Consider the following 115343-nt stretch of genomic DNA (forward strand, 5'->3'; position numbering starts at 1 on the left):
GGCCGCCGTGCGCCTGCTGGTGACTCGTCGACCGGATGTCGTGCTCGTGGAGCCGCCGCCGACCACGGGTGCGGTGGTGCGGGTCGTGACCGGGCTGCGGTCGTTCGTCGGCCAACCGGTTCCCTATGTCTACTACGCCGCGGACGTGTGGTCGGATGCGTCTGCGTCGGTCGGTGCACCGGGGGTCGTGGTGACCGTGCTGCGTGCCGTCGAGCGGTTTGCGCTGCGTGGCGCCGCTCAGGTGCTGGCCGTCTCCGAGGGCGTGGCGGACCGGGTGCGCGAGCTGGGCGCCGACCCGGTGACGGTGGTGCCCAACGGGATTGACACCGACGTCTTCAGTCCGCACGGTCCAGTGCCGGACCAGGCGCCCACCGTCCCGTTCCTGGTCTATGCGGGGACTGCCTCGGAGTGGCAGGGCGCCGAGATCTTCGCGGCGGCGATGCGCGAGGTGGCCGAGCGGGTACCGGGGGCGCGCCTGGTCTTCCTGGGACAGGGCAGCTCGTGGCCGACCCTGCACCGCATCGCGGGCGAGCTGCCAGCGGGCACCATCGAGCTGCGACCGCTGGTGCCACCGGAGGAGGCCGCGGCGTGGCAGCGCGCCGCAGCCGGCGCACTGGTCTCGATCAAGCCGGGACTGGGCTATGACTTCGCCTATCCCACCAAGGTGCTGGCCGCCCTCGCGTGTGGCACGCCGGTCGTCTATGCCGGCCCCGGGCCCGCGTCCGCCGACCTGCGGGAGGCCGGTCTGGGGGAGGCGGTGGAGTATGCCGTGGCTCCCGTCGCCGAGGCCATGGTCAGGATCCTGGACGCGCACCCGTCGCCGGATGCTGACCGAGCTCGCCGCGCGGCGTGGGTCCTGGCTCACCGATCCCTGGCCCGAACCGGGGCCGAGGCCGCCGCAGCAGTGCTCGCTGTCAGTGACTGACGGCATACTTCAGTCATGTTCGGGGCCAGACGTCGCAGGCAGCGGGAGATGGAGCGACGCCTGCGTGAGCTGGACTGGTTGGACCAGGCCTACGGCATCGGTGCCTACGCACCTTCCGGCGCACCACCGAGGAGACCGTCGCGGATCCCAGGGGCCATCGCGCTGCTGGTCGTCATGGGGGTGACCACCTCAGCGGTGTTCACCATGCAACCGCAGGTCTTCCCCGACCGGGTGCACGACTGGCTCGGCACCAACCCCGAGCGGCTGCTGCCGGTGCGCGACATCCCGATCGGGCCGGGCGACTTCAGCTTCATCGCGACCCAGCCGGACAGCGACGAGCCGGTGGCCTACAACCCGTGCGAGGTCATCGAGGTCGAGATCAACCCGGAGGGCGCTCCGGACGATCATGAGGAGCTGGTGACCCGGGCGATGGCGCACACCAGTGACGCCACCGGGCTGCAGTTCGAGCTGGTGGGCACAACCGATGAGCGTGGCTTCGACTCGATGTCGATGAACGACCCGGTCATGGTGCTCTGGTCCGAGCAGGACGAGGTGGCGGACCTGGCGGGCAGCATCGCCGGGCTGGGCGGCAGCTATCGCATCGAGCCGATCGGCGGGGGCAAGCAGCGTTATGTCACCGGCTTCGTTGTGCTTGACCGTGAGGCCTTCGCCGACCTCCGCTCTGATGAGGTCCGGCAGGGGATCGTCGACCACGAGTTCGGTCACCTGGTGGGGCTGGGGCACGTCGATGACCCGCGCCAGCTGATGCACGAGCACGGCGGCATCAACATGGCCTACGGCAACGGTGACCTGGCGGGGCTGGCCGCGCTGGGCTCCGTAGCCTGCCGGTGAGGCCCTGCGGTGGAGGCCCCTGCGGTGGAAGCCTGCGGTGGAGGCCCTGGTGGGTGATGAGGCCTTGGCGGAGCCGCTGTGATGGGTCAGCCCAGCCGACCGATCCTGAATCGGGTGAGCTCCTGCCTGGGCTCGTCGTCTCCATCGTGCTCATCGCGGAAGTCGGCCGAGGCGTCGGTGCCGCAGACGCCGAGGATCTCCCCGATCCCGCCGGGGTGCTCGTCGATCCAGTCGGTCAGGTCATAGACCTCACCGTTGATGGCGGCCCAGCACGACTCGCGTGACCCGTGCTCCGCAATCTCAGCCAGCGTGTAGGAAGGGTCCGCTGCGGATGGATCGGTTGCCGAGGGATCCGTCGTTTCAGGGCTGGTCGCGGACTCGCCGGACCCGGGAGCCGTTGCTCCTGGCTCGGCTGGCCCTGACTCGGCTGTCCCCGGCTCCGCTGCTGGGGGGTTGGCCGCGTCCGAGCTCCCGCTCGGGGTGACCGTCGACGGCACGCCGAACGAGGTGCGATCAGCCCAGGCTGCCTCAGCGCCGCTGTGTCCGACGACGGCCGTGAGCACCAGCACGACGAGGGAGAGCACGGCCACGAGTGCGCCTGCAAGGCGAGCCAGCATGGGCAGGGCACCCGTCAGCCGCCCGCTCGAGGCGTCTGGAGCACCCTGGTGCAGTTCTTGCGCAGAGCTTGAGCGGCGCCGATCGAGCACGAGCCAGACGATCGCGACGGCAGCAAACACGATGGCCCACGTCGAGAGACGCTCGCCCCAGTCCTCGTGGTTGCGCGGGAGACCGACCTGATCAGCCAGGGCGTCACCAGACTCCTTCGCGACGAAGGCCCCTGCTGCCCCCATAGTCGCGACCGCCACAGCCAGCACGCCATAGTGCTTCCGCCAGCGCGGCACCGCGACGAGGGTGATGAGGCCGAGCGCAGACACAGGCAGGAAGACCACCACGACATGCACTACGAGGGGGTGGAGGGGAAGCCCGGCGATGCTGGCGAAGATGCCGGAGTCCTCGGCGAAGGTCATGGCGCAATAGTAGGGACCGGCAGAGAGCACGACCGCAGGACAGAGCGCGACGCACCGGCAGAGCTCTGGCCGTCGCCTTCCTTCCGGGTAGGCGAACGGCGGTGACCGTGTTTGGCTGAGGGCATGACCTCGCCGACCTGGGACCCGGGGCAGTATCTGCAGTTCGCCGACGAGCGCGGTCGTCCCTTCGTCGACCTTGTCTCGCGCATCCGCAGGAACGCTCGCACCGTGGTCGACCTGGGATGCGGACCGGGCCAGCTGACTCCGGTCCTGCGCCGCCGCTGGCCGGAGGCACAGATCACCGGCCTGGACTCGTCCGCCGAGATGATCGCCCGGGCCACAGCGACGAGTGATGACCCCCTCACGAGCTATGCCGTGGTCGATGCGGCCGACTGGAACCCTGAGCAGCCGGTGGACGTGCTGGTCTCCAACGCGATGCTGCAGTGGATCCCTGGCCACGCCGATCTGCTCCCGCCCTGGATGGAGCAGATCGCGCCGGGAGGTGCTCTCGCGTTCCAGCTCCCCGGGAACTTCGACGCACCCAGCCACCGGCTCCTGTGGGAGACCGCAGCGCGCCCGGCATACGCCGGCCTGACCAGGGCCCTCAGGTCTCGGGCTGCAGCGCTCGACCCGGCTGACTACCTGGCCCTGCTGTCGCGGCCGGGTTGGGAGGTGGACGCCTGGGAGACGACCTACCTGCACGTCCTGCAGGGCGAGGACCCGGTCTTTGAGTGGATCTCCGGGACCGGGGCACGGCCGGTCTTGCAGGCGCTGTCGGATGGGGTGCGCGAGGAGTTCGTCGCTGAATACCAGGCGGCGCTGCGCGATGCCTATCCGCGGCGGGAGTTCGGGACGGTGCTCCCCTTCCGACGCATCTTTGTGGTGGCGCACCGCTCTGACTTGTAAACTGGGCCGCCCACCGCGCCAGGGGATGGAGGCGACATGACGGACTCGATCACGGAGTTTGCGCTGGCTCTGCCTGGTGCCTGGCCCGACCAGCCCTGGGAGGGGGATCACGTCGCCAAGGTGGGGCCGGAAGGGGCTGGCAAGATCTTTGTCTTCCTCGGCCAGGAGGCGATAGGCCTGAAGTGCGGGAACCGCGAGGAGGCCGACGAGTGGCTCGCGCGCTATCCCGACGACGCGAGCGTGATGGCCTACATCGGCCGCTCCGGGTGGAACTCCCTGCGCCGTGGCGGCGCGATCAGTGACGAGGAGATCCTGGAGGCGGTGACCGAGTCCTACGAGATGGTGGTCGCCAAGTTGCCGAAGAAGCACCGGCCGCAGGGGTGGCAGCTGTGAGTATGCCGTCAGCCGGCGACGCAGACCGGTCCCGGGAGGTCGAGCGCCGGAAGCAGGCAGAAGACGCCCGTCCGCGGATGAACCTGCAGCAGATCCAGTCCTGGGTCGACCTGGAGATCCAGCAGGCGCAGCGTCGTGGTGACTTCGAGAACCTGCCCGGTGCCGGCAAGCCCCTGAAGAACCTCGACAAGGCCGACCCCGACTGGTGGATCAAGGGACTGATCGAGCGCGAGAAGCTCGATCTCAGCGCGGCACTGCCGACCGTGATGGCGCTTCGGCAGGAGCGGCGAGGATATCCGGAGTCCTTGGCCGGGATCGCGGACGAGGTGGCGGTCCGGGAGAGGTTGGCGGACTACAACGCACGCGTGCTCGAGGACCGTCGCAAGCCGGTAGTGGGACCGCGCTCGCCGGCCATCGCCGGGCGGGTCGACGTGGAGGAGACGGTGGCGCAATGGCGGGAGTTGCGTGCCGACCAGGAGCGGCCCCTTGTGACCGATGCATCTGAGGTCACTGCGGCGGGGGAGCCTGCGCCGGGAAGAGTGGACGTCCGCGGGGGACAGGCTTGGCTGTGGGTTGGCCTGCTCGGGATCATCGCCGTTGCGATCGTGATCTGGCTCGCTATGAGGAACTGATCAGGACATCCGCGGTGATCCTGGGCGTTCTGCAGAGGTCTGGCTGGGTCTGGGCGTGGGTGTGACCCCGCTGTCCCGGTGTGGGGTGGCGGGGTCGGGGGCGTGGCCGCTAGGTGTCGACCAGGGGTGCGGCGTGGGTCCCGGTCCTGGTTCCTGGGAGGTGCCAGATGACTTCGGTGGCGGTGATGGTGGCGGTGTAGCCGTAGCGGTGGACGGTGACGTGGTGGCGCCGGCACAGAGCGGCGGCGTTGGACAGGTCTGTGGCGCCGCCGAAGATCCAGTGGATGACGTGGTGGAGGTCGGTCCAGGACGCGGGCATCGTGCAGCCCGGGAAGGAGCAGCCTTTGTCCCGCAGGTGGACGGCTTTGCGTTGTGCGGGGGTGAACAACCGCTTGGTCACCCCCACATCCAAGGGTTCAGAGGGGCCGCCGAGGACGATGGGGATGATCTGCGCGTCGCAGGCCAGGCGCCGGATCGTCCCGGCGGAGAGGGGTTGACCGGTGGCCGTCGTCCCCCCGCCACTGACCTTGCCGGCCAGGGCCTCGTGGCCGATGGTGACCTGGATCTTGGCCTTGTCGGTGACGACGGTGCCTTCGGGGGCGGCGACACCGCGGCCGATGATCTCGAGCAGGGCATCAGCACGGCGGGTGGAGGCGGTGCGCGGGTCCAACTGGTGGGCGCCGTGCTCATCAGCGCCGGGGCGCGGTGTGGACAACGGGTCCAGGGCCGCGAGCAGGATTGCTTCGGCTTCGTCGTCGAGCAGGAGCTGCCACTCGGCCAGGCCGGCCACGGTCCCGGTGCGGCGTAGCAGGCGCCGGGCGCCTTGCTTGTCGTCGAGCTCGTCATCGTCATCCGGCTCGATGAGAAGCTTCTTGGCCTCGGTCCCGATCTGGGCCAGGGCACGCAGCCCGGTGGTCTCCACGATGTCGGTCATCACATCGGTCAGGGCCTGCAACGACTCCTTCGTCGCGACCGGGGTCAGCTCCTGGGTCAGGCGGGTGATGATGTTGGCCCGCGAGACGCGGGCACTGCCATCGGCCACCTTCGCCGACAGGGCCTCGAACCGGTCATCATCGATCGCGGCAGCCACGCGGGCGGTAGCCAACGCTTCGGGGCGGTCGATCATCGGAGCCCAGGTAGTGATCCAGTCCGGGACAGAATGCCCGGACTCCCCCGGCAGCCCGCGGGAGATCGCCTCATGGGTGGCCGCGGTCAACAACGACTGCGCGGCCTGCACCAGAGCCTGCGCGGCGCCGATCGTCTCTCCCAGTGCCTGCTCGGGCAACGTGGCCAGCGGGAAGTCGCCAGCCAGCAGCTGGGTCATGTGCGCCGTCCCGGCAGCGAACTCGGGAACCTCATGACCGCTGGCCGTCAACACCGGCCCACCATCAGCACGCCCGGAGCCGTCCAGGTCGCCCGCAGCCTGCGCGTCGGCATCGTCGGGCGGGACCAACGGTCCACTGCAGGAAGAGGCTTCCCGCAACGGACCAGAACCGATCACCGGGCGATACTTCATCGGCCCACGACCACCAACATCCCCGCCATCCTGGTCCGTGTCGTCTTGGGCGGTGTTGTCCTGGGTGGGCACGTCAGGAGCGGCGACGGTGGCCCCACCGTGACTGTCCGACCCCGACCCCTGATCCATAATTAGAACATACATGCCATCACCGACAGAGCCCTGAACAGCACAAACGCGGGTGCAGGGCGAGTGACATGGACAGGCGTTGGGGGGCAGGCGGGCGGCGGGGACAGCCGTTGGGGGCAGGGGGGCGCCCAAGGAGACCCGAACCCAAGGGAGTCGGGTGAGTCACGGCATACTGTCGACATGCCTGAGACCAGCCAGGAGTGGTTTGCCCGTGTGTCTGCCGAGATCGATCGCAGCGGCTATCTCGGGTCGGACTGGGGCCGGTGGTCGAGCTGGCCGTTCGCGGGTGAGCTGACCCCGAAGCCGCTCCAGGCCCCGGCTGCCGAGCCCCAGCGCGGGGGACTCGGTGGCATCGACTGCTTCGTCTGCGACAAGCTCGCAGCCGGTGATCGCTCCTACATCTTCTGGCAGGACGAGCACGCCATCCTCGGAGTGCCGGCGGAGCCACGAGCGCTGCCCTTCGCTGCCTTCCTGATGCCGCGCACCCACGCCGACCTGGCGGATCTGCCGATGGCCACGGCCGCTCGGATGGGTGAGCTGCTCACTCTCATCGAGCGAGCCGCGATCGACGTGCTGGACATCCCGCGCATCCAGGTGGCCCGGTGGGGTGACGGAGGTGAGCACCTGCACTGGTGGCTGTTTGCGCGCCCGACCGGCATGCTGCAGCTGCGCGGGACGTTCCTGTCGCACTGGGACGACATCCTGCCGCCGCGACCTCTTGAGGACCTGCGCGCCGACCTTGACCTGGTGGCTGCCCGGTTGGTCGAGCTGGCCGGCGGGGAGGCCTCGCAGTCGTGAGCGGGTGACCGCACGCTGCGGTGACGGTGCTTCTCGGTTCTGCAGAAGTGGTTCGGCGGTCCCAGGGAGATGTCGTCGGCGGTCCGGACTACCCCAACGATTGAGGAGATTTGAACCACGCCGCCAGCACTGAGGCAGCGCGGGTGCCGTCGTGGTTGCGGCGTGCCCAGGCCGGGCCCTGGGCGGCGATCTCTTGGTATGTCGATCGGTCACCGAGGATCTGCCGCAGCACCTCCTCGAGGGTGTCGGGGTCGGCCTCGACGATCGGAGGTTCGTGGCCGCCCGGGTCGAAGGCGGTCATGCGATCCCGCACGCCGGGTGACAGGTGGCCGATGACGAGCCGCCCCGCGGCTGTCGCCTCCGCTGTCAGGGTCGCGGCGTTGCCGAGCACAATCTGGTCGATGACCACGTCGGCATCTTGCAGGAAGGTCGGCATCTGCGCGTTGGGGATCCCCTGGAGCCTTCGGTAGGCCACCAGCCCCTCGCCCTCGAGTCGGTGCAGCACCCGCTCGATGGCGTCGGTCCCCTTCAGACGAGGGTTCGTCGGGGCGTGTAGGACCACAGGCTGCTCCCGCTCCAGTGCCTGCACCCCAGGGTTGCCAGGACCCACGGTGAACCGGTCCACGTCGACCACGATGGGAAGCAGTGCTGCGCCGGGCACGAAGTCGAGCATGTCGTGGGTAGGCACGAAGAGCTCCCCGTCGAACTGCTCGACCACTGCGCGGGTCCGCTCCACAGTTGCCTGCATCCGGCGCCACCGCTCGTCCCACTCGCCCTGGAACGGCGAGTGGGGATAGGCCTCCGCGTGCTCTCGAAGGTCGCGCAGCTCCGACCCGTGGATCAGCAGCCCCACGTCGACCCCGGCAGCACGCAGCCGGGGCAGGTCCTCGATGATCGTCCGGTCGAGAGGGTGGTCCAGGACCGCACGCCCCGACTCCGCCAGCACGTGGGTCAGGCCAAGAACTCGCTCCTGATAGGGCCGCATGCCCCTCAGCTGGACCTTTCTGCTCAGGAACCAGTCCGTCTCGTAGCCATAGCTCACGCCGGTGGAGCGGCGCTCGACATTAAGGCTTTTGGCCGCGACGCCTGGCACCTGACGGGCAGCCTGCGCCCACCGGTGCGCCTGGCCGGCCGTGTTGAGGGGGCCGATCAGCAGCCGGGTCGGCTCCTCCGGAAAGGCGGGCAGCGCGCGCGCCGCCCGCTCGGCACGCAGCCGCAGCGCCGCGTCGCCGAGCCCCCGGACCGGGGACGGCAGTGCACGGAAGGCACGGTAGGCCCACTGCGCCGGTCCTGATGATGCAGCCACGGCACGACGATAGCCGCGGATGCCGCGCTGCAGCCGATTAGGCTGGGGCAGCCCGACCGGGACCGACAGGTCGGACCCGGCCCCCCGGCATACGAACTGACCGACCAGAGAGACGAGGAGCGGATGCTCGCCCTGTTCCGCACGGTGCGTGACCTCCTCGCCGTGCTCCCCGCGGGCACCCGCCGGTTCATCGTCACGTTCGCCGTGCTGCAGAGCCTGTTGGCCGCTCTTGACGTCGCCGCGCTCGGGCTGCTCGCGATCACGCTGGCTCCCATGTTGACCGGCAACGAGCTCACCCTGCCCATCATCGGGACGCTGAGTGAGCCTGCGCAGTTCCGCAACATTCTGATCGTGGTCGGGCTGCTGATCATCTCCAAGAGCGTCCTGGCGATCGGCCTGCAGTATTGGGCCACCCGTCGGTTCGCCCGCTTCGAACAGGTCCTGGGCGCACGGCTGCTGGAGACGACCTTCAAGGCGCCGTGGACCGAGCGACTGACCCGCAACTCCACCGACCTGGTGCGGGCCACGGACGTCGGCGTCGGCGCGACGGTCTCCGGCGTGCTCATCCCGTTCTGCCAGCTCTCCGGCGAGCTGTTCACCTTCCTGGCGGTGCTGATCGTGCTCATCGTCGCGGAGCCGGTGCTGGCACTGGCGACCATCATCTATTTTTTCCTGGTCGCCGCAGTGCTCTACAAATGGGTGCTGAAGAAGGCAGTCACCGCAGGTCAGAACAACCGGACCTACTCCAACAAGGCGGTGCGACTGCTCCAGGAGATGGTGCACTCCCTCAAGGAAGTCACCTTGCGCAACAAGTCGTCCGAGGTGGCCGAGGTGGTCCTCTCGGTGCGCAAGCACGCCTCGGAGGCGCGGGCCAACCAGAGCTTCCTTGGCGCGATCCCGCGCTATGTGCTTGAGGCCGGGCTCATCGGCGGGCTCGGAATCGGTGCCGCCATCGGTTATGCCCAGGCCTCCGCGGCTGGGGATGCCAACCCGGTCAACGGCGCCATCGCAGCGGTCGCCCTCTTCGGTGTCGCCGGTTTCCGGATCGTCCCCTCACTCACCCGATTCCAGACGATCATGGGGCAGACCGGGGCGAACATGCCCTTCGCGCAGGACGTGATGCGGGAGATCAAGCGCGGCCAGACGTATGTCGCTGCCGAGCGGGCAGCGGGCGACACCTCGCTGCCCGAGGGCGCGCACTCGCTGCAGTTGGACGAGGTGACCTTCACCTATCCCGGCGGCGAGGCGCCCGCGGTGCGCGAGGTCAGCCTGGAGCTGCCCTTCGGCCAGACTCTCGCGCTGGTCGGGGCCTCCGGGTCGGGCAAGACGACACTGGTCGACATCATTCTCGGCCTGCTGGAGCCGCAGGAAGGGCAGGTGCTGGTCGGCGCGACCCCGTTGCCCAAGGTCCTCCAGGGTTGGCGCGCCCGAGTCGGCTATGTGCCGCAGGACGTGTCGCTGTTTGACGCTTCCGTGGCCCGCAACGTGGCGCTGACCTGGAAGGACGATGAGGTCGACGAGGAGGCGGTGCGCCGAGCTCTCGCCCGGGCCCAGCTCCTCGACGTCGTCGAGTCCCGTCCGGGTGGCATCCACGGCAAGGTGGGGGAGCGGGGGCTGAATCTGTCCGGCGGCCAGCGGCAGCGGCTCGGCGTGGCGCGCGCGCTCTACACCGACCCCCTGGTGCTGGTGATGGACGAGGCCACCTCCGCCCTGGACACCTCGACCGAGGCTGCCGTCACGTCGGCGATCCGCGAGCTGGCCGGAGAGGTCAGCGTGATCGTGGTCGCCCACCGCCTGGCCACCATCCGACACAGCGAACAGGTGTGCTTCATGCGCGACGGGCAGATGATCGCCAAGGGCACGTTCGACGAGGTCGTGGCTGCCGAGCCCGACTTCGCCCAACAGGCCGCGCTGGCCGGACTCACGCGGAGGGACGCATGACGAACCAGATCACTGCCGCCGACGAGACGGGGCCGATCCCGCAGGCGCCGCCGGTCCCGCAGGCGCCGCACGTGCCCGACGGCGACCTCGTGGAGCTGCCCGCGGTCGACGGGCGCGCCCCGCGGGTGGCTCTCCTCGTCTATCGCGACGCCGACACCGACTCCCGCGTCCTCAAGAGCGCGGCGACGCTGCGTGACGCGGGGGCGGACGTGCTCATCGTCGGATCGGCGCGGGACCGTTCGGGCTTCCCCGCCGGACACGCCACCAGCCCGGACGGGCTGGCGATCTATCGTGCCCCCGACCTGGACCTGGTCCGGTCGTTCTCCACCGCCGCGAGGGTATGGCGACGCTTGCGTGGCCGGGACCCGCAGACCGGGGCTGTGCTCACCCAACCGACCCGCACCCAACCGACCCGCATCCAGCCGACGGCCGAGGACCAGCCCGCCCCCCGGCATACGACCGATGCTGTTGTCCCACAGTCGCTCCCGGGCCGCGCCAAGGCCCTGGCCGCGGACGCCTACATGCGGACCTACCAGGTGGGGCGCCTCAGCTACTACTGGCTCGGGGCCGTGCGTGAGGCGCGCCGCTTCGCTCCCGACGTCGTGCATGCCAACGACGGCAACACGCTGGCACCCGCGATGCTGCTCAAGGTCCTCGATGGCGCGCGCATCGTCTATGACTCCCACGAGCTGTGGCTGCGGCGCAACGTGCGTCAGGACCGGTGGTTCGCCCCGGCGGTCGAGGCGCTGACCGAACGCGTCGGCGTCGCGGTGTCCGACGGCATCATCACCGTCTCGCCGTCCATCGTCCGCTGGCTGCAGGATACCTATCGCCTGCGGGTCGCCCCGACCCTGGTGCGCAACATCCCGCTGCGCGAGGGTGCTCCGCCGGACCCGGCCGACGGACGGTTGCGTGAGCTCACCGGGCTGGGGCGTGACGACCGGATCGTCTCCTATGTCGGGGGCATCACCACCGGCCGCGGTCTCGAGGAGACTGTCGAGGCGCTGACCCTGCTGCCGGACCACGTGCACCTGGTGCTGCTGGGGTTCGGCGGTCCGGAGTATGTCGAGGGGCTGGTCGCCCTCGCCGAGCAGCGGGGCGTGGGGGACAGGATGCACCTGGCGGGTCAGGTGCCCGGGCCACAGGTGCCGCAGACCCTTGCTGACGCGGACGTGGCCGTGGTGTTCGTGCGGCCGATCGTGCTGTCCTACCTCTACTCGCTGCCCAACAAGCTGTTCGAGTCGATCCACGCAGGGCTGCCGATCGTGGCCGCGGACCTGCCGGACACCGCGGCGGTGGTACGCGAGCACGGGGTTGGCGAGGTCTTCGATGCGCGGACGCCGGCCGAGCTGGCTGAGGCGATCCGTGACGTCCTCGCTGACCCGGCAGCGTTCCGGGCGGCGTCACGACGGGCCGCCGAGCGACTCGACTGGCGCTTCGAGGCGCACGAGCTGACCGACCTGTATGCCCGTGTCCTGCGGGGAGCCCGTCGTGGTCGGTGAGCGCCCGAGCCTGCTGATCATCAGCTACTCGCCGCTCTATCGCGACGCGCGGTTGTTGCGGCAGATCCGGCACTTCACGCCCGACTACGACGTGACGACGTGCGGCTATGGCCAGGCGCCCGAGGGCGTGGTCGACCACATCCGGATCCCCGACGACATCATCTACTGGCACAAGGACCGCAAGGCGATGATCGCCCGGCTCTACCAGCGGGCTTATGACACCGCGCCGGTCACCCGCTGGCTGCGTGAGCGGCTCACCCCAGGCCAGTTCGACGTCATCCTCGCCAACGACGTGGACACCGTCCCGCTCGCGGTGACGCTGGAGCCGCGTGGGGGTGTCCACGCCGACCTGCACGAGTTCTCCTCACGCCAGAAGGAGGAGTCGCGCATCTGGCGGTGGGCGGTGGCGCCCTACTATCGCCACCTGGTGCGACGCTGGGTGACCCGGGCCGACTCCGCGACGACAGTCGGCGAGGGGCTGGCGCGGCAGTACCAGTCGGAGTTCGGCGTCGCCTGCGGTGTCGTCGTCAATGCCCCGCCGTATGCCGAGCTGTCACCGGCGCCGGTCTCCTGGCCGCCGCGTCTGGTGCACGCTGGCAACGGCGTAGCCGCCCGGCTCGAGGTGATGCTCGAGGCGATGTCGCAGGTGACCAATGGCTCCAGCCTCGACCTCTATCTGATCGACCAGGGCAACGGCTATGTGCCGGCGTTGCGGGAGCGATTTGCCGACAGCGACCGGGTGAGGATCCACGACCCGGTCCCGACGGCCGAGATCGTCTCGACGCTCAACGCCTATGACGCAGGCGTCTATTCGCTGCCTCCGATCTCGTTCAACTTCAGGTGGGCGATGCCCAACAAGTTCTTCGACTTCGTGCAGGCTCGGCTCGCACTGGTGATCGGCCCGAGCCCGGAGATGGCGGGGCTCGTGGAGAAGCATCACCTGGGGGTCGTCGCCCAGGACTTCACGCCCGAGGCCTTCGCCGCGGCGATCAACGCGCTGACGCCGCAGGCGCTGGCGGCTGCCAAGGCGGCGAGTGACAAGGCGGCGCGGGTCCTCTGCGCCGAGGAGCAGGTGCACGGCTGGGCCGAGCCGGTCGCTGCGCTCGCCGCCCGCGCGCAGCGCTAAGCACGTGGGGCGTGACGTCACACACAGCCAACTGCATGCATCCCTTCACGTGACAGGCCGGCGAATTCAAGGGGTCTGCGCAACGGTGAGTAGTTCGGCGAGTCTAGCGGCGGGAGTCGCGAAGCCGAGTGTTTTGCGGGGTCGGGTGTTCAGGAGGTCCTGGGCGTCACGGACTTCTTCGTCGGTGACCTTGGCGAAGTCGGTGCCTTTGGGGAAGAAGTCACGGATCAGGCCGTTGGTGTTCTCGTTGGTGCCGCGTTGCCAGGGTGAGTGCGGGTCACAGAAGTAGACCTGGCAGTCACTGGCCAGTGTGAAATCAGCGTGCTCAGCCAGCTCAGATCCTTGGTCCCAGGTGATGGTTCGGCGCAGGTCGCCCGGGAGGTCGGCGACCATCTGGATCAGGGCCTGGGTCACGGTCGGGGCGTCGTGGCGGTCCGGGAGTCGGTAGATCAGCACGTTGCGGGTGGCCCGCTCGGCCAGGGTGATCAACGCGGTGGCGCCCTTGGCACCGATGACGAGGTCTCCTTCCCAGTGGCCGGGCACGGCCCGGTCGGCCACCTCGGCAGGTCGGGCGCTGATGTGGTTGTCCTCATCGATCCAGGACCGGCTGCTGGCCTTGGGCGGCAGCTTGGAGCGGGGCTTGCGGCTCGTGCGGCCGGTGCGGGTGGCCTTGGCCACCTTCACCTCGTGACGCAGGGAGCCTTTGCCCTGGACGTACAGCGCTTGGTAGATCGTCTCGTGGGACACCCACATATCTTCCTCGTCCGGGTAGCTGAGACGCAGGTCAGCAGCGACCTGCTCGGGCGACCACCTCTTGTTCAGCCGCTCGATCACCGCGGCTCGCAACCGCGGGCAGGACAACCGGCGGGCCTGCGGACGGGCCGCCGCGGCAGTGGCAAGGTCCTGCGCGGCCCGAGCGCGGTAGCCGGCTCGGTCAGCGAACCGGGCCAGCTCCCGACCGATCGTGGAGCGGTGCACGCCCAGCACCCTGGCGATATGGGCGTTGGTCGCGGTGGTGCCAGCCAGGTGCTGGAGCACCCCGCGCCCGGCCTGGGTCAACCGGCCCCGCTCATCGCGGTAGTCCTCATCCATAGGTACAGCAGGTACCAGGCTCGCGCGAGCCGCCGCCCGCGACGCGCCGTCCAACCCCCCGATCCCACCGGGTTGCCCGGACCACCCCTGCGCGACGATCCACCGGTACAGGGTCGACTCGTTGATGCCGAGCGTGCGGGCGACCGCTGTCAGGCTCTTTCCCTCGGCAAGCATTCCGAACGCTTCGGCGCGACGCTGTGCACTGCTCGGCTGGCCCACCTGACCGGCCACCCGCACCGGAGCGATCAACTCCTCCCCGGCCGGGGTCAGCAAGCCCCGGGCATCGACATAACCGCCCTCAAGGAAGCCAGCCGGCAACAGCTCCGGTCGCAAGACGAGCTGGTCGGCGGCCACACCCGTGGCCCGCACCCAACGAAGCACCGACGACCGGTCCCGGGCCAAGACCCTGCCCACCTCCTCCAGAGCCATCCCAGCAGCCACCAAACCCAGACCATACGAACGCAGCACCATGCCTCCCGGCAGATTGGTGTTGCGCTGACCCCTGAACCCAAGGCCGACGGAGCGTGAAGGATGCATGCAGTTGCACCTGGGCGAGGAGCGGACGTGACGAAGCCAGCCAACCTGGGCACGGATAAGCGCTCTGTGCGTCGGTGATATCCCGGTCCCAGCGCGGCTATCCGTGCCCAGGTTTCTTCAGCGGGTGAGGGCGTCAAGCACAGCCGCCGCGGCTGTGCCCGTGCCGTAGGGCGCGGCGTCAGTGGGCGCCGGGGCGGGACGTGATGCTGCTGCGGCCACGGCGGGACCCGGCTCGGCCAGCACGTTCCAACCCAGCTCGACGGTCTCGACCCACTCGGTCTCGGTGCGCACGGTGGTGCACGGCGTCCGCAGCACGAACGCCTCCTTCTGCAGGCCGCCGGAGTCGGTGATCACCCCACGGGCGGCGTCGACGGCGGCCACCAGGTCCGGATAGGCCAGGGGGTCACGCGTGGTCAGCGAGCCACCGTTGAGGTCCAGCCCGTGCTCGCTCGCCTTGGCGCGCAACCGCGGGTGGGCCAGCAGCACCACGGGATGGTCGACCTCTTGCAGCGCGGTCACGATCGCCGACAGCCGCGCCGGGTCGTCGGTGTTCTCCGCGCGGTGGATCGTCGCCACCGAGAACCCGCCGTTGCTCAGACCGAGCCGCTCGAGCACGGCCCCGGTGTCAGCCAGCCGCTCGCGCACCAGCATCAGCACGTCCACCATCACATCGCCCACCTGCACCGACCGCTGCGCCAGACCCTCAGCGGCCAGGTGGTCCATCGCGACCTGCGTCGGTGCGAGCAGCAGGTCGGCGGCGTGGTCGGTGAGCACCCGGTTGTGCTCCTCGGGCATCCGGCGGTTGAACGAGCGCAGCCCCGCCTCCAGGTGCGCGATCGGCAGGTGCAGCTTCACCGCCGACAGGGCGCCGGCCAGCGTGGAGTTGGTGTCGCCATAGACCAGCACCCAGTCCGGCCGGTGCTCGTCCAGGACCGCGTCCATCGCCCCGAGGATCGCCCCGGTCTGCACACCATGGGTGCCCGAGCCGACGCCCAGGTGCACGTCCGGGTCCGGGATGCCCAGGTCGGTGAAGAAGACGTCGGAGAGCATCGGGTCGTAGTGCTGCCCGGTGTGCACGATCACGTGCTCCACCCCACGCCGACGGCACTCATCGGCCACCGGAGCGAGCTTGACGAACTGCGGACGGGCACCGACGACACTCAGGATCTTCACGGGGCCAGCCTACGGTCGGGATAGTTTGGGCGGCATGCGCATCCTCGCGGTCACCACCTGGCTCCCGACCCCGGGCAGCCCGTCGACTGGATCGTTCGTGGTCAAGGACGCGCAGGGGATCGCCAGCCTGGGACATGACGTGCACCTGGTCCACCTCGTCCCGAAGGCGCAGTATGCCGAGGGGCTGCCCGAGCGCGACACCATCGGAGGGTTGCCGGTCACCCGGGTGCCGATGGAGACCAGCAACCCGCTGCAGATCGCCCGGGCCGCGCGCCGGCTCCGAGGCATGGCCGCGCACGCCGACCTGGTGCACACGATGGCGTTCTCCAGCCTCCTGCCGATGGCGACCTGGCGTCCGCAGGTGCCGTGGGTGCACACGGAGCACTGGTCCGGCCTGACGGCGCCGCAGACCCTGCCCGCCTCCTGGCAGAAGGTGCTGCCGGTCCTGCAGAGGCTCCTGGCCAGGCCCGACGTGGTGACTGCGGTCTGTGACTACCTCGCGTCCCCGATTCGCGAGGTGCGGGGGAGCAGTCACGACCGCACGGGGGCCAAGCCCACTGCTGTCGTGCCGTGCATCGTCCCCGTCCCCGAGCCCGTGCCAGCGCGCCCGGCGGACCAGCGACGGCTGCGCATGGTCTCCATCGGGGGCCTGATCGAGCGCAAGGACCCGCTGCTGGCGGTCGACACCCTGGCCGAGCTGCTGATCAGGGGTCACGACGCCAAGCTCACCTTCGTCGGCCAGGGCCCCCTGCGCGAGCAGATCGTCGAGCGTGCCCAGGTCTTCGACATCGCCGACCGGGTGCGGCTGACCGGACCGCTGGACCGCGAGGGTGTGCTCGACCAGCTGGCCCGTGCGCACCTGTTCATCGGCCCGACCCGCGGCGACAACTTCTTCGTCTCCTGCGCCGAGGCCCTCGTCGCCGGTCGCCCCGTCGTGGTCGGGTCGACGGGCGGGCAGGGCGAATACATCGACCCTGCCGTGGGGCAGACGGTCGACACCCAGACCGCCACCGCCTATGCCGATGCGGTCGAGTCGGTGATGGGCCGGACCAGCGGCCTGAGCGCCCAGCAGATCTCGGACACCGTGGGCCAGCGCTTCTCGGTGGACGCGGTGGCGGCGGGCTATCAGGACGCCTACGACCTGGCTGGGCAGCAGCGACGATGAGAGTCGACGTCGTCGTCGCGGTCCACACACCGACCCGGCCTGTGGGCCGTGCGGTGGCCAGCATCCTCGAGGGCAACACCGGCCCGGACCCGGCCCACCCCCACACCGCGGTCACCGTCGTCTGCCACAACATCGCAGCCAGCCAGATCGCCCCCGGGGTCGCCGAGCACCACCGAGACCGGGTCCGCTTCCTCGAACACCACGACGGGATCCGTTCTGCGGCAGGACCGTTCAACGAGGGCATGCGCCGGGCCCGCGGCGAGTTCGTCTCGATCATGGGCAGCGACGACACCCTCCAACCGGGGGCGATCGACGCCTGGCTCGCCCTCGCCGACCGCACGCACGCCGAGACCGTGATCTCCCGCCTGGTCATCGGCGAGGGCCACCGCCCGGTGCCCACACCGCCGACCCGTCCGTGGCTGCGCGGGCTGGCCGACCCCGTGGCGGACCGCCTCGCCTATCGCAGCGCCCCGCTCGGGCTGGTCTCCAACCAGGGCCGCGAGCGGCTCGGCATCGAGCTCGTCGAGGGGCTTCTGGTCGGCGACGACGTCCCCTACGTCACCCGGCTGTGGGCCGAGACCCGCGTCGCCTGTCAGCGCCGCGGCCCCGCCTATGTCATCGGCGAGGACGCCACCGACCGGGTCACGCTCGACCCCAGACCCATCGCCGCTGAGCTCGCCTTCGTCCACCACCTCCTTGACCAGGGGTGGTTCGCGGACTACCCCGCCCCCCTGCGCACAGGGGTCGTCGTCAAAGCCATCCGCATCCACCTGTTCGGAGCGGTCTTCTATCGCAGCGACCCGGGCTACTGGACCGGCACGGAACGACATGACCTGCAGGCGGTGGCCGATCGCCTCATCCGGGCGGCACCCGACGCGACCCAGGTCCTCTCGCGCGCGGACCGTGACCTGCTCGACGGCATACTCGCGCCGTCCGTCCCGGCCGACGACCTGATCGCGCGCGCCCAGGCTCGCCGCCGCCACGGCCGTCCCGCGACCGTGCTGACCCGTGACCTTCGCCACCTCCTGCACCGGGAGGCGCCGCCACGCCTCATGGCAGCCTCCCTGCTGACCCGATAGCGCCTAAACTGCAGAGCCAGGCACTGGAACACCGGCGCTGACCTGCGCGTTGGACCCCTGGCACACATGTCGACCACAGGAGAACCATGAAGATCGCCGTTGTCGCACTGGGCAAGATCGGCCTGCCGCTGGCGGTGCAGTTCGCCGATGCGGACCCCAGTCATGAGGTGGTCGGGGTCGACGTCAACCAGACCGTGGTCGACCTGGTCAACCAGGGCACCGAGCCGTTCCCGGGGGAGGCGCACCTGGCCGAGAAGCTCGCCGAGCTCGTGCCGGCCGGTCGACTGCGCGTCACCACGGAGTATGCCGACGCGATCCCGGGTGCGGACGCGATCGTCCTGGTCGTCCCCCTGTTTGTGGACGAGGCCACCGGTGCTCCCGACTTCGGCTGGATGGACGACGCGACCCGGAGCCTGGCCCAGCACCTGACGCCCGGGACGTTGATCTCTTATGAGACGACCCTGCCGGTCGGCACCACCCGTGACCGGTGGAAGCCGATGATCGAGGAGCTCTCCGGGCTCACCGAGGGCAGCGACTTCCACCTCGTCTTCAGCCCGGAGCGGGTGCTGACCGGGCGTGTCTTCGAGGACCTGCGGCGCTATCCCAAGCTGGTCGGCGGTCTGACCGAGGCCGGCACCGTCAAGGCGGTCGAGTTCTACGAGTCTGTCCTGTCCTTCGACGAGCGCGACGACCTGCCCCGGCCCAACGGCGTGTGGGACATGGGGAGCGCCGAGGCGGCCGAGATGGCCAAGCTGGCCGAGACGACCTATCGGGACGTCAACATCGGTCTGGCCAACCAGTTCGCCCGTTTTGCGGACACGGTCGGCATCGACGTCCAGCGCGTCATCGAGGCGTGCAACTCCCAGCCGTTCAGCCACATCCACCAGCCCGGCATCGCCGTCGGCGGCCACTGCATCCCGGTCTATCCGCGGCTCTATCTGGCCACCGACCCCGACGCCACCGTCGTGCGCAACGCCCGCGAGGCCAACGCCGCGATGCCGGAGTATGCCGTGGCGCGCGCCGAGTCCCTGCTCGGGTCGCTGTCCGGCCTGAAGGTCGCCGTGCTGGGCGCGTCCTATCGCGGCAAGGTCAAGGAGACCGCCTTTTCCGGCGTCTTCGGCACGGTCGAGGCGCTGCGGCAGCGAGGGGCCGAGGTCGTGGTGCACGACCCGATGTTCTCCGCGGACGAGCTGGCCACCTACGGCTGGACCGCCCATGCCCTCGGCGAGCCGGTGGACGTCGCGATCGTCCAGGCGGACCACCCGGAGTATGCCGAGCTGACCCTGGCCGACCTGCCCGGACTCAAGCTGCTGCTGGACGGCCGCCGGATCACCGACCCTGCCGCGTTCACCGGGGTGCCCCGGCTGACCATCGGCGGGGGTGAACCGGTCAGCGGATGAGCTGGTGGGGGGTGCTGCCCGGCATCGGCCTGATGGCGGTGCTGTGGCTGGGACCTGGCTATGCCGTCCTGCGCGCCCTCGGCGTGCGAGGGCTCCTGGCGCTCGGCGGCGGGGCCGGCGTGACCTCGGGCCTGGCCGGGATCCTGGCGATCGGCTATGACCTGGTCGGCCTCACCTGGAGCCTGCTGACGTTCCTGGCCGGCGCCCTGGCCGCCGTCGTCGTGGCGCTGGTCATCGGACGGGTGCTGGGCACCACCACCAACCCAGCCGCAGGGGCCGTCGCCGGCCTGCGCCCGCTCGAACCGCGGGAGCGGGGCTGGCTGGCCCTGACCGGGCTGGTCGGGGCGGGGGTGCTGGCCCTGGCGATGATGACCGGCATGCAGCGGGCCGACATGCCGCTGCAGGTCTGGGATGCCGTCTATCACCTCAACGCCCTGTGGGTCATCCAGGACACCGGCAACGCCTCGAGCCTGGGCGCCCTGGCTCCGCTGTATGCCGACACGACCGCCCCGTACTACCCGACCGTGTGGCACTCGATCGTGGCCATCGCGCCGGGCTTCGACAACGTCACGCAGGCCGCCAACGCGTCCTCCATCGTGCTGGGCACGGCCGTGTGGATGTCCTCCCTGGTCGCCCTCTCCCGCGTCGCCTGGCCGGCCCGCGCCCTGCCCGTCGTGCTCACCCCGATCATCGCGGCGACCTTCGTCGCCTTCCCCGCGATCTCCGTGTCCATGCTGGGGGTGTGGCCGTTCGCGGTGAGCGTGGCCTGCCTGCCCGGCGCGCTCGCCCTGATGATCGCCGCCCTGCGCGGCAACCAGACCTGGCAGATCTATCTCGTCCACGCGCTGGGCTTCGCAGCGGCCGCCGCCGGCGTCGTCCTGGCTCACGGTTCGGGCCTGTTCTCCCTGGCTCTGCTGGCCGCGCCGCTGCTGGGGGTGCTGGTCTTCCGTCAGGGGCGTCGCTACTGGCGGCGCGGGCACGCGGTCCCTGTCGCCGTGATCCTCGGCGTGGCGCTCGTGGCGGTGGTCGTGGGCGGCAGCTGGCTGGTGAGCTTCCCACCGGTGCAGGCGATCATGGACTACCAGCGGGGCGGCCAGGAGAGCTATCTGCCCGGCATCGGCAGCCTGCTCATCGACCACCCGCTGATCTATGTCTACGACATCAGGTCCGTCAACCTGGTCATCACCGCCATGGCCTTCGTCGGGGTCTATCTGACGATCACCCGCCGCCATGCCAGGTGGCTGGTCGTCGCCCTGGTGGCCTCCGCCATACTCACGCTGTTGGCCGCCGGCCCGCCGGAGAACCCGATCCGCTTCCTCGCCGGGTTCTGGTACACCCAGGCCTCGCGGATCAACCAGCTGTTCGTGATCCCGATGGTCGTGCTGGCCGCCGGTGGGCTGGCCTGGACGTGCGGCAAGCTCGCCGCCCGGTTCCGGGTGCCGATCACCGCCACGACCGCCGTGGTGCTGGTGGGGGTCGGCCTGGCGACGTTCGGGCTGCGGTGGCCCTCGCAGGTGGAGGTGATGTCGTCGGTCTACAGCCACTGGCCGATCGCCTGGGGCACGATGATCGACTCCGAGGACGAGCTGGCGATGATCGACCGGGCCGCCGAGACGCTGCCCGACGACGCCGTGGTGCTGGGGGAGGCCATCAACGGCTCGCCCTACCTGTTGTCGCGCAGCGGCGTGGACGTGGTCTATCCGCAGCTGACCACGATCCCCGACAGCCCCGAGCGCGTGCTCCTGGCCCAGCACTTCAACACCTGGTATCTCCAGCCCGAGGTCTGTCAGGCCGTGCGCGACCTGGGGGTCACCCATGTGTATGCCGATGACCTCACCTTCGCGGAGGGCGGCAAGTGGGAGGAGACCACCCCGGGCCTGCGGGTCATCAGCACCGACCGGCCGGGCTTCGAGCTGGTCGACCGCGGGGGTCAGGCCTCGATCTGGAGGTTCACCGGCTGCGACACGTAAGGGGAGGCGCCGGCATACCTCGACGTGCCGGACGCCGAGGACTCTGACACCGTGGGTGCATGAGCCAGCGCATCGAGGACTACGGAGTGATCGGCGACCTGCAGACGATGGCCCTGGTCGGGCGGGACGGGTCGATCGACTGGCTGTGTCTGCCGCGCTTCGACTCTGGTGCCTGCTTCGCCAAGCTGCTGGGCACCGACGACCACGGCTTCTGGCGGATCGCGCCCTCCGCGGGTGGCAGCTGCACCCGCCGGCACTATCGCGGTGACAGCCTGATCCTGGAGACCGAGTGGGAGACCCCGGAGGGCAGCGTGCGGGTGATCGACGCCATGCCGGTGCGTGACGGTGCCGCTGATGTCGTGCGGATCGTCGAGGGGATCTCCGGTCGGGTGCCGGTGCGCAGCGACCTGCGGCTGCGCTTCGACTACGGCCACATCATCCCGTGGGTCAACCACACCGGCCACCAGATGTCCGCGATCGCCGGGCCCGACTCGGTCTGGCTGGACACCCCCGTCGAGCTGCACGGCCGCGACCTGACCACCGAGGTCGAGTTCGAGGTGTCGGCCGGGGACCGCATCCCGTTCCTGCTGACCTACCACCCCTCGCACGAGCCGGCACCGGCCCGCCGGGACGCCGAGCTGGAGCTGCGCCGGACCGAGGCGTTCTGGACCGAGTGGGTCAGTCGGGCCGACTATGACGGCGAGTGGCGCGATGCGGTGGTGCGCTCGCTGGTCACGCTCAAGGGGCTCACCTATGCGCCGTCGGGCGGGATCGTGGCGGCCGCGACCACCTCGCTGCCCGAGGAGATCGGTGGCTCACGCAACTGGGACTACCGCTATTGCTGGCTGCGTGATGCCACCTTCACCCTGCAGGCGCTGATCAGCACGGGCTACCTCGCTGAGGCCGGGGCCTGGCGGGACTGGTTGCTGCGCGCTGTCGCGGGCGATCCGGCTGACCTGCAGATCATGTATTCCATCGACGGCACGCGCCGACTCACGGAGTATGAGCTGCCCTGGCTGCCGGGCTATGAGGGGTCCTCGCCGGTGCGGATCGGCAACGGGGCGGCCAGCCAGTTCCAGCTGGACGTGTGGGGAGAGGCGCTCGACGGACTGCATGTGGCGCGCGAGGCGGGTCTGGCCGGCGTCACCGCGGGCTGGGACCTGCAGCTGGCGCTGCTCGACTACCTCGAGGGCAACTGGCGTCGGCCGGACAAGTCGTTGTGGGAGATCCGTGGGCCAGACCAGCAGTTCGTGCACTCCAAGGTGATGGCCTGGGCCGGCATCGACCGGGGGATCCAGGCCGTGGAGCACTTCGGTCTCGAGGGTCCGGTCGACCGGTGGCGGGCGCTGCGCGAGGAGATCCACACCGAGGTGTGCCGCGAGGGGTTCGACGCTGACCGCGGCACCTTCACGCAGCACTACGGCTCGCCCGGGTTGGACGCGGCGCTCCTGCTCATCCCGAGGGTCGGTTTCCTGCCGTATGCCGACCCGCGCGTGGTCGGCACCGTCGAGGCCGTGCAGCGCGAGCTGTCGGAGGAGGGGTTCCTGCTGCGCTATCGCACCGAGCACGGCGTGGACGGGCTGCCGGGTCACGAGGGCGCCTTCCTGCTGTGCAGCTTCTGGCTCGCCGACGCCCTGCACGGGATCGGCCGGACCGGGGAGGCCCGCGACCTGTTCGAGCGCCTGCTCGGTCTGCGCAACGACCTCGGCCTGCTCGCCGAGGAGCACGACCCGGTGACTGGTCGGCACCTGGGCAACACCCCTCAGGCGTTCAGCCATGTCGGCCTGGTCAACTCTGCCCGTGTGTTGAGCCGAAGCTAGACGGGGAGTCGCATGGAGCCAGTGGTCTATCTGGGTGCCGTCCTGGTGGTGGGCGCCCTCGCCCAGTGGTTGGCCTGGGCACTGCGGATCCCCTCGATCCTCGTCCTGCTCGTCGCCGGATTCCTCGGCGGCATGGTCGTCAGCCCGGACGAGGTGCTGGGCCGCGACGTGCTCTTTGCCGGGGTGTCCCTCGCAGTCGGCATCATCCTCTTTGAGGGCAGCCTGACGCTGCGCCTGGCGGACGTGCGTGACCTGGGGCGACCAGTGATCCGGTTGTGCACGGTGACGGTGCTCATCGCGTGGGCGCTGATCACCGCCACGGGCTGGCTGGTGGGTCTGGACCTGCAGCTCGCGCTCCTGATCGGGGCGATCCTGGTGGTCACCGGGCCGACCGTGATCAACCCGATCCTGCGTCAGCTGCGCCCCACGAGGCGGATCTCCTCGCTGTTGCGCTGGGAGGGCATCGTGGTGGACCCGATCGGCGCGATCCTGGCCCTGCTCGTCTATCAGGCGGTGCTGGTGGGCAACCGCGAGGACGCGTTCGGCACCGCGGTGCTGACCCTGCTCACGTCGGTCGGGGTGGCACTGGTCTTCACGCTGGTGCTGGCCGTGATCGTGGAGTTCGTGATGGTGCGCCACCTGGTGCCTGACTATCTGCAGGGCACGCTGTTCATCGCCGTGGCGGCCGCCGGACTCGTCGGCTCCAACATGATCCAGGCCGAGAGCGGGCTGCTCACGGTGACGGTCCTGGGCATCGTGCTCGGCAACCGACCCAGACTCGCGCTGCAGCACGTCAAGGAGTTCTATGAGCACCTCCAGGTCTTCCTGATCGGCGTGCTCTTCATCATCCTGGCCGGCCGGGTCACCCCGGAGCAGGTGCTCGACATCCTGCCAACTGCGCTGGTGTTTGTCGCGATCCTCATGCTGGTCGTGCGCCCCGTCAGCATCTGGCTGGGTCTGATGGGGACGGAGACGACCCGCAAGGAGCGGCTGCTGCTGTCCGGCATGGCGCCGCGAGGCATCGTCGCGGCGGCGGTGACCAGCATCTTTGCGCTCGAGCTGGAGCATGCGGCAGAGGTGGTGGACGGTCGCCGGGGGGAGGCGCTGGCCCGGTTGGCGGCCGAGGCCGAGGGCATGGTGCCCCTCGTGTTCGTCACCATCGTGGTGTCCGTCGCGGTCTATGGCCTGGGCGTGGGGCGGCTGGCCGAGCGGCTGGGGCTGGCCACGGCCAACCCGCACGGCGTGGTCTTCGCCGGCTCCCAGGGCTGGGTGCGCCAGGCCGCGGGGGCGCTGGGCGAGGTGAACGTGCCGACCATCCTGGTCAGTCAGGACATCGGCGAGCTGCACCGCGCGCGGATGGAGGGCGTGCGCACCGAGCGGTCAAACATCCTGTCGGACTATGCGATCAACGAGCTGGACCTCGCCGGGATCGGCAGCTTCATTGCCGCGACCAACGACGACGGCACCAACAGCAGCGCCGCGCGGGAGTTCGGTCACACGCTGGGCAGCGCGAACGTCTATCAGCTGCGTCGCCAGGACGTCGAGGCGCCCGCGGGGGAGGCCGACGGGGCACGGACGTCATCGGGCGGGAGTGGCGCGTCGGGGACGTCATCGGGTGGCAACGGCGCGTCGGGGAAGGCATCGGGTGGCAACGGCGCGTCGGGGACGTCGGCCGAGCGCGCGAGTGCCGCATTGAAGCAGAGCGTGACAGCACCTGCTCGGAAGATGACGGTGACGGAACCTGCTCGCAAGCGGGCCAGCCGCACCAGCAGCTCGGAGAAGTTCTCGGCACGCGCGCCGTTCCGCCCGGCCCTGACCCACGAGCAGCTGCAGGAGCGGGTCGAGGACGGCATGGTGGTCCGCCGCACCCAGCTGACCGAGTCCTTCACCCTCGAGCACTACCTGGAGCGCAACCCCGAGGCCGTGCTCCTGTTCACCCACGACGGGGCCAGAGCCTCGGTAGTGACGGAGGAGTCGGACGTCTCCGGGTCCGGGGTCACCCTGATCGCGCTGGTCCGCCCCCGCGACGGGCGCCGCGGTCAGCAGGAGTGAGCGCGCCCGGCACTGCCGGCGCCATCAGGACCACTGGCCGCGCGCGACCAGGACCTGCTTTAGCAGGTCGGCGCGGTCGCTGACGATGCCGTCCACCCCGAGGTCGAGCAGGCGGTGCATCTCGGCCTCGTCGTTGATGGTCCAGACGTGCACGAACCTGCCGGCGGCGTGGGCGGCCGCGACCGTCTGGGCGGTGACGACCGGCACGCCCCGGAAGCTCACCGGCACCTGGAGACCATCGACATCATGCAGGGCGGCCCGCACCGCAGCGGCCCGGCGACGGATGCCTGCCCCCGGCCGTGCTCGGAACGTCGTCGCCGCCAGCCGGAAGCGAGCCGTGGTGGCCTGACCGGCCGACGTGACCACGGGACGCGTGAGGCGGCGCACCGCCAGTCGCCGCCGCGCGTCCGAGAACGATGTGACACAGACCCGGTCGTGGGCGCGCGTCCGCTCGATCACCCTGACGAGCGGTCCGATCGCACCGGCCGACTTGATGTCGATGTTGAACCGGGCCTGCGGCCAGGTGTGCAGCATCTCCTCCAGGCGCGGGATCTCCTCGGTGCCGCCGATGCGGGCGCGAGCGACCTGCTCCCACGGCATCGCGGCGATGACCCCGGTGCCGTCGCTGACCCGGTCCAGGCTCGCATCGTGGAAGGCGACCAGCACGCCGTCCGCGGTCGCGTGGACATCGGTCTCCAGATAGCGGAAGCCGAGGTCGATCGCGGCCTGGAAGGCGGCCATCGAGTTCTCCAGCCCCGAGGTGCTGAAGCCCCGGTGCGCGAGCGGGATGGGGCCGTTGTGCTCCAGATAGGCGGTGTGGCTCACACCGGGCACGTTAGCCGACGGCACGCCCGCGACGAATGTTGCGCAAACGTGACCTGAGGTCGACCGAACGTGGCTACGTTGGGGGATACCGCAGGATCAGCCTTCGAAGGAGTTCATTGTGAAGAGATCTATCGGAATCGTCTCGGCCACCGCCATGGTGCTGGCCCTGGCCGCGTGCGGAGGCGACACGGGCACCGACACCCCTGCCGAGGACGACACGTCGGCCGAGGACACGAGCGAAGAGCCCCCCGCCGACACTGGCGACGACACCGCCACCGACGATGACACGGAGGCCACCACCGATCCGGACGAGGGCGGTCTGGCGCTGCCCGACCTGTCGGGCGAGGAGCTCGAGGTCGCTGCGGTCTGGACCGGCACGGAGGAGGAGCGGTTCAACCTCGTGCTGGACGCCTTCGCGCAGGAGACCGGGGCCACCATCCAGTACACCTCCACCGGAGACGACATCGCCCCGGTGCTGACACCACGCGTGGCCGGTGGGAACCCTCCAGACGTCGCCATGCTGCCCCAGCCCGGCCTGCTCTCGGAGTTCGCAGGACAGGACGCCCTGCAGCCACTGACGACCGACGTCGAGGCCAACATCGACGCCAACTACGACGCGGTCTGGAAGGACCTCGGCAGCGTCGACGGAGAGCTCTATGGCGTGTGGTTCAAGGCGGCCAACAAGTCGACGGTCTGGTATGACGTGGAGGCCCTGGACGCTGCCGGTGTCACTGCACCGGCGACCTGGGACGACATGGTGACTGCGTCGCAGACGGTCTCCGACTCCGGCGTGACGCCGTGGTCGATCGCCGGTGCCGACGGCTGGACGCTGACCGACTGGTTCGAGAACGTCTATCTGTCCCAGGCGGGGGCGGAGATGTATGACCAGCTGACCAACCACGAGATCCCCTGGACCGACCCCTCGGTCGAGGAGGCACTCAACACCCTGGCGCAGATCTGGGGCGCGGACGGCTTCGTGGTCCCCGGTGCCCTCCAGAACGACTTCCCGACCTCGGTGACGACGGTCTTCAGCAGCGGTGACGCCGCGATGGTCTATGAGGGTGACTTCGTGGCCGGTGTCATCAACGATGAGACCGACTCGGTCGTGGGGGAGGACGCCAACTTCTTCCCGTTCCCGGCAGTGGGTGACGCCCCCGCCGTGGTCGGTGGTGGCGACGTCGCGGTGGCCTTCACCGACACCGAGGCCACGATGGCGCTGATGACCTACCTGGCTTCCCCGGAGGCGGCCGAGATCTGGGTCACCGAGGGCGGCTTCACCTCGCCCAACAAGAGCGTGGACACCTCGCTCTATCCCGATGACCTGTCGCGCGGGATCGCAGAGGGCCTGATCGCGGCGGGCGACGCGTTCCGCTTCGACATGTCCGACCAGATGCCGTCGGCGTTCGGTGGCACCCCGGGTGCTGGCATGTGGCAGGACCTGACCGACTTCCTGAGTGACCCGACGGACGTCCAGGGCACGATGGACAGTCTGGAGGCCAACGCGAGCGAAGCCTACGGGCGCTGACCTTCGCAGGTGAGCGGACGGCATACGCGTGACTGACACCACGACCGAGACGCGGTCGGGTGCGGGGCCAACCCGCGCCCGGCCGCGCTCTCGACCTGCCCAGGAGGGTCGCTGGCTGGCCTGGGTCTTCCTGGCCCCCGCGTCGGCTGTGCTCCTGGCCCTCGTGCTGTGGCCCATCGTCTACTCGATGTGGCGCAGCCTGTTCGACCGCACCGGCAAGGAGTTCATCGGGCTGGGCAACTACCAGCGCATCTTCACCGACCCGGACACGTTCACGGCGCTGAAGAACAACCTGATCTGGGTGATCGTCGCGCCGATCCTGGTGACCGTCCTTGGGCTGATCTTTGCGGTGCTGACCGAGCGGATCCGGTGGAGCACGGCGTTCAAGCTGGTCGTCTTCATGCCGATGGCGATCTCGTTCCTGGCCGCCGGCATCATCTTCCGGGTGGTCTATGAGGAGGACCCGAACCGCGGCCTGGCCAACGCCATCGTGACCAGCGTGCACGACATCTTCAACGACTCGTCGCAGTATCCCGGCGCGCGACCCCGGGACGCCGAGGCCCTGCCCGCCGCGGACGCGGGCGGATTTGCCTCCGCCGCGCAGGTGGAGCCGGGCACCGTCCTGCAGATCCCGCTCGTCGGCGTGGGTGCCGATGAACTTCCGGAGGAACCCACCCTCGCCACCCCACCCGGGGAGGCCGCGGCGGACACGGTCACCGGCACGGTGTGGTTCGACTTCGTGCGCGGAGGGGGCGGGACACCCGGTGAGATCGACGACGGAGAGGCGGCGTTGCCGGGCGTCGTGGTCCAGGCGGTCCGTGACGGGGAGGTGGTGGCGGACGCCACGACCGACGACAGCGGTCAGTTCACCCTGGAGGGACTCGACTCCGGCGTGGTCCAGATCGTGCTGCCGGCCGAGAACTTCGCCCCACCGTTCCGCGGTGTCTCGTGGCTCGGCCCGGGACTGGTCACGCCCTCGATCATCACGGCATACGTCTGGATGTGGGCGGGTTTTGCGATGGTCCTCATCGGCGCCGGGCTCTCCTCGATCCCGCGCGACGCTCTGGAGGCCGCGCGCATCGACGGGGCCAGCGAGTGGCAGGTCTTCCGGCTGATCACGGTGCCGCTGCTGGCACCGGTGCTCACGGTGGTCCTCGTGACGATGATCATCAACGTGCTGAAGATCTTTGACCTGATCTACATTATCGCGCCAGGTTCGTCGGCCTCGGCGGCCAACGTCATTGCGGTGCAGATGTGGGCCGTGTCGTTCGGCGGCGCGCAGGACTTCGGGATGGGCAGTGCCCTCGGCGTCTTCCTCTTCCTGCTCGTCCTGCCCGCGATGCTGTTCAACATCCGTCGGTTCCGGCAGGAGCAGCTATGAGTGTCGCCACCGGCGGCGGGGCCGCCGCAGTGCCCGAGGACGTCGACCTCAAGGAGAGGTCGACCCCCGCGGTGCGCAAGCCGAGCGTCGGGTCCCGCGTCAGCGAGTTCCTGAGCCGGGGCATGGTCTCCGTCGTGCTGGCCCTGATCGCGGTCTTCTGGCTGATGCCGACGATCGGGCTGTTCGTCGCGTCGTTGCGCACGGCGCAGGACAACAACACCACCGGCTGGTGGACGGCGCTGACCAAGCCGGCGCAGCTGACCGTCGACAACTACCAGAAGATGCTCAACAACGACGGCATGGTCAACGCCTTCTTCAACACGGTCTGGATCACCATCCCGGCGACCCTGCTCGTGGTGCTGGTGGCCTCCCTCGCGGCCTATGCCTTCGCGTGGATGGAGTTCCCGGGACGGGACTGGATGTTCATCGTCATCGTCGGGCTGCTCGTCGTGCCGGTGCAGGTGGCGCTGATCCCGGTCGCCAACCTCTTCGGAGACGTGGGCATCTATGGCTCACGCATCTCGGTGATCCTGTTCCACGTCGCCTTCGGCCTGCCGTTCGCAGTCTTCCTGCTGCGCAACTTCTTTGCCGGGGTCCCGCGCGAGCTCATGGAGGCGGCGCGGCTCGACGGGGCGGGGGAGTGGCGCATCTTCCGCAGCGTCGTCCTGCCGCTCGGCCTGCCGGCCATCGCGTCGCTAGGGATCTTCCAGTTCCTGTGGGTGTGGAACGACATGCTCGTCGCGCTGGTCTTCGCCGACAGCTCGGCGGCGCCGCTGACGGTGGCGCTGCAGTCCCAGACCAGGCAGTTCGGGTCCAACATCGACGTGCTGGCCACCGGCGCCTTCCTGTCCCTGGTGGTGCCGCTGGTGGTCTTCTTCTCGTTCCAGCGCTACTTCCAGCAGGGCGTCCTCGCCGGCTCCGTGAAGTAGCCCACCCGCACCTATCCCAAAAGGGGGGTCAGATGTCGCGGAAGGTCTGGATGTCGGCGCCCAGGTTGTTCAACCGCGTCGCCAGGTCCTCGTAGCCGCGGTGGATCACATAGACGTTGCGCAGCACCGACTCGCCCGGGGCCGCGAGCATCGCCAGGAGGATGACCACGCCAGGACGCAGCGCCGGCGGGCACATGATCTCGCCAGCACGCCACTTGGTGGGGCCCTCGACCATGACGCGGTGCGGGTCCATCAGGTGCACCTTGGCGCCCAGGGTCGTCAGCTCCGTCAGATAGATCGCGCGGTTCTCATAGACCCAGTCGTGGATCAGGGTCGACCCCTCGGCGCACGCTGCGATGATCGCGAAGAAGGGCAGGTTGTCGATGTTGAGCCCGGGGAACGGCAGCGGATGGATCTTGTCCATCGCCGCCTTGAGCGGCCCCTCGATGGTCTTCAGATCGACCAGACGGGTGTGGCCGTTGGCCGAGACATACTCCTCGGAGAGCTCGTAGTGCAGCCCCATCGTGTCCAGCACCGCCAGCTCGATCTCCATGAACTCGATCGGCACCCGCTTGATGGTGATCTCACTGCCGGTCACCACGGCCGCCGCCAACAGGCTCATCGCCTCGATCGGGTCCTCGGAGGGGGAGTACTCGATGTCCTGGTTGATGGACTCGACACCGGTGACGGTCAGCGTCGTCGTGCCCAGGCCCTCGATGGTCACGCCCAGCTGCTGCAGGAAGACGATCAGGTCTTGGACCATGTAGTTCGAGGATGCGTTGCGGATCACGGTCGTGCCGGGGTGTCGGGCAGCGGCGAGCAGGACGTTCTCGGTGACGGTGTCGCCGCGCTCAGTCAGCACGATGGGGCGGCCGGGGCGCCGGTCAGGGTCGACGGTCACGTGGTAGCTGCCCATCGTGGCCGTGACGTCGATGCCGAAGTGGCGCAGTGCCACCATGTGCGGCTCGACGGTGCGGGTCCCGAGGTCGCAACCCCCGGCATACGGCAGCTCGAAGTCGTGGAACTCGTGCATCAGCGGGCCGAGGAACATGATGATGGTGCGCGTGCGGCGGGCCGCCGCCTCGTCTATGGCCGCCAGGTCGATCGAGGCCGGCGGGATGATCTCGAGGTCGGAGGAGTCCTGCAGCCAGCGGATCTTGAAGCCGATGCTGGACAGCACCTCGACGATGCGGTTGACCTCCTCGATGCGAGCCAGGTTGCGCAGCGTGGTCCTGCCTTTGTTGAGCATGGAGGCGCAGAGGAGGGCGACGGCAGCGTTCTTGGACGTGCGCACGTCGATCTCGCCGGAGAGGCGCTTGCCGCCGTTGATGCGGAGGTTCTGGGGCAGCGCGCTGCCCACGGAGACGATCTCGGAGTCCAGACTCTCCCCGATGCGGGCCAACATCTCGAGGGAGAGGTTCTGCTTGCCCTGCTCGATGCGCGCGACGGCCGACTGGCTGGTGTTGAGGAGGGCTGCCAGCTCGGCCTGGGTCAGATCCTTGTGCCGGCGGGCGTCCCGGATCAGTGCGCCGATGCGGGACAGATAGCTCTCAGTCATCGAACTACTGTAGATCACATATGAGATAAGGAACCGGATCGCGGGTGAGTCGGCGGGTGTGTCGGCGCGAGTCGGGACGGTTGGGACGACACAGACGCGAGCGGCCGAGGGACGGGCGGCTGCAGCGTGCAGGTGAACTCTGGGGCCGACGACACGCCGGGGGTGGACGGCCCTAGCGTGCAGGTGAACTCTGGGGCCGACGTGGGTCTGGCGCAGGCTGTGTCGCAGTCTGGGTGCGCAGGCTGTGGCGTGGGTGGCGACCGCGCCGATCAGTCGGCGTCGGGGATCTCGCGCAGAGCGTTGACGACGAGGGGAGTGACCAGGTCACGCTGCCAGGGCCGTGCGTCGTGACCGGCGAACGCGGCGTCGACGGAGGGCGCATCGAAGGCCTCGGGCGGTGTCCAGAGCACGCGTCGCAGGGTCTCGGGAGTCATCAGGTTCTCGATCGGGACGCGCACCGACTCGGACAGCTCGGCAAGCCCGGCACGCACCTGCGCCAGCCGGGCCGCGGCCACAGGGTCCTTGTCGGCCCACATCCGGGCGGCCGGTGGGGAGTCGTTGCGTCGCGCCAGCTCCGGCAGGTCATCCTCCGGCAACTCGTGCGCTGCCGAGATGGCCTCCAGCCACTGTCGTTGATAGCGCGTGATCCCCTGGCTGGCGCGACGCTGGCGGGAGCGGCCGGACTCCACGGACCGGTCGCTGAGCAGGGCGCTTGAGGTCCGGGGCTGGCGCACGGCCAGGTCGATCAGGGTCGCATCGGGCAACACTCGGCCCGGGGCGACGTCGCGCTGCTGGGCGATCAGGTCGCGCGTGGTCCACAGGGAGCGGACGTGGGCGGCGATGCGGCGGCTGCGGACCTTGTGCATGCCCGAGGTGCGGCGCCACGGGTCCGGGCGCGGACCGGCGGTGCTGAACTGTGCCTCGAAGGCAAACTCCTGCTCGGCCCACTCGGCCTTGCCCTGCTCGGCCAGGTCCGCAGCCACCGCGTCCCGCAGCTCGACGAGCAGCTCGACGTCGAGCGCGGCATACAGCAGCCAGGGTTGGGGCAGGGGCCGGGTCGACCAGTCGACGGCTGAGTGCTCCTTGGCCAGGCTGACCCCGAGGTAGTGCTCAAGCACCGCAGCCAGGCCGACCTTGGGCAGCCCGGCGAGGCGGGCTCCGAGCTCGGTGTCGAAGAGGGAGGAGGGACGCATCCCCACCTCGGCCAGGCACGGGATGTCCTGGGTCGCCGCGTGGAGCACCCACTGGGCGTCAGCCAGGGCGGCGTTGACCGGGCTCAGGTCGGGCACCGCGATCGGGTCGATCAACCAGCTGCCGGCGCCCTCGCGACGCAGCTGGACCAGATAGGCGCGCTGACCATAGCGATAGCCCGAGGCGCGTTCGGCGTCCACGGCGACCGGGCCGGTGCCACCGGCCAGCGCCGCGACCGCCTCCGCGAGGGCGGACGCGTCGGCCGTGACGTCAGGCACGCCCTCCGACGGGGCGGTCAGCGGTGCGACGACGACAGCTGGCTCCTCAGGGGCGGCTGCGTGCCCCGTCCCCGCGTCCGAAACGGCAGCAGAGCCGTCGTTGAAGTCGGGTTGGTTGGGGGGCACGGTGGACGAGTCTGTCATCGCGGACCGACCTCAGCGTCGCTGGGGCAGCGCGACGACGCCCTCGGGCAGGGGCGGCAGGCCGGCGATGGTGCACAACAGGTCGCCCCAGGCCTGCAGGTGCGCGTCGATCCGTCCGTCCAGCGGGGTCCACGAGGCGCGGATCTCCATCTCGACGGTCGGCTCGCGTTCAGCCAGGGCGCCAAAGCTCTCACTGAGCACGCAGGTCACGGTGCCGGCGGTGGCCGCCCACTCCAGCCCCCGGGCCTCGAGCGCATCGGTCAGCCAGGACCAGCCGACGGTGCCGACAAAGGGGTCGTGGCCCACCTCGGGCTCGACCGTGGCCTTGGCATAGGTGACCACGCGCCACTGACCCTCCCAGGGTTCGGGCTCGGCCGGGTCGTGCAGCACGACGAACCGGCCGGTCGCGATCGGCTCGTCGTCGGCGTTGCGGCTGGGGATCACCTCGCCGGACAGGGCGAGGGCCGAGGGCGCCAGGCGGGTCGGCGCCGGCACCTCCTCGATCAGGACCTCAGGGCGCAGCACTGCTGCGCGCACCGACGTCAACGCCTCAGCGAAGGTCGAGTCCTCACGCACGATCTCACCTCCGGACGCTCTGCGCCGCCCGGACTGTATGCGGCTACCCACCGGATCAGCGTAGGTCCCCCCACCGGTCGAACCAGGCAGGCCACGCCGACGGCGTCCGGACCCGTCAGCAGGGCGTGGCAGGATCGCACCGTGACCACCTCCACCACACCCGCGACGACAGATGACCCGAGCCAGAGCGCTCTGCTGCAGGCCGCCCGGGGCCAGCGCCCACGGCATACCCCTGTCTGGTTCATGCGCCAGGCCGGCCGGTCCCTGCCGGAGTACCGCGAGCTGCGCCAGGGCACCAACATGCTCGAGTCGTGCGCGACCCCGGACCTGGTCACTGAGATCACGCTGCAACCGGTCCGCCGGCACGGAGTGGACGCCGCGATCCTGTTCAGCGACATCGTGGTCCCACTCAAGGCCGTCGGGGTCGACCTGGACATCGTCGCGGGCGTCGGACCGGTAGTAGCTGAGCCGTTCGCCACCCGTGCCGACCTGGACCGGCTGCCGGACCTCACGCCGGAGCACGTGCCCTACATCACCGAGGCGGTCGGGGCACTGGTTGCCGCCCTGGGTCCGACCCCGCTCATCGGTTTCAGCGGGGCGCCGTTCACTCTCGCGAGCTATCTGGTCGAGGGTGGGCCGTCCAAGAACCACCAGCGGACCAAGGCGATGATGCACGGCGACCCGGAGCTGTGGCGGGCCCTCTGTGACCGCCTCGCCCAGATCGCCGCGACCTTCCTGCAGGTCCAGATCGACGCCGGGGCCTCCATGGTGCAGCTGTTCGACTCGTGGGTGGGGGCCCTGCCGCGGACGGACTACCTGCGCTTCGTCGAGCCGCACTCGCGTGCGGTGCTCGAGTCGGTGGGCGACCAGGTGCCTCGGATCCACTTCGGGGTGGGCACCGGCGAGCTCCTCGCCGACATGGCGGCGGCAGGGGCGGATGTGATCGGGGTCGACTACCGGCTCTCCCTCACCGATGCCGTCGCTCGCACGGACGGGAAGTATGCCGTGCAGGGCAACCTTGACCCTGCCCTCCTGTTTGCGCCGTGGCCAGTCATCGAGGGCCGGGTCCGCGAGATCGTGCAGGAGGGGCGGGCGGCACCGGGGCACATCTTCAACCTCGGGCACGGTGTCCTGCCGGACACCGACCCGACCGTGCTCACCCGCGTGGTCGAGCTGGTGCACTCACTGGGCTGAGCCCGAGCCCTCGCTGGCCGTCGGCTCCAGCTGCACCACCAGCGGCGGCAGGAAGAGCTGGGTCAGCGGACCGATCGAGACGGCAAACAGGACCGTGCCCACCCCGACCACACCCCCGAGCAGCCAGCCGATGAGCACCACGGTCACCTCGATGCCGGTGCGGATCAGGCGCAGGCTGAAGCGTGTGCGGTGCGCGAGCCCGGTCATCAGTCCGTCTCGCGGCCCGGGCCCAAGCTGGGCACCGATATAGAGCGCGGTCGCTGCCCCGTTGAGCACGATGCCACCCAGCATCATCAGCACCTGGAGCACGAGCGAGTCAGGTGTAGTCAGCAGAGCCAGCGCCGCGTCCGCGGACAGCCCGACCCAGATCGCGTTGGCGATCGTCCCCAGACCAGGCGCCTCGCGCAGCGGGATCCACAGCAGCAGGACCGCCAGCGACACCAGGATCGCGATGGTGCCGAAGCTGAGAGGCACGTGGGTCGCGACGCCATAGTGGAAGACGTCCCACGGGATCATGCCCAGGCCGGCCCGAATGAGCATGGCCATGGACAGCCCAAAGATGGTGAGCCCGACGAACAGCTGGGTGAGCCGGCGGGGGAGTCGGCCGGCCCGCAGCTGCTGGCGCGGGGTCATCCGCGCCAGGCCCAGCACGGAGCGGGGCATGTCGGGCTCGAGGGGCAGATCCACGGGGACATCATGCGGGACGGGAGGAGGAGTGCTCACATCGACCCCAACGCCGGGTGGTGAGGGAGTATGCCGAGGCGCACCTCATCCACTGTCAGCAGCGACGCCTACGGTGGGGTCATGGCATACCCGATCGGTGCTCACGTCAGTCAGACCGACCCCATCGCTGAGGCACGAGCCCGCGGTGCGGATGCGGTCCAGTTCTTCCTCGGCGACCCGCAGAGCTATAAGGGGCCGGTGGTGGAGTATGCCGCTGGTCCGGCTGCCCTCAGGGCTGCGGCGGAGGAGGCGGGCGTCTCGCTCTATGTGCATGCGCCCTATCCGATCAACGTCGCCTCACTCAACAACCGCATCCGGATCCCGGGGCGCAAGCTGCTCCAGCAGCACGTCAGCGCGGCTGCCGAGATCGGCGCCAAGGGCATCGTCGTGCACGGCGGTCACCTCGGCGCGGACGAGGACTCCGCCAAGGGCTTCGACAACTGGCGCAAGTGCATCGACGGGCTGGACATGCCGATCCCCGTGCTGATCGAGAACACTGCTGGTGGGGACAACGCCATGGCCCGCCGGCTCGAGGCCCTGGACCGGTTGTGGGAGGCGATCGGTCAGGCCGAGGGTGGAGACACGGTCGGCTTCTGCCTCGACACCTGCCACGCCCACGCGGGAGGGATCGAGCTGTCAAACGTCGTCGACCGCGTCCGGTCGATCACCGGTCGGATCGACCTGATCCACGCCAACGACTCGCGCGACGCCTTCGACTCCGGTGCTGACCGGCACACCAACCTGGGCGCCGGTCACATCGCGGGGGACGCGGTGGCGGACGTGGTGCGGGCTGCCGGAGCCCCAGCGGTCGTGGAGACCCCGGGAGGCGCGGCCGAGCAGGCTGCCGACATCGCCTGGCTGCGCGCGCGAGCCTGAGGGCGGGTCAGGCGTCGGTCGACAGGCGGGTCAGGCTTCCGTCGACAGGGCGGGTCAGGCTTCCGTCGACGGGACCGGCACAGGCTCGGCGGCTCGCTGGTCGGCACTGGCCCGACGGCGGCGCCACCACAGGACCGGCGCGAGGATGAGCGCCGCCACGATCGCGAAGGGCAGCAGCGCGCCGATCGCGGTCAGCACGAAGGCCACCCCGGATAGGAAGGCGTCCCAGCCGGCGGACAGGCCGGCCGCAAAGCCGGTCGGCTCCTCCTCCTGGGCCAGCTGCACGGCTTCGGCCGGATCAGTCTCGGTGAGGTGCACGGTGATCGAAGAGCGCGCGACGTCGGCCTCCAGACCCTTGACGTGCGCCTTGAGCACGTCGAGCTCGGCCTCCCGGTCGGCGAGCTCACGCTCGAGGAAGACGATGTCCTCGATGCCTCCCGCGTCCTCGAGCAGGCCGCGGACCCGGGTGACGCTCGCCTCGAGCGTCTCGATACGGGCGCTGGTGTCCGTGAAGTCCTGGGTCACGTCGAGGCTGGTGATGACCCTGCTGGTGAGCCGGCCGGTGGGGCCGAGCTGGTCGAGGGTCGCGTCAAGCCGGTCACCGGGCACCGAGAGGACGAGGGTGGCAAAACCGTCGAACCGCTCAGCACTGTTGTCGGGGCTGAGCTCCTCGCTGACGACCCACCCGTCGGCGGCGACTGCAGCCGCCCGGACCTGGGCCGCGGACTCGTTGACGTCCTCGACCGCGATCCCGAGCTGGGCGTCACGGGCGATCATCCGGCCCTCCGGGAGGTTCTGGCTCACCGGGTCGACACCGGACTCTCCCTCTCCGGCCGCAGGAGCAGCAGCTGCCTGAGAGTCCTCCCCGGCGAGGTCTCGGTCGGCCCCGTCGCTGCCTGCGTCGGCCGCCCCGGCCTCCTCAGCCTGAGCCGCGCTGTCGGCTGGGGCCGGTTCGTCCATGGCGTCGTCCGAGGAGGCGGAGCACCCGCCCAGCAGTGCCAGGGCGATGGCGCCGGCCACGAGCGTCGAACGGCCGTGCCGTGGGGTGATGCGGAGCATGGCTTTCGTCCCTTCATCGATGGGTCGCCGACCGGTTGCCGGGGGCGGGACGCGCAGTCCTGCGTCTGTGACCACCGATCGTGGCAGCGCGTTCCACCCGTGGGGGTCACGAATCGGTCTCTGTTTGGACGTGATTGGCTAACACCCGTGCGATATCTGGTGGTCGGTGGCGGAATCAGTGGTCTGGCGGCGGCCTGGGAGCTCGTCCAGCACGTGGACGGTCGCGACGTCACCCTCCTCGACGCCGGGGACCGTCCCGGCGGCAAGCTGCGGGGCGCGACCGTTGGCGGGGTGCACGTGGACGTCGGCGCGGAGTCGGTCCTCGCCAGGCGACCCGAGGCGCTGGACCTGATCCACGAGGCAGGCCTCGGGGACGAGCTGGTGCACCCGACCGGTGCCCGCGCCGCGATCTGGAGCCGTGGGCGACTGCACCCGGTTCCGCGCCGGACCCTGCTCGGCGTCCCCGCAGACCCGGACGACCTCGCGGGTCTGCTCACGGACGAGGAGGTGTCCCGGATCCGCGCCGAGGTCCCCGAGACGTTGGCCGCCGCAGACATCTCGGTCGGCGACCTCGTCGCGCGCCGGCTGGGCGACGCCGTGTCCGACCGCCTGGTCGAGCCCCTGCTGGGCGGGGTGTATGCCGGACACGCGCGGCTCATCTCGGCCGCGGCAGCGGCACCTGCTCTCCTGGCGGCCGCCCGCGCGGGGGAGTCCCTCGTGGCGGCAGCCGGGCGAGCCGTTCCGGTCCCGGCTGACCCCACGGCACCTCGCCCGCCGGTCTTTGCGGGCATCGAGGGGGGACTGCACCGTCTCCCCGCGGCGCTGCTTGAGCGCCTGACCGAGCGTGGTGTGACGGTGCGCAGCGGCACCATCGCGCGCGAGCTGCGCCGCACGGCCACAGGCTGGCAGGTTGTCACCGGCCCGGTCCCCGACCCGCGGGTGCACGACGCTGATCGCGTCATCCTCGCCGTGCCGCCGGCACCCACCGCCCGGCTGCTCCGGGAGGCAGCGCCTGTCGCGGCCGACGCCCTCTCCGGGGTCGAGACGGCATCGATGGCGGTGCTGACCTTCGCCTTCTCCGCCGACCAGCCGCCGGACCTGACCGGGTCCGGGTTCCTGGTGCCACCGCGCGACGGCCGCTTCCTCAAGGCCGCCACCTTCAGCATGAACAAGTGGGACTGGGTGCGCGCCCACGGGGTCGATGCCGGTCCAGACGGCCAGGACGTGCTGCTGCTGCGAGCCTCGGTGGGACGGCACCAGGAGGAGGCCTCGCTGCAGCATCTCGACCGGGTCCTGGTCGAGCTGGCGCTGACCGACCTCGGCGACGCCACGGGCAGCACCCTCCCCGCACCCCTCGACGCGCACGTGCAGCGCTGGGGTGGTGGGCTGCCGCAGGCCGCCGTGGGGCACCGAGACCGCGTCGCCGCCGTGCTCGACTCGGTGGCCCGACAACCGGGCCTGGCGGTCGCCGGCGCGGCCTATGACGGGGTGGGCGTCCCGGCGTGCATCGCCAGCGGCCGGGCCGCAGCCGTCCAGGTGCTGGCCGGCTGAGCCAGCTGGCCCGCCCACCGAGCCAGCCGGCTGCCCAGGTGGGGCGGACAGATCACCGCGCCCACGGCATACGCCTCAGACCCCGGTGCCCGGCCACTCAGGGGAGCGACGCACAATGGCGCTATGACTGAGCAGCCCGCAGCAGAGCCCGCCGAGACCCCGACGCCGGACGCCGACCGCGTCAACAGCGAGGTCCGCTATGCGATGTATTCAGTGTTCCGCACCGTCACCCCGCTCGGGGACGACCGGGACGACCTGACCCATGAGCTGGAGATGCTGCTCGCCGCCATCGCCGACGAGGGGGTCGTGGTGCGCGGCCTCTATGACGTCTCCGGGCTGCGCGCCGACGCCGACTTCCTGATCTGGTGGCATGCCGAGTCGGTGGACCTGCTCCAGTCGGCCTACCAGCGACTGCGCCGCACCGGACTGGGCGCCCAGCTGGAGCCGGTCTGGAGCAATGTCGGCCTGCACCGCCCGGCCGAGTTCAACCGCGGCCACATCCCGGCGTTCCTGGCCGGTGAGGAGCCGGGGGACTACCTGTGCGTCTATCCGTTCGTGCGCTCCTACGAGTGGTATGTCCTTCCCGAGGACGAGCGTCGCCGGATGCTGCGCGAGCACGGCCTGGCCGCGCGTGACTTCAAGGATGTCCGGGCCAACACGATCGCCAGTTTTGCCCTCGGGGACTACGAGTGGCTGCTGGCCTTTGAGGCCGATGAGCTGCACCGGATCGTGGACCTGATGCGGGAGCTGCGCGGCGTCGACGCACGGCTGCACGTGCGCGAGGAGATCCCGTTCTTCACCGGCAAGCGGGTCGACGCGGCGGCCTTGGTGGCGAGCCTGGCCTGAGCTCGGGTCGCGACACGCCTGCCCACGGTCGAGGGTTACGAGAAGACCCGCCCCAGCAACAGCCGGAGCGGGTCTCGTGGGTGTTGGTGGTCGACTAGAAGGTGCCGCCGGACCTGGCGGTCTGGCTCTTGGCAGGCGTGCCCGCGAGGGCGGCCGGCTGGCCCGAGGGCTCCAGCGTCAAGCTGATGGAGTTCATGCAGAAACGCTGGTCGGTCGGGGTCTCATAGCCTTCGCCCTCGAAGACGTGGCCCAGGTGCGAACCGCAGTTCGCGCAGAGGACCTCGGTGCGGGTGCGCCCCAGCGAGTTGTCCTCGACGTAGTCCACGCGGTCCTCGGCCAGCGGGGCATAGAAGGACGGCCACCCACAGTGGCTCTCAAACTTGGTCTCGCTGCGGAAGAGCTCGGCTCCGCAGGCCCGGCAGGCATAGACGCCCTCGGTGGTGGTGTCGGTGAACTCCCCGACGAACGGCCGCTCCGTCCCTGCTTGGCGGAGCACGGCAAACTCCTGCGGCGTCAGCTGGTCACGCCACTCCTGGTCCGTCTTGGTGACGGCATAGGTCTTGTTCTCGCTCATAGTTCCCCCACATTACGCCGCAGACGCACAAAGTCCAGTTCGGTCCCGCGCCGGTCAGGGAAACCGCGCGAGTGTCAGGGGGCACAGGTAGCGTCGCGCAGTATGGCGAGTCCTCAGATCCTGGTAGTCCCCGGCCCCGAGGGGGAGCGGGAGGTGCGTCTCAGCAGTCCGGACAAGGTGGTCTGGCCGGCCACCGACGACGGCGGCGCCATCACCAAGGCCAACCTGGCGGCATACCTGATGGCCGTGGGGGAGCCGCTGCTGCGGGCGCTGGCCGACCGGCCGGTCACGCTGCAGCGGGTGCGGGACGGGATCGAGGGGGAGGTCTTCTATTCGAAGAACCCGCCCAAGGGAGTGCCGGAGTGGGTGCGCACGACGATGGTGACCTATCCCTCGGGGCGCAGCCACCCACAGCTGGTGGTCGACGAGCTGGCGACCGCCGTGTGGGCAGCGCAGATGGGCACCGTAACCTTCCACCCGTGGCCGGTGCGCAGCGCTGACAACGACCACCCCGACGAGATCCGGATCGATCTGGACCCCGAGCCCGGCCTCGGCTTCACCGACGTGGTGGAGGTCGCCCGCGGCCTGCGGAAGGTGATGGAGGGGGTGGGGCTCACGCCGTTCGTGAAGACCACCGGCAGTCGCGGCGTGCACGTCTTTGCCGCGATCGAGCCCCGGTTGGAGTTCCTCGAGGTGCGGCACGCCGTCATCGGCGTCGCCCGGGAGCTGGAGCGGACGATGCCCGACCTGGTGACGACCTCCTGGTGGAAGGAGGAGCGTGGGCAGCGCGTCTTCGTCGACTTCAACCAGGCGACCCGGGACCGCACGCTCGCGGCAGCCTGGTCACCGCGGGTGCTGCCGGGTGGCCCCGTGTCGGTGCCGATGACCTGGGAGCAGCTGGGTCAGATCGGCCCGGGCGAGCTGACGGTGCGGACCGTGCCGGAGTGGCTGGCCGAGCACGGTGACGCGTGGGAGGACCTGCACGCCGAGCCGGGGACGATCGATGCTGCCTATGCGCTGTGGGAGGCCGACCTGGAGCGCGGGCTGGGCGAGCTCAACTTCCCCCCGGACCACCCCAAGATGCCGGGGGAGCCGCGCCGGGTGCAGCCCAGCCGCAAGCGCCACGACCTGCCCGACCCGGAGGACCGACCGGCGCCGCGTCGCGCACGAGCAAGCACCGATCAGGCAGACTGACGCCATGGACCTGCCCGTCATGCCGCCGGTGAAGCCGATGCTCGCCAAGCCGGTCAAGGGGATCCCGCAGGGCCAGCTGTATGAGCCCAAGTGGGACGGCTTCCGCTCGATCATCTTCCGCGACGGTGACGAGGTCGAGATCGGTTCGCGCAACGAGAAGCCGATGACGCGCTACTTCCCGGAGGTCGTCGACGCCGTCCTGGCGAACTTCCCCCAGCGCGCCGTCATCGACGGGGAGATCATCTATGCCGACCCCGAGGCCGACCGGCTCGACTTCGAGGTGCTGCAGCAGCGGATCCACCCGGCCGACTCCCGCGTGCGCAAGCTCTCGGTCGAGACACCGGCGGCGTTCGTGGCCTTCGACCTGCTGGCGCTGGGTGACGACGACCTGACCGGGCTGCCGCTGGAGCAGCGTCGGGTCAGGCTCGAGGAGGCGCTGGCCACCGCCCAGCCACCGGTCTATCTGACGCCGCTGACCCGTGACCCCGACGTCGCGCAGGAGTGGTTCGTCCAGTTCGAGGGGGCGGGTCTCGACGGGCTGATCGCCAAGGACCCGCAGGGCACCTACCAACCGGACAAGCGCGTGCAGAGCAAGATCAAGCACGAGCGCACCGCCGACTGTGTCGTCGCGGGCTACCGCCTGCACAAGTCGGGCCCGGACGCGCTCGGCTCCCTGCTCCTCGGGCTCTATGACGAGGACGGCACTCTCGCGTCGGTCGGGGTCGTCGGCGCCTTGCCGATGGCGCGCCGCCGCGAGCTGCTCAGCGAGCTGGCGCCGCTGGTCACCGACATCAAGGGCCACCCGTGGGACTGGGGAGCTTCCTTCGAGGGGACCCCCCGCAAGAACGAGACCAGCCGGTGGAACGCCGGCAAGGACCTCTCGTTCGTCCCGCTGCGTCCCGAACGGGTCGTCGAGGTCAGGTTCGACTACATGGAGGGCCGGCGCTTCCGACACACGGCGCAGTTCGTCCGTTGGCGGCCGGACCGTGAACCGTCCCGCTGCACCTTTGGACAGCTGGAGCAACCGGTCGACTTTGATCTCTCGGAGGTGCTGGGTGGCTGAGGTGAGGGTGGTGCCCCGGCTCGGCACCGTGCTGGCGGTGGGCAGCGTGGGCGTGAGTGTGGCTGCGGCCCTGGCCTCCCTGGGGGTGGCAACCTATTTTGCGCGCCGGGTGGTGACCCCGGAGCACGAGAAGAAGGACGACACCTGGATCGTCTCGATCGACCGCGACGGACCGGATGCCAGCACCATCACCTTCGTCGCCGCCCCGCACACCCTCTCGCCGGGGCGCTACGGCCTGTGGCTCGACCACGGAGAGGGGCACGCCCGGGTGGGTGACGTCATCTCAAGCGACCTGACGCCGCGCAGGTCGGTGGACCGCACGGTGGTCCGCGAGCTGCTCGACCTCGACGAGGGCCGCCTCGTCCCGGGGCCAGCCCGGTGGAACAGCTACTACTACTGCGGCGACCCGGGGACGGCGGTCGGTCTCGAGTTCGAAAACGTGCACGTGCCCTCGGACATCGGTGACCTGCCGGCCTGGCTGGTGCCGCCCCGGGAGGAGGCGGAGCGTCCTGGCGAGTGGGCGGTGCTGGTCCACGGCCGCTCGGCCAAGCGCGAGGAGACGATCCGTGCGCTGCCGCTCCTGCACGACCTTGGCTTCACCTCGCTGGTGCCGAAGTACCGCAACGACCAGGGCGCACCACCCAGCGCGGACGGCCGCTACAACCTGGGTCTGTCCGAGTGGCGCGACATCGAGGCGGCGATCATCTATGCCGTGGGCAGGGGTGCCAAGCAGGTCACCCTCTTGGGCTGGTCGATGGGCGGGGCGATCGTGCTGCAGACCCTGGACCGCTCCGACTTCGCGCAGTTCGTGAACCGGGTCGTCCTGGACTGCCCCGTGATCGACTGGGGCGTGGTGCTGACCCACAACGCCGACCTCAACAAGATCCCGCGGGCGGCCAGCATGCTGGGCAAGCTGCTGATGGGGCGCAAGGCCACCCGCCACCTGGTGGGCGTGGCCGAGCCGCTGGACATCGCGGTCACCAACTGGGTGGCCCGCTCCGACGAGCTGCGCCACCCGATGCTGCTGATGCACTCACGCAGCGACGATGTGGTGCCGTTCGGTCCGTCGGAGGCTCTCGCGGAGAAGCGCCCGGACCTGATCACGCTGGACCTGTGGGACGGACCGCTGCACTGCCGCGAGTGGAACACCGACACCCAGCGCTGGGAGCAGGCGGTCCGCGACTTCCTCGCCTGACCGGCCCTTTTTGGCGTAGTTCTGACCCCCGTCGCGCAATTTCGGGGGCGTTCACGTGCGCTGTGGGGCCAGCGGGTTGGCTTCGGCACGCGACCCTTATGACAAGGTCGCTTGACGCTGGCCATCGTGTCAAGTAACCTTGACATGTCAAGGAAGCATGACACATCCGGAGGGTTCTGTGCGCAACGATGTCCGCGAGCTGAGGCTCGCAGCGGGACTGTCCCAGCGCGAGCTGGGGGAGGTCCTGCAGGTGTCTCGCCAGACGGTCAACTCGATCGAGACCGGTCGCTACGACCCTTCACTTCCCTTGGCGATCGCCATCGCCCGCCACTTCCACAGCACCGTTGAGGAGATCTTCCATGTCGACAACTGAGATGAGCAGCCGCCAGAAGGCCATCGCACTGCTCACCATGATGGTCGCCCTCGGGGGAGTGATCGTGGTCGGCCTCCTGCTGCGTGAGCACGGACCGGGCAACATGGGCACCGGCTTCCTGCAGGGGGGCGCCGTCGGCGTGCTCGGCGTCGCGGTGGTGGCCTGGCGCGTGACTCGCAGTCCGGGCCGCGCCACCAGCTTTGAGCGGGCCTTCACCCAGCAGGGCGATGAGCGGGACGACGCGGTCCTGACCCGCTCGCTGGCCGTGCTGGGGCTGGCGGCCTTCCCCCTGACCGGAGCCGCCGCGGTGGCCATCGGGCTCGGCGCCTATGTGCCGATGGTGCTGACCCTGCTGCTGGTGGCACAGCTGCTCGTCGGTGCGATCGCCTTCGCCATCATCTCCCGCACGAGCTGAACCACCATCACGAGCTGACCCACCATGCTGCCTGGACTCCACCGCGGTGTCCCAGGCGCCACTCGCGCCACACCTGGGCGTGCAGTTGGATGGATCCTTCACACCCCGATCGGCGCATGGCGTGAAGGATCCATGCAGTTGGACCCGGGCAGGCGATGCTCGCCTGGACTCGGTGCCCCTGCGTGAGCGCCAGCGGTGTGCAGGAGCTAGCGCCGGACCGCGTAACGCAGGATCAGGTCCCCCTCGATGGCCAGGGCCTGGAGCAGCTCGAACTGAGCCAGCGCACCGTCAGCCGCGGGTGCCTCCAACAGTCGGGGCCCGGTGCCGCCCACGACCACCGGCCGCACCGTGAGGCACAGTTCGTCCAGGACGCCGGCACCCAACCACCCGCCGAGCAGGTGCGGCCCACCCTCGGTCAGCACCTGGTCCAGGCCGCGCCCGTGCAGTGCCTCGATCGCTCTGGTCGCCTCGACGGTGTCGGCGCCACACGCGATGACCGCATCCTCGCCGAGCCGCTGAGCCAGATCGTCCTGGACCGCCTCGGCGCACAGCACCAACAGGTCTCCGGCGTCGGCATCAGGCTCCAGCACCTTCTCCGGCAGGTGGCCGGAGGCGGTGACGACCGCCAACAACGGGTGGTCGGAGCGCCCGGCCGCGCGGCGTGCGGCCAGGAGCTCGGGGTCCTCGGTCCGCAGCCGCCCATAACCCTCGGCCCGGATCGTGCCCGCTCCGACAACCACCACGTCGGCCAGCGCACGCAGCACGTCAAAGACGGCCTTGTCGGCTGCGGAGTTGATCGACCCCGACAGCCCGTCACCCCCGGTGGCATGCCCGTCCAGGGTGGTGACGAAGTTGGCCCGGACCCACCGTCCGGACGTGACGGCATACTCCCTCAGCAGTTGCTCGGTGGACCTGGCACCCTCGGACAACATCACCATGCCCTCCATTGTGACGCCACGGGTGCAAGGATGGCCTGATGAGCAAGAAGAAGTCGAAGAAGTCGAAGAAGACCTCCGCCACCCCCTTCTCAGACGCGCTCCGAGTGGGCCAGGGATTTGTCCTGGACGACGTCGACACCAGGGACACCCCCGCGTTCGACGGCGACAAGAAGGATGGACAGGAAGCCCTGCGCGCTGCCGACGACGAGATGGACGACCTGCAGGAGCAGCTCTATGCACACGGGACGAGCGGTGGGACCGAGAAGATCCTGCTGCTGATCCAGGGGCTCGACACGGCGGGCAAAGGCGGCATCATGCGCCATGTCGTGGGCGCTGTCGACCCGCAGGGCACGCAGATCACCGCCTTCAAAGCCCCGACCAAGGAGGAGCTGGAGCACCCCTTCCTGTGGCGCATCCGCAAGGCGCTGCCCGGGGCCGGGATGATCGGGGTCTTCGACCGCTCGCACTATGAGGACGTGCTCATCGTGCGGGTCGAGGAGCTGGTGCCCAAGGCCACCTGGAGTCGGCGTTACAGCACCATCAACGACTTTGAGCAGGAGCTCGTGGCCGACGACACGACGCTCATCAAGGTCATGCTGCACATCTCCAAGGATGAACAGGAGGAGCGGCTGGCCGAGCGGCTCGACAACCCGGAGAAGTACTGGAAGTACAACCCGGGGGACATCGACACCCGCGAGCGCTGGGACGACTACATGGAGGCCTACCAGGCCATCATGGACAAGACCTCCACCGACACCGCGCCCTGGCACGTCGTGCCCGCCGACCGCAAGTGGTATGCGCGGCTGGCCGTCCAGCAGCTCCTCCTGGAGCACCTGCGGGCGCTGGACCTGCAGTGGCCCGAGGCAGACTTCGACATCGACACGGAGAAGGCACGGCTCGCCGCGAGCTGACCACTGCCGTGCGGCCGGGGACCTGCGGACCGTATGACGACCCGCGGGCTAGGCGAGACCCGGCTGGGGCGTTCCGGTCAGCACGATGACCGACCGGGGAGGAGCGGTGTAGGTCTGACCTGTCACCCAGTCCTCCTTGTGCTCCTCGCCCGTGGTGTCGAGGACCACCGACCACGTGGCGGCGTCGATGCCGTCCGGGATCGTAAAGTCGACCGACTCGTGGTGGGCGTTGAAGAGCAGCAGGAAGTGGTCGTCGGTGACGGGCCGGCCCATCCGGTCTGGCGCGGCGATGGCCTCGCCGTTGAGGAAGACCATGATCGAGCGGGCGAAGTGTGAACGCCAGGCGTCCTCGTCCATGACCAGGCCCATGGGGGCATACCAGACGATGTCACCCAGGTCGCTCTGCCCGCCGTGGTCCGCGTCACCGGCAAAGAACCGCCGGCGCCGGAAGACCGGGTGCTCCATGCGGAGCTTGATGACCCGGGTCGTGAAGTCGAGCAGGTCCTGCTGTTCGGTGTCCAGGCCCCAGTCCACCCAGGACAGCTCGTTGTCCTGGGCATAGACGTTGTTGTTGCCCAGCTGGGTGCGGCCCATCTCGTCGCCGTGCAGGAGCATCGGCACGCCCTGGCTGAGCAGGAGGGTGACCAGGAAGTTCTTCTGCTGCTTCAGGCGCAGCGCGTTGATCTCCGGATCGTCCGTCGGCCCCTCCACGCCGTTGTTCCAGGACCGGTTGTGGCTCTCACCATCCTGACCCGACTCGCCGTTGGCCTCGTTGTGCTTCTGGTTGTAGGACACCAGGTCCCGCAGGGTGAAGCCGTCGTGAGCGGTGACGAAGTTGATCGAGGCGATCGGGCGCCGGCCGCTGTGGGCATAGAGGTCGGAGGAGCCGGTGATCCGCGAGGCGAACTCGCCGAGGGTCGAGGGCAGACCGCGCCAGTAGTCGCGCACGGTGTCGCGGTAGCGGCCGTTCCACTCCGTCCACAGCGGCGGGAAGTTGCCGACCTGGTAGCCACCGTCGCCGAGATCCCAGGGCTCGGCGATGAGCTTGACCTGGGAGATCACCGGGTCCTGCTGGATGATGTCGAAGAACGCCGACAGCTTGTCCACCTCGTGGAACTGACGGGCCAGGGTTGCTGCCAGGTCGAAGCGGAAACCGTCCACGTGCATCTCGGTGACCCAGTAGCGCAGCGAGTCCATGATGAGCTGCAGGACGTGCGGGCTGCGCATCAACAGGCTGTTGCCGGTGCCGGTGGTGTCGTAGTAGTGCGACGGGTCGCTGTCCACGAGCCGGTAGTAGCTCTTGTTGTCGATGCCGCGGAAGGCAAGGGTCGGCCCGAGGTGGTTGCCCTCTGCCGTGTGGTTGTAGACCACGTCCAGGATGACCTCGATCCCCGCGACGTGCAGGTTCTTGACCATGGTCTTGAACTCGGTGACCTGCTGGCCCTGGGAACCGTGGGCGGCATAGCCGTTGTGGGGGGCCAGGAAGCCGATCGTGTTGTAGCCCCAGTAGTTGCTCAACCCTTGGTCCAGCAGGGTGCGCTCCTGGACGAACTGGTGGACCGGCAGCAGCTCCACGGCCGTGACCCCCAGTGACTGCAGGTGCTCGATGATCGCCGGGTGCCCGAGCGCGGCATAGGTCCCCCGGATGTTCTCCGGCACGTCCGGGTGCAGCATCGACAGCCCTTTGACGTGCATCTCATAGATGACGCTGTCGTGGTATTCGTGACGCGGGGGCCGGTCGTGCTCCCAGTCGAAGAACGGGTTGACCACCACCGACAGCATCGTGTGCCCGAGCGAGTCCTCCTCGTTGACTGAGTCAGGAGCGTCGAAGTCGTAGGAGAAGACCGGCTGTTCCCCAGAGACCTGCCCGTCGAAGGCACGGGCGTAGGGGTCGAGCAGCAGCTTGGCCGGGTTGCACCGGTGGCCCTCATCGGGGGCGTAGGGCCCGTGCACGCGGAAGCCATAACGCTGCCCGGGCTGGATCTGCGGGAGGTAGCAGTGCCAGACGTGGGCGTCGACCTCCGTCAGCGGGACCCGCGTCTCGCTCCCTTCGTCGTCGATCAGGCAGAGGTCGACGTCGGTTGCGACCTCGGAGAAGATGGCGAAGTTCACGCCGGTGCCGTCGTAGGTGGCACCCAGCGGGTAGGGCTTGCCGGGCCAGATTTCCATCAGGTTCTTTCGTCAGGGGGATGCGCGGAGCGGACCACGCTGTCGGCTACATCATTGTCCAGTATGCCGGGGGGCCGGGCCTGCCGACCGCTACGGTGGGTGCTTCGGCATGGCTGACGAGGGAGACGCCGCATGGGCCAGGAGAGCACCGCTTCGATCACAGGGCGCTTCGAGGGGCGGGTGGCTCTGGTCACCGGGGCGAGCCGGGGGATCGGTCTGGCCGTCGCCCGGCGCATCGTGCAGGAGGGCGGCCGGGTCTGTGTGACCGGGCGCAAGCAGGAGGGTCTGGACGCGGCGGTCGCCGAGCTCGGTGGCGACACGGCGATGGCGGTTGCGGGTTCTGCCGACGACCCGGACCACCAGGACGCGACCGTGGCCGCGGTGCTGGAGCAGTTCGGATCTCTGGACGTGCTCGTCAACAACACCGGCATCAACCCCTCATACGGCCCTCTCGCCCAAGCTGACCTGGGCGCCCTTCGCAAGATCCTGGAGGTCAACGTCCTTGCTGCCTTGGCCTGGACCCGCAAGGCTGTCGCGGCCGGTCTGGGCGCACCAGGTGGCGCGGTCGTCAACATCGCCTCGGTGGCCGGGCTGAAGCCAGCCGCCGGCATTGGCTTCTATGGGACCAGCAAGGCCGCGCTCATCCACCTCACGCAACAACTGGCAGCCGAGCTCGCCCCCGAGGTGCGGGTCAACGCCGTGGCGCCGGCCGTGGTGCGGACCCGGTTTGCGGGGGCGCTCTTCGAAGGCCGTGAGGCCGAGGTCGCCGCGACCTATCCCTTGGGACGCCTCGGCGCGCCGGACGACATCGGGGCGGCAGTGGCGTTCCTGGCCTCGGACGATGCGTCCTGGGTCACCGGCCAGACCCTGGTCGTGGACGGCGGACTCACTCTCAGTGGCGGCATCTGAGCGCAGGCAGCGTCGACACAGCCCGCCCGCCTCCCCCCACCCGGCTGATCGCCATACCGTAGGGGTCATGACGGTGCGGCGCAGGGTCTACAGGGTGCTTGCCCCGATCCCTGGTGCGCTTCCCGTCGCCCGGCTGGCGGTCGAGGTGTTCCGCGTCGCCTTCCGGTATCGGGTGACCGGCCTGTCGGCCGAAGCCGCCTTCTTCATGCTCCTGTGCCTGCCACCGCTGGTCCTCGGGCTGTTTGCCGGCGTGGGCTTCTTCGCCGGTCGCTTCGACCCGGGTGCCGTGGCCACGGTGACCGACACCATTGAGCAGTTCAGTGAGCAGTTCCTGACGCCCGAGGTGGTCAGCCAGATTATCGTGCCGACTGTCGAGGACACCCTGGCCGGAGGACGCGCGGACCTGCTGTCCATCGGCTTCCTGATCAGCCTCTGGTCCGGATCACGGGCGCTGCACGTCTTCATGGACGCGGTGCAGATCATGTATGCCCAGAGGGGCGAGCGCAGCATCGTGGGTGCCCGGGCGATGTCTTTGGGGCTCTACCTCGGGGCGGTCCTGCTGGCCGGCATCCTGGTGCCCCTGGCGATCATCGGCCCGGGGCTGCTGCACGAGTGGCTGCCCGCGCAGTTGGACGTCCTGGTGAACGCCTACTGGCCCGTGGTCGGCGGGCTGGCGCTCGTCGGGCTCACAGCGCTCTATCACTACGCGCCGAAGGAGAAGACGCCTTTCTATCGCGACTTCCCCGGTGCTGTCGTCGCTGCCGTGATCTGGGTGTTGAGCTCGCTCGGGCTGCGGGCCTGGGCGTCGGTGGCGGTGGGCGGCACGACGATCTTCGGACCGCTGACCGCTCCCATCATCGTGCTGATCTGGTTCTATCTGGTGGCGCTCGCGATCCTCATCGGTGCCGCCACCAATGCCGCGATCCGCAGGCTGTGGCCGACGGAGGACTATCGGGGGCCGATCGAGCGCGCGGGGGACTGGTGGGAGCAGCGGTCCAGCGAGCCGGCCCAGCCCCTCTCGCACATCGAGGACCGCCACGATCCTGAGCGTCTGCCCCGCCGACCTGGCCCCACGGGCCCCTCCTGACGCGCGGGATTTGGTGACTGGGCCGGACGTCGGATAATGTTCCGTGACGCCTGAGGGGAACACCTGAGGGAAGATGCGGACGTAGCTCAGTTGGTAGAGCGCAACCTTGCCAAGGTTGAGGTCGCCGGTTCGAACCCGGTCGTCCGCTCGGAGGCAACCACCACAATGCCTCACGGTGGAGTGGCCGAGAGGCGAGGCAACGGCCTGCAAAGCCGTCTACACGGGTTCAAATCCCGTCTCCACCTCGCAGATGCTCCACCTGGCCTAGGGCGATTGGCGCAGCGGTAGCGCGCTTCCTTGACACGGAAGAGGTCACTGGTTCAAACCCAGTATCGCCCACCATATAACCGCAGGTCAGAGGCCCTTTCGAGGGCCTCGACTTGTCTCCGAGGAACAAACGAGGAACAACGGCCGGGACCTTCTGGGTACCTCCGGGCCGCTCACCCAGCCCTCCGGCACCCGCCGACTGGTCGGGCGTCGATGAACCTCTCGATCGAGTCGAGCTTGATCCGCAATGTCTTGCGCCCGAGCCGTACGGCGTCGAGGTGCCCGTCGGCGATGTAGCGGCGCACGGTCTTCGTCGAGACCGCAAGGATGTCGGCCGCCTCGGTCAGCGACACGAGCTTGCGGGTGGTGATGGTGGCAGCCATGGTCTTCTCCTGGGTCGGTGGCGGCCCGTCTGGCCGCACTCATCCCCCAAGGCCGCGGAGTAACCATGAGTGGCCACCGGCGTCTCCTGCGGTACCACTTCTCTGGAGGAGCGGCCATCCTGAAGGGCGGCACGGACAACCCGCGAGGCGGAGGGCGTCCCGCGCATTCGCTTCCGCGTTGCTCACGGGAAGAGGCGACGACGGTGGCCCAGCGACGCCTCCGGGCGAACGGGCCAGCGGCATCCCCTCGACAGCCGCGCGATGCGGCAAACGCGTGCGTCACTGGCGGCGGATTGATGCACCTGCGGAACGAGCGACCCGCGGCAAGAGCGGACGTTCTACCGCTCCGCCAGCTGTGCACGAAGACGCCGAATCTCCGCGACGAGAAGCGGGAGGGCGTTGCGGGACTCTGCGATCAAGTCGTGAGTGGCGGCGTCCGCTGGCCCGTTGTCTCGAGAGATATAGAGGTCCTCGCGGCGGTCACCCTCCGCGCCAACCATGATGAAGGTGACGCTCGACATTTGATCACGACCTTCGACGGAGGAAGCCCACGGCGGCGGGTCGCCCGACTCGGATAGACGGCTTAGTCGCTCGAGCAGTTCGTCGTCGACCGCAGTTGAGTCCATGTACGACATTCTGGGGGCTCGGTAGGCGGCAGGGGAGGAACTGCCCAAACGCGGTTCGTTGCAGGAGCGGACGTCATCCGCGAGTCGGATACCGCTCGTCCCTGCCAGGCGGGATCAGCTTCGTCAACTCTCCGCATGCGGTGCAGCGATACTCGAGGCGGACCACGGTTCCGAAGAAGAGGCCCTCGGTGACGGCCCCACTGGCTGACGCGTCTTCAACGCGCTCGAACTCGTCGCGGCCACACCTGTGGCATCTCGCTCGGTCGGCACCGTTCATCTTGACATCATGGCGTCCGACGGTGCTCGCCGCACGCATTCAGAGCTGGGTCGCAGGTGCACTCGCAAGGCGGCAGATCCGGCGTTCTGAGTGCGGGGCCCTGCTGCTGTGCCGCCACACTAGATTCCATGAGCGCTCCGAAAGCCTGGCTGATCGGCGTGCTGCTAGCCCTAGTCTGGGTGTTGGTGCAGCGCTGGCGACTCGCGAGTTCTGGGAACCTGGGTCGATCAAGTGTCGCTTGCCAGCGTGATGGGACCACCGTGTTGCCACGAGCATGGGACCACCTGGATGTGTGAGTGAGCATCACTGGTCCTGCTCCTTGGTGTCAAGGCCGCCGCGCCGGTGGGAGTCGCGTTGCCGGTAGGAGGTGCCCTCGATGACGAGGGTGTGCGCTCCGGAGGTGAGCCGGTCGACGGCGGACTGGGCCAGCAGCGCGTCGCTGGTCATGGTCAACCACTCGGAGGGCTCCCGATTGGACGTCACGATCGTGCTGGCCCGGCGGTGCCGCTCCACGACAAGCTCGTAAAAGTCGTTGGTCTGGGTGGCATCCAGGGGGCGCAGGGCGAAGTCATCAAGGATGAGGACGTCGACGCGGGCGAGCTTGCGGAACTCGGCCTCCAGGGTGTTGTCGAGGCGGGCGGCCCGTAGCCGGGTGAACAGCTTGTCCGCCCGGGCGGCGTGCACGGACAGCCGCCGCCGGATCGCGATGTGGCCCAGCGCGGTGGCCAGGTGTGTCTTGCCGACGCCGACGGGTCCCAGGAGCAGGACGCCGTTGCCGGCCTCGGTGAAGGCCAGGGTGGTCAGGTCCGACAGCAGGGCACGGTCGTAGGTCAGGTCCTCCAGCTCGTCCCAGGACTGAAGCCGCATGGTGGGGTCCAGGCCCGCGGTGCGGGCGCGCAGCATCGCCGAGCGGGACTCCCGCCGGGTGATCTCGTCATCGAGGATGAGCTCCAGGAACGCGGCGTGGCCCATCTTGCGTTGCCGGGCCAGGGCGAGGCGTTCGGGCAGGGTCTGGGTCATCTGCCCGAGCTTGAGGGCTTTCAGGGTGCGGGTCAGGTCGGCGCCGACCGGGTCGGTCGGCCCGGACCGAGTGCCGCTGTCCGCCAGGGTGGTGGTGCTCATCAGTGGTCTCTTCGCGTGTGGTGGTGGCGGCTTGGCCGCCGGGGATGAGGGTGAGCTGGACCCCGCCAGCGCCGGTGTACTCGCCCGGGTCGCGGGCGAACCGTCCGCCGGGGGTGCCGGCCGCCGCCGGCAGGACCGGCTGGTGGTCTTCGGTGGCCTTGGCCAGCATGTTGGCGATCTTGGTGACGCTGACCACGTCCAGGTCCAGGTCCAGCGAGCGGGAGCAGGCTGTCTCCACGGGGTCGGGTCCGTAGCGGCGGACCAGGCCCAGGAGGCGGTACACCGAGCGCATCCTGGTCCAGGGCAGCGGGTCATCCAGCAGCCGCTCGGCGTAGATCCCGATGTTGGGTCCGTGCCCGGCGCAGGTGCCGATCAGCGCGGTCAGGTCCCGCATCGCGTACCCTGCCTTGTGCTCGGGCAGGTCCGCCCGGTCGGTGGACCGGCCACCAGCAGGTTGGCGGGGGTGGGTCTTGACCAGCTGCCCGCCGCCGGTGCCGGTGGAGTACAGCTTGACCAGCTGACTGTCGGCGCGGGCGTCCAGGTGCCGACCCAGGTGGCCTCGGGGATCGAGTACAGCGCCTTGGCGACCTCGACGTGGTAGTCGCGGTGGACCTTGACCCGGGTGAAGACGGGCTGGTCATACGGGTCAGGCACGGGCAGCAGCACCGGCGCTTCGAGCTGGGTGAACACCTCGGTCGGGCGGGCCTGGGTCGTGCCGTGGATCCGCATCCCGGCACGACCGGAGCACCAGGCCTCGGCGCGGGCCTGGGCGTCGGTCAGGTCGGTGAAGTCCTCGCCGGCCCAGAAGTTGCCGCGGACGAACTGCACCGCCCGCTCGACCCTGGGTTTGTCCTTGGGTGAGCGGACCCGGGCGGGGTCGGTGACGAACCCGGCGTGCTGGGTGTAGTCCAGCCACCCGGTGGACAGGCGCGGGTTGACCGGGTCGGCGTCGGTCACGACCGGTTTGAGGTTGTCCGGGACCAGGACTTTGAACACGCCACCGAAGAAGGCCCACGCGGCCTCACAGCCGGCGATCACCGCGGTCAGGGTTTGGGAGTAGGTCAACCACACGAACATGTGCCGCGACACCACGGCGGTGAAGGTCAACGCGTGGACCTTGCGGCGCCGCCCGTCTTCGTCGGTGAGGTAGCCCATGTGGCCGAAGTCGACCTGCAGCTCCACACCAGGCTCGCCATCATTGACCCGCACGGTGGTCTCCTTGGCCCGGTAGCCGCACCGCTGCGTGGCGAACCGGTGCAGCGTCCGGTACGGCACCACGACGCCCTGCCGGGCCAGGAGCTCCTCGATCTTCACGATCGACAGCGCCTTGGCGTCCTTCCCATCGCCCTTGACCCAGGCGGTGATCGCCTCCTCGCGGGCCGCCAGCAGCTCCCAGGAGGCGCCGTGCCCGCCCGGTCGCGCCGGGCGCACCGCCTCCAGGACCGCCCCGATCAGCTCGTCGTCGACCGTCGCCACGTCAGCGGAGCGGGCCAGCCCGGCCTCCTGCGCGGCCTGCACGTACCGGCGCACGGTCTTCCGGTCGACCCCGGCCCGCGCCGCGACGGTGCGTAACCCCGCACCACCGAGCCAACCACGTAACACTTCTCTGACCTCGATCACGCTGACCTCCCTGAATCCCATGCCCGCTGGACCTCCACGCCGACGACACTGACGAGGTGATCCAACGAGCCATCCGAGGACCCACCGGCAAGGCGCGCCGAGTGGTCCCATGACTGGCAACCCAGGTGGTCCCATGAACCTGGCAGAAAACCGCTCAGAGCGGTCCCATGCTCATGGCAGGCGACAATCAAGCACACGTTGGTCGGAACAGTACCTGCGGTCCTGATCGTCACGATTATTCGTGTCGTCCTGCAGCGTCGGGGCCGGGAACTGAGCGAAAGGACCCAGTGACTCAGGGAGGGAAGGGTGGATCGCCAAACCGTCCTTCCACTCGAACTCATTTCCGCTTAGGCGCGCGACATGCGGAAGTTGCAGATACTTCGTCGGATAGTAGAGCACCATCGCCTTGACGCTCGTGCCGTCACGGAGCTGGATCCAGCAGAAGGGGTGACCGTCATCAGATGCGGCGGTTGAACCCGAACGAGAAGGTGATCTTGTCGACTGCCTTCGTCATCGCAGTGGTGCTCATCGGTCTGCTCATCCGAGCCGTCAGCTGAGGTTGCGTGTCGAGCGAACCGGGGGCTAGTTGAGGACGCGGAGTGGATTTTGCGATCAGCCGCCGATGCGCGCGCACCTCGGATATTGCGTAGGGTGACGCCGATCGCTGAGGGAGGAGTGCGAGTTGCGGGAAGACCTTGGTGCACGAAGCACCTGGCGGCAACAGGGCAGGAAATGGCGCACGTTCGCTGGAGTATGGCTACCGGTCACCGGCATTCTCCTGATCGCGACATTTTTCATCGAGGACCTGCACTGGGGCGCGCGTCTGTCCGCCGTCAGCAACTTCATCGCTGGACTGTGCTTCGTGGTGATGGCCCGTAACGGGTCGTCGGCGGACGTCGACGGCATCGAGGTCACGCAACTCAGGACCAGGCGACTGCCATGGGCCACCGTCGCGGAGCTGAGTCCCAACGCCCCCGGCCGGTGGGCCACGACTGTTCAGGCGAGGCTCACGGACGGGACAACGGTCCCTCTGCCTGGTGTACCCGCTGCGGACCTGCCTCGCTTAGAAGAGCTGCGCGCTGGTCAGGCTGGGCCGACCAGCACTGGATGCTGATGACGACCGCCATCCCCAAGACCACGGTGCGGGTGGTTATGCACATGATCGTGCCGGACTAGCCTCCATCTGACAGGAGTCGGGTCAGGTCCTTCTCCATCGCGCGCGCGCCCGAAGTGGCTGCGTCCAGGCCTGAGGCCATCCGGCCCGCAGAGCCTCCTGCTACCTGGCCGTCCTGGTCAGGTACCGACCACGCCCACATCCTGCCGAAGCTGTCTCGAACGCGCACGGCCGCACCCTGTTCTCCCCCCAGGATCTCGGCGATCATCGGCCACTTCCTCCTCGGTACGAGATAGGCGCCCCACAGCCGCGTCCACAGCCGTGACCCGCGGACGAGGTGAGTGTTCCTTGGGTCGGGTTGCCAGCCGTCTTCGATCAGCCGCTTGCGGGCCTCGCCCTCGGACAGCGGCGTGGACACGGTGAAGTTGATGAACTGGCCAGACGCCTCCTTGCTGAGCACGAGCTGCTCCTCCTTCGTCGCGAACTAGTCAGGGCAATGTTCGCAGGCAGAAGCAAATCGGACACCCTGGGCGCGGGGGCAGCGGATGGTGCGGGCAGTGCTCGAGCGGCCTGCGCGACGGCGGTCCGTTGTGGGCTCTACTGGGACGCGTGGATCCGCCTGGTGGCCTTGAAGTGCCAAGCGCTGACAACGGTCGAGACAACACCGTAGGTCGTGATGGCAAGGGCCAGGGCTCTGTCTTCGCTGATGAAGAGGAGCAGCGCTACGCCCACGAGAAGGACGAATGCCGATCCAATCAGAAGGCCTAACCAGCCCGCCGAAGGGACCCGTGAGTTGGCACCGAACAGGGGTCGATTCTTGGGTGGCATGAGCCGAGAGTGGCAGCGCCCATGAATCGCCGCAACAGTGAACGTCATCGCCTACAGGTTGCGCAGCGCGGCAGAGAGGGGCGCTCGTGACCCTGGCTCTGCAAGACTCCCGGCATGAAGCCTCCCCAGCGTGTCGTGCATCTGCTGGTGCCCGCGGTGGTCGCCGCCGCCCTGGGGTTTGCTCTCGTATTCACCACGCTCAGGGGAACCGTCGAACCGGTCCTCGGGTGGTCCCTGGCCGTGCTCCTCTACGCCTTGGCTATTGCCCTGACCGTAATCTTGGTGCGCCTCGTGATCCGCGCGGCACCAACGCGAAGGAGTGGTCCAGGCATCGATCCCCGGTCTGACCGCTAGACATCACGCTCGCAGGGCGGCATGTGCGTGCGCGATCGCCCCCGACCTACGACGCGTGGTTCATCCCTCTGGGCCGGATCCTCCCTTGTGCGCCCACGAGCTCAGTGCTTCCAGGTCGTCGACGGGCACGCCGGGCAGCACCACCTCGCGTTCATCCAGCAATATGGCAAGGAGGTGGGATGCCCACCGATCGTCTCTGTCGGCGCGAATCTCCCTGACATCATCCCACGTGAGACGGGTAACATTCCACCGATCGCGAAGGATGAGGCCTTGCTGATCGACAGTTGTGCCGGTGGAGCCAGCGAACCAAAAGTAGGTTGCGTACATCATCCAAAAGACGCCTGCCCCCAACCAGAACCAATCGGTCCAGGACCATGAACCCGTCAATAATGGCTGGATGACCACCAAGAGCAGGAAGATGCACGTCCAGACTGCCAGTCCCAGCGCGAACCACCGTGCGCGCGGTTGCAGCATCCAGCGCTCACGATCCGCGTCGCGAACCGAGCGGCGTTGGCCGAGTCCCATGACACCATCCTGCCAGTGAGCCAGCTGTTCACCGGCCCGAACAGGAGCCTCGGCAGCAGGGTTGGGCTGGAGGAGCGAGTTGCGCCCCTCACCAGACAGTCCTCGCTAACCGGCCCCTGTGGAAACGGGCTACGGCAGTTCAGGATGTTGGCGACCGCTCAAAGCTAGGGGCAGACGACTGGCCAGGGGGCCCATGCATTAACGTCCATGGGCTGACGAAGGTGCGGTCATCCGTTCGAGGCGAGGTGTTCTGGATCCTCGTCGCTGTCATCGTGCTCGCGATCCTCGGCGGTGCCTTATCCCACGTTGGATTGAAGGCATGCTCTGGGTGATCGGTTCGGCCATCGTGACGCGCCAGATCTGGGAGCCGACGCCAATCAAGACGGCACTGGTGGTGACTGCGCCGGCTGTTCTCATCGTGATGGTGGTCAGCTACGTGTGTCAATGGCCAGTTTGAGGTCCCCGGTTTTGGCCAGGTGAAAGTCCCCACCCTCTGCGGGTTGATCAGGGGGTCAGGTGCGCACCTCCTCGGCGTTGACGGGCTTGGCGCATGCGGTAGGACTGGCCGGTGGTGATCACAGTGGTCGCGTGGTGCAGCAGCCTGTCGAGGAGGGACACGGCGGTGGTGTGCTCGGGCATGAATCGTCCCCAGTCCTCGAAGCTGTGATGTGAGGCCAGGCCGAGGGCGCGGCGTTCGTAGGCAGCTGCCACGAACCGGAATAGCAGCTGGGCGCCGGTGTCGTCCAGCGGGGCGAAGCCCACCTCATCGATCAAGATCAGCTCGTTGCGCAACAGCGCTTCGATGTGCTTGCCGACGGTGTTGTCGGCCAGCCCTCGGTAGAGGGTCTCGACCAGGTCCGCCGCGGTCAGGTACCGCACCCGGTGGCCAGCGACGACGGCGGCGTGACCGAGCGCGACGAGGGTGTGGGACTTCCCGGTGCCGGCCGGCCCGATCATGACCACGTTCTCTGTCGCGGACACCCACTCCAAGCTGGCCAGGTAGGCCCAGGTCGGTGCTGGGATCGAGGACGCGGCCAGGTCGAACTCCTCGATGGTCTTGATGACCGGGAAGCCGGCTGCTTTGAGGCGGGTCCGTTCGTTGGAGGCGTCCCGGGCGGCGACCTCGGCCTCGACCAGCGCGCGCAGGACCTCTTCCGGGGTCCATCGTTGGGTCTTGGCCGTGACGAGCAGCTCGGGCGCGAGCTGACGCATCGTGGCCAGCTTGAGGCGGCGCAGCCCGGCGGTCAGGTCCGCGTCCAGGACCGGCGGGGTGGTACTCACGAGGACACCGCCTGCGCTGTGAGGGTGGGGGCGTACTCGGACAGGGAGCGTCTCGAACTGGTGGGCAGGTCGACGATGAGGGCTTCCCCGGCCGCACGCGGGGTAGGCACGCCGGTGCCGGCGGCCAGGATGGAGCGCACGTCAGCTGCTTTCCACCGCTTGAACGCGACCGCTCGTTCCAGGGCGGTGATCATCGCTTCGGTGCCGTGGGCCGCGGTCAGGGTGTTGAGCTCGGCCAGCTCGTGGCCCAGGCGGGTGTGCCCAGCACCGGCGGCGCCAGCGATGAACGCTTCGGCGGCGGGGCCGAGCGCGCAGAACTCTTTCTCCGCCGCGGTGCGCGGCCGGATCGCGCGCACCGGCGCAGCTGGGCGAGCACTCCCGTAGTGCTCATCCAGCACCGACGCCGCCCCGGGTGCGACCATGTCGTGCTGGGCGTGGATCTGCCCGGTGCCAGGGTCGATGACCAGAACGTGGGGGCCGTTGACGAGTACGGCGACCTGGGAACCGACCAGAGCGCTCGGCACCGAGTAGCGCGCCGAGTTCAGGCGGATCGTGGACAGCTTGTCGACCTTGCGTAGTACCGGCGCGGGAGCCAGGGACGGACGTAGGGAGGGCAACGGCGTGAGCAGCTCGACCTCCGTAGCCAGGCGGTCGGCTGGGACCGCGCTGATCTCTGAGTGCAGAGCGCCGTTGACCTCTTCGCACCAGGACGCGGCGCGTTCGTTGGCGGCGACCCTTGGACGCCGGATCAGCTGCCTCACAGAAGTCCGGGCGGAACCGGAAAGCGGTGGCGAAGCGGACGTACTCCGGTGTGGGCACGACCCGGTTGGCGACGACCCCACCTTTGAGGCAGCCCATCCGGTCCGCGAGGACGACTTTCGGTGTCCCGCCCAGGACTTCGAAGCACTCGGCCAGCATGGCCATCGTCGTGGTCGCCTTTTCGTCGGCGGCGAAGCGCACGAACCGGAACCGGGACCAGGCCAGCACCGCGCAGAAGACGTGGACGCCGGCGATGACGCCCCAGTCGATGGCCAGGTGCTCACCCGGGGACCAGACCGCGGGCCGGTGGGTGCGGCCGTGCTCGGCCCGGTAGGTCTTCTTCTCCTGCGCGACGAGGCGGCGGAAGTTCCGGTCCGAGCCCGTATACCCGGCCGCGCGGGCCTTGGGCAGCAGCCGCTTGGCGCTGATCCGCCCCCGTGAGGTCTTCATGCTTTCAGTCACGAGCTCGCGAACAGCCTCATAGTTCGCCGCACGCGGCTCCCGCACGGGACGGACAATCCCGGCGGCGTGGCGTTCCACGACGCGCTTGACGGTCTTGTGGGTGGTGCCGCACACATCGGCGGCAGCTCGGTAGGTCCCGAGCTCGTTATAAGCGGTGATGATGTCCAACTCTTCCCTCATGTTCTTCAATGGAACTCCCTGGGCGGTGCGGTGACTGGCTTAGACACCGACACCGTCACCGCTCAGGGGCTCAACTCATGGACGACACGAGCAGAGGGTGGGGACTTTTACTTGGCCACCAGCGGGGACCTCAATTGGCCACCAGTGGGGACTTTGCCACGGCCATGGACATACGTGCTTCAGCGCCGTGGTGGTGGTCGAGACACCGATGAACGAGGTAAGCCACCTAGCGATGCCAGCGAATAGCTGTACCGATTGATCGAGGACTACCTCCTGGGCGTCGACGGCGTGAGCGTGTCAGTCTCGAAAACCACCATCACGTTCAAGGGACGCCGTCGAGGGTTCGCTGGCGCACGACCCAGCCTCCGCGGAGTCCAGGGCTACCTCGACCTCACCCGCCAACTGGAGAGCGACCCACGGATCATCCGCGGCATCACCGCGTACACCACCTCAAGTCGTGAGGACCCCCACCCTGGGGGCAGTTGAGTGCTTGCCAACCTGGCCGCGGTAGCGTGTGGGGTTAGTCGAGGGAGGAGACGCCAGTGACGCGCATGAAGCCCACTGCCCTCATCGGTCTTGGCGGCATGCTGGCCGGGTTAGGGGCGCTCACCTCGCTAGTCTTCGACTTCGCGCCGGCACTGATGGTCGGCGTGCTGGGGCTCCTAGTCGGAGGAGCGGGCTTCTTGCGCTTGACACGTGGTGATGAGAACTGATCGACACCGTGAAAGGGGTTGAGTGGTGAGCGCCGAGCGTGGCAACCAGCCAATCCTCCTGGCGGCAGGCAGCGCGTCTGCGGCTGTCGGTTCTGTCAGGCTCCCTGACATGAAACCGCCGAGGCGCATCGTCCGTCTCGTGGTGTCCGCCGTGGTGGCCGGTGTCTTGGGGTTCGGTTTCGTGTTCGCGACGCTTCGGGGCACCGTCGAACCGATCATCGGGTGGTCCCTGGCGGTGCCGCTGTACGCCTTGGCCATTGTCCTTCCCGTCGTCCTGGTGCGTGCTGTGATCCGCACGTCACCGACCCGACACAACGGTTCAGGCATCAATGCCCGGCCTGACCGCCAGACGGCTTTGGCCAACGGCTATGGGGGTGACACGTGAGCAGAAATGCCTCGGGCGCGGGTGTTCCACGGAGGATGGTCCTGCTGATGCTGGCAGTCGGGGCACTTATGTTTGTGGGAGTACCTCTGCTCGTGGCCACCGTCGAACGGCCGTTGGTTCTCTACATACTTGGCCTTCTTCTTCTGGTTGTGCTTGCCTGCAGCGTTCCGTTGTTTGTTCTCGTTCGTAGGGAGCTACGAGACAAGGGCGCGTCACAGAGCCAAGACGCTAAGCCGCTGTAGTTCCTTAGGTCCGGCCACGGTCCAAAAGCGTGCTGCGGAGCACCTGACCGCCGGGTGGCGGGACTTCGATGAGGAATTGGACCCTCAGGTCGTCTTTCGCTGGCCGAGCAACGCGGGTGTGCTCGATCCACAACGGACGGTCCCGGCAATGTCGGACGCGCCGGAGGCTAGCGTCCTCCTGGCGGCGGATGGGTACGTCTGTGCGCCCATAGTGACGGCGCTGCCCTCGGCGCACCGCGGCGCGGTACGTTCCCCTTGTGGACCCTGTGACGATTTGTCGTAGTGGCCGTGGCGGTCCCGGTCCTCGGGCTGCTCCTGGTCGTGCTCTGGTGGAGTCGTCAGGAAGCTCGACGTGTGAGGTCGGGTACCGAGAACTCGCAGCCTGCCTCGCTGCGTAACCCCGCCCAGGACCGCCGCCGCAGGAACGCTCGTCAACGGGGTCTCATGGGCTGAGCTGCCCTGGCGGAACACAGTCCGAACGCGGCAGATGCGTGCCTGCGCAGCCCGCGCCACGCGCGGCGGTTAGACGCACCTGTCACCGTGCGTGCAGCAGACTCCGCGCGTCTGTGCCCACCCTCTGGCGACCCTCCACTAGTCTGCGATCAATATCGCCCTTCGGCGTTCGACGTTGAAATGATCTGGGGTTCATGTGTCGCCTAGGCCTGGTGGGGAGACGGACAAGCTCGGAAACAGGTACGAGCTTGCATGGGCTATCCGTCATGCCTTCTACTGCATGCTTGACGACCGACGGGCGTTGACCGCGGAAGACATCGACATCGAGGTCGGAAGAGGTTCCGAGTTCACCTACGACACCGGACTCGTCACCGAGGCGCACCAGTTAAAACGCCAGAACGGCAACAGCAACAGTTGGACCGTCAAGGCGCTGGCCGATCTGAAGATCTTCGAGGCGGCTGCGAAGCACGTGGCGGCGGGCCGGCGTTACCACTTTGTCTCCCTTGTGCCGTGCCGGCCGCTACAAGAATTGTCCGAACGCGCTCGCAAGTCGGCAGATCTAGCGAACTTCACCGACTGCTGGCTCACCGGAGGGCTGACGCCAGTCTTTGACCAGCTGTCGGCAGCAGAGGTCCTGGGCAGTCCTCAAGCAGCCTGGGACACGCTTCGCGGAATGTGGTTCTCGGTTCAAGACGAGTACGACATCATCCGCATGAACAGCATGCTGGCCGAGTGCAACCTCAGTGGTGCTAGCGGTCACCTAATGTCTCTTGCTGTTGGCGACATCCTCCTCGACAACCTTGGCAAGCGGCTGACTCGAACAGAACTGTTGGCCCTACTCGCTGAACAGGACATCAAGCCGCTGGCACGCGGGTCGCATCAGACGGCGCACGAGCAGGTGCTGGCGATCACCAACAGCTGGCGCCAGTCCGTTCAGCGTGAACTCCTGCAACCGCCGATTGAGCGCGCAGAGGGCACCCAACTTGTCGAGGCTCTCGATCTGGACCGGATCGGGCTCATCGCAGGTACAGCTGGTGGCGGGAAGAGCTCTGTTCTGGAACAGGCTGTCGCCTCGCTTGAATCGACCGGCGCCGAGGTCCTGGCGCTGCGATTGGACCGACTTGACCCGTTCGCGTCGACTGCCGACCTGGGTCGTCAGCTCGGGATCGAAACCTCTCCCGCGGTCGCCCTGGCGTTGGCGGCCGACGATCGCGCCGCCTACCTCGTCATCGACCAGCTCGACGCGGTGAGTCTCGCTTCCGGACGTATGCCGGAGAGTTTCGACGTCGTCATGGATCTCATCGGCGAAGCGTTGTCCGTGAGCGGCATGCGCGTTGTTCTGGCATGTCGCCAGTTCGACATCGATAACGATCACCGGATCCGCGCGTTGGCGTCTCGCACCGACGTCACCAGAGTGGAGGTCGGCCTACTGTCGGCGGAGGATGTAAAAGCGGCTGTGACGAGCATGGGTCTCGACCCGACGCACCTGAGTCCATCGCAGCGTGTCCTTCTGCAGACGCCGCTGCACCTCGTGCTCCTGCAAACGATCTCGTCTCAGGCTGACGCGCTGGCGTTCCAATCGAGGGGTTCTCTCTTCGAAGCCTTCTGGGAGCGCAAGCGGCAAGCGGCGCGTGCGCGGCGACAAAACGTCCGATTCAACGACGTGGTCAGTCGGATCGCCAACGCCGCGAGCGACCGGCAAGTGCTGTCTGTCCCGATCGAGATCCTGGACGATGAGGACCTTATCGAGGACGCCAACGTCCTTGTCTCAGAACATGTGCTTGCGCGGGACGGCGGTCGAATCGCGTTCTTCCACGAGACGTTTTTCGACTATGCCTTCGCCCGACAGTGGGTGTCCCGGGCGGAGTCGCTCGTCGACTTCCTACTCCGTGACGAGCAGGAACTGTTCCGCCGCGCCCAGGTGCGCCAGATCCTGCAGCATCTCTACCAGCGGGAGCCGGACAGTTTCCGCGCCGAGGCCGAAGCAGTACTAACCGCTGACGACATCCGATTCCACATTAAGGAGACCGTGCTCGCCGTCGTGGCCGATCTTGTTGCGCCAACGACTTCCGATGCCGAACTGATGCTGCGGGTCGCCGCGACCCATCCGCGCTTCGAACGCCGGCTCTGGCAGCAGTTGCGCCGACCACAGTGGTTCGCGCGCTTCTATGAAGATGGCCAGATCGCTGCTTGGCTCGACGGCCCGGATGAGGACATGCGGAATCACGCGCTGAATACGATGGTTAGCGCCGTCAAGGAGCACCCGGTATCCATCGCCGCCCTGCTGGGGGACCGCAAGACCGCGCCGGAGTATCTCGACTGGATGCGCTGGGTCAGCCGCTTTGCTGATGTCTTTCAGAACCGCCAATTGTTCGATCTGGTGCTCGAAGTCGTCCGGCAAGGCGCCTACGACGCCGCAGAGCATGAACTCTGGCTGACGGCGCACGACCTGGCTAAGCACGAGCCACTCTGGGCGATCGAGCTGCTGCAGGCTCGGCTGATCGATCATGTCGAGGCCATGACGCTCAACGAGGGCGGCCAGGTGGCTGTGCTCGGCATGCGGGAGTACGGCGCGGCTGAACTCGTAAAGGACGCCGCCAATGCTGAGCCGTTGGCATTCGTGCAGACCATGGTGCCGTATCTCCGCCAAGTTATGGCCGCCACCGCGATGGAGCCTCTCGACGACGAGCCGATTCGCGATCAGCACTTCAGCGCCCGCTTCGAGATCGATGACCTCGACGTCCGCGAGCTTGACGACGCCGTGCTGGCGGCGTCGGTCCGCTCGCTGGAGACGCTGGCAAAGACCGACCCTGAGGCGATCAGGAGCCTTCTCGACCAGTTGGCCGCTGACCCCTACGACGGATCACAGTTCCTGCTCTACCGAGCTTTGTCAGCGGGCGGCGAGCACTTCGCCGGCTGGGCGGCGAGCCTCTTGCTCGAAGGCGGCCGGCGTCTCGACTGCGGCTACATCTCAGATTCCGATTGGGTTGCGCGGGAGCTTGGCAGGGCGATTGCGCCACACGTGACCGACGAGATCCACCGGCAACTCGAGAACTTGTTTCGAGACTTGCGCAACGAGTACGAGAGTCGTCACAGCTCGGGACGTTCGGCCTTTACGTTCCTGTCCGCCCTTGAAGAGTCGCGACTCACCCCGGCAGGACGACGACGCCTCGGGGAGTATCAACGGAAGTTCGAGGAGGACGCGCCTGCGAAGCCACGCGGCATCACCAGTGGGTTCATCGGTTCACCGATAGCCCCCGACGCCGCTCAGAAGATGACCGATGCGCAGTGGCTGAGCGCGATGGCAAAGCACGACTCTGACAAGACGAACTGGAGCACCTTCACCGGGGGAGCCCGTGAACTGTCCAACGTACTGAAGGATCAAGTTGCTGCTGACCCAGCGCGCTTCGCACGGCTGGCCCTCCAGCTGACCCCCGAGTTCAATGCGGCGTACACCGATGCGCTGCTCATGGGCTTTGGTGACGCCGACGTGAGCGATGGCACCGGACCGCTGATCTTCGAAGCCGTCCGTCACATCGCGTCGCTGGGACAGGCAGACAACGATCGGTGGCTCGGGATGGCGCTGCGGAAGTATTACCGCGAGGTGCCCCTTGACCTGGTTGAACTGATCCGAGACCGCACTCTGCACGCCCCAGACCCGACCGACGCTTCCCCAGTGATCATTCGCGATGGCACGGACGGACAAAGTGCTGCGGACATGCGCATGAACGGCATGAACACGGCGCGCGGAAGTTTGGCAGAAGCGCTCGGCGACCTGTTGATCACCGACAGTGACGGCCAGCGAACTCTCCTGGTCGTGCCATACCTCAGCGCGATGGCCAGCGACCCGGTGCTAAGCGTTCGCTCGTGTGTTGCACACACCCTGGCCGCCTCACTCCGGCATGCTCGCCCAGAGGTCCTGACGGCGTTCTCAACCCTGATCGATGCTGACGATCGTCTCCTCGCCGCCGGGTTCGTACAGCAGCTGATGCTCTACATCGGCAACGTGAATCCCGAGGTCATCGATCCGGTCATTCAGCGCATGCTGGCTTCGGAGGACGCCGAGGCTCGTGAGGCCGGTGGCGCCATCGCGGCGTTCGCGGCCCTGGAGTGGGATCGCCCAGTCCTTATGCAACAAGCACTGTCTGGGGACCTCCGTGTCCGCAAGGGTGTCGCGCAAATCAGTGCTGGGCGTGTCGACCGCACCTCTAACGCCGAGCTGGCCACGGCAACCCTGATCCGCTTGATGAACGACGACGCGGATGAGGTCCGTAAGGAGGCGGCTGCAGTGGCGCCGCACCTTCGCGAGCACCCGCTCCAGCCGTTCGTTCAACTGCTGACGGCCCTGATCGACTCGCCGTCTTACGACCACGCCACGCCGCAGTTGCTGCTTACGCTGCAGTACGCGCCGGACAAGGTCGATGAATTGGTCTTGAAGGCTGCACAGCGGTTCGTTGATGTCTTCGGGAACGACGCCGCTGACATTCGTACCGGAGCAGCCGGAGACGCCCACTACATCAGTGAGCTGGTGGTACGTGGACTAGCGCAGTCCCGGGACCGTACCCATCGAGCGGCGCTGCTCGACGTCTTGGACCTGCTCCTTGAGCTGGGCGTCTACGGCATTAATGACGCCATAGCGGAATCAGAGCGGATCTAGCTAAAGGCACACGATCAGCCGGGCGAAACGCCTATGACTGCGGGGAGCGCTGTAACCACCACTCGGGGCCACCCAACGATGGTGCGGTCAACCTTCAACCCACATGACCCTGCTCAGCCGCATCAATCTGGGCTGCTAGAGACTGGACGCAGGGTCGGTGTCTGGCCAGACTCGATCTAGGTGCTCGACGGGACGCTCTCTTTTGGGCTGCCCACCCTCGCTCCTGTGGGTGTGGCTCACTTTCGGTCTGCTGCCCGTCGGGCGCCGCTGACGAGGCGTGGCTCAAGAAGGGACTGCCCTGCTCGTAGTAGCACTGCCCACCTCGCCGTCCACATTTCGGTACGAGCGTCAGGTTGGGATGAAGAACATGGGACAGGTCATCATCGGGGTTGATCCCCACAAACTGTCGGCCACCATCGAGGTCGTCGACCAGCAGGAGAAACTGCTGGGTGCAGGGCGGTTCAGCACCGACCAAGCCGGGTACGCGGCGATGCGCACGTACGCGAAGTCGTGGCCCGATCACATCTGGGCGGTGGAGGGCGCCAACGGTGCCGGCCGCCCCCTGGCGCAACGGTTGCTCGAGGCCGGTGAGCACGTCGTGGATGTGCCGGCCAAGCTCGCTGCACGGGTCCGGCTCTTTGACACCGGGCACAACCGGAAAACGGACGCCTTGGATGCGCATTCGATCGCGATGGTCGCGGTCCGCACCCACGGGTTGCGGGTGTTGAAGGTCGACGGCCAGCTCGAGGCGTTACGGATGTTGGCCGACCGGCGGGAGGCGCTGACCCGGCGACGGGTCGCCGTGGTCAACCGGCTGCAGGCGCTGCTGGCCGAGTTGCTTCCCGGACAGGCTAAGAAGGACATCACCACAGGTCAGGCCAAGAAGCTGCTGGTCAGCGTGCGGCCACGAGACGTCGCAGGGAAGACCCGTCGGCGGATCGCGGCCGAGGAACTGGCCGAGCTGGTCGCCGTGGAGGCCAAGATGAGGAAGGCCACCGCCGAGCTGAAAACCATGGTGTTGGCCCGGGGCTCAACGCTGATGGACCTGCACGGTGTGGGCCCGGTGGTCGCCGCGCGGGTCCTGGCGGACGTCGGTGATATCGCCCGGTTCGCCGACCGGAACCGGTTCGCGTCCTGGACCGGGACTGCACCGCTGGATGCCTCTTCCGGGGAGCAGAACCGGCACCGTCTGTCTCGGGCCGGGAACCGGCGGATGAACCACATGATCCACATCGCCGCGGTCACCCAGCTGCGGCTGGACACCGAGGGCCGGGCCTACTACCGGCGCAAGAGAGCCGAGGGCAAGAAGCCGATGGAAGCCCTGCGCTGCCTCAAACGCCGGATCTCAGATGCCATCTACCGGCAGCTGGTCACCGACGCTCAACGCGTGACCGAGGCACGGCTCGAGGCGGGTCCGGGAGGGCACTGCGGGGCGTCACATGATTCCAGCGCGGCCGGCTCGCACCCGCGCACCGGCACTTCGGATCAGCCACTTCCCGGACCCGCACCCTCGACGCTACCGCTCACCGCGACCACTGGAAAGCCCCGCCCGGGACCGGCTCCTCAGCACCCGCGTCGACGTGCCGGAGCCGTCAAGGTGGAGCGCCCCACCGGACGAACGACCTTGACGGCGACAAGCGTTGGCGCACACTCAAAAGAGCCGATCCCCACCCCTTGACAACAGAAGGGAGCCGAAGTGAAGCACTCTCTCGCGTGTGACTCGCACGTCGAGCCCGGTCACAGAGTCGACCGACGGAACGCTTCGAGGTCGGTGACGGCCTTGGCTGCACGGCGACGGACCGTCCGTGCCGACGCTGCGTAGTCGTCGGCGACCAGCTCAGCCACCGAGGGGGTCATCAGGCCACCCCGGCCCCGTCGTGCGGGTACGTTCAGCCGGGCCGCCTCGTGTGCGACGTCCATGAGCAGGGCCCGGTCTTCGCGCGTCAGTGCGCCCATCTCGACAGCGTCCTCGAGAAGCGCAGCCAACTCGCACTCGGGGTCCGGCCCGGCATCTACGTCGGGCACGTCCGGGACCGAGCCCATCGGGACCGCCGATGCCCAAACGCGGTCGCGACGCACCGCTGCGTCACCGACTCCGAGGTCGGCCATCACGTCGCGCCGAGTCCGGGCTAGGAGCGTGGCTGCGACGCGCCGCGGTGGGTCGCCACGGTAGGTCCGGACCGTCAGCCACAGCTGTCCGGCGACGAGAGCGTCGATGTCGGGGGAGAGGTCGGCGAGCTGCCGGGCCAGGTTCACCGCGCCCGGGACCAGGAGCCAGGTGATCACGGAGACCGCCTCCACATAGTGTGCGGCCGTCCGCGCGAGAGCCGCCAGCACCTCATCCCGTGCTTCCGGTGAGGCCTGACTCAGCCAGGGCGGCAGGTCGAGCAGGTCCGCGACGACCGAGAGGGCCGGTTGGATCCGGCCCCAGTCCTGCCAGTGATCCCGTGCCCACCGCAGCGGGGGTCGGTCGTGTGTGTCCACCCCAAGACAGGTCGCTACGCTCATCGTCGTCTCCTTCCACACCGGGTCGATGTGGCCCAGACGATGACGTGAGGACGCTCCCGGATTCGTCCCCCCCAAGCGCCCACAACGGCGTCCCCCGCAACCGCCTGGCCCGCGTCCGTCGTTCCAGTGGCCGACGTTTCCGCAGGTCACAGCCCGCCCCCACCGCTCCCGGGAGCGTCCCCCCCGGATGTGGGCGAACCTTCCCACCCAACCGCCCATGTCACGTATCGCCGCAGGTCAGAGCCGCGCCCCCAAGAAAGTCGAGCACGTCCCCAAGAAAGTTGGTGACGGAGAGGTGGTGCGGGGCCACGTCGAGGCCCACGACGGCTGCTCAGTCCAGCGGCCAGCGGCGAGAGGGCACTCCTCGACCAGGCCTGTACGTAGCATTTATGTTACGCTGGCTGGGTGATCAGGAAGGTGAAGGGTATGAGCAAGCACACCGCGTTCTGGGAGGACCTGAGCCGCGACCTCCAGGACCCGGAGTTCCTCCGCGATTACGTCGTCGAGTCCATGCGCATCTCGACCATCGACTCGGTCGTCAACGCCATCGACGACGCGCGCGAGGCTGCGGGGATGTCCAAGGCCGAGCTGGCGCGGGCCATCCAGAAGGAACCAGCGACCATCCGTCGCCTTCTGTCCTCCGAGAGCTCCAATCCGACCCTGGGCACGCTGGCCGAGGTGGCGGCAGTCCTCGGGCTGCGCATCACCGTCGAGCCCATCCCCGAGGCCGAGCGCGGTCAGATCACCCAGCCGTTGCTCGAAGGTCGGGCAGCTGACCCGATCAAGCTTGCCGAGCACCTGACCACGTTGCGTAGGCCCAGAACGAGGCTTCCCGCCTGACGGCCGTCAGATCACGGACCGCGGGTTCCGCTTTCGGTACTCCGCTCCCATCCTGCGGACCGTGGCGTAGTCAGCATCCGACAACGTCGTCCGGAACGGCTTGTCTCGCCCGTCGACGACAACCAGGAGCGGTTTGTCCTCGCCCTTGGCCTCGTAGTCGAGGAGGCAGAAGAGCCGGTAGTGGTGACGTCTCGGCCCGTCCATCCGCACCTCGAACCAGCCGCTCATGTCACCCTTCATCGCCTCCCAGTAACCGCCGCCGGCGAACCGCTTCGGTGGAGCGGCTGCGACGGCCACCAGGGCGGCGCGCATCTTGGCGCGCACGCCGGCCGGGTAGGAGTTGAGCGCATCGCGGCCGGGAGCACGCCGGTCCGGGTCGTCGTCCTTGTGACGCTGGAAGAAGACGATCGCATGCGCATCGTCCGACGAAGGCGCAGTGCGCACCGCAGGTGCCTTCGACTTCGGCGTGGACGCCTTGCGGCGACCACGCCGGTCAGGACTCATCCGAGAGCCGTCCTGTCGTGCAACTCCGACAGCCGACGCGCGATCTCGGCGTCGCGGTCGGCGGCGGCGTGCTGGTAGCGCATCGCCGCGCCGGGGGTGGAGTGGCCGAGCCGGCCCATGAGCTCGGCAAGGGTTGCGCCGGTCTGGGCCGCGAGGACGGCGCCGGTATGGCGCAGGTCGTGCCAGCGCAGGTCCGGGCGGCCGGCGGCCTTCCTCGCTGGGTAGTAGACCTTGTAGAGCGTCGACGGCGCCATGTGCCGGTCACTGTCTGCCGCGGCGGAGAAGAGCAGCGCGTCCTTGCCGGACGCGGTGTGCTGAGACAAGTGCGCCTTGACCGTGGCGAGCAGATGTGGCGGGATCGCGACGTCGCGCACGCCCGCATCGCTCTTGGGTGGGCCGATGATGAACTGGCCGCCGACTCGCACGACGCCACGACGGATCTTGACCCGCCCGGTCCGCAGGTCGATGTCACCGCGGCGTAGCTCGGCCAGCTCGCCGAAGCGCAGCGCACACCAGGCAGCGAGCAGCGCCATCAGCCGGTAGCGGTCGGGCAGCTCCGTGACGATCGTCTCGAGCTCCGACAGCGTCGCCGGCTCTACGTGGTGGGCGCGCCTGGCGTTTCCGGCGCCGCGGATGTGAGCCGGGTTGTACGGGATGAGGGGAGTGGGCCGCACGGAGGCGGCCCCGGCGAGGATCGTGCGCAGCAGGCTGTACGCCTGTGCCCTGACGGTGTCCCGGCCCGGAGCCACCTGGTCGTACCAGGCGTTGACGTCCTCGTGTGTGATCCGGTCGATGCGCTCCTCGCCGAACGTGGGATAGATGAACCGGTCCAGCAGCATCCGATACTGCTGACCGGTCGTAGGGCGCAGCTCGCGGCCACGCGTCCGGCGGGTCTCCAGCCAGAGTTCGGCGTATGCGCGGAACGTCGGGAACTCCCGTCGCCGTGCCCCGTGGGCAGCGGCCTGTGGCGCCCACACCTCCATCCCGATCTCGGCTCGGCGCGCGGACAGCCAGGCGATGGCGTCGTCCTTGGCGTCGAACGTCATCGGCGCCCGGTAGAGACGACCGTCGGGGCCGGTGTAAGCAGCCCGGTAGCGCCCAGACTTGAGCCGCTCTACACGCCCGAACCCACGTCTGGAGCGATGGTCGGTGCGAGTCAACTTGTGTCCTCCCAGTATCGCCTTTCGAGGAATATACGAGGAACAACGGCGTCAATACCTGTCCAGACCCGTCCAGCTATGTCCCTTGCCGATATGCCCTCTGACCTGCGAGTTTATCATCAAAGTGGACGGTGAGGAGGGGTCTGTGGTAGCCCCCTCTCTCAAAAGTTCAAACCCAGTATCGCCCACTCAAAGAAACCCCCTCTGACCTGCGAAAACGGTCGAGGGGGTTTCGCGTGGGGGGACTACGGGGGGAATGACATCGGTGACGCGCGCCCCACCACCACCCGAGAAGTGACCGATGCCGGGGTTGCAACCGAGGTGGGCCATCCCAGTGGGGGACGGCTGTCACCGCTGTAAACAGGCTTGAGCCCGCGTGCAAGGACTGCCGCCGGGATCGACGAGCGTGCTGTCGACTTCTACCCCCACGCGCCAGCTCAGCGAAGCGGGCGGGACACCCACTCAGCCGAACTCAAATTCGGTCTCCTCTGCGTGCACGGCGCACACGCGGTGCCCGCGCGCGCTCGACCGCCTCGATCAAGAAGACGGAGGAGACAGTCCAGGCAAGAGCCAGGCCTGAGTTCCCCGATCCCCGGCTAGGCGGGGATCGAGCCCGCCACCGAATGGCTCTCCTGGTGCGTCGCGACCGACGTGTCCGCCAAGGGGCGGGAGCGCAGTTCACGGCACAGCCGGTCCTGGTGCCGCTCCAGCGCACGTCGACGGGACGCGCTCAGTCTCTGCTCGGTCCGCCCCTGCAGAGCGTCCTCCACCGCGGTCAGTTCTGCAAACAACTCACGTATCGACAGCCTTGACAGATCCATCGTGAACTCACTTCATTGTGGTCCGGTGGCCCCCTGTTCCTGGAAGCGCTTCCGATTCTCAGTCCCCGAAGCGCCGAGCGCAACTGTTCCGGCACCCCCGTGATGTTCGCCGCCTGCTCAAGCCATGCGCACCGGTTGAGACGGAGTCCGGGCGGGGGAAGAGTGGAGCCACCTAGCGATTCTTGGAGGTGTCATGTCGGCTGTGCAGCATCCCCCGTCAGCCGACTCATCCGTGCCGCAGAGCGAGAGCGCGAGCCGCCGCGAGGACCGGCAGACGGTGGCCAGCGGGCTGCTCTTCGGGTGCGGGATCGCCACACGACGGCAGAGGAGAGTTTTCCGTTGCAGACGTAGGTACTGGCCCGAACGGTGGCCCAGACTTGCTCCGTTACCCTTGTCCACCGGAGGGAACGTCAGTGCCCGCACGGTCGTTGCACCCGAGCACGCCCTCTCGACACCCAGGAGCACTACGCATGTCCTCTGCAGGAGCAGATCCGTCCGGCGATAGACCATGCCGACCCCCCTTCGGAGGCTCGAAATGACGATCGCCCTGTCCTTGCTTCTGGGTGTGTTGGTGGTGCTGGCCATCACCGCCGCCACGGGGTACTTCGTGGCGCAGGAGTTCGCCTACATGGCCGTGGACCGCTCCCGGCTCAGCGCCCGCGTGGAGGCCGGCGACGCCGTGGCCGCGCGTGCGCTGTCGGTCACGAAGCGCACCTCGTTCATGCTCTCCGGCGCCCAGCTGGGCATCACCGTCACCGGTCTGCTGGTCGGGTATGTCGCCGAGCCCCTCATCGGGTCCGCCTTCGGTCAGATGCTGGGCGGGGTGGGTGTTCCCACCAGTGTGGGAATCGCCATCGGCACGATCCTGGCGCTGGTGTTCGCGACCGTGGTGCAGATGATCTTCGGTGAGCTGTTCCCGAAGAACCTCGCGATCGCCCGGCCCGAGCCGCTGGCCCGGGCGCTGTCGCGGTCCACGATCATCTACCTCAAGGTCTTCGGCTGGCTGATCTGGATCTTCGACCAGTCCTCCAATTTGCTGCTCAAGGCTCTCGGCATCGAGCCCGTCCACGATGTCGAGCACTCGGCGACCGCCCGCGACCTGGAGCACATCGTCGCCGACTCCCGCGACAGCGGTGACCTGCCTGACGAGCTCTCCGACCTGCTGGACCGCATCCTCGACTTCCCTACCCAGGACGTCGGTCACGCGATGATCCCGCGCTCGAGGGTCGACACCGTCCGCGAGGCCGACTCCCTCGCGCACGTCCGTTCCCTCATGGCGGCCGGGCACTCGCGCTATCCCGTCCTGTCTGCCGACGGTGAGGACGTGGTGGGCATGGTCGAGATCCACGCGGTCATGGCCGCCGCCAGGGCCGACGGTGCCGACGGCGCGGGCGTCACTGTCGCGGACCTGCAGCAGCCCGCGCTGGTGCTGCCAGAGTCCATGACGCTGCCCGACGCGACCCGCGAGCTGGCTGAGTTCAAGAACCAGATGGCCTGCGTCATCGACGAGTACGGCGGCTTCACCGGCATCCTGACCCTGGAAGACCTCGCCGAGGAAATTGTCGGGGAGATCACCGACGAGCACGACCCGCAGCACCCCGACGCCGCCCCGGTCGACGACGACGGGGTCTGGGTGATGGGCGGCGACGTGCACATCGACGAGGTCGAGCGGGCGCTGAACCACGACCTGCCCCGCGGCGACTACGAGACCGTCGCCGGCCTGGTCATCACCGAGCACGGCGACCTGCCCGAGCCGGGCCTGCGCCTCACGGTGAAGCTGCCGCCGGACCCCGCGGACCTGGTGCACGAGGACGAGCCCCGGCAGCGGCACCTGCAGATCGAGGTCCTGCAGGTCGAGCGCTACGTCCCCTCGCTCGTGCGCCTGAGCATCGTCCAGGACGACGCCGAGCACGACGACGCTGCGCACGCAGCCACCGACGAGACAGAGGCTGACCGATGAACAACCCGTGGATCGTGCTGGTGGCCACGGTGCTGCTGATCGCGCTGAGCGCGTTCTTCGTCGCGGCCGAGTTCGCCCTCATCTCGGCCAAGCGCCACCGGCTGGAGGACGCCGCTCCGAACAGCCGCTCGGCCCGCGCCGCGCTGCGCAGCTCCTCCGAGCTCACGCTCCTGCTGGCCGGGTCGCAGCTGGGGATCACCATCTGCACGCTCGCGCTGGGTGCCATCACCAAGCCTGCCGTGCACTACGCCCTTACCCCCGCCTTCGAGAGCTGGGGGCTGCCGTACTGGGTCGCCGACGCCGCCGGCTTCGTCCTGGCGCTGGCGATCGTGACATTCCTGCACCTGGTCGTCGGGGAGATGGCGCCCAAGTCGTGGGCGATCGCACACCCCGAGAGGTCGGCCACCCTGCTCGCGCTGCCGATGCGCGCGTTCATGTGGGTTTTCCGGCCGCTGCTGCGCATGCTCAACGAGGCCGCCAACTGGTGCCTGCGCCGGGTCGGGGTGGAACCGGTCAACTCGGTCAGCACCGGTCAGAACCCGGACGACCTGCGCCACCTGGTCGAGCACTCGATCAACGTCGGCGCGCTCGACGTCGGCTACTCGGCCCAGTTCTCCGGAGCCCTGGAGCTGCAGACCCTGACCGTGCGCGACCTCGTGCCACGAGGCAACGAGCCGACCGCGGTCGCGCCCGACGCCACGGCCGCGCAGATCCAAGAGGTGTCCCTGCGCTCGGGGCACCGGCGGATCCTCGTCGGCTCCGGCACCGACGTCGTCGGCGTGGTGCACGTCCGCGACACCCTCGAGGTGACGGGAAGCACCCCCGTGAGTGGCCTGATGCGAGAGCCCTACCTCGTCGGGGCAGACACCGCGGTGTATGCCGCCGTGTCCGGGATGCGCGAGACCGGCAACCAGCTCGCCCTGGTCAGCGACGACGGCCGGGTGGTCGGGGTCGTCACCCTTGCCGACCTCCTCGCCCGCCTCTTCCCCACGATTGCCAACCCCGTTTGAGCGCAATACACCCACCTACACGAATACCCCGTAGTCCGTCCTTGCGGTAGTCGGTGCGCAGCGTGGTGCCATGGAACATCGACGACCTCAGTCGCCCAATACTTGTGGGGATCAAGCCCGACGATGACCTTGCCCATGTGCTCCTGCTCGCCTTGAGCCTCGTCCCGAGACGTGGAGCCGGCGCGGCGCCGCGGTCTTGCACGTCGTGCGCGACGGGCGGGTCATCGGAGCGCGGAGGCTCTCAGGGGCTCGAGGGCGGCTAGGACGAGGTCGAGGCCGAAGATGAACTCCTCTGCCGGGTCGTAGCCGGCAGCGACGAGCGCCGCGGCGGACTCGTTGAGGTAGGGGAACTCGTCGGGAGGAAGCTGGGGCAGGTAGACGTCCTCGACCATGTCCGCGAGCTCATCGGCTGTATCGAACGGCAGGCTGACTGCCTGCAGGGCGAACCCGTAGACGTAGCTGTCGAGCAACCAGTTGGCGTGCGTCGCCATCAAGACCGAGAAGCCAGCCCTTCGCAGGCAGGCGGTGAACGCTTCGCGGTGGCGGAGGTGCGCGGGTCCCGGCGAGGTCCGCGACTCCATCAGGCCGATCGCCCACGGGTGGCGTGCGAGAACCTGTCGGGCGGATACCGCCCGCGCTCGCATCGCCGACTGCCAGTCGGTCTCCTCCGGCGGGAGCTCGATCTCCTCGAACACGACGTCGATCATGGCGTCCAGCAACTCCTCCTTGTTCGCCACGTAGTGGTAGAGCGACATCGCACCCGCGTCAAGCGCGCCAGCCAGCCGGCGCATGCTCAGCCCGTCGACCCCCTCGCGGTCGGCGAGCCGGACCGCCTCGACCACCACCCGCTGCTTGCTCAGCCCAGCGTTTGACGCGACCTGACGTTGTTCCCTGGCGGACACAGAACCTCTCCTTGCTTCCTCGAAGGGCTTGACAAGCGTACAGCGTACGCGTCATAGTACACCGTACGGCACATGCCGTACGGTGTACGAGCCAGCGAGGGTCGCACCGCGGACGTGAGGAGCTTCTATGGGAACCGAAGAGTCATCGAATGCCGGATACCGCCAGGTGCCGGGGGCGAGTCAGGCCGGGGCGGCGAGGATGCGCGCCGCAGTCCAGCACCGCTACGGCCCGCCCTCAGTGCTCAAGTCGTCCCAAATCGGGATACCGCGGCCCGGTCGAGGCGATGTGCTCGTCCAGGTGGGCGCGGCCTCAGTACATCCCGGCGACTACTTCGTCATGACCGGTAAGCCGTACGTGCTGCGTCTGGTGTTCGGGTTCCGCCGGCCGCGCCACGGCATCCCTGGCCGGGACCTCGCTGGCGTGGTGGCAGCGGTCGGGAAGGACGTCACCGCTCTGCGCCCCGGCGAGGAGGTGTTCGGCTGGAGCACCGCTGGAACGCTCGCGGAGTACGCCTGCGTCCCGGCGGACCACCTCGTGCCCGTGCCTGCCAACCTGTCGGTCCTGGACGCGGCAGCGGTCCCCACGTCGGCCATGACGGCGTTGCAGGCATTGCGCGACATCGCGAACGTCCAACCAGGCCAGACGGTGCTGGTCACCGGCGCGTCGGGCGGCGTGGGCTCCTTCGCCGTGCAGATCGCCAAGGCGTTTGGCGCCGAGGTGACGGGGGTGTGCAGCACCCGCAATGTCGACCTGGTCCGGTCGCTCGGTGCCGACCACGTCATTGACTACACGAGGACCGACTTCACCCGCACCGAGAAGCGCTACGACGTCATCCTCGACAACGTGGAAGCCCAGCCCCTGGCGGCTGTCCGCCGAACGCTGAGGCCCACCGGCACCCTCATCCCCAACAGCGGACGCGGCGGACGCTGGCTCGGCCCGCTCGGTCGGATCGTCAAAGCGCGCGTGCTGTCCGGGTTCACCCGTCAGCAACTGAGGCCTTTCACGTCGGCCGAGAAGCACCAGGACTTGCTCACTCTGGCCGACCTCCTCGCGACCGGGCAGGTCACGCCCGTCATCGACCGCACCTACCCCCTCGACGAAGCAGCCGACGCCCTGCGCTACGTCGGGACCGGCCACACCCGAGGAAAGGTCGTGATCACCGTCTGACGACCGGACCGACGAGAACGACCCAACCCGCGCGTATGCACACCATCCGACTCAAAGCGAAGGACCAACGACGTGAGAACCCAGTCAGCAGAACTCACCGCACTAGAGGACCGGAAGGTCCCGAGCCCATGATCACAGTTGAAGCCCTGACCCGGAGGTACGCCGGCTTCACCGCCGTCGACAACGTCTCCTTCACCGCCCAGCCCGGTCGCGTGACCGGTTTCCTCGGTCCGAACGGTGCCGGCAAGTCCACCACGATGCGCGTGATGGTCGGTCTGACCGTTCCGACATCCGGCTCGGCGACCATCAGCGGAGAACGGTTCGCCGACCTGCCTAACCCGGGCCTCGAGGTGGGCGTCCTGCTGGACGCCTCAGCTCAGCACGCCGGCCGCACCGGCCGCGAGATCCTCTCGGTCGCCGCCGCCACCATGGGCCTGCCCAGCTCTCGCGTGGACGAGATGCTCGAGCTGGTGAGCCTGACCCCCACCGAGGCCAAGCGCCGGGTGCGCAACTACTCCCTCGGCATGCGCCAGCGCCTCGGCATCGCCACCGCGCTGCTCGGCGACCCGAGGGTGCTGATCCTCGACGAGCCCGCCAACGGGCTCGACCCCGCGGGGATCCGGTGGATGCGCGACCTGCTGACCGGCTTCGCCGGCCAGGGCGGCACGGTGCTGCTGTCCTCACACCTGCTCCACGAGATCGAGGTCATCGCCGATGACCTGGTCGTCATCGGCAACGGCAAGATCGTCGCGTCCGGCACCAAGGAAGAACTCCTTGCCGCCGCCGGCACACTCGCCCGCTCGATTTCACCGCGCGACCTCGCCCACGCCCTCGAGCTGGCCGGCATCGCCAGCACGCTCGCCGGGGATGGCTCGGTCCGCACCGACGCTGACCCCACTCGGGTCGGGGCCGTGGCGCTGACCGCCGGTATCGCCCTCACGGAGCTCCGGTCCGCCGAGGGCGCCGGGCTCGAAGACATGTTCCTGTCGCTGACTGCCGACACCCAACGCGAAGGAGTTGCGGCATGACCGCCACGATCGTCCCGCCGGCCACCACCACAGAGGCCCCGCCGGCCCGACGGATCGTCCGTCCCATCCCGACCACCCGGCTCGTCACGGTCGAGCTGCGCAAGATGTTCACCACCCGCTCGGGCTTCTGGATGCTCATCAGCATCGGTGTCCTGTTGGTCATTGCGGCCGGTTCGGTCCTCATCTTCGCTCCCGACAGCGACGTCACCTACAAGAGCTTCGCGACTGCGAGCGGGTTCCCCATGTCGGTGATCTTGCCGATGATCGCGATCCTGGCCGTCACCAGTGAGTGGAGCCAGCGCAGCGGACTCACGACATTCACGCTGGTGCCGAGTCGCGGACGCGTGGTCGGCGCGAAGGCGATCGCGACCCTCCTGGTGGGCCTGGGCTCCGTGGCCGTCGCCTTCGCGGTGGGCGCCCTCGCCAACGTGGCCGGCTCCGCACTCGCCGGCGTTGACACCGTCTGGGACATCTCGTTGTCCATGGCGCCCCAGATGGTGCTCGGCAACCTGGTCGGCATGGCCATCGGCTTCACCCTCGGTGTCGTGCTGCGCAACTCCGCGGCCGCGATCGTGGGCTACTTCGTCGTCTCACTGGTCATGCCGGGCATCCTCGTCCTCCTGGCCCAGGTGCGCGAATGGTTCCTGGACCTGCAGCCGTGGATCGACTGGAACTACACGCAGGTGGCGCTCTTCGAGGGCGCCACGAACACCGGTGAGGAGTGGGCGATGCTCGCCTCGACCACGACGATCTGGATCGTCATTCCCCTCGTCGTCGCGCTGCTCTCCCTGCGCCGCTCCGAGGTCAAGTAGTCACACACACGGGCGGCGGTATCCGGAACTCAGGCGAGTGCCGGATACCGCCGTCAGCGAGCCCCCCCACGCCCGTCGTCTCGTCACCCAGGTGGGCGACGATGGCGGACACCTGGATGGAGCCGGTGATGTGGTGGATGAAGGCCAGGCACGTGGCACCGCTCGCCAGCACCAGCAGGAAGCCGACTTTCACCGTCACCTGTGAGACGAAGGTGCGCCCTCACCCATGGCCTCGTAGTCAAGGACGCAGAAGAGCCGGAGCGGTCGCGACGGCCACCGGGGTGGCCCGTATCTTGGCCGACCCACGTGTGCGGCACAGCTGGATCCGTCAAGGCCCACCGGCGCTCGGTGGTGGCCGCGTGAACGACTCGACGATCCCGCGCAGGCCCCCCTTTCGAAAGGCCTCGCCGAGTTGGCGGGCGGCCGACACTGTGCCCTCCCTGGAGGGCACGGTTGCTGGCATCGAGTCCCGGCTGTTCGCGACGGTTTGCTCGGCCTGCTGTGCCACGGCCTGGCCCTGCGCCATCGCGGACCGGACGCGTGGGTCCTGCTCGGCGCTCCGCACCGCCCGTTGGGCACTGGGGCCCCTGGCGGCCTGCTGCAGTTTGTGGAGGTAGGCGTCCGCATGACCGGTGTGGTATTCGATGTGCTGCTCGGCTTCCTGCATGAGTCGTTGCCACTCGAACCCGACGACTCGGGTGCCGGTGGCCAGGCCGTGCAGGCCGACCCCGCCAGCGAGCCAGACGATGAACAGGACGACCGTCAGTGCGATGAACACCTCCGCCACGTCGGCGGCACCGGGCACCGCGAAGGCCGCCGCGAGCAGCATCGCGACAGCCAGCGTCGGGGGGCCCACGACGAGAGCAGAGCGCAGTCCCATGCGGGCCGCGCGCCTGACCCACGACTGGCGGGGTTGGAGTCCCGGGGCGATCGTCGGCTCGGAGGAGCGGTGCCTGGTCACCCGCACCCGGGCGATCGCTTTGCCGACGCTGCTGCCGGTCAGCGTGTGGGCGAGCCAGTCATAGGCCCACACGATCAAACCCTGCAGATAGACCGTGGCCAGCACCACCGGCTGGAGCTGCTCCACGGTCGCCCGAACGGAGCCCCTGGCGGCGGTGCCGGGGTCCCAATCGGTGAGGAAGTCCGGGAACGAGCCGAAGCCGCCGAGCAGGAGCGCGTCGGTCGCTTGGCTGAACGTGAAGGGCAGCACGATGAGGGAGGCCAACCCGAAGCCGATGAGGAGGTCAATGGCGCGGGCCAACAACCGGCGTGCGCGCATCGGTGGATAGGGCCGCGGCGAGTCCAGGCTGCTGCGGGTCGTGTCCACGATCGCCGTCACCCTTGCTCCTTCGCCGACGCCAGTCTAGCCAGGGATTCGTAAAGCCTGGGCAGCTCGGCGCCAGTCCACGGACACCACAGAGACCGGCTCGACAAGAGGTCGCGGGAGAACCCATGAGGCTAGCGCTTTTGGGCGCGCAGGAGGAGGATCGGCTTGGCGGAAAGGGCGGGGACTATGGCGGACGAGCGGTCGGTGGCGCTGGCTGAGCTGAGTGAGTTGCAAACGAAGGCCATGCAGGCGCTCATGGCGACCTTCGACGGCGGGCAGATCGACTACGAGCGGATCGGGAGCTACCTGCCGCTGGCGCGAGAGTTCCTCCTCCAGACCGAGCACTACGAGCAGCGCTGGCCCGGCAGCTTTGAGATCGAGCCCGTCGCCTCGCCGCTGGTCCAGCAGCTGGCGATGTATGCCGGCTGGGTCGAGTCGGAGGGCGACCGCGAGACGGCCGCGCGGTTGCGTCAGGAGGCCGACGAGATCGCCGCACGCCACCTGAGCGGCGAGCAGCACGCCGGGCGCCTCCGCGCCCGCGCCATGGAGGCTGCCGCCGCTGGGCAGTTTCAGGACGCGCTGGTGGGGCTGGAGACCGCGGAGCAAGCTTTCGTCGCCGACGGACGCCCAATCGAGGCCGCGCAGACGCTGTTGCAGCTGGCCAACGTCTACGAATGGCTCGGTGACTACGACCGCGCCCTGACGACGATGGACACCGCCCACGGTCTGGCCGGCGAGAAGCTGGCTGGCGGACCGCCGTCGCGGACGGCAGTGGCCGCATCCATCGGCAAGCAGCTGTGGCAGATACTGCGCCACGGGGATGCCCAGGAGAGAGAGGGCGAGGACGCGCTGAGCCTGCGCCGGCTGCACTACGAGTTGATCCAGGGTCGGGCCAGGGTCAACCGCCGGCTCGGTCGGCTCGAGGACGCCCGGGAGTTGTTCGAGCAGTCGCGGCCGTTCGTCGAGCAGTTCGTCCCGGCCGGCGTCGACTTCCACCTGGCGGGCATCGCGATCGACGCCGGCGACCTGGACACCGCCGAGCGGCTGCTCGCCAAGGTAGCGCCCCACTTCGACAAGGGCCTGCTCCGCCCCCGTCGAGGAGCCCTGCGCCAGCTGCAGTGCGACCTCGCGCTGGGCCACGGCGACGCGGCGGCTGCGCTGGCCCGCGCCGACGAGGGTCTGGCGGAGCAGCAGGCCTATCCCGACCTTGAGCTGGCGTGGAAGCTGCACTGGCGTCGTGGTCGAGCCTTGGCCCGCGCCGGCCGGACCGCCGAGGCGCTGGCCGCCTACCGCGAGGCGGCAGGGACTGCGGACACCGTGCGACTGGCACCGCTGGGATACGTGTTGGACACGACGTTCGTGCGCGACAAGGTGCCGATGTTCGAGGAGGCCATCGACCTGGCAGTGGCGTCGGGAGACGGGCTCGCCGCGGCCGAACTCATGGAGCTGGTCAAGGCCAGGGCCCTGACGTCGGTGCTCAGCCAGCCGGCCCAGGTCGCAGGTGACGGCGATCTCGACGCCGTCCGATTCGACGCACTGTCGCGCGAGCTCGACGCCATCTCCTTCCAGATGTATGCCGGAGCTGCCGGCGCCGAGGACGTGCGCCGACGCGAGCAGTTGCTGGTGGAGCGTCGGGAGGTGATCGAGCGGATCCGGGTGCGCGATCCTCGGTGGCGCACTCTGACCGTCCCGCCACGAGTCGACGTGGCGGCCACCTGCGACCGGCTCGGCGAGACCGACCGTGCTGCGCTCATGCTCCACCTGCGCGGCACCCGTCTCGTCGCGGCCCTGCTCACCGGTGACGGCGTGATCGTGGGCGAAAGGACGTGGGACGACGACACGGCTGCCGCCCTCACCAGTTATGCCGAGAACCTGACGCTGCTCAAGCCGGACCACTTCCTCAACGACCTCTCCGGGGAGAGCGACGTCGACCTGCGTCACCTAGTCCCCGACGCCGTCGCTGACGCCCTCACCCTCGCGAGGACCCTGATCGTCGTGCCCCACGGCATACTCCATCTGCTTCCGTGGGCCACCCTGACGCTGGACGGGCAGCGCCTGTTCACGACCAGGGCGGTCGGCGTGCTGCCCAACCTCGCGACGATTCACCTCACCGAGGGTGGCCTGTCGACCCCCCACCGCGTTGGCCTGCTCGGGGATCCGGACTACACCGGACTCACCCGCTATCGCGAGCTGCCGCAGGCAGGTGCCGAGCTCACGGATGTCGAGCAGCTCTATGGGCCGGGGGCGCTGGTGGCGCCAGTCGCCCGAAGGGCCGAGGCGCGCCAGGACACGCTTGCGTCGCTGCTGCCGCAGGGCGGTGAGGGCTCGATCCTGCACGTCGTGTGCCACGCCGACGTCGCGGCCGACGAGCCGTTGGCCTCGGGCCTCATTCTCACCGGATCGACCCTTGACGCCGGGGAGATCCTGCGGCTCGGCTGCGGCTTCCCCGAGGTCGTGCTGAGCGCCTGCAGCACCGGGTGGCGCCCGCAAACACCGCACGGACTGGAGCTGGCGGGCGACGACGCGCTCGGACTGGTGGCGTCCTTCCTGGAGGCCGGTGCCCGGTCGCTGCTGGTCAGCGTCCCGCAGGCCAAGGACGACATAGCCCGCAGGTTCATGGTTGCCTGGCACACCCACCGGCGCTCAGGCGCCAGCCCGGCGGAGGCCCTGCGGGCCACGCAACAAGAGCTCCACGAGGAGGAGGTGCCGGTCTGGGCGTGGGCCGGCATCACGGCATACAGCAGTGTCTGACGAAAGGAGCCTGACGTGACTGACGACATCTTCGTCCTGCTGCCGGGAATCACCGGCAGTGTCCTCCAGAAGGACGGCAAGGACGTGTTCGGCTTGACGGCATCAGCGGGGCTGCGGGCGCTTTTCAGCGGCGGGCGCAGCATCACCGACCTCAAGACCGACCCGCTAGCGCCGCCCGGGCAGCGGCCCGACGACGGCGTCACCGCAGTCCGGATCGCGCCGGACGCGCACCTCATCCCAGGCCTGTGGAAGATCGACGGTTACAGCAAGGTCGCTGACTACCTCCAGAAGCGGCTCAAGGCGGTGCCGCAGGAGTCCTACTTCGAGTTCCCTTACGACTGGAGGCTGGACAACCGGATCGCGGCCGCGGACCTGCGGGACGCCATTGGCCGTTGGCTCGGCGCCCGCCGGCAAAGCAGGCCTGACGCCAAAGTGGTGCTCGTCGCGCACTCCATGGGCGGTCTGGTGTCCCGCTACTACCTTGAGGTGCTCGGCGGCTGGCAGGACACCCGGGCGCTCGTGACCTTCGGCACGCCGCACCGGGGGTCGCTCAACGCGCTCGACTTCCTGGCCAACGGCCTGCGCAAGGCTTTCGGTCTGGTCGATCTCACCGACCTGGTCCGCAGCTTCCCCTCGATCCACCAACTACTGCCCATCTATCGGTGCGTGGACACCGGGACGGGGGAGGCGTCATATCTCACCGATGCGGTGGGCATGCTCCCGGGCCTGAATGCCGAGGCGGTGCAGGCCGCACGGATCTTCCACCAGGAGATCGAGGACGCCGTGACCGCGAACCGGCAGCTCGGTGAATACCTCGAGCGGGGCTACCGGCTGCAGAGCGTCGTCGGCATCGAGCACCCGACCAAGCAGTCGGCGCTGCTGCGCGGGGACGGGCTGCAGGTGGTCGAGACACACCTCGGCACCGACCACGGTGGGGACGGCACCGTGCCCCGTGTCTCCGCCTCGCCGATGGAGGCGAAGGACGACTCGACCGCGATGTTCGCCGGCACGCGGCACAGCAGCCTGCAGAACGCCGACGCGGTCCTGACCCAGCTGCGCGGCTGGCTGTCCGGCGTCGACCTCACCGACTTCCGCGCCGGCGCGCCGGTGCGGCTGTCGGTCGGGCTTCAGGACGTGTATGCCGTGGGCGAGCCGGTGACGGTGACCGTCACCCCCAGCGACGGGATAGCAGAGATCAACTACCAGCTGGAGCAGGTGGCGGACCCGCTCGTTGCCGGCGAAGACGGGTCCCCGACAGGGGTGACTGTGCCGCCTGTGACTGGCGGGATGCCGGCAGCTGACGGGACAAACCTGTTGGAGATCCCGTCGCCCGGGCCGGGGCTCTACCGGCTGACCCTCACCGGCCGCCCGGAGGTTGAACCGGTCAGCGACTTGCTGCTGGTCGCGCCGCGATAGTGCATGCAGGATTCGGCTCTAAGGTGGGAAGGTGAGTGAGCTCGTCCTGATCGCCAACGCCGGAGACGGCTCCATCAGCGCGCTGCGCCTCCACCGGGGCGACAGTCCTCGGCTCGAGGCGCTCGCGACGACCTCAGGCCTGGAGGGGTGCGGAACTTTTGCCGTGGACCCGGACCGCGACCTGGTCCACGCGGCATACAAGGGAGATCAGCCTGGCATCGCCACGCTGCGCCTGGACCGCGCGACCGGAGCCTTGACCGCGCTCTCCCGCACGGATGTCGAGCACGGGATGACCTATCTGTCGCTGGCCCATGGCGGCACCGTGCTGCTGGGTGCGTCGTATGGCGGGGGGCTGGGTCAGGTCTGGCCGGTCGTGCATGACGAGGGGTCGGCTCGGCTCGGGGAGGTCACCGCCGAGGCCCGCTTCGCCAACCTGCACTGCGTCGTGCCGGCCAGCGCCGAACAGGGGACGGTCGCCTACTTCGTCTCCCTCGGCGACGACCTCGTCGCGCAGTTCACCCTGGGCACCGACGGTGCCCTGACCGCCCTGGACCCCGCGACCGTGGCGGCGCCGAGCGGCTCGGGCCCGCGCCACCTCGTGGTGGACGGTGACCACGCCTATCTGGTGACGGAGTTCTCCGGTGAGGCGATCCGTCTTGACCGGGCCGCGGATGGGACGCTGAGCCCCGCCGAGTCCGTCAGCATCGTCGACCCGCGGCACGGGCTGCAGCACAGCCGGCTCGGTGCCGACCCGACGCAGGAACATCTCATCTGGGGCGCTGACCTGCACCGCGCGGGCGGGTGGTTGGTCACCTCCGAGCGCAGCTCATCGGAGCTGGCCTCGATCCCGGTCGATGCGTCCGGTCGGCTCGGCGCGCCCGTCCACTTCACCCCGACGCAGCAGCAGCCGCGTGGCTTCAATGTGACCTCTGACGGACGCCTCGTGGTCAGCGTGGGGGAGAGGTCCACCGAGGCGGAGCTGCTCCGTGTCGGGGACGACGGTTCGTTGACCTCCCTGTCCACGGCTGGGATCGGCCGCGGACCGAACTGGGTGCGCATCGTGGGTTGAGGCGCCGTGAGGGTCAGTTGAACGCCTGGGAGATGTCTTCGGATGAGGACTTGGGCGTGGACCGCTCCGGCGCAGGCCCAGCTGCCTGGCTCCAACGGGGCGCCATGACCGCGGGGTCGATCCGCAGCACCGCATAGCCAGCGACGGCCCCAGCGCCGAATCCCGGCGCGAAGACCCTCGTCGGCTCGGTGATCACGCCGTCGCTGACGGCGTCATAGATGGCCAGCGGGATGCTGGCCGAGGACGTGTTGCCCATCCGTTCGATGTTGAAATACAGCTGGTCAGCGGTCAGACCGGACTGCGCCGCCAGGTCGATGACCATGGTCTTGTTGGCCTGGTGCGGCACGATCAGGTCGACGCTCTCCAGCAGTGAACCAGTGTTGCCGTCCGGGTCCGGCAGGGCCTTGATCTCGTCGAGCATCTGGGCCAGGTAGCGACCGGCCAGCGACTTCACCTCGGGACCATAGACAGTGATGTTGTTGTCGAAGTCAGGGTTCGGCCAGATGATCGAGTTCACCTGGCTCTCCGGTCCACTGGCGTAGGTCTTCAGATATTCGATGTCCGGCGTCTCGCCGGGTGCCGCGATGCCGACCAGGATCGCAGCCGCCCCGTCACCGAAGATCATCCGGGACGGACGGACGTTGCCGATCTTGTCCGAGAACTTCTCCACGCAGACCACCAGCACCGGACGCTCCACCTCCTGGATGAGCCGGACGGCCTCGGCCAGGCCATACGGCATCCCGGCACAGGCAGCGATCAGGTCGTAGGAGGCGTAGGACTGGTAGATGCCGAGGGCGCCCGACAGATAGGTCGCGATGGAGGGGATCAGCCGGTCGCTGGTGCAGGTGCAGACGATGACCGCGCCGACCTCCTCAGGCCCGACCTCGGCGTGGGCCAGCGCCGAGCGCGCGGCCCGGAGCGCGATCTCCTCGATGTCCAGGGAGGTGTAGAGCCGCTGCTCGATCCCGGTCTTGGTCCGGATCTCCTCGGCACTCATCGGCGACCAGTTGTAGCCGGAGTTGCGGATCAGGTCATCGTTGCTGCAGACCTGGTCGCCCGGTTCCACGGAGATCGCGAGAATGCGGGGGAGCACGGCCAGGTCGCGCACCGCGATCGCCCGGTAGGGGCGCGCGGGCTGGCGAGCCTCGACGGGTGACCTCGGCGGCTTCCTCGTCACGCCCGCGCCAGTCCTGACCCGGGTAAGGAACTGTTGCACGTGCCGGTCGCGCGGGTGGAAGACGACGACGTAGTCGTCGTCCCGCAGGTCGCCGACCTCGACGAGCTCACTGCGCGTGCGGTCCCAGGGATACTGGTTGTGCAGCACCATCGCCCACCGGTGCAGCGCCTCCAGCTCCGGGACCTCCTCGCTGACGTCCAGCAGGTCCTCGTAGCGGTAGGTCGGGTAGTCCGGGTCGAAGTCGGTGATCCGGATGGTTTGGTTCGTGGGGTCTGCGAGCAGCTCCGCGACCGTGGGCTTGAGGGGTGAGAGATGCGTCGCGTGGAAGGTGCGGTGCGCGAAGACGTCAAAGAGCACCTCGAAGATGTGGTCCTCCAGGCCCTCGTCGAACTTGGCCGGCAGCCCCTGGTAGGCGTCACCGACCGCAGCGACCTTGCCTCCGCCACCCTCCCAGGGCGTCAGTGTCGGCATGTAGAGGTCGTCGCGGGTCCGTGGGACATCGCCCCACCGGCAGGGGCGCTTGTCAAACATCGTGATGGCGTAGCGGTTGGTCCAGAACAGGTTCATCGCGACGTCGCGCATCAGGTCGTAGCGGTGGGTGTATCGGCCCTGGTTGATGCGGTCGCGGATCTCCGAGCCGCTGGGCGACTTGGTCTCGAAGTCGCGGCGGATCACCGCCTCCAGCTGGTCCACGTCGGCCAGCGCCGTGAAGTCGAGCTCCGGGACGAAGTTTGACGGGAAGACCATCCGTCCCCGGCTGTTGAGCAGGAAGGGCTGCGACATCGGACACACTCCACTGTGGTCTGGACCGTTGTTTAGACACTAGGGCTTGGGAGCCGTTTCGTCTCCCCGGACCTAGTCAGTCGCAGGACGCCTCAGGTGGTCAGTGCCTTCACACCGGTGTGCACCGCGCCGTCGCTGTCGACCAGCGCCAGCGGGCCGGGCTGGCCCAGATCGGTCCACCGTTCCTGCCACCGCTTCAGCTGGTGGTAGGCCTGGTTGGTCAGCGGCTCGCGCTGGGGCGAGACGAGATAGCCGAACTCGCGACGTGGGTCACCGGTGCACAGAGTGGCAGCTCCGACGATCAGCGGCGGCAGGATGTTGCGCAGCACGTCTGGACTGCCGATGTCCAACCCTTCGAGCCAGTAGGCGCGCAGGAGCCGGTCGCGCACCGCCGGCCCGACACCGAGGTCCACAGCCTCGGCGTATGCCGCCAGGACAGGGCGTGGGTTGGGCAGCACGGCGGGGATGTCGTCCGGGAGCTCCTCCCCGTCCTGCGCTGCGGCCCGGACTGCCGCGAGCTCCTCGCGCAGCTGGTCTCGCTCCGGGCTGGGACCACGCTGACCGGTGAACGGGATCGTGGTCCAGCGCTGCACGACTGCCCAGGAGGGTTCGTCGCCCTCGTTGGCCGCGGCGCTGAGACGCAGGTGCGCCAGGAAGGCCCAAGGTGAGGTCGGGTCGACATAGAGCTCGCGGTCTGTGCTCACCGCGGGGGTCGTGACCGCTGGGGCCACCTCACCGGTGGGGCCAGCGGGAGCCAGGTCGAGCCGGGCGATCTCGTGCGTCGCGGGCTTCAGGGAGTGCCCGGGGGACGGGTAGGTGTTGTGCCGCGCGGTGTAGGGGTGCCGGCGCGGACGGGTGTCGATAGTCATGTTGTCCTCCTTCCCGACCGTTCTATCCGGCCCGAGGAGGTCGTCGCCTTGACCTGCGTCAAGTCACCGCTCGCGTGGCTCCGCTCAGTCGGCGAGGAAGGCGTCGACGCGGTCCTTGGGCCGGCCGATGATGGCGCGATCGCCCCGGACCAGCACCGGACGCTGCATCAGCGTCGGGTGCTCCAGCAGGACCTGGACCACCTGGTCGGCCGTGGCGATGTCCTCGTCGCTCATCCCGAGGGAGGCGAAAGTGGCATCCCGGCGCACCAGGTCCGCGACCGGGTCCTCCAGCTTGCCGATGAGGTTGCGCAGGGCCTCCTCATCCAGGGGTGTGGTCAGGTAGCGCACGACGTCCACCTCGACCCCAGCTGACTCCACCTTCTCCAGCGCGGAGCGGGAGGTCGAGCATCGGGGGTTGTGCAGCAGCGTCACGTCAGTCATGACCCGACGTTACGCCACAGGAATGATCCGCCCGCCTTCGACGTCCACCCTCAACGGCACGTCGAGGCGTCAGCTCACAGGCTGACACTCCAACTGCGGCGACGGGTCGGCGAGGAACTCCTCTGTGTGCACGGATGAAGCCTCCGCGCCCAGCACGTGGACCGCGTCACGACTGGCCCGCACGAAGTGCTCGTTGCCGGCGATGAAGACCTCCCAGCCCGACAGGTCGCCGATGAGCCTGCCCAGCATGTGCGGCACGCGCCGGTGCCACCGCGAGCTGCGGTCACGGGTGAGCGTGAAGTCATAGCTGAACTGCTCGTGACGTCGCTGCAGGTCCTCGAATCGCGTGCGCTGCAGCAGGTGCGCAGGGGTCCGCCCGGAGAAGAGCAGGGTGACCTCGCGGTGCGGCTGACTCGCCAGCAGTGACTCGGCCACGGCACTGACCGGCGCCACGCCGCAGCCCGCCGCGAGGAGCAGGACCGGGCCGTCCAGGCTCGGGTCGGCGACCAGGGACCCGTGGGGGCCGTCGAGGATCACCTCGTCACCTCGCGCGAGACGATCGTGGATCCAGCCGCTGGTGATGCCGCCTGCATAGCGAGTCACCAGCAGCCGCACGCGTCCGTCCGGGCGCGGAGCGTTGGCGATCGAGTAGGCACGCTCCGGGACGTCCGGCTCGCGCACGCCGAGCATCGCATGCTGCCCAGGGCGGAACGGCAGGTGCTCACCGACCGGAGCCAGACCGACCTCGAGCACCACGGGGGACGCCACCCGCAGCACCTCGACGCGATAGCGATAGGTGCCCGCAGCGAGCGTCTGCACATCGGTGTTTGCGGAGCGTGTCGCGGTCTGGGTGGTGGTGCTCATGATCTCCTCCTGGTGCAGCGGTCGACTGCGCAGACGACCTGATGCCGTCGGGTGAACGCGCGGCTCCCCTCGCGTAGTAATCACCAAGCCTATGGTGAAAATAGTGAAAGCGGAAGGGGTGTCACGGTTCTGCTGTGGCGCGACTCAACTGAACGGGCGCGGCCTCGACTCGTCCGAGAGGATGGCCTGATGCAGCGTGAACTCGACCTGGTCCTCATCGGCGCAACCGGCTTCGTGGGCCGTCTCACAGCCGCACACCTGGCGCGGTCGGCACCTCCAGGCGCCCGGATCGCGCTGGCCGGGCGGTCCCCTGAACGTCTCCAGGGCGTCCGGGACGAACTCACCGCCAGCGCGCGCGACTGGCCCCTCATCCACATCGACGTGACCGACCAGGCCGAGTGCGAGGCGCTGGCGCGGCGCGCCACGGTGGTGGTCACCACGGCCGGTCCGTATGCCGTGCTGGGGCTGCCCCTGGCCCGTGCCTGTGCCGAGGCGGGCACGCACTACGCCGACCTGACCGGCGAGGTGCTCTTCGTGCACCAGACCGTGACCGAGCTGCATGAGACGGCCCGGGCCTCCGGCGCACGCATCGTGCACTCCTGCGGCTTCGACTCCGTGCCCTCCGACCTCGGCGTCTGGCTGACCGCCGAGCGAGCCCGCAACGACGATGCTGGTGGGCTCGCCGAGACGGTTCTCACCGTCCGTCGCCTGCGGGGCGGCCTGTCCGGCGGCACGATCGACTCGATGCGCCAGCAGGTCATCGAGGCACGGAAGGACTCCGCTGCCCGCCGGGTCCTCACGGACCCGACGTCGCTGCAGGGATCACCCGCGGGCGAGGAGACCAGCCGACGCGGCGCGGCCGAGGTTCGTGACCGGCATACCCGCCGCGGGGTGCGGTCACCGGTGCGCCGGGAGCCGACCTCGGGTCGCTGGCGGGTGCCGTTCGTCATGGGCGGCTTCAACGCGCCGCTGGTCCGCCGCTCACACGCGCTGACGGAGGGCGGCTATGGCCCAGAGTTTCGCTATCGCGAGCTCCAGGACGTCGGCGGCGGCCTGGTCGGCGCACTCCGAGGAGCCGGCATGGTGGCCGGCATCGCGGCGGTGGGCGCAGGCCTGGCCCTGGCGGCGACGCGCGCGGTCCTCGACCGGGTCCTGCCGGCACCGGGGGAGGGACCGTCGGCAGAGCAGCGCGCCCGCGGCGGGTTCACCATGGAGATCGTCGCGGACACCGAGACCGGCGCCCGCTATCGCACGGTGGTCAGCGCTGACCTCGACCCGGGGTATGACGGGACGGCAGTGATGCTCGGGCAGTCCGGTCTGGCGCTGGCTGGGGGAGAGGGGCACGGCGCCGGTGTGCTGACACCGGCGACTGCGCTGGGCCAGGACTTGGTCGACCGGCTGCGGGCCCACGGCTTCACCTTCGCCACCGAGCGACTCAGATGACCTCCACCTTGGGATACTTCGGCTGCCACATCCGCTCATAGATCTGCTGGATCGGGTCGGTCAGCGGGTTCAGCGCCACGCCCTCGGCCGCGGCCCGCTCGGCGACTGCGATCGCCACCGTGGTCGAGACCAGCCGCAGATCGCTCATGCCGGGCAGCAGCGGCGCGCCGGGTCGCCAGGCGTTGACAAGTCCGGCGAGCGCCTCGGCGGCGGCCGCGATCATCCCCTCCGTCACGCGCGTCGCGCGGCAGGCTGCGACCCCTAGCCCCAGGCCGGGGAAGATCAGCGCGTTGTTGGACTGCGCGATGGTGTGCCGCACGCCGCCGTGGTCGACCGGACCGAACGGGCTGCCGGTGGCGATCAGGGCCTTGCCGTCACTCCACTCGAGCAGGTCGGCGGGCGTGGCCTCGGCGCGGCTGGTGGGGTTTGACAGCGGGAAGATGATCGGCCGGGCACAGTGCTTGGTCATCTCCTCGACGATCTCGCGGGTGAAGGCGCCGCCCCTGGTCGAGGTGCCGATCAGGATCGTCGGTCTGGCGTTGCGCACGACGTCGAGGAGTCCGATCTTTGCAGGATCCTTGACCTCCCAGTCGGCCACCTCCGCACGCGTGCGGGCATAGGGCTGCTGGAAGTCCAGCAGGCGCGGATCGCCCTCGAGATAGAGGCCCTGGATGCCGATCGGCCAGAACCGGGCATAGGCCTCCTCCTCGGACTCGGAGGCGCCGGTGCGCAGCATCTGGTCGCGGATGAGGTTAGCGATCCCGATCCCGGCACTGCCGGCGCCGAAGGAGACGATGCGGTGGTCGTCGAGGTCGATTCCGGTCACGTCGACAGCCGCGAGGATCGCGGCGAGGACGACTGCGGCGGTGCCCTGGATGTCGTCGTTGAACGTGCAGATCTCGTGCTGGTAGCGCTGCAGGATCCGATAGGCGTTGTTGGTGCCGATGTCCTCCCAGTGGATCATCGCGTGAGGGAAGAGCTTTTGCACAGCCGTGACGAAGTCGTCGACGAACTCGTCGTAGCGCGCACCGCGCACCCGGCCGTGTCGCTCGCCGAGATAGAAGTCGCTGGACAGCAGCCCCAGGTTGTTGGTGCCGACGTCAAGGACCACCGGGATCACCCGACGGGGGTGGATGCCTGCGGCCGCGGTGTAGACCGACAGCTTGCCGATCGCGATCTGGATGCCGCCGATGCCCTGGTCGCCGATGCCGAGAATGCCCTCGGAGTCGGTGACGCACACCAGGTCCACGTCGTCGGCGCCCAGCCCATAGTTCTTCAGCGAGGTCTCGACCTGGTCGGGTCGGTCGATGGACAGGAAGACCCCGCGGGGGCGGTTGTAGGTGTGGCTGAACCGCTCGATCGCCTCGCCGATGGTGGGGGTGTAGATGACTGGCAGCATCTCCTCGAGGTGGGCCGACAGCAGGTGATAGAAGAGCACCTCGTTGCGGTCGCGCAGTGCCGCCAGGTTCAGGAACTTGCCGAGCATCGTGTTGCTGCTGCGGAACTGTTCGTAGACCCGGTGGGTCTGGCTCTCCATCGTCGTGTAGCCGGTCGGCATCAACCCGTCGAGCTCCAGTGCCTCGCGCTGCTCCGCGGTGAAGGCCGTGCCGCGGTTGGTCATCGGGTTGGACAGGACCTCCCTGCCGCGGGCACGGATCCGCAGCGTGGGGTCAGCGGACGTCGTGTCCTGTTGGTAGACGGAGTCACGCACGGGTCACCAACCCATGTAGTGGCCACCGTTGATCGACAGGTTCGTGCCGGTGACCCACGCGGCATCGTCGGGCAGGAAGAAGGCCACCGCGTAGGCGATCTCCTCTGGCTTGCCGAGCCGGCCGACCGGGATCTGCGCCGCGATCTTGGCCCGCACCTCCTCAGGCACCGCCATCACCATCTCGGTGCCGACATAGCCCGGGGACACGGTGTTGACCGTGACGCCGAACTTCGCGTTCTCCTGGGCCAGGGAGATGGTGAAACCGTGCATGCCGGCCTTGGCTGCGGCGTAGTTGGCCTGGCCGTACTGTCCTTTCTGCCCGTTGATCGAGGCGATCTGCACGATGCGGCCCCAGCCGCCCTCGCGCATGCCACCGATCACGGGTCGGGTCACGTTGTAGACCGAGTTGAGGTTGGTCGTGATGACGTCGGTCCACTGGCCGGGGGACATCTTGTGGAAGGTGGTGTCGCGGGTGATGCCGGCGTTGTTGACCAGGATCTCGACCGGTCCGAGCTCGGCCTGGATGTCCTGCACCATCCGCTCGCAGTCCTCGGGGTCCGACACGTCGCCCTTGACCGTGAGCACGTCGACGCCCTGGGCCTTCATCTTGTCCTGCCAGGCTCGGGTCTTCTCCTCGTTGCGATAGTTGGTCGCCACCCGGTGACCCGCCGCCGCGAGCTTCTCGACGATGGCTGTTCCGATGCCTCCGGTGCCACCGGTGACCAGGGCTGTCCGTGCTGTGACCATTGCGCTCTCCAACCTGATGGGCGACGTTGCCTCGAGTGCCCTGATCCTAGTCAGCCCGCAGGATCCCTGCCAGGGCAGCTCAGCCTTGGATCTTGGAGTCGCGACCCTCCCAGGCGGCAGCCTTCAGCTCGTGCTTGCGGATCTTGCCAGTGGCCGTCTTGGGCAGGTCCTCGGTGATGTCGACCGCCTTCGGCACCTTGTATGACGCGAGCAAAGACTTGGTGTGCGCGATCAGTTCCTCGCCGGTGACGGTTGCGCCAGGCCGCACCACGACATACGCCATGGGTCGCTCGCCCCACCGCTCGTCCGGGATGCCGATGACCGCGACCTCCGCGACGGCCTCGTGGCGCAGGATGGCCTGCTCGACCTCCACGGTCGAGATGTTCTCTCCGCCGGAGATCACGACGTCCTTGGCGCGGTCCACCAGCTGGACATAGCCGTCCGGGTGACGCACACCGAGGTCGCCAGAGTGGAACCAGCCCCCGCGGAACGCCTCAGCGGTCGCGGCGTCGTCGCGGTAGTAGCCCTTCATGACGCCGTTGCCGGCCATGACGATCTCACCGACGGTCACGCCGTCCGAGGGCACGTCCACCAGCTCGTCGGAGTCCTCGGTCTGCACCACCCTCATCTCCTCGGCGGTGACCATGCCCACGCCCTGGCGGGAGAGCTTGACCGCGACCTCGGCCGGGGGCAGGTCGGCCCAGTCGTCCTGCCACTCGCAGACGCTGTAGGGGCCGTAGGTCTCGGTGAGGCCGTAGACGTGCACCACCTCGGTGTTCAGTCTCTGGAGGCGCTCGATGATGGTCGGGCTCGGTGGCGCCCCCGCGGTCACGACCGTGAGGGGCGTGGTGAGGGGGGCGGCCTCGTCGGCGTCGGCCATGATCGACAACACCGTCGGTGCACCACAGAGGTGGTCGATGCGCTCCTCGTGGACCAGGCGCCACAGGTCATCGCCGCGCACTGCGCGCAGACACACCTGGGTGCCGCCGGCAGCCACGACCGCCCAAGCGCAGCACCACCCGTTGCAGTGGAAGAGCGGCAGTGTCCACAGATAGCGCGTGGAGCGGTCGAAGCCCTGGGTGATGCACTCGCCGAGCGAGTTCAGGTATGCGCCGCGGTGGGAGTACATCACTCCCTTGGGCCGGCCTGTGGTGCCTGAGGTGTAGTTGAGCGTGATGGTCCGGGTCTCGTCGTCGACCGTCCATGGAATGGGCTCGTCCGTGCCCCGCGCCAGGAACTGCGACCACGTGGTGGCGCCGTCCTGGGCGACGTCACTGCCGTCGATGCCCGGGAGGACCACGAGCTCCACACCGGTCGCCGCGAGGATGTCGTGGTGGCGCTCAGCGATCTCCGCGTCGGCCAGGATCAGGCACGCCCCGGAGTGTTCGGCGATGTAGCCGATCTCTGGACCGGCCAGCCTGGTGTTGGTCGCCACCAGGACAGCCCCTGCCAGCGGCACCGCGAAGTGCGCCATCACCATCTCCGCCGAGTTGGCCGCCAGATAGATGACCCGGTCACCGGCGTCGACCCCACTGGCCCGCAGGGCGTGTGCCGTGCGCGTCACCTGAGCCGCGAGCTCCTCGTAGGTGAAGCGGCGCGACCCGTCGACCACGGCGTCCTTGTGGGGATAGACAGATGCCGACCGCTCCAGGTAGCGCAGCGGGGTGAGGGGACGATCCAAACCGGACATCGTGAACTCCTGCGGGTGGGAGGGGTGCGTCAGGAGCAGCCTGGCCGGATCTCCTCGACGCTGCAACCGATCAGGGCTTGCCTGTGGCGCTCTTGTCGGCGGCGCCCTTGTCGGCGGTGGAGGTCGCCGGCGGGGTGGCGGCCGGTGTTGCGTCAGCCACCGCGGTCGTCGCAGCGGGCTGCACCGTGGTGGGTGCCGGTGCCGGGGTCGGCGCCTGGGCCGGTGCCGTCGCGGGCTTGGCAGCGGCCGGGGTGGCCTCGGCCGGTGCCGTCGCGGGCTCCGCGACGGGAGTGTTGGCCTTGGTGACCGACTTCGCAGTCGGCTCCGGCTTCGCGGGCACGGCCTTGGTCACCGGCGCCTTCGCGACCGGCTTGGCCGCGGGCGTGCTGACCGACTTGGCAGCTGAGGTGCTGATCGGCTTGGCAGCGGCCTTGGTCACCGGGGCCTTCGCGACGTCCGCCGGGGCCGTGGTGGCCGGCTTCGCCTTTGCGCCCGTGGTGGCCGGCTTCGCCTTCGCGACCGTGGTGGCCGGCTTCGCCTTCGCGACCGTGGTGGCCTTGGCTGGTGCCGTCGCAGGCTTCGAAACGGGAGCGTTGGCCTTGGTGACTGGCTCGGCGGCTGAGGTGCTGACCGGCTTCGCGGGGGCGGCCTTGGTCACCGGGGCCTTCTTCGCGACGGGGGCCTTCTTCGCGACGGGCGCCGCAACCGTGGTGGCTGGCTTTGCCTTTGCGGCTGGCTTTGCCTTTGCGACTGGCTTCGCCTTGACGGCGGGCTTTGCCTTGGCCACCGGCGTGGTCTTCGCGACCGGCTGAGGTCGGTCCGACTGGTCACGGATGCTTTCAAAGATCGGCGTCCAGTGCTCGCGCAGGGCAGCGCGTCCCATGAACAGGCCCAGGTGGCCCGCCTGCAGGAAGCGACTGTGGACATCCTTCTTGGGCGTCGACGCGTGGCTGGCGAGAGCCCAGACCTGGTCGGGCGGGGTGATGTGGTCCTCCGTGCCGGCCAGCAGATACAGCGGGGCGGTGATCTTGGCGAGGTCAGCGACCTGGCCGCCCACGGTCAGGGTGCCCTGGACCAGCTCGTTGTTGACGAACAGGTGCTGCACGACCCAGAGATAGAAGTCACCGGCAAGGTCCTGTTCGGACTCAAACCAGGTCACGAAGTCGATGTAGCGCTGGACGTAGTCCGAGTCATCGATATTGGCCCAAAGGTCCATCAGCCGCTGGAGCTCTCCAGCGGGCTCCATCATCTTGAAGCCGAGGACCTGGTTGCCACCACGGTGGACGCCACCGTTGAGCCCGACCATGGCGCGATAGGCCGCCATCTCATCCACCACGGCCATCCGCTTGGTCCAGTCGTGAATGGCAGACCGGCCTGCGTGGAAGTCGATCGGGGCGGCCCCGACGGCGAGGGTGTTGACCTTGTCAGGGCGCAGCGCTGCGTAGATCGCGCCCAGCCACCCGCCCTGGCAGTCGCCGACCACGTTGACTCTGCCGCCGAGGCGCTCGACGGTCTCGTCCAGGATCGCGACGTAGTCCTCGATCGTGGTGTGCTTGGTCTCCTCGGTCGCGCCGGTCCAGTCCAGGACATAGAGGCTGTCCAGCCCCTGGTCCAGCGCGGTGCGCAGCTGGCTTTGGGAGGGGGTGTGGTCGACGATCGTGGAGGCGTGGCCGGCTTGCGGGGGGAGCACCAGGGTCGGCAGTGCGGTCTGCCCGGTGGAGAAGTCGAGCAGTCGCGCGATGGGCCACTCCCGGATGACCTTGTGGCGGGTGGCCCAGGTCGGCGAGGGACGGCTGGAGGCCACGCGGAACCACTCGGCCATGTCCTCGGCCACGTCGAGCGGCGTCGCGCCACGCTGTCCAGCACGGACCGCATAGTCCATCCAGCCTGTGGTGACGGCCACGGCCGCGTCGAACGGTGCAAAGAGCCACCTGCTGGACTGCGGCTCCGTCGCATGCTCGAGGTGGGCCCCCACGATCGGCTCGAATGCGGCTGCGCTGTCCTTGCGGTTGGTGCTCACGGTCACGTCGGTGTCCTGTCGTCGGTGGGTCGGTGGCGGCACAGATGAGCCCGGACCCCGGGCTGGGGTCCGGGCCATCGTGCCGGTGCTGCTCGAGGCCTACCCCATAGTAGGGATGCCTCGAACGGTTCTACTTGAGGGCGTCGCGCGCGGCGGAGGTGAAGGCCTTGCTGACGTCGGTGATGTAGGTCGCGTGGGCCTTGGCGATCGCCTGAACCCAGTCGAGCTGGGTGGCGCTGGCGGACTTCTCCTGGAAGTCGAGCAGGCCCTTGAGGGTCTTCTCGTAGGCGTCCAGGGTGACGTTGCCGCTCTGCTTGCTCGCGGTGATCATCTTCTCGTTGAGGTCGCGGATGCGGTCGGCGGCCTCCTCGAGGTTCGGGGTGAAGCCGGACTCGGGGGACTTGCCGCTGTTCGTGGTGGCCATGGGAGGCTCCTCTCGTGAGGGTGAACGGGTTGACCGTCCAGGTGCGTTAGCAACGTTAGCAGACCATGGCTAACAGTGCAAATAGGTCCGCTCAACCGTGGACGTAGCTGCCGGGAGCCTCTTCGAGGGGTCGGTACTTCCGGCTCCCCATCTTGGGCGGGGCGACCATCTCACCGGCCCGTTCGGTGGACCACTGAGTCCAGTCCTCCCACCACGATGCCGTATGCCGGGTGCCGGCGGCGTGCCACTGCTGCGGGTCGGCGGGGGAGTCCTGGCCAGGTTCGGTCGCGACGTACCAGGCCTTGGGCGTGGGGGGGTTGACGATCCCCGCGATGTGCCCGCCCGACGACAGGATGTAGCGCACCTTGCCGCCGAGGACCTGCGTGGCGGCATACGACGAGGTCCAGGGGACGATGTGGTCGTTGATCGCACCGACCACATAGGTGTCGACGGTGACATCGTCCAGGTCCAGCTGCTGTCCACCGATCGCGAACTCACCCTTGACCAAGAGGTTGTTGAGATAGAGGTCGCGCAGATAGGTGGCGTGCATCGCCGCCGGCATCCGGGTCGAGTCGCCGTTCCACGCCAGGATGTCGAACGGGGCAGCCGGGTCTCCCTGCAGCCAACGTGTCGGGATGTAGCGGAAGATCAGGTCGCGGGGCCGGAGCAGGTCGAACGTCAGCGCCATGTCCTCGGAGGGCAGGAAGCCGGTCTCGGCCATCCGCAGCTCCAGCCGCGAGAGGGTCTCCTCGTCGGTCATCGCGCCGAGCTCGCCGGGTTCTGAGTAGTCGAGCAGCGTGTTCATCATGGTCAGCGAGTTGAGCCGAGTGTCCCCACGAGCCGCGAGGTGGGCGGCCGCCATGGTGGCCATGGCTCCACCCAGGCACACGCCAACTAGATCGATCTTGTCGGACTTGGTGATGTTCGAGACGACGTCCAGAGTTTCGAGCACGCCCTGGGCGAGGTAGTCGTCCATCGTCACGTCCCGCATGGACTCGTCCGGGTTGCGATAGCTGACCATGAAGACGGTGCGACCGTGCCGGATCGCCCACTCCACAAAGCTTCGCTCGGGCGCGAGGTCCATCACGTAGTACTTGTTGATCCACGGCGGGCTGCACAGGATCGGCACGGCGTGCACCGTGTCGGTCTGGGGGGCGTACTGGATCAGCTCCACCAGGTCGTTGCGGAAGACCACCTTGCCGGGGGTGGCCGCCATGTCGCGCCCGAGCTCGAAGGTCGAGGAGTCGACCTTCTCTGGCAGCCCGCCCCCGTGCTGGAGGTCGTGCAGCGCGAGCATGGCGCCCTGGACGAGACTGCCCCCGCCGGTCTGCAGGGCCTTGACCAGCACCTCGGGGTTGGTCAGCGGGAAGTTGACCGGGGCCAGAGCCTCGGTGAGCAGGCGCAGGCCGAAAGCGGCCTTCTGGTCGTGGAGGTCGTTGCCCCGGTTGCCTGCCTCGAGGACATCGTCGGCGTAGCGGCAGGCAACGGCATAGAGCTGATGCAGGGCGAAGAACGCGGCGTTGCCCTCCCAGGTGGGGTCCGAGAACCGTCTGTCCCTGGGGTCCGGGTCGACGGGTGGGCTGACCGACAGCCCCGTCGCACGTGCGGCAGCGGCCAGCGGGGTCTGGGCCAGGCCGAGTGCCAGCCGGGCGGTCGCCCTGGTGAACCCGCCGGTGTTGGTCACCGCACGCGCTGCGACGGTGCCGGACGCGGGGATGAGCCCGAGCGGGTCAAGTTTTGCCTGTGCGGGCCGGATGAGGTTGGCCAGCGCAGACCGCGTGTCGGCCGCGGGGAGGCCGGTGTCGGTGGGGGTCAACTCGGTCGCGGTCATGTGTGTCCTGTCATCGGGCCGGGGCTTCCTCCCACGATAGCGCGGGGCTCGACGGCTAGGATGACTCGTGTGACCAGCATGAATTTCGGCCGCCAAGTGGGCGAGATTATTCGGCGCCAGCGAGAGCTGGCGGCCTTGCCGATGCGCCAGGTGGCTGGCATGGTCGGCATCTCAGGTCCCTATCTCTCACAGATCGAGAACGGTCTGCGGGCCCCGAGCGACCAGGTGCTGCGCAACCTCGCCGAGACACTCGGCATACCCCTGGACGACCTGATGGACGAGAGCGCCGACGACGACGCTGCCGCAGAGGACGCGTTCAAGGAAGTCATCAAGGCCGACCCCAACCTCACGGCAGCCCAGCGCAGGGCCATCCTCGAGGTCTATTCATCGATGGTCGCGGCGACCCGCTCGCAGCGACAGACGAGGGACTGAACCCGCAAAGACCTCATCGGGCCTACATTTGACCCATGCTCATCGGGCGTGCACCTGAGCAGCGGACTCTTGAGGCACTGGCCGCAGGAGCCCGCGTCGGGCGCAGTGGTGTGCTCGTCGTCGTCGGCGAGGCGGGCTGCGGCAAGACCGCGCTGCTGGACCACCTGGCGGCCACCATCCACGACATGGACGTATGCCGTGTGGTCGGCACGGAGGCCGAGCGCGACCTCGGTTTTGGTGGGCTCTCCCAGCTAGTGGGCGTGCAGACAGGCGCCGTGGAGGAGCTGCCGGAGCCGCAGGCCCGTGCGCTGGCGGTGGCGCTCAACCTCCGGACCGGGACCGACGTCGACCGGATGGCCGTGGGGGCGGGCACGCTCGGTCTGCTGAGTCGTCGCGCGGAGAGCCAACCCCTGGCTGTGCTCCTTGACGACGCACACCTGTTGGACCACTCGTCGGCCCAGGCCATCACCTTCGCGGCCCGGCGACTGCTGGCCGATCCGATCCTGCTCGTCGCTGCAGTCCGGGCAGGGGAGGACAGCCCCTTGTTGTCGGCCGGCCTGCCAGTCCTGGAGCTGGGCGGTCTGGGGACGGCAGCTGCTGGTGAACTGCTCTCCGAGCGCTCAGGCCGGCGCTTCACGGCCGGACAGATCGAGCGGCTGGTCCGTGCCACGCGGGGCAACCCACTTGCCCTCCTCGAGCTGGGCGATGATCTGGAGGCGCTTGACAGCCTGGGTCCTGACGACCCGGTCGCGGTCCGGTCCGCGCTCGCCAGGTCCTTCTTGAGCCGCACCGGGAAGCTCACGGCTGCGGCCCGGTCAGCGCTCGTCGTGGCAGCGTGCTCCAATGGTGATCCGCTGGTGGTCCACGGGGCCTGCCGTGCCCTCGGCATCGACCACGAGGGCCTTGCGGAGGCCGCCGACGCCCGGCTGATCGCCGTGACCGGCACCATCGAGTTCCGACACCCGCTCGTGCGGGCCGCCGTCGTCGGCGCCGCCGCACCCGAGGAGTTGCGGGCGGTGCACGCGGCACTGGCGGAGGCGACCGCCGCTGACGATCCCGACGGACGGACCTGGCACCTGGCTGCCGCAGCCTCCGGTCCGGACGACGAGGTTGCTGCGGCCCTTGACCGGGTCGCGGTGCGCGCGCGGGAACGGTCGGCCTATGACGTGGCCTCCTCTGCCCTGGAGCGGGCCGGGCGGCTCGCGTCGTCACCGGGAGCGCGGGGGGCTCGGTTGCTGGAGGCCGCCGAGTGCGGGTGGATCTCCGGCCAGGGACAGCGGGCCCTCACGCTGCTCGAACAGGCTGGCGAGCCGGGCTCACCGGATCTGGTTGCTCGGGCCGGTCACCTGCACGGCACCATCGCGGTCCGGACCGGCTCAATCCCAGAAGCCATCAAGGTCTTTAGCAGTGCGGCGCAACACGTTCAGGCCAGCCACCCGGACGCCGCCGCGGAGCTCTGGGCCGATGCCGTGACCGCTGCCTTGACCGCGGCTGACACCCGGTTCCTGCGCGTGGCCGCCACGGCGTTGACGGAGCTAGAACCACGGCTGACCGACGCCAGGTCGCGGATCCTGGGTGCACTGGCGACCGGGATGGCGCTCACGCTCACCGGAGGGGGTGGCGCGGACCGGATCCGGGCGTCCGTCCACCACCTGGCCACCAGCGACACGCTGCGAGCAGACCCGATGCGCGCGCAGTGGCTGGTGCTCGGGCCCCTGTTCCTGAGGGAGGAGGGGCGCTATAGGGCCCTGGTGCAGGAGGCGTTGACCGAGACCAGGGCCGCTGCTGCGATCGGGGAGCTGGCACACCTGCTGTGGCTTGTGGCCCTCGATGACGCTGCCTCGGACGGATGGTCCCGGGCGGACTCCGAGTTCCAGGAGAGTGTCGCGTTGGCCCGAGAGCTGGGACACACGACCGACCTGGCGCTGGCCCTGGCAGGCCTGGCCAGTTTGGATGCCCGGATGGGACGGGGGCCGGCGTGTCGCGAGCACGCCGTGGAGGCCATCGGACTCTGCGCCGAGAAGGACATCGTGATCGGTCGGGTGTGGGCGAGGTTGGCTCTGGGCGAGCTCGAGCTGGGTGCCGGACGGGCGGAAGAAGCCCTGGTTGAGCTGGACCAGGTCGACGCCATCCTCTCGGAGTCAGGCCTGCAGGACATGGACATCCACCCGGGTCCCGCTCGAGTGGAGGCCCTGATGCGGCTCGGACGGGTCGACGAGGCCACCAGGGTGGGCCAGGAGCTGCACCGGCTGAGCACTGCCAAGGGGCAGGCATGGGCGCTTGCTCGTGCGGAGCGGGCGCTGGGGATGGTGGCTGAGGGCGAGGCCGCGGACGAGCACTTTGCGATGGCGGCGCAGTTGCACGACGGCACCCCGGACCAGTTCGAGGCCGCGCTGACCGCGTTGGCCCACGGGGCCTCACTGCGCCGCCGGCGCCGTCGTCGCGACGCGAGGGTGCTGCTGCGCGCAGCACTCGAGGGTTTCGAGCAGCTCGGTGCCGCCCAGCGCGCCGAACAGGCCGCCGTCGAGCTCACCGCGACAGGAGAGACAGCCCAGCGACGCGGCGCGAGCAAACTCACGACGCTGACCGCTCAGGAGCGCCAGATCGCCGAGCTGCTCAGCGAGGGACAGACGACCAGAGCGGCCGCCACCGCCCTGTTCCTGAGTCCGAAGACAGTGGAATACCACCTGCGCCACGTCTACACCAAGCTGGGGGTGCGATCCCGGGCGGAGCTGACCGAGGCGCTGGCTGAGCACTGAGGACGGTGGACTCAGAGCAGGTCAGCCAGCATCGCGGCCGCACGCGCAGCGCCGTCGGTCTCCACAGGGCGATAGTCGACGACCCGGTCCAGCTCGGTCAGGACTGCCGCGGCCAGGGCGTCGGGGTCAGCGGCCTCTTCGTAGGGCAGGTGACGGCCGGCGCCATACCGCTCCAACCGGTGTCGCACGTGGAAGTTCTGTTCGAAGTGGTGGCGCAGCGGCACATAGACGAAGGGCCGGCGCCCGGCAGTGAGCTCCATGCAGGTGGTCAGACCGCCCTGCACCACCGCCAGGTCGGAGGCGGCCAGGTGTCGATACAGGTCGGGCAGGAAGCCGCGGACGTTGACACCGCGCCGTCTGGGGAGTGAACGGGGGTCGATCCGTGGCCCTGTCACGACGATGAACCGCAGGTCCGGCGCGGCTCTCCGGGCCAGCGGCACGGCGTCCAGGACTCGCTCCAGCAGTGGTCTGCCCACCCCGGTGCCGCCCACGGTGACGACACACACCCGCTCGTCCTGCGGCATACCAAGTTGGTGGCGCAGCTCTGCGCGGTCCGGCAACGCCGCGGGGTCGAAGCCGGTGACATAGCCGGCGAAGTCGAAGTTCTTGCCCATCCAGTCCGGGATCTGCGGCAGGCCGTCGCCGAAGGAGTCCGGCACCACATCCTCGGGTGAGCCGACGAAGATCGAGCGGTCCCGCACCCGGGCGAAGCGAGCGCGCTGCTCGATCATCTCGGCGTTGTAGTCGGCCGTCAGAGCAGCCTCCTCCGGCCCCCCGTCCGGCATCGGCAGCCACCCCACGAAGTCGGTCATCCAGGCGAAGTTGAACGTCTTGAGCTCGGGGTTCTCGTGCAGGAAGTAGTCCACGTCCCAGGCCTCGTCCCCCACGACCAGGTCGTAGTGCTCGTCCGCCACAAGGTCCTGGAAGACCATAAAGTTGTGCACCAGGATCGCGTCCATCCGCCGGATCGCCTGGAAGGCGTGCAGGTCGTGCTCACCGGACTCGTGCTCGACGTGGGTGGACTCGCTGGCGAGCCAGGCCGAGGCTGGGTGGACCCGCTCTCCCGCGGCCTCCAGCACCCGGGTCACCGGGTGCTGGGCGAGCCAGTCGACCTCGATGTCCGGCTCCAGGCGGCGCAGCTCCTGCACGACGGCCAGGTCGCGGGCGGCGTGCCCGAGACCGATGGGCGAGGACAGATAGAGCACACGCCTGCGCCGGGAGGGGGCGAAGGTCCAGGTGGTGGGCTCGGTCGGACGATCGGTGGACCCGATGACCGGCGCACAGGCGGAGGTCGCGAACTCGTGGATCAGCCGGTTGATCTGGACCGGGGAGCGGGACATGAGTCCGTGCCCGCCGCCCTCGATCAGGACGAGCCGGCCCCCGGTCAGCTCGGCAATCCGGCGACCGACGGCGTCGGATCGGACCCGGTCGTCGGTGCCGTGCACCACGAGCACCGGACAGGTGACGCGCTGGGCAGCCTCGTCGATCGACCGGCACACGACGCCGTCGCAACCGAGTCGTCCGAGGTTGGCGTCGACAAGAGTCTGCGGGTCGGTCTGCTCCGACCAGCGCAGGGCGTCCTCGAGCTGCTTGGTGGAGTGCGGCTCGGTGAACATCTGGTGGAAGAAGAAGTCGCGGAAGTCGGCAAAGTCGCCCTCGGTCCAGTAGTACCGGTTGTATTTGGCCCAACCCTGCGTCGGGTCCAACCGCTCGTCGAAGGCGTGGGCATCCCGCACCGGCTGGCTGACGCTGACTCCGCACGAGGGGGAGAGCGCGAAGACCCCGTCGACTCGGTCGGGGTGGTCGGCGGCGGTCTGGATCGCCCAGGACGCCGCGCACGAGAGCGCGACCAGAACCGCCCGCTCGGTCCCGGTGGCATTCAGCACCGCCGTCACATCGGCTGCGCACTCGTCGTTGGAGTATGCCGAGGCACCGGTGGGGCGCCCAGAGGCACCCGTGCCCCGGCCGTCGAAGGTGACGACGCGGAAGTGCCGGGAGAGGTAGCCGACCTGCGCCTTCCAAAAGCGGGAGTCGAAGATCTGCCAGGTGGGCAGGAGCAGCAGGGTCCGCGGCCCGGTGCCGTAGGTCTGCCAGGCCAGGTCGACACCGTCGCGGACGGTGACCCCGGTCGTGGCCGGCTCGACGGCCGTGTCGGTCTGGTCGCTCAAGCCGGCCACCGGGCTCACATCCTCACTTCGAAGACGTTGTTGAACGGGGTGCTGGCGACCGTGCGGAACTGGGTGAACCCGGCTGCGGTGGTGACGTCGCGGATTCTGGCCGGCCCCGCCTGGGTGCCCAGGGCAGTGCCGACATCCTGGGCGAGGGACGTCGGTGTGCACAGCAGGGTGGAGAACGCGTAGTAGACACGGCCCACCGGGTTGAAGTTCTCCTCAGGCCGGTCCCCGGCGATCGGCTCGACGATCATCCAGGTGCCATCGGGGGCGAGGATCTCCTTGACCTGACGGGCGGCGCCCACGGGGTCGCCCATGTCGTGCAGGCAGTCGAACATGGTGACCAGGTCATAGCCTCCACCGGGGTGCTCCGTGCTGTCGGTGGTCTGGAACGTGGCTCGTCCGTCCACGCCTGCCTCGGCTGCCCGCTGTCGAGCAACCTCGATCGAGCCCGCGTGGTAGTCGGTGCCGAGGACGGTGCTGTTCGGGAAGGCCTGCGCGATGAGGATCGCGGGTGCGCCATGGCCACTCCCGATGTCGGCGACCTTCGCGCCACGCTCCAACTTGGCCACCACGCCGTCGAGAGCAGGCAGCCAGCCGTTCACGAGGTTGGCCAGGTAGCCGGGCCTGAAGAATCGTTCGCACCCGGCGTGGACGTCCGTGTTGTGCTCGTGCCAGCCGTAGCCGGCGCCGGTGCGGGCGGCCGCCACGATGTGCGGTGCGTCGCGCACCGTGCCGTGGACGAACTGGAACAGCCCCTGCACGTAGCCGGGGCAGCTCGGGTCGGTCAGGGCGGCCGCGTGCTCGGGCGAGATGCTGAACAGCCCGGCCTCGGGGTCGTAGTCGATGTAGTCGCCGGCGGCCTGGGCATTAAGCCATTCGCGGGCGTAGTGCTCATCGGTGTCGGTGGCCCGGGCGAGCTGAGGTGCGTTGAGCGGGCCGAGGTCGGCCAGGGCGCGGTAGTAGCCGAGCTGGTCGCCCATCACGACGAGGGCGCCGTTCAGGCTAGCTCCGACCTCGTCGACGGCCCGGAAGACAAAACCCATCAGCTTGTCGGGGTCGAGCTCGGTCGCCGGGGGAGGGGTGGTGGTGATGGCCATGGTAGTGATCCTTCGCATCTAGTGTGGCCCGCAGATCGTGGCTCCGCTAGCCCGTGCCACCAGACTCATCCCTTCGGGCCACTCACCGCATCAGGTGCTCCACCTAGTCCTGACGCCGACGCAAGCCTCGCACATGTGTGCTAATATGGTGGTAGTTGGAGGGAGCGGGCGCAGTGCCCACACAGGTGAGGGGAAGGGGGGTAGTGATGTCGACCGAAGTGTTAGCCGACCGGCTGGAGCGGTTGTTGAGCGCTGCTCCTGGGCTGGAGCGTGGTCGTGGCGGGCTCTGGCGTGGGACCTGGCCGTTGCCTCCCATCACGCCGCAGCCAGTTGATGAGCCGACCCCGGAGCCCGATGACGACATCTCGCAGGATGAGGCTGCGGAGCAACTGCGCGCGGTGCTGGCGCGCCTGGGCGTTGGGTCGGGTGTGGCGGAGGCGTTGACGAGCGCGTCGCTGGCGTGTGCCACCGTCGCCAGCTCCGACGCGGGGCGCAAGCACCTGGAAGCGCCGCGGTTGCTGGAACACGGCAGTGACCTGCTGGGTGCGATCGAGTCCCTCACCGCGGCCGCGGGGCACCTGGAGTCGGTCGTCCTGTCCGCGGCGAAGCGGTTGACCTGGGTGCACGGCAAGCTGCTGCTGCGCGAGAAGGGCGCGACCAGCCCAGAGGAGCTCTCGGCCTCTCAGAAAGAGAAGTGGCGCTCTCGGGCGAAGTCCAAGGCCCGCACCGACATCGAGGCAGGGATCGGGTGGGGTGAGGGCGAGGTGCGCGACCTGGTCGCTGTCGCCAACTCCGCGGTTGAGGTCTTGGGCCCGGTCCAGCACAGCCTGCGGATCGGGGAGTCGTCCTGGCGGTTGGTCCGCAGTTACTACCGGGCCTGCACCGGCATGGCCCACGAAGACGGGGCCGCGATCGCCAACGGCTTCTTCGGCACCGACCCAGGCGCTGCGGTCACCGAACGCCTCGACTCCGCCGGGAGCTTTCTGGGTGGGCCGTGGCGGCACAAGGAGTTCTACCGGGCCCTGAAACGCGAGATCGCCCGGGTCAATGCCCAAGACCCCGAGAAGCAGAAAGAGGCTGACGCTGCCGCGAAAGCCAACGCCGACACCCACCTGATGCTCGATGAGAACGGCACCGGCACCTTCATGATCGGGACCACCGCCCTGGAGGGGACCGCGATCAACGAACGGATCGACGCCGCCGCCCGCCGGGCCCGCGCCCTGGGCGACCCACGCAGCCAGCGTCAGCTGCGGTGCGCGATCGCGACCGCGTTGCTGCTGAAAGGGACCGTCGACCTCTCGGCCATCCCCGACGACCCGGACCAGGTCACCATCGAACAGTCTGAACAGCTGGCCCGGGTCCTGTCCGGGCTACCGCCGGCCACCCTGGACGTCATCGTCCCCCTCACCACCCTCCTGGGCGCTGATCCTGAAGGCACCCCGATCCCGGCCGCGTTCACAGCCCAGCACGGCACCACCGGCAGCACCGGCAGCACCGAAGGCCCAGGCGGTCCGGGTTGCACCTGCACCTGCACCTGCGGGGCCAGCACGACATCGGGTGCTGAGGCGACGGCGGGCTCCGGTGCTGACCCGACAGGCTCCGGCAACCCACCAGGTCCCGGCCTGAGGGGACAACCCTGCCCCGACCCCGCCGCTCACACCCCGAGCCACCCTGACGACCCTGACGCCGACCCCGGTGCTCACGCCCCGAGCCACCCTGACGACCCTCATGACGCTGACGCCGACCCTCACGACCCTGACGACGATGCTGATGCTGATGATCCTTATGGCTTGGTCGATGACAAGGTCCGCCTGCCGGATGTGGGGGTGGGTGAGGTCGTCGGTCGCGAGTCACTGTTCTTGTCCCCGACACAGGTGCGTGACCTGGCCCTGGTCCCCGGCTCCACGCTGTACCGGTTGCTGACCGACCCGGCCACCGGCCGGTGTGTCGAGCGCTCGATCACCGCCTACCGCTTCGATGCCGCGATGCGCGCCCAGATCATCGCCGCTGACCGGTTCTGCCGCGCCCCCGGCTGCGTCAAGCCCGCCAAGACCTCCCAGCTGGATCACGTCCAGGAGTACGGCACCACCGGTGGGCACACCTGTGAAGCCAACGCGATGGCCCTGAGCACTACCCACCACGACAAGAAGACCAAGAAGGACGTCGATGCGATCATCAACGCCGACCGTGACGTCACCTGGACCACGTTGTTGGGGCGGATCTACACGACCAAGGCTCACGATTACAACCAGTACACCAAGCTGCTGACCGCGGCGAAGACCCAGATCGACCAGGAGATCGCCGCAGGAGCGACGCCAGCGGAGGCGATCGACGCCGCGATCTACCAAGCCCTGTCCTACCGGCCCCCCGGCTCACCCTTCGAAGCCAGGGAAGACAGTCCTGGGTGGGAGGACGACTTCACCGGCTGGGACCAGATCACCCTGACCCACACCGGCCCCGACGGGCAACGGGCCTACCGCCCCGCCCCCGACACCACCCGAGCCGAACACGAGCGCCACCAGGCCACCCGCACCCACCACGACGACGCGAGCGATGGCGACGGTGAACAGCACCACGAGCACGGCGACGACAAGCGCGACGATGGTCACACTGGGCGAGCCCCCTGGGATGAACCCCTCGGCGAACCACCCTTCTGACGCGGTGCTCCTGCGGCGCCGGCCTGTTGGACCTGGCCGCCACCGCGTCTGAGAGCATGGGTCGCGTGCGCGACATCACCTCCGAAGTCTTCGACGCCGTCCTGTTCGACAACGACGGCACTCTGATCGACTCCCGCGATGCCGTGGTCCGCTCCTGGCTGGCCTGGGCCGCCGACAACGGTGTGGCCGCCGAGGCATTGATCGGCTTTCACGGTGTGCCTAGCAGCAGCATTATCGCGGACGTGGCCCCACACCTCGATCCGGTCTCCGCGACCGCCGACATTGACGGTCGTGAGCTGGCGGACCTAGAGGGCATCGTGGCCCTGCCGGGCGCGACGGAGGCGATCGCCGCGGTCGGCTGGCGCGGCGCGATCGTCACCTCCGCCACCAGAGAGCTCGTGACCGTGCGACTGGCCGCGGCTGGCTTCACGGCACCCGAGGTGCTGGTCAGCGCAAACGACATCAGCCGTGGCAAACCAGATCCCGAGCCCTACCTCATCGCGGCCGAGAAGCTCGCCGTCGACCCGACCCGGTGCCTCGTGGTCGAGGACGCACCGGCCGGGCTGCGGTCGGGGCGCGCGGCGGGGGCCGCGACGGTCGCCGTGGTGACCACCAGCAGCGTCGAAGAGCTCGAGCCGCTGGCGGACCTTGTGGTCGATGACCTGTCGGCGCTGACGTTCACGTTGGAGGACGAAGGGGTCAGGGTCTCGCGTCGTTGACCATCGCGCCGCCGCACTGACGGCGCCCCCTTGTATGGTGCGATCGTCGGCGGTGCATTCCGTCGGCATTTCAAGCAAAGGAGCGCGTGTGCTGATCGGCGTCCCCACTGAGTCCACGTCCGGCGAGACACGTGTGGCGGCCACGCCCAGCACGGTGCGCAAGCTGATCGCCCTGGGCCACGACGTCGTCGTGCAGTCCGGTGCGGGGGAGCGGGCCAGCTATCCGGACGAGCAGTATGCCGAGGCGGGCGCCCGTCTTGACTCCGGCCCGGGCGTCTGGGACGCCGACTTCGTGGCAAAGATCGAGGCGCCCAGCACCGACGAGGTGAGCCAGCTGCAGGCAGGATCATTCCTGGCCACCCAGCTCGGCCCAGCCCAGCGGCCTGAGCTGCTCGCAGCCCTCGCAGAGCGTGGGGTCACCGCACTGGCGATGGACGCGGTGCCCAGGATCTCCCGGGCCCAGTCGCTGGACGTCCTGTCCTCGATGACCAACATCGGGGGCTACCGCGCGGTGATCGAGGCGGCCAACGAGTTCGGCTCCGTCTTCACCGGACAGGTCACCGCTGCTGGCACAGTGCCGCCGGCCAAGGTGTTCATCATCGGCGCCGGGGTCGCCGGGCTCGCGGCCATCGGGACCGCCAGCAGCCTGGGAGCCGTCGTGCGGGCCTTCGACATCCGGCCCGAGGTGGGCGAGCAGGTCGAGTCGATGGGCGCAGAGTTCGTGCGCATCGACCTGGGTGACCAGGACGAGAGCAGCGACGGCTACGCCAAAGAGATGGGGGAGGACCTCCAGCGCCGCGCCATGGAGGTCTATGCCCATGAGTGTGCCGAGGCAGACATCGTCATCACCACCGCGCTGATCCCCGGTCGCGACGCTCCGACCCTGGTCACTGCGGAGACTGTCGCGGCGATGCGTCCCGGCAGCGTGCTCGTGGACATGGCCGCCCGCAACGGCGGCAACTGCGAGCTGACCGTGCCGGGTGAGGTCATCACCACCCCCAACGGCGTGCGGATCGTCGGCTACACAGACCTGCCGGCCCGCCTGCCCACGCAGGCCTCCCAGCTCTATGGCACCAACATCGTCAACCTCGTCACGTTGCTGACCCCGGCCAAGGACGGTCGGGTCGTCCTGGATCTCGAGGACGAGGTCCAGCGCGGCCTGACGGTGACCCACGAGCGCAAGGTCCTCTGGCCACCGCCACCGGTCGCGGTCTCCGCCACCCCCACAAGACCGGCTGAGGCGACGCCTGTCACCCCGCCGGAACCGACCAAGCCCAAGGACCCGCGGCGGGGCTACGTCGCGATGGGGCTGGCCGCGGTCCTGTTCGCACTCGTGGCCAGCGTGTCACCGCCTGCCTTCCTCGGCCACTTCACCGTCTTCGCGCTGGCGGTCATCGTCGGCTTCTATGTGATCAGCAACGTCACGCATGCGCTGCACACGCCGCTCCTGGCGGAGACCAACGCGATCAGTGGGATCATCCTGGTCGGCGCACTGCTGCAGGTCGGCAACGAGGACGTTCTGGTGCGCAGCCTGGCCCTGGTGGCAACGGTCGTGGCCAGCATCAACGTGTTCGGCGGCTTCGCCGTGACTGGTCGGATGCTGCGCATGTTCCACCGGGGAGAGTCGGCATGACCCTCAACCTGGTGCAGGCGGCATACATCATCGCCGCGGTCCTCTTCGTCCTCTCCCTGGCGGGCCTGTCCAAGCACGAGACGGCCCGCCGCGGCAACGCGCTGGGGATCATTGGTATGACGATCGCCCTGGTGGCGACGATCTGGCTGGCTGCCGAGCGGGCCGCCAACCCCGGGCTCACCCTGGCGCTCATCGCGGCGGCGATGGCCGTGGGGGCGAGCATCGGTCTGTGGCGGGCCCGGGTCGTGGAGATGACCGGCATGCCGCAGCTGATCGCGATGCTGCACAGCTTTGTCGGCATCGCCGCCGTCCTGATCGGTTACAACGCCTACCTGTCCCCAGGGCCGCTGACCGGCTCCGAGGTGACCATCCACCTGGTCGAGGTGTTCCTCGGGGTCTTCATCGGCGCGGTGACCTTCACGGGGTCGGTGGTCGCGGCGCTCAAGCTCAGCGCCCGGATCAGCTCCAACCCCCTGATGCTGCCGCACCGGCATCTGCTCAACCTCGTGGCGCTGCTCGCCTCAGCCGGACTGCTGGTCTGGTTCATCCTCGGTCACGCACTGCTCCCGCTGCTGCTGATGACGGTCATCGGCCTCGCGTTCGGCTGGCACCTCGTGGCCTCGATCGGCGGCGGTGACATGCCGATCGTGGTGTCGATGCTCAACAGCTACTCCGGCTGGGCAGCTGCGGCCGCAGGCTTCATGCTCGGCAACGACCTGCTCATCGTGACCGGTGCCCTGGTCGGCTCCTCGGGTGCGATCCTGAGCTATCTGATGTGCCAGGGCATGAACCGCTCCTTCATCTCGGTGATCGCCGGTGGCTTCGGGACGGAGGGCGCCACCTTCGAGGCCGACGAGGACTATGGCGAGCACCGTGAGAGCAACGCCGCCGACGTGGCCGAGCTGTTGCGGCACGCCAAGTCCGTTGTCATCACCCCCGGCTACGGGATGGCGGTCGCCCGGGCGCAGTATCCCGTCGCCGACCTGACCAGCAAGCTGCGCAAGCTGGGGGTCAACGTGCGCTTCGGCATACACCCGGTCGCCGGGCGACTGCCGGGGCACATGAACGTCCTGCTCGCCGAGGCCAAGGTGCCCTACGACATCGTGCTCGGGATGGAGGAGGTCAATGAGGACCTGCCGCAGACCGACGTCGTGCTCGTCATCGGCGCCAACGACACGGTTAACCCGGCGGCTGTCGACCAGCCGAGCTCGCCGATCGCCGGGATGCCGGTGATCGAGGTGTGGAAGGCCCGTGAGGTTGTCGTGCTGAAGCGTTCGATGGCCAGCGGTTATGCCGGGGTGCAGAACCCGCTGTTCTTCCGGGACAACACCCGGATGCTCTTCGGCGACGCCAAGGATGTCGTCGAAGATGTCGTCAAGCTGCTCTGAGTCCCGGTTGTAGCTCTGCGGCTGGTCGACTTCTTCGGCCACCCGGACCGCTATGGGGAGCGCCACACGCTCACGGTCCCGGTGGGGGACCGCCTACGCCTGGCTTAGGTCACGCCTGACCGGGATAGAAGCCGACCCGGGCGAGTGGCTCGACGAGCTGCTCCTCCTCATACGACAGGTGTGACAGGAGGGTGTCGGTGAGCGCGTTGACCGCCTCGTCCAGCTGGCTGAAGTCGTCCGGCGTCGCGACAAAGGCGACCAGGGCGCGGTCCACCGCCTCGATGACGTCGTGGATCACCACGTGCTCCTGCTCGAGCCGGTCCAGCACCGGGGCCAGTGTCGTCTCCGCCGCGCGCAGGTGCGGGAAGACCGAGGCGTCCTCCAACCCGTGGTGCTGGGTGACGGTGGCGCAGTAGCGCGAGCAGTAGGCACCGAGGGTCCAGTTGTTCTGCTTCATCGTCATCTCGTTTAGCGACGACCGGGCACTCCCCACGTCTATCGTCATCTTCTTGACCTGGTCGACGATCGAGCGCACCTGGGTGAGCTCGTCACGCAACATGTCGTGCACGTCGATCAGGTGCTTGCCGAGCTGGGCACCCTGCGCCGAGTAGGTGACCTCGGGGCCGGACTCCGCGCGCCGCGGACGGGTGGACTCGTCCCACAGCATGGTCTCGCTCAGGCGGGTGCCGTCGTCGGGGGTGGGGTGCACACCAAGCCGGTCGTACTGACTTTGACCAGGGGAACTGCCACCGTCTGCACCTGTCGCACCGCCAAGCCCGCTCGCACCGTCGGCGCTTTCCACAGCGCCGACTGCGGAGGTCGAGGTCACGATGCGACCCTCCGCGTCGCTCTGCGGACCGGCGCCCGGCGCGTCGACGGGGGAGACCTGCGTGTCGACAGCCTGCCGCTGCCGCGCCACGATCTCCCGGACTGCGGGCGCCACCTCCTGACCGAAGAGCTCGATGGTGCCGGGGTCGTCGACGGCGAGGATGAAGGTGCTCGTCCCGTGCTGCACGGCCAGCTCAGCGAGCCGCTCCACCCAGGCCTGGACACTCCCGGAGGGGCGGCTGATGTTGAGCAGCCGGCGGATCTCTCGTGGGTCGCGACCCGCTGCCTTTGCCGCCCCGTCGATGATCTTGTTGCCGGTGCCTAGATCTGCGTCCGAGCTGAGATAGCCCTCCGAGGGCAGCCAGCCGTCTGCGAGCCGCCCGATGACGCGCAGCATGCGGGGCTTGTAGGCCCCCAGCCAGATCCCGACGTGGTGCGCCGGCGCCGGACCACGCTTGGCGCCCGCGACGTGGTGGAACTGCCCCTCGACCCGCAGCGCAGCGGTCTCGCCGGCGGCCCAGATGCCGCGGATGATGGCGATCGCCTCCTGCAGCGCCTGCACGGACTCACCTGGCGTGCGCCGCTCGACGCCCATCGCGACCATGGCATCCCAGAAGGCCCCTGTGCCCAGTCCCAGCTCCACCCGGCCGTTGCTCAGCAGGTCCAGACTGGCCACCGAGCGTGCCAGGACCGCGGGCTGGCGCAGCGGCAGGTTGGCGACGTTGGGCGCCAGGTGCACCCGCTCGGTGCGCGCGGCGACATAGCTGAGCAGTGTCCAGGTGTCCAGGAAGCCCGGCTGGTAGGGATGGTCCTGGAAGGTGACCAGGTCCAACCCCGCCCTCTCGCTCAGCTGTGCCAGGGACACCGCCTGCTGCGGTTGCGCGTTCGTCGGCGTGTGGAACGTGCCGAACTGGAGCTCGTGGCCGTAGTCGCTCATGACGCGGCTGCGCTCGTGGAAGTCACAGTCCGACGCTACCCGGGGCTGGGGGTCAGCGTGGCCGGTGGGTCAGCGTGGCCGGTGGGTCAGCGTGTAGGCACCCAGCGCGAGGGCGATCATGGCGCCCGCAACCCCGAGCCAGTCATAGCCGAGGTGCTGCACGACCACTCCGGCGAGAGCCCCGGCTGCCGCTGCGGACAGCCCCATCACCAGGTCGGACGCGCCCTGGACCGCGGCGCGGTCCGCCACCGTGGATCCGGCGGCGATCAGACCCGATCCCGCCACCATCGTGCAGGACCAGCCCAACCCGAGCAGGAAGAGCCCGGCGAGCAACCCGATAGACCACCCCGCGACCGAGAGTGCTGCCAG

The 115343-nt window shown here is 68.8% G+C and carries 94 protein-coding genes, 3 tRNA genes and 1 pseudogene (2 of these 98 cut by a window edge); 55 read left to right on the plus strand and 43 right to left on the minus strand.

Annotated features, from left to right (window positions below):
• A protein-coding gene (locus tag NF557_RS07155) for a glycosyltransferase family 4 protein (protein ID WP_252623055.1) crosses the window boundary here: on the plus strand, positions 1 to 925 show its 3' portion. 260 nt of this gene lie to the left of the window's left edge; only the last 925 of its 1185 coding nucleotides appear in the window; its start codon lies beyond the left edge, outside the window; it ends in the stop codon at positions 923 to 925.
• Positions 926 to 940: 15 nt separating this feature from the next.
• Complete coding sequence (locus NF557_RS07160; RefSeq protein ID WP_252623057.1) at positions 941 to 1777, plus strand: hypothetical protein; 837 nt, start codon at positions 941 to 943, stop codon at positions 1775 to 1777.
• 86 nt (positions 1778 to 1863) lie between these two features.
• On the opposite strand, the gene NF557_RS07165 is transcribed toward NF557_RS07160, so the two are convergent.
• Complete coding sequence (locus tag NF557_RS07165; protein ID WP_252623059.1) at positions 1864 to 2805, minus strand: cytochrome b5 domain-containing protein; 942 nt, start codon at positions 2803 to 2805, stop codon at positions 1864 to 1866.
• A gap of 123 nt (positions 2806 to 2928) precedes the next feature.
• Here NF557_RS07165 and NF557_RS07170 point away from each other — a divergent pair, with 123 nt between their 5' ends.
• The 3 genes from NF557_RS07170 to NF557_RS07180 are packed head-to-tail and all read left to right on the plus strand — an operon-like array spanning position 2929 to position 4736.
• The gene (locus NF557_RS07170) at positions 2929 to 3711 is read left to right on the plus strand and encodes a trans-aconitate 2-methyltransferase (protein WP_252623061.1); all 783 of its coding nucleotides are present in this window, start codon (positions 2929 to 2931) and stop codon (positions 3709 to 3711) included.
• 36 nt (positions 3712 to 3747) lie between these two features.
• Positions 3748 to 4104 (plus strand): MmcQ/YjbR family DNA-binding protein, encoded by a 357-nt coding sequence (locus NF557_RS07175; protein ID WP_252623063.1) that lies wholly within the window; start codon positions 3748 to 3750, stop codon positions 4102 to 4104.
• Positions 4105 to 4106: 2 nt separating this feature from the next.
• Positions 4107 to 4736: a DnaJ family domain-containing protein gene (locus tag NF557_RS07180; protein ID WP_252624001.1), complete on the plus strand. Its 630-nt coding sequence runs from the start codon at positions 4107 to 4109 to the stop codon at positions 4734 to 4736.
• A gap of 109 nt (positions 4737 to 4845) precedes the next feature.
• Here the strand turns inward: NF557_RS07180 and NF557_RS07185 are convergent, their stop codons facing one another.
• The gene (locus NF557_RS07185; RefSeq protein WP_252623064.1) at positions 4846 to 6381 is read right to left on the minus strand and encodes an HNH endonuclease signature motif containing protein; all 1536 of its coding nucleotides are present in this window, start codon (positions 6379 to 6381) and stop codon (positions 4846 to 4848) included.
• A 180-nt stretch (positions 6382 to 6561) separates the two neighbouring features.
• On the opposite strand from NF557_RS07185, the gene NF557_RS07190 reads away from it, so the two are divergent.
• Positions 6562 to 7179, plus strand: a complete 618-nt coding sequence (locus NF557_RS07190; protein ID WP_252623072.1) for an HIT family protein — start codon at positions 6562 to 6564, stop codon at positions 7177 to 7179.
• An 88-nt stretch (positions 7180 to 7267) separates the two neighbouring features.
• Here the strand turns inward: NF557_RS07190 and NF557_RS07195 are convergent, their stop codons facing one another.
• The gene (locus NF557_RS07195) at positions 7268 to 8485 is read right to left on the minus strand and encodes a hypothetical protein (protein ID WP_252623074.1); all 1218 of its coding nucleotides are present in this window, start codon (positions 8483 to 8485) and stop codon (positions 7268 to 7270) included.
• A gap of 123 nt (positions 8486 to 8608) precedes the next feature.
• Here NF557_RS07195 and NF557_RS07200 point away from each other — a divergent pair, with 123 nt between their 5' ends.
• The 3 genes from NF557_RS07200 to NF557_RS07210 are packed head-to-tail and all read left to right on the plus strand — an operon-like array spanning position 8609 to position 13054.
• Positions 8609 to 10426 carry an ABC transporter ATP-binding protein gene (locus tag NF557_RS07200; RefSeq protein WP_252623076.1) on the plus strand — a complete coding sequence of 606 codons (1818 nt, stop codon included), beginning with the start codon at positions 8609 to 8611 and terminating at the stop codon, positions 10424 to 10426.
• Positions 10423 to 11928, plus strand: coding sequence for a glycosyltransferase family 4 protein (locus NF557_RS07205; protein ID WP_252623078.1), 1506 nt, complete (start codon positions 10423 to 10425; stop codon positions 11926 to 11928). The genes NF557_RS07200 and NF557_RS07205 overlap by 4 nt, the downstream gene beginning before the upstream one ends.
• Positions 11918 to 13054 (plus strand): glycosyltransferase family protein, encoded by a 1137-nt coding sequence (locus tag NF557_RS07210; protein ID WP_252623080.1) that lies wholly within the window; start codon positions 11918 to 11920, stop codon positions 13052 to 13054. The genes NF557_RS07205 and NF557_RS07210 overlap by 11 nt, the downstream gene beginning before the upstream one ends.
• Before the next feature lie 66 nt (positions 13055 to 13120).
• Here NF557_RS07210 and NF557_RS17785 read toward each other — a convergent pair whose 3' ends face one another.
• Positions 13121 to 14683, minus strand: a complete 1563-nt coding sequence (locus NF557_RS17785; RefSeq protein ID WP_425342963.1) for an IS30 family transposase — start codon at positions 14681 to 14683, stop codon at positions 13121 to 13123.
• Between the two features lie 117 nt (positions 14684 to 14800).
• Positions 14801 to 15856: a non-hydrolyzing UDP-N-acetylglucosamine 2-epimerase gene (gene wecB, locus NF557_RS07220; protein ID WP_252623082.1), complete on the minus strand. Its 1056-nt coding sequence runs from the start codon at positions 15854 to 15856 to the stop codon at positions 14801 to 14803.
• A 34-nt stretch (positions 15857 to 15890) separates the two neighbouring features.
• Between wecB and NF557_RS07225 the strand changes: the two genes are divergently transcribed.
• The 6 genes from NF557_RS07225 (at position 15891) to NF557_RS07250 (ending at position 25342) form a co-directional block, all read left to right on the plus strand.
• Positions 15891 to 17021: a glycosyltransferase family 4 protein gene (locus NF557_RS07225; RefSeq protein ID WP_252623084.1), complete on the plus strand. Its 1131-nt coding sequence runs from the start codon at positions 15891 to 15893 to the stop codon at positions 17019 to 17021.
• Positions 17018 to 18100 (plus strand): glycosyltransferase, encoded by a 1083-nt coding sequence (locus NF557_RS07230; protein ID WP_252623086.1) that lies wholly within the window; start codon positions 17018 to 17020, stop codon positions 18098 to 18100. The genes NF557_RS07225 and NF557_RS07230 overlap by 4 nt, the downstream gene beginning before the upstream one ends.
• Positions 18101 to 18186: 86 nt before the next feature.
• The gene (locus NF557_RS07235; RefSeq protein ID WP_252623093.1) at positions 18187 to 19500 is read left to right on the plus strand and encodes a nucleotide sugar dehydrogenase; all 1314 of its coding nucleotides are present in this window, start codon (positions 18187 to 18189) and stop codon (positions 19498 to 19500) included.
• Positions 19497 to 21470 (plus strand): DUF6541 family protein, encoded by a 1974-nt coding sequence (locus NF557_RS07240; RefSeq protein WP_252623095.1) that lies wholly within the window; start codon positions 19497 to 19499, stop codon positions 21468 to 21470. The genes NF557_RS07235 and NF557_RS07240 overlap by 4 nt, the downstream gene beginning before the upstream one ends.
• A 59-nt stretch (positions 21471 to 21529) precedes the next feature.
• Positions 21530 to 23290, plus strand: a complete 1761-nt coding sequence (locus tag NF557_RS07245) for a glycoside hydrolase family 15 protein (RefSeq protein WP_252623097.1) — start codon at positions 21530 to 21532, stop codon at positions 23288 to 23290.
• 12 nt (positions 23291 to 23302) lie between these two features.
• Complete coding sequence (locus NF557_RS07250; RefSeq protein WP_252623099.1) at positions 23303 to 25342, plus strand: cation:proton antiporter; 2040 nt, start codon at positions 23303 to 23305, stop codon at positions 25340 to 25342.
• A gap of 24 nt (positions 25343 to 25366) precedes the next feature.
• On the opposite strand, the gene NF557_RS07255 is transcribed toward NF557_RS07250, so the two are convergent.
• Positions 25367 to 26167: a glycerophosphodiester phosphodiesterase family protein gene (locus NF557_RS07255; RefSeq protein WP_252623101.1), complete on the minus strand. Its 801-nt coding sequence runs from the start codon at positions 26165 to 26167 to the stop codon at positions 25367 to 25369.
• Positions 26168 to 26285: 118 nt separating this feature from the next.
• Between NF557_RS07255 and NF557_RS07260 the strand changes: the two genes are divergently transcribed.
• Genes NF557_RS07260 through NF557_RS07270 form a run of 3 tightly spaced genes read left to right on the plus strand, consistent with a single transcriptional unit; the run spans position 26286 to position 30002 of the window.
• Positions 26286 to 27692 carry an ABC transporter substrate-binding protein gene (locus tag NF557_RS07260; RefSeq protein ID WP_252623103.1) on the plus strand — a complete coding sequence of 469 codons (1407 nt, stop codon included), beginning with the start codon at positions 26286 to 26288 and terminating at the stop codon, positions 27690 to 27692.
• A 28-nt stretch (positions 27693 to 27720) separates the two neighbouring features.
• A complete protein-coding gene (locus NF557_RS07265; RefSeq protein WP_252623105.1) occupies positions 27721 to 29073 on the plus strand; it encodes a carbohydrate ABC transporter permease in 1353 nt (450 codons plus the stop codon).
• The gene (locus NF557_RS07270) at positions 29070 to 30002 is read left to right on the plus strand and encodes a carbohydrate ABC transporter permease (protein ID WP_252623107.1); all 933 of its coding nucleotides are present in this window, start codon (positions 29070 to 29072) and stop codon (positions 30000 to 30002) included. The genes NF557_RS07265 and NF557_RS07270 overlap by 4 nt, the downstream gene beginning before the upstream one ends.
• A 28-nt stretch (positions 30003 to 30030) precedes the next feature.
• Here the strand turns inward: NF557_RS07270 and NF557_RS07275 are convergent, their stop codons facing one another.
• From NF557_RS07275 to NF557_RS07285, 3 genes are all read right to left on the minus strand, one after another.
• Entirely contained in the window at positions 30031 to 31560 is a 1530-nt protein-coding gene (locus tag NF557_RS07275) for a helix-turn-helix domain-containing protein (RefSeq protein WP_252623109.1), read from the minus strand.
• 269 nt (positions 31561 to 31829) lie between these two features.
• The gene (locus NF557_RS07280; protein WP_252623111.1) at positions 31830 to 33155 is read right to left on the minus strand and encodes an HRDC domain-containing protein; all 1326 of its coding nucleotides are present in this window, start codon (positions 33153 to 33155) and stop codon (positions 31830 to 31832) included.
• A gap of 30 nt (positions 33156 to 33185) precedes the next feature.
• Positions 33186 to 33749 carry a DUF3000 domain-containing protein gene (locus NF557_RS07285; protein WP_252623113.1) on the minus strand — a complete coding sequence of 188 codons (564 nt, stop codon included), beginning with the start codon at positions 33747 to 33749 and terminating at the stop codon, positions 33186 to 33188.
• A 141-nt stretch (positions 33750 to 33890) separates the two neighbouring features.
• Between NF557_RS07285 and hemE the strand changes: the two genes are divergently transcribed.
• Positions 33891 to 34943 (plus strand): uroporphyrinogen decarboxylase, encoded by a 1053-nt coding sequence (hemE, locus tag NF557_RS07290; RefSeq protein ID WP_252623114.1) that lies wholly within the window; start codon positions 33891 to 33893, stop codon positions 34941 to 34943.
• Here the strand turns inward: hemE and yczE are convergent.
• Positions 34932 to 35606 carry a membrane protein YczE gene (gene yczE, locus NF557_RS07295; RefSeq protein WP_252624004.1) on the minus strand — a complete coding sequence of 225 codons (675 nt, stop codon included), beginning with the start codon at positions 35604 to 35606 and terminating at the stop codon, positions 34932 to 34934. The genes hemE and yczE overlap by 12 nt on opposite strands.
• A 141-nt stretch (positions 35607 to 35747) precedes the next feature.
• Between yczE and NF557_RS07300 the strand changes: the two genes are divergently transcribed.
• Entirely contained in the window at positions 35748 to 36542 is a 795-nt protein-coding gene (locus NF557_RS07300) for a deoxyribonuclease IV (protein ID WP_252623116.1), read from the plus strand.
• Between the two features lie 54 nt (positions 36543 to 36596).
• Here NF557_RS07300 and NF557_RS07305 read toward each other — a convergent pair whose 3' ends face one another.
• Positions 36597 to 37601 carry a DUF4349 domain-containing protein gene (locus NF557_RS07305; protein WP_252623123.1) on the minus strand — a complete coding sequence of 335 codons (1005 nt, stop codon included), beginning with the start codon at positions 37599 to 37601 and terminating at the stop codon, positions 36597 to 36599.
• 147 nt (positions 37602 to 37748) lie between these two features.
• Here NF557_RS07305 and hemG point away from each other — a divergent pair, with 147 nt between their 5' ends.
• Together hemG and hemQ are read left to right on the plus strand one after the other, a co-directional pair.
• Entirely contained in the window at positions 37749 to 39152 is a 1404-nt protein-coding gene (hemG, locus tag NF557_RS07310; protein ID WP_252623125.1) for a protoporphyrinogen oxidase, read from the plus strand.
• Between the two features lie 123 nt (positions 39153 to 39275).
• On the plus strand, positions 39276 to 39998 hold the full coding sequence (gene hemQ, locus NF557_RS07315; protein WP_252623127.1) for a hydrogen peroxide-dependent heme synthase: 723 nt from the start codon (positions 39276 to 39278) through the stop codon (positions 39996 to 39998).
• 94 nt (positions 39999 to 40092) lie between these two features.
• Here hemQ and msrB read toward each other — a convergent pair whose 3' ends face one another.
• A complete protein-coding gene (msrB, locus tag NF557_RS07320) occupies positions 40093 to 40572 on the minus strand; it encodes a peptide-methionine (R)-S-oxide reductase MsrB (RefSeq protein WP_252623129.1) in 480 nt (159 codons plus the stop codon).
• Between the two features lie 102 nt (positions 40573 to 40674).
• Here msrB and ligD point away from each other — a divergent pair, with 102 nt between their 5' ends.
• From ligD to NF557_RS07345, 5 genes are all read left to right on the plus strand, one after another.
• A complete protein-coding gene (gene ligD, locus NF557_RS07325; RefSeq protein WP_252623131.1) occupies positions 40675 to 41766 on the plus strand; it encodes a non-homologous end-joining DNA ligase in 1092 nt (363 codons plus the stop codon).
• 4 nt (positions 41767 to 41770) lie between these two features.
• A complete protein-coding gene (locus NF557_RS07330) occupies positions 41771 to 42829 on the plus strand; it encodes an ATP-dependent DNA ligase (protein ID WP_252623133.1) in 1059 nt (352 codons plus the stop codon).
• Positions 42822 to 44024: an alpha/beta hydrolase gene (locus NF557_RS07335; RefSeq protein ID WP_252623135.1), complete on the plus strand. Its 1203-nt coding sequence runs from the start codon at positions 42822 to 42824 to the stop codon at positions 44022 to 44024. The genes NF557_RS07330 and NF557_RS07335 overlap by 8 nt, the downstream gene beginning before the upstream one ends.
• A gap of 178 nt (positions 44025 to 44202) precedes the next feature.
• Entirely contained in the window at positions 44203 to 44397 is a 195-nt protein-coding gene (locus NF557_RS07340; RefSeq protein ID WP_252623138.1) for a helix-turn-helix transcriptional regulator, read from the plus strand.
• On the plus strand, positions 44384 to 44812 hold the full coding sequence (locus NF557_RS07345; RefSeq protein ID WP_252623141.1) for a hypothetical protein: 429 nt from the start codon (positions 44384 to 44386) through the stop codon (positions 44810 to 44812). Before NF557_RS07340 ends, NF557_RS07345 begins: the two co-directional genes overlap by 14 nt.
• Positions 44813 to 45018: 206 nt before the next feature.
• On the opposite strand, the gene NF557_RS07350 is transcribed toward NF557_RS07345, so the two are convergent.
• Positions 45019 to 45750 carry a dihydrofolate reductase family protein gene (locus NF557_RS07350; protein ID WP_252623143.1) on the minus strand — a complete coding sequence of 244 codons (732 nt, stop codon included), beginning with the start codon at positions 45748 to 45750 and terminating at the stop codon, positions 45019 to 45021.
• 38 nt (positions 45751 to 45788) lie between these two features.
• Here NF557_RS07350 and NF557_RS07355 point away from each other — a divergent pair, with 38 nt between their 5' ends.
• A complete protein-coding gene (locus tag NF557_RS07355; RefSeq protein ID WP_252623146.1) occupies positions 45789 to 46661 on the plus strand; it encodes a polyphosphate kinase 2 family protein in 873 nt (290 codons plus the stop codon).
• A gap of 48 nt (positions 46662 to 46709) precedes the next feature.
• On the opposite strand, the gene glgX is transcribed toward NF557_RS07355, so the two are convergent.
• Positions 46710 to 48830, minus strand: a complete 2121-nt coding sequence (gene glgX, locus NF557_RS07360; RefSeq protein ID WP_252623149.1) for a glycogen debranching protein GlgX — start codon at positions 48828 to 48830, stop codon at positions 46710 to 46712.
• Between the two features lie 132 nt (positions 48831 to 48962).
• Between glgX and NF557_RS07365 the strand changes: the two genes are divergently transcribed.
• The 5 genes from NF557_RS07365 to NF557_RS07385 all read left to right on the plus strand — a co-directional run bounded on the left by NF557_RS07365 (position 48963) and on the right by NF557_RS07385 (position 51168).
• Positions 48963 to 49739: an SDR family oxidoreductase gene (locus tag NF557_RS07365; protein ID WP_252623152.1), complete on the plus strand. Its 777-nt coding sequence runs from the start codon at positions 48963 to 48965 to the stop codon at positions 49737 to 49739.
• A 67-nt stretch (positions 49740 to 49806) separates the two neighbouring features.
• Complete coding sequence (locus NF557_RS07370) at positions 49807 to 50826, plus strand: YihY/virulence factor BrkB family protein (protein WP_252623154.1); 1020 nt, start codon at positions 49807 to 49809, stop codon at positions 50824 to 50826.
• Positions 50827 to 50901: 75 nt separating this feature from the next.
• Positions 50902 to 50974: transfer RNA gene (locus NF557_RS07375), tRNA-Gly, on the plus strand.
• Positions 50975 to 51000: 26 nt separating this feature from the next.
• Positions 51001 to 51071 (plus strand) — tRNA-Cys (locus tag NF557_RS07380).
• Positions 51072 to 51093: 22 nt separating this feature from the next.
• Positions 51094 to 51168, plus strand: a tRNA-Val gene (locus tag NF557_RS07385).
• Between the two features lie 98 nt (positions 51169 to 51266).
• On the opposite strand, the gene NF557_RS07390 is transcribed toward NF557_RS07385, so the two are convergent.
• From NF557_RS07390 to istA, 5 genes are all read right to left on the minus strand, one after another.
• On the minus strand, positions 51267 to 51476 hold the full coding sequence (locus NF557_RS07390) for a helix-turn-helix domain-containing protein (RefSeq protein WP_143783239.1): 210 nt from the start codon (positions 51474 to 51476) through the stop codon (positions 51267 to 51269).
• Positions 51477 to 51814: 338 nt separating this feature from the next.
• Positions 51815 to 52102 carry a hypothetical protein gene (locus tag NF557_RS07395; protein ID WP_252623157.1) on the minus strand — a complete coding sequence of 96 codons (288 nt, stop codon included), beginning with the start codon at positions 52100 to 52102 and terminating at the stop codon, positions 51815 to 51817.
• Positions 52103 to 52682: 580 nt separating this feature from the next.
• Positions 52683 to 53399: an IS21-like element helper ATPase IstB gene (istB, locus tag NF557_RS07400; RefSeq protein ID WP_252623160.1), complete on the minus strand. Its 717-nt coding sequence runs from the start codon at positions 53397 to 53399 to the stop codon at positions 52683 to 52685.
• Positions 53314 to 53895, minus strand: coding sequence for a hypothetical protein (locus tag NF557_RS07405; RefSeq protein WP_252623162.1), 582 nt, complete (start codon positions 53893 to 53895; stop codon positions 53314 to 53316). The genes istB (NF557_RS07400) and NF557_RS07405 overlap by 86 nt, the downstream gene beginning before the upstream one ends.
• Positions 53883 to 55121, minus strand: a complete 1239-nt coding sequence (istA, locus tag NF557_RS07410; RefSeq protein ID WP_252623165.1) for an IS21 family transposase — start codon at positions 55119 to 55121, stop codon at positions 53883 to 53885. Before istA ends, NF557_RS07405 begins: the two co-directional genes overlap by 13 nt.
• Positions 55122 to 55989: 868 nt before the next feature.
• Between istA and NF557_RS17790 the strand changes: the two genes are divergently transcribed.
• A complete protein-coding gene (locus NF557_RS17790) occupies positions 55990 to 56235 on the plus strand; it encodes a PH domain-containing protein (protein ID WP_370584228.1) in 246 nt (81 codons plus the stop codon).
• A gap of 58 nt (positions 56236 to 56293) precedes the next feature.
• Here the strand turns inward: NF557_RS17790 and NF557_RS07415 are convergent, their stop codons facing one another.
• The gene (locus tag NF557_RS07415; RefSeq protein ID WP_252623168.1) at positions 56294 to 56695 is read right to left on the minus strand and encodes a hypothetical protein; all 402 of its coding nucleotides are present in this window, start codon (positions 56693 to 56695) and stop codon (positions 56294 to 56296) included.
• 782 nt (positions 56696 to 57477) lie between these two features.
• Complete coding sequence (locus tag NF557_RS07420; protein WP_252623171.1) at positions 57478 to 57942, minus strand: PH domain-containing protein; 465 nt, start codon at positions 57940 to 57942, stop codon at positions 57478 to 57480.
• Between the two features lie 319 nt (positions 57943 to 58261).
• On the opposite strand from NF557_RS07420, the gene NF557_RS07425 reads away from it, so the two are divergent.
• Entirely contained in the window at positions 58262 to 58399 is a 138-nt protein-coding gene (locus NF557_RS07425; protein ID WP_252623174.1) for a hypothetical protein, read from the plus strand.
• Positions 58400 to 58446: 47 nt separating this feature from the next.
• Here NF557_RS07425 and istB (NF557_RS07430) read toward each other — a convergent pair whose 3' ends face one another.
• Positions 58447 to 59223, minus strand: a complete 777-nt coding sequence (istB, locus tag NF557_RS07430) for an IS21-like element helper ATPase IstB (RefSeq protein WP_252623177.1) — start codon at positions 59221 to 59223, stop codon at positions 58447 to 58449.
• A pseudogene (locus NF557_RS07435) lies at positions 59220 to 60633 on the minus strand (Mu transposase domain-containing protein). The gene istB (NF557_RS07430) and the pseudogene NF557_RS07435 overlap by 4 nt, the downstream one beginning before the upstream one ends.
• 533 nt (positions 60634 to 61166) lie before the next feature.
• On the opposite strand from NF557_RS07435, the gene NF557_RS07440 reads away from it, so the two are divergent.
• The 4 genes from NF557_RS07440 (at position 61167) to NF557_RS07455 (ending at position 68752) form a co-directional block, all read left to right on the plus strand.
• Complete coding sequence (locus tag NF557_RS07440; protein ID WP_252623180.1) at positions 61167 to 61337, plus strand: hypothetical protein; 171 nt, start codon at positions 61167 to 61169, stop codon at positions 61335 to 61337.
• Between the two features lie 25 nt (positions 61338 to 61362).
• On the plus strand, positions 61363 to 61722 hold the full coding sequence (locus NF557_RS07445; RefSeq protein ID WP_252623183.1) for a hypothetical protein: 360 nt from the start codon (positions 61363 to 61365) through the stop codon (positions 61720 to 61722).
• Positions 61723 to 62697: 975 nt separating this feature from the next.
• Positions 62698 to 67074, plus strand: a complete 4377-nt coding sequence (locus tag NF557_RS07450; protein ID WP_252623186.1) for an NACHT domain-containing protein — start codon at positions 62698 to 62700, stop codon at positions 67072 to 67074.
• Positions 67075 to 67441: 367 nt separating this feature from the next.
• Positions 67442 to 68752, plus strand: a complete 1311-nt coding sequence (locus NF557_RS07455; protein ID WP_252623188.1) for an IS110 family RNA-guided transposase — start codon at positions 67442 to 67444, stop codon at positions 68750 to 68752.
• A gap of 59 nt (positions 68753 to 68811) precedes the next feature.
• Here NF557_RS07455 and NF557_RS07460 read toward each other — a convergent pair whose 3' ends face one another.
• Complete coding sequence (locus NF557_RS07460) at positions 68812 to 69558, minus strand: hypothetical protein (protein WP_252623191.1); 747 nt, start codon at positions 69556 to 69558, stop codon at positions 68812 to 68814.
• A 450-nt stretch (positions 69559 to 70008) separates the two neighbouring features.
• Here NF557_RS07460 and NF557_RS07465 point away from each other — a divergent pair, with 450 nt between their 5' ends.
• Positions 70009 to 70422 carry a helix-turn-helix domain-containing transcriptional regulator gene (locus NF557_RS07465; RefSeq protein WP_252623193.1) on the plus strand — a complete coding sequence of 138 codons (414 nt, stop codon included), beginning with the start codon at positions 70009 to 70011 and terminating at the stop codon, positions 70420 to 70422.
• A gap of 6 nt (positions 70423 to 70428) precedes the next feature.
• Here the strand turns inward: NF557_RS07465 and NF557_RS07470 are convergent, their stop codons facing one another.
• Both NF557_RS07470 and NF557_RS07475 read right to left on the minus strand, forming a co-directional pair.
• Positions 70429 to 70866 carry a hypothetical protein gene (locus tag NF557_RS07470; protein WP_252623195.1) on the minus strand — a complete coding sequence of 146 codons (438 nt, stop codon included), beginning with the start codon at positions 70864 to 70866 and terminating at the stop codon, positions 70429 to 70431.
• A 56-nt stretch (positions 70867 to 70922) separates the two neighbouring features.
• Positions 70923 to 72086, minus strand: coding sequence for a tyrosine-type recombinase/integrase (locus NF557_RS07475; RefSeq protein WP_483414320.1), 1164 nt, complete (start codon positions 72084 to 72086; stop codon positions 70923 to 70925).
• Between the two features lie 1356 nt (positions 72087 to 73442).
• On the opposite strand from NF557_RS07475, the gene NF557_RS07480 reads away from it, so the two are divergent.
• Both NF557_RS07480 and NF557_RS07485 read left to right on the plus strand, forming a co-directional pair.
• A complete protein-coding gene (locus NF557_RS07480; RefSeq protein ID WP_252623200.1) occupies positions 73443 to 74867 on the plus strand; it encodes a hemolysin family protein in 1425 nt (474 codons plus the stop codon).
• Positions 74864 to 75877: a hemolysin family protein gene (locus NF557_RS07485; protein ID WP_252623203.1), complete on the plus strand. Its 1014-nt coding sequence runs from the start codon at positions 74864 to 74866 to the stop codon at positions 75875 to 75877. Before NF557_RS07480 ends, NF557_RS07485 begins: the two co-directional genes overlap by 4 nt.
• Positions 75878 to 76098: 221 nt before the next feature.
• Here the strand turns inward: NF557_RS07485 and NF557_RS07490 are convergent, their stop codons facing one another.
• Positions 76099 to 76719, minus strand: a complete 621-nt coding sequence (locus tag NF557_RS07490) for a TetR/AcrR family transcriptional regulator (protein WP_252623205.1) — start codon at positions 76717 to 76719, stop codon at positions 76099 to 76101.
• 187 nt (positions 76720 to 76906) lie between these two features.
• Here NF557_RS07490 and NF557_RS07495 point away from each other — a divergent pair, with 187 nt between their 5' ends.
• The 3 genes from NF557_RS07495 (at position 76907) to NF557_RS07505 (ending at position 79787) form a co-directional block, all read left to right on the plus strand.
• Positions 76907 to 77947 carry an NAD(P)-dependent alcohol dehydrogenase gene (locus tag NF557_RS07495; RefSeq protein ID WP_252623208.1) on the plus strand — a complete coding sequence of 347 codons (1041 nt, stop codon included), beginning with the start codon at positions 76907 to 76909 and terminating at the stop codon, positions 77945 to 77947.
• A 128-nt stretch (positions 77948 to 78075) separates the two neighbouring features.
• On the plus strand, positions 78076 to 78975 hold the full coding sequence (locus tag NF557_RS07500) for an ABC transporter ATP-binding protein (protein ID WP_252623211.1): 900 nt from the start codon (positions 78076 to 78078) through the stop codon (positions 78973 to 78975).
• Positions 78972 to 79787: an ABC transporter permease gene (locus NF557_RS07505; RefSeq protein WP_252623214.1), complete on the plus strand. Its 816-nt coding sequence runs from the start codon at positions 78972 to 78974 to the stop codon at positions 79785 to 79787. The genes NF557_RS07500 and NF557_RS07505 overlap by 4 nt, the downstream gene beginning before the upstream one ends.
• On the opposite strand, the gene NF557_RS07510 is transcribed toward NF557_RS07505, so the two are convergent.
• Together NF557_RS07510 and NF557_RS07515 are read right to left on the minus strand one after the other, a co-directional pair.
• Positions 79780 to 79986, minus strand: coding sequence for a DUF2254 domain-containing protein (locus NF557_RS07510; RefSeq protein WP_252623216.1), 207 nt, complete (start codon positions 79984 to 79986; stop codon positions 79780 to 79782). The two genes, NF557_RS07505 and NF557_RS07510, sit on opposite strands and share 8 nt — an antisense overlap.
• 129 nt (positions 79987 to 80115) lie before the next feature.
• A complete protein-coding gene (locus NF557_RS07515; protein ID WP_252623219.1) occupies positions 80116 to 81126 on the minus strand; it encodes an RDD family protein in 1011 nt (336 codons plus the stop codon).
• 174 nt (positions 81127 to 81300) lie between these two features.
• On the opposite strand from NF557_RS07515, the gene NF557_RS07520 reads away from it, so the two are divergent.
• From NF557_RS07520 to NF557_RS07530, 3 genes are read left to right on the plus strand one after another with little or no spacing between them, the layout of a single operon-like run.
• Complete coding sequence (locus NF557_RS07520) at positions 81301 to 83865, plus strand: CHAT domain-containing protein (protein ID WP_252623221.1); 2565 nt, start codon at positions 81301 to 81303, stop codon at positions 83863 to 83865.
• A gap of 15 nt (positions 83866 to 83880) precedes the next feature.
• Complete coding sequence (locus tag NF557_RS07525; protein ID WP_252623224.1) at positions 83881 to 85281, plus strand: lipase/acyltransferase domain-containing protein; 1401 nt, start codon at positions 83881 to 83883, stop codon at positions 85279 to 85281.
• Positions 85282 to 85312: 31 nt separating this feature from the next.
• Positions 85313 to 86350, plus strand: a complete 1038-nt coding sequence (locus NF557_RS07530; RefSeq protein ID WP_252623227.1) for a lactonase family protein — start codon at positions 85313 to 85315, stop codon at positions 86348 to 86350.
• Positions 86351 to 86363: 13 nt separating this feature from the next.
• On the opposite strand, the gene NF557_RS07535 is transcribed toward NF557_RS07530, so the two are convergent.
• The 4 genes from NF557_RS07535 to NF557_RS07550 all read right to left on the minus strand — a co-directional run bounded on the left by NF557_RS07535 (position 86364) and on the right by NF557_RS07550 (position 90484).
• Positions 86364 to 88310, minus strand: coding sequence for a 3-oxoacyl-ACP synthase III family protein (locus tag NF557_RS07535; protein ID WP_252623230.1), 1947 nt, complete (start codon positions 88308 to 88310; stop codon positions 86364 to 86366).
• 92 nt (positions 88311 to 88402) lie between these two features.
• Positions 88403 to 89179 (minus strand): DsbA family oxidoreductase, encoded by a 777-nt coding sequence (locus NF557_RS07540; protein WP_252623233.1) that lies wholly within the window; start codon positions 89177 to 89179, stop codon positions 88403 to 88405.
• 84 nt (positions 89180 to 89263) lie between these two features.
• Entirely contained in the window at positions 89264 to 89620 is a 357-nt protein-coding gene (locus NF557_RS07545; RefSeq protein ID WP_252623236.1) for an arsenate reductase family protein, read from the minus strand.
• 69 nt (positions 89621 to 89689) lie between these two features.
• A complete protein-coding gene (locus tag NF557_RS07550; protein WP_252623239.1) occupies positions 89690 to 90484 on the minus strand; it encodes an FAD-binding oxidoreductase in 795 nt (264 codons plus the stop codon).
• Between the two features lie 189 nt (positions 90485 to 90673).
• Between NF557_RS07550 and NF557_RS07555 the strand changes: the two genes are divergently transcribed.
• Positions 90674 to 91927 (plus strand): saccharopine dehydrogenase family protein, encoded by a 1254-nt coding sequence (locus NF557_RS07555; protein WP_252623242.1) that lies wholly within the window; start codon positions 90674 to 90676, stop codon positions 91925 to 91927.
• Here the strand turns inward: NF557_RS07555 and NF557_RS07560 are convergent.
• The 6 genes from NF557_RS07560 to NF557_RS07585 form a co-directional block, all read right to left on the minus strand.
• Positions 91920 to 93638: an NAD-dependent malic enzyme gene (locus tag NF557_RS07560; RefSeq protein ID WP_256855753.1), complete on the minus strand. Its 1719-nt coding sequence runs from the start codon at positions 93636 to 93638 to the stop codon at positions 91920 to 91922. The two genes, NF557_RS07555 and NF557_RS07560, sit on opposite strands and share 8 nt — an antisense overlap.
• 3 nt (positions 93639 to 93641) lie before the next feature.
• Entirely contained in the window at positions 93642 to 94385 is a 744-nt protein-coding gene (gene phbB, locus NF557_RS07565) for an acetoacetyl-CoA reductase (protein ID WP_252623245.1), read from the minus strand.
• Positions 94386 to 94464: 79 nt separating this feature from the next.
• Entirely contained in the window at positions 94465 to 96075 is a 1611-nt protein-coding gene (locus NF557_RS07570; RefSeq protein ID WP_252623248.1) for an AMP-binding protein, read from the minus strand.
• A 70-nt stretch (positions 96076 to 96145) separates the two neighbouring features.
• Positions 96146 to 98101: a DUF3141 domain-containing protein gene (locus NF557_RS07575; RefSeq protein WP_252623251.1), complete on the minus strand. Its 1956-nt coding sequence runs from the start codon at positions 98099 to 98101 to the stop codon at positions 96146 to 96148.
• Between the two features lie 124 nt (positions 98102 to 98225).
• Complete coding sequence (locus tag NF557_RS07580; RefSeq protein WP_252623253.1) at positions 98226 to 98519, minus strand: hypothetical protein; 294 nt, start codon at positions 98517 to 98519, stop codon at positions 98226 to 98228.
• A gap of 91 nt (positions 98520 to 98610) precedes the next feature.
• On the minus strand, positions 98611 to 100350 hold the full coding sequence (locus tag NF557_RS07585; protein WP_252623256.1) for a PHA/PHB synthase family protein: 1740 nt from the start codon (positions 100348 to 100350) through the stop codon (positions 98611 to 98613).
• 78 nt (positions 100351 to 100428) lie between these two features.
• On the opposite strand from NF557_RS07585, the gene NF557_RS07590 reads away from it, so the two are divergent.
• Together NF557_RS07590 and NF557_RS07595 are read left to right on the plus strand one after the other, a co-directional pair.
• Positions 100429 to 100782, plus strand: a complete 354-nt coding sequence (locus NF557_RS07590; protein WP_252624009.1) for a helix-turn-helix domain-containing protein — start codon at positions 100429 to 100431, stop codon at positions 100780 to 100782.
• Between the two features lie 35 nt (positions 100783 to 100817).
• Entirely contained in the window at positions 100818 to 103541 is a 2724-nt protein-coding gene (locus tag NF557_RS07595) for a helix-turn-helix transcriptional regulator (RefSeq protein WP_252623259.1), read from the plus strand.
• A gap of 11 nt (positions 103542 to 103552) precedes the next feature.
• On the opposite strand, the gene NF557_RS07600 is transcribed toward NF557_RS07595, so the two are convergent.
• Both NF557_RS07600 and NF557_RS07605 read right to left on the minus strand, forming a co-directional pair.
• A complete protein-coding gene (locus NF557_RS07600; protein WP_252623261.1) occupies positions 103553 to 105718 on the minus strand; it encodes an alpha/beta fold hydrolase in 2166 nt (721 codons plus the stop codon).
• A 5-nt stretch (positions 105719 to 105723) separates the two neighbouring features.
• Positions 105724 to 106812 carry a class I SAM-dependent methyltransferase gene (locus tag NF557_RS07605; RefSeq protein WP_252623263.1) on the minus strand — a complete coding sequence of 363 codons (1089 nt, stop codon included), beginning with the start codon at positions 106810 to 106812 and terminating at the stop codon, positions 105724 to 105726.
• A gap of 206 nt (positions 106813 to 107018) precedes the next feature.
• On the opposite strand from NF557_RS07605, the gene NF557_RS07610 reads away from it, so the two are divergent.
• From NF557_RS07610 to pntB, 4 genes are all read left to right on the plus strand, one after another.
• Complete coding sequence (locus NF557_RS07610) at positions 107019 to 109469, plus strand: HNH endonuclease signature motif containing protein (RefSeq protein WP_252623266.1); 2451 nt, start codon at positions 107019 to 107021, stop codon at positions 109467 to 109469.
• Between the two features lie 56 nt (positions 109470 to 109525).
• Complete coding sequence (locus NF557_RS07615) at positions 109526 to 110188, plus strand: HAD-IA family hydrolase (RefSeq protein ID WP_252623269.1); 663 nt, start codon at positions 109526 to 109528, stop codon at positions 110186 to 110188.
• Between the two features lie 88 nt (positions 110189 to 110276).
• The gene (locus tag NF557_RS07620) at positions 110277 to 111821 is read left to right on the plus strand and encodes a Re/Si-specific NAD(P)(+) transhydrogenase subunit alpha (protein ID WP_252623272.1); all 1545 of its coding nucleotides are present in this window, start codon (positions 110277 to 110279) and stop codon (positions 111819 to 111821) included.
• The gene (gene pntB / locus NF557_RS07625; protein ID WP_252623275.1) at positions 111818 to 113209 is read left to right on the plus strand and encodes a Re/Si-specific NAD(P)(+) transhydrogenase subunit beta; all 1392 of its coding nucleotides are present in this window, start codon (positions 111818 to 111820) and stop codon (positions 113207 to 113209) included. The genes NF557_RS07620 and pntB overlap by 4 nt, the downstream gene beginning before the upstream one ends.
• 109 nt (positions 113210 to 113318) lie before the next feature.
• Here pntB and NF557_RS17705 read toward each other — a convergent pair whose 3' ends face one another.
• Together NF557_RS17705 and NF557_RS07640 are read right to left on the minus strand one after the other, a co-directional pair.
• Positions 113319 to 114974 (minus strand): LLM class flavin-dependent oxidoreductase, encoded by a 1656-nt coding sequence (locus tag NF557_RS17705; protein WP_306254984.1) that lies wholly within the window; start codon positions 114972 to 114974, stop codon positions 113319 to 113321.
• Positions 114975 to 115043: 69 nt separating this feature from the next.
• Positions 115044 to 115343 carry the 3' portion of an MFS transporter gene (locus NF557_RS07640; RefSeq protein ID WP_252623278.1) on the minus strand. 1002 nt of this gene lie beyond the right edge of the window, so 300 of the gene's 1302 nt are visible here — the last part of the coding sequence; the start codon falls outside the window, past its right edge; its stop codon occupies positions 115044 to 115046.

Source organism: Ornithinimicrobium cryptoxanthini, from assembly GCF_023923205.1.
GTDB lineage: Bacteria > Actinomycetota > Actinomycetes > Actinomycetales > Dermatophilaceae > Ornithinicoccus > Ornithinicoccus cryptoxanthini.

Bases quoted from the DNA above. Each gene is read 5' to 3' on its own strand.
- NF557_RS07585 (WP_252623256.1), bottom strand. From the start codon at position 100,350: ATGACCGCGACCGAGTTGACCCCCACCGACACCGGCCTCCCCGCGGCC.
- NF557_RS07605 (WP_252623263.1), bottom strand. From the start codon at position 106,812: ATGGCCATCACCACCACCCCTCCCCCGGCGACCGAGCTCGACCCCGAC.
- NF557_RS07205 (WP_252623078.1), top strand. From the start codon at position 10,423: ATGACGAACCAGATCACTGCCGCCGACGAGACGGGGCCGATCCCGCAG.
- NF557_RS07590 (WP_252624009.1), top strand. From the start codon at position 100,429: ATGAATTTCGGCCGCCAAGTGGGCGAGATTATTCGGCGCCAGCGAGAG.
- NF557_RS07595 (WP_252623259.1), top strand. From the start codon at position 100,818: ATGCTCATCGGGCGTGCACCTGAGCAGCGGACTCTTGAGGCACTGGCC.
- pntB (WP_252623275.1), top strand. From the start codon at position 111,818: ATGACCCTCAACCTGGTGCAGGCGGCATACATCATCGCCGCGGTCCTC.
- NF557_RS07550 (WP_252623239.1), bottom strand. From the start codon at position 90,484: ATGAGCACCACCACCCAGACCGCGACACGCTCCGCAAACACCGATGTG.
- NF557_RS07190 (WP_252623072.1), top strand. From the start codon at position 6,562: ATGCCTGAGACCAGCCAGGAGTGGTTTGCCCGTGTGTCTGCCGAGATC.
- NF557_RS07545 (WP_252623236.1), bottom strand. From the start codon at position 89,620: ATGACTGACGTGACGCTGCTGCACAACCCCCGATGCTCGACCTCCCGC.
- NF557_RS07235 (WP_252623093.1), top strand. From the start codon at position 18,187: ATGAAGATCGCCGTTGTCGCACTGGGCAAGATCGGCCTGCCGCTGGCG.
- NF557_RS07245 (WP_252623097.1), top strand. From the start codon at position 21,530: ATGAGCCAGCGCATCGAGGACTACGGAGTGATCGGCGACCTGCAGACG.
- phbB (WP_252623245.1), bottom strand. From the start codon at position 94,385: ATGGTCACAGCACGGACAGCCCTGGTCACCGGTGGCACCGGAGGCATC.
- NF557_RS07165 (WP_252623059.1), bottom strand. From the start codon at position 2,805: ATGACCTTCGCCGAGGACTCCGGCATCTTCGCCAGCATCGCCGGGCTT.
- NF557_RS07580 (WP_252623253.1), bottom strand. From the start codon at position 98,519: ATGGCCACCACGAACAGCGGCAAGTCCCCCGAGTCCGGCTTCACCCCG.
- NF557_RS07520 (WP_252623221.1), top strand. From the start codon at position 81,301: ATGGCGGACGAGCGGTCGGTGGCGCTGGCTGAGCTGAGTGAGTTGCAA.
- NF557_RS07240 (WP_252623095.1), top strand. From the start codon at position 19,497: ATGAGCTGGTGGGGGGTGCTGCCCGGCATCGGCCTGATGGCGGTGCTG.
- NF557_RS07200 (WP_252623076.1), top strand. From the start codon at position 8,609: ATGCTCGCCCTGTTCCGCACGGTGCGTGACCTCCTCGCCGTGCTCCCC.
- NF557_RS07390 (WP_143783239.1), bottom strand. From the start codon at position 51,476: ATGGCTGCCACCATCACCACCCGCAAGCTCGTGTCGCTGACCGAGGCG.
- glgX (WP_252623149.1), bottom strand. From the start codon at position 48,830: ATGGAAATCTGGCCCGGCAAGCCCTACCCGCTGGGTGCCACCTACGAC.
- NF557_RS07480 (WP_252623200.1), top strand. From the start codon at position 73,443: ATGACGATCGCCCTGTCCTTGCTTCTGGGTGTGTTGGTGGTGCTGGCC.
- NF557_RS07270 (WP_252623107.1), top strand. From the start codon at position 29,070: ATGAGTGTCGCCACCGGCGGCGGGGCCGCCGCAGTGCCCGAGGACGTC.
- msrB (WP_252623129.1), bottom strand. From the start codon at position 40,572: ATGAGCGAGAACAAGACCTATGCCGTCACCAAGACGGACCAGGAGTGG.
- NF557_RS07355 (WP_252623146.1), top strand. From the start codon at position 45,789: ATGAGCAAGAAGAAGTCGAAGAAGTCGAAGAAGACCTCCGCCACCCCC.
- NF557_RS17705 (WP_306254984.1), bottom strand. From the start codon at position 114,974: ATGAGCGACTACGGCCACGAGCTCCAGTTCGGCACGTTCCACACGCCG.
- NF557_RS07365 (WP_252623152.1), top strand. From the start codon at position 48,963: ATGGGCCAGGAGAGCACCGCTTCGATCACAGGGCGCTTCGAGGGGCGG.
- NF557_RS07180 (WP_252624001.1), top strand. From the start codon at position 4,107: ATGCCGTCAGCCGGCGACGCAGACCGGTCCCGGGAGGTCGAGCGCCGG.
- NF557_RS07540 (WP_252623233.1), bottom strand. From the start codon at position 89,179: ATGACTATCGACACCCGTCCGCGCCGGCACCCCTACACCGCGCGGCAC.
- NF557_RS07250 (WP_252623099.1), top strand. From the start codon at position 23,303: ATGGAGCCAGTGGTCTATCTGGGTGCCGTCCTGGTGGTGGGCGCCCTC.
- NF557_RS07230 (WP_252623086.1), top strand. From the start codon at position 17,018: ATGAGAGTCGACGTCGTCGTCGCGGTCCACACACCGACCCGGCCTGTG.
- NF557_RS07555 (WP_252623242.1), top strand. From the start codon at position 90,674: ATGCAGCGTGAACTCGACCTGGTCCTCATCGGCGCAACCGGCTTCGTG.
- NF557_RS07485 (WP_252623203.1), top strand. From the start codon at position 74,864: ATGAACAACCCGTGGATCGTGCTGGTGGCCACGGTGCTGCTGATCGCG.
- NF557_RS07185 (WP_252623064.1), bottom strand. From the start codon at position 6,381: ATGGATCAGGGGTCGGGGTCGGACAGTCACGGTGGGGCCACCGTCGCC.
- yczE (WP_252624004.1), bottom strand. From the start codon at position 35,606: ATGCCCCGCTCCGTGCTGGGCCTGGCGCGGATGACCCCGCGCCAGCAG.
- NF557_RS07305 (WP_252623123.1), bottom strand. From the start codon at position 37,601: ATGCTCCGCATCACCCCACGGCACGGCCGTTCGACGCTCGTGGCCGGC.
- NF557_RS07330 (WP_252623133.1), top strand. From the start codon at position 41,771: ATGGACCTGCCCGTCATGCCGCCGGTGAAGCCGATGCTCGCCAAGCCG.
- NF557_RS07495 (WP_252623208.1), top strand. From the start codon at position 76,907: ATGGGAACCGAAGAGTCATCGAATGCCGGATACCGCCAGGTGCCGGGG.
- NF557_RS07395 (WP_252623157.1), bottom strand. From the start codon at position 52,102: ATGGACTCAACTGCGGTCGACGACGAACTGCTCGAGCGACTAAGCCGT.
- NF557_RS07425 (WP_252623174.1), top strand. From the start codon at position 58,262: ATGCTCTGGGTGATCGGTTCGGCCATCGTGACGCGCCAGATCTGGGAG.
- hemQ (WP_252623127.1), top strand. From the start codon at position 39,276: ATGACTGAGCAGCCCGCAGCAGAGCCCGCCGAGACCCCGACGCCGGAC.
- NF557_RS07405 (WP_252623162.1), bottom strand. From the start codon at position 53,895: ATGCGGGACCTGACCGCGCTGATCGGCACCTGCGCCGGGCACGGACCC.
- NF557_RS07500 (WP_252623211.1), top strand. From the start codon at position 78,076: ATGATCACAGTTGAAGCCCTGACCCGGAGGTACGCCGGCTTCACCGCC.
- NF557_RS07505 (WP_252623214.1), top strand. From the start codon at position 78,972: ATGACCGCCACGATCGTCCCGCCGGCCACCACCACAGAGGCCCCGCCG.
- NF557_RS07535 (WP_252623230.1), bottom strand. From the start codon at position 88,310: ATGTCGCAGCCCTTCCTGCTCAACAGCCGGGGACGGATGGTCTTCCCG.
- NF557_RS07175 (WP_252623063.1), top strand. From the start codon at position 3,748: ATGACGGACTCGATCACGGAGTTTGCGCTGGCTCTGCCTGGTGCCTGG.
- NF557_RS07160 (WP_252623057.1), top strand. From the start codon at position 941: ATGTTCGGGGCCAGACGTCGCAGGCAGCGGGAGATGGAGCGACGCCTG.
- NF557_RS17790 (WP_370584228.1), top strand. From the start codon at position 55,990: ATGGCCCGTAACGGGTCGTCGGCGGACGTCGACGGCATCGAGGTCACG.
- NF557_RS07300 (WP_252623116.1), top strand. From the start codon at position 35,748: ATGGCATACCCGATCGGTGCTCACGTCAGTCAGACCGACCCCATCGCT.
- NF557_RS07610 (WP_252623266.1), top strand. From the start codon at position 107,019: ATGTCGACCGAAGTGTTAGCCGACCGGCTGGAGCGGTTGTTGAGCGCT.
- NF557_RS07225 (WP_252623084.1), top strand. From the start codon at position 15,891: ATGCGCATCCTCGCGGTCACCACCTGGCTCCCGACCCCGGGCAGCCCG.
- NF557_RS07570 (WP_252623248.1), bottom strand. From the start codon at position 96,075: ATGTCCGGTTTGGATCGTCCCCTCACCCCGCTGCGCTACCTGGAGCGG.
- NF557_RS07350 (WP_252623143.1), bottom strand. From the start codon at position 45,750: ATGGTGATGTTGTCCGAGGGTGCCAGGTCCACCGAGCAACTGCTGAGG.
- ligD (WP_252623131.1), top strand. From the start codon at position 40,675: ATGGCGAGTCCTCAGATCCTGGTAGTCCCCGGCCCCGAGGGGGAGCGG.
- NF557_RS07420 (WP_252623171.1), bottom strand. From the start codon at position 57,942: ATGGGACTCGGCCAACGCCGCTCGGTTCGCGACGCGGATCGTGAGCGC.
- istB (WP_252623160.1), bottom strand. From the start codon at position 53,399: ATGACCCAGACCCTGCCCGAACGCCTCGCCCTGGCCCGGCAACGCAAG.
- NF557_RS17785 (WP_425342963.1), bottom strand. From the start codon at position 14,683: ATGCATCCTTCACGCTCCGTCGGCCTTGGGTTCAGGGGTCAGCGCAAC.
- NF557_RS07170 (WP_252623061.1), top strand. From the start codon at position 2,929: ATGACCTCGCCGACCTGGGACCCGGGGCAGTATCTGCAGTTCGCCGAC.
- NF557_RS07345 (WP_252623141.1), top strand. From the start codon at position 44,384: ATGTCGACAACTGAGATGAGCAGCCGCCAGAAGGCCATCGCACTGCTC.
- NF557_RS07450 (WP_252623186.1), top strand. From the start codon at position 62,698: ATGCTTGACGACCGACGGGCGTTGACCGCGGAAGACATCGACATCGAG.
- NF557_RS07275 (WP_252623109.1), bottom strand. From the start codon at position 31,560: ATGACTGAGAGCTATCTGTCCCGCATCGGCGCACTGATCCGGGACGCC.
- NF557_RS07455 (WP_252623188.1), top strand. From the start codon at position 67,442: ATGGGACAGGTCATCATCGGGGTTGATCCCCACAAACTGTCGGCCACC.
- NF557_RS07465 (WP_252623193.1), top strand. From the start codon at position 70,009: ATGAGCAAGCACACCGCGTTCTGGGAGGACCTGAGCCGCGACCTCCAG.
- NF557_RS07370 (WP_252623154.1), top strand. From the start codon at position 49,807: ATGACGGTGCGGCGCAGGGTCTACAGGGTGCTTGCCCCGATCCCTGGT.
- NF557_RS07615 (WP_252623269.1), top strand. From the start codon at position 109,526: ATGGGTCGCGTGCGCGACATCACCTCCGAAGTCTTCGACGCCGTCCTG.